General features: G+C 56.9%; 101 protein-coding genes and 1 pseudogene (1 of these 102 running past the window's edge). 52 read left to right on the top strand and 50 right to left on the bottom strand.

The window, feature by feature from the left end:
• The 5 genes in view from ABUK73_RS18425 to ABUK73_RS18405 are tightly spaced (at most 10 nt apart) and all read left to right on the top strand, a layout consistent with a single transcriptional unit that may run on beyond the window.
• On the top strand, positions 1-361 hold the 3' portion of the coding sequence (locus ABUK73_RS18425) for an aspartate/glutamate racemase family protein (RefSeq protein WP_353578562.1). 302 nt of this gene lie to the left of the window's left edge; only the last 361 of its 663 coding nucleotides appear in the window; its start codon lies off the left edge, out of view; the stop codon is at positions 359-361.
• The gene (locus tag ABUK73_RS18420; RefSeq protein WP_353578561.1) at positions 358-1,725 is read left to right on the top strand and encodes a dihydroorotase; all 1,368 of its coding nucleotides are present in this window, start codon (positions 358-360) and stop codon (positions 1,723-1,725) included. The genes ABUK73_RS18425 and ABUK73_RS18420 overlap by 4 nt, the downstream gene beginning before the upstream one ends.
• A gap of 10 nt (positions 1,726-1,735) precedes the next feature.
• Positions 1,736-2,662, top strand: coding sequence for a dihydrodipicolinate synthase family protein (locus ABUK73_RS18415; protein ID WP_353578560.1), 927 nt, complete (start codon positions 1,736-1,738; stop codon positions 2,660-2,662).
• Positions 2,662-3,420: an SDR family oxidoreductase gene (locus tag ABUK73_RS18410; RefSeq protein WP_353578559.1), complete on the top strand. Its 759-nt coding sequence runs from the start codon at positions 2,662-2,664 to the stop codon at positions 3,418-3,420. The genes ABUK73_RS18415 and ABUK73_RS18410 overlap by 1 nt, the downstream gene beginning before the upstream one ends.
• A gap of 5 nt (positions 3,421-3,425) precedes the next feature.
• Positions 3,426-4,568, top strand: coding sequence for a MalY/PatB family protein (locus tag ABUK73_RS18405; protein ID WP_353578558.1), 1,143 nt, complete (start codon positions 3,426-3,428; stop codon positions 4,566-4,568).
• Here ABUK73_RS18405 and ABUK73_RS18400 read toward each other — a convergent pair.
• Together ABUK73_RS18400 and ABUK73_RS18395 are read right to left on the bottom strand one after the other, a co-directional pair.
• Positions 4,565-4,864 (bottom strand): annotated as a pseudogene (locus ABUK73_RS18400) (hypothetical protein); the annotation flags it as partial. The gene ABUK73_RS18405 and the pseudogene ABUK73_RS18400 overlap by 4 nt on opposite strands.
• 42 nt (positions 4,865-4,906) lie before the next feature.
• Positions 4,907-5,173 carry a hypothetical protein gene (locus tag ABUK73_RS18395; RefSeq protein ID WP_353578557.1) on the bottom strand — a complete coding sequence of 89 codons (267 nt, stop codon included), beginning with the start codon at positions 5,171-5,173 and terminating at the stop codon, positions 4,907-4,909.
• Between the two features lie 137 nt (positions 5,174-5,310).
• Between ABUK73_RS18395 and ABUK73_RS18390 the strand changes: the two genes are divergently transcribed.
• Complete coding sequence (locus ABUK73_RS18390; RefSeq protein WP_353578556.1) at positions 5,311-5,919, top strand: TetR/AcrR family transcriptional regulator; 609 nt, start codon at positions 5,311-5,313, stop codon at positions 5,917-5,919.
• A gap of 486 nt (positions 5,920-6,405) precedes the next feature.
• Here ABUK73_RS18390 and ABUK73_RS18385 read toward each other — a convergent pair whose 3' ends face one another.
• Complete coding sequence (locus ABUK73_RS18385; protein ID WP_353578555.1) at positions 6,406-6,915, bottom strand: ribonuclease H family protein; 510 nt, start codon at positions 6,913-6,915, stop codon at positions 6,406-6,408.
• A 164-nt stretch (positions 6,916-7,079) separates the two neighbouring features.
• Here ABUK73_RS18385 and ABUK73_RS18380 point away from each other — a divergent pair, with 164 nt between their 5' ends.
• From ABUK73_RS18380 to ABUK73_RS18370, 3 genes are all read left to right on the top strand, one after another.
• Positions 7,080-7,766, top strand: coding sequence for a CHASE3 domain-containing protein (locus tag ABUK73_RS18380; protein ID WP_113089286.1), 687 nt, complete (start codon positions 7,080-7,082; stop codon positions 7,764-7,766).
• 89 nt (positions 7,767-7,855) lie between these two features.
• Positions 7,856-8,467 (top strand): J domain-containing protein, encoded by a 612-nt coding sequence (locus ABUK73_RS18375; protein ID WP_353578554.1) that lies wholly within the window; start codon positions 7,856-7,858, stop codon positions 8,465-8,467.
• Positions 8,468-8,596: 129 nt separating this feature from the next.
• Complete coding sequence (locus tag ABUK73_RS18370; RefSeq protein WP_353578553.1) at positions 8,597-9,001, top strand: host attachment family protein; 405 nt, start codon at positions 8,597-8,599, stop codon at positions 8,999-9,001.
• A 73-nt stretch (positions 9,002-9,074) separates the two neighbouring features.
• Here ABUK73_RS18370 and ABUK73_RS18365 read toward each other — a convergent pair whose 3' ends face one another.
• The 4 genes from ABUK73_RS18365 to ABUK73_RS18350 form a co-directional block, all read right to left on the bottom strand.
• Entirely contained in the window at positions 9,075-10,148 is a 1,074-nt protein-coding gene (locus ABUK73_RS18365; protein WP_353578552.1) for an ABC transporter ATP-binding protein, read from the bottom strand.
• 13 nt (positions 10,149-10,161) lie between these two features.
• The gene (locus tag ABUK73_RS18360; RefSeq protein WP_353578551.1) at positions 10,162-11,010 is read right to left on the bottom strand and encodes a carbohydrate ABC transporter permease; all 849 of its coding nucleotides are present in this window, start codon (positions 11,008-11,010) and stop codon (positions 10,162-10,164) included.
• The gene (locus tag ABUK73_RS18355; RefSeq protein ID WP_353578613.1) at positions 11,003-11,941 is read right to left on the bottom strand and encodes a carbohydrate ABC transporter permease; all 939 of its coding nucleotides are present in this window, start codon (positions 11,939-11,941) and stop codon (positions 11,003-11,005) included. Before ABUK73_RS18355 ends, ABUK73_RS18360 begins: the two co-directional genes overlap by 8 nt.
• Positions 11,942-12,015: 74 nt before the next feature.
• Positions 12,016-13,275, bottom strand: a complete 1,260-nt coding sequence (locus tag ABUK73_RS18350; RefSeq protein ID WP_353578612.1) for an ABC transporter substrate-binding protein — start codon at positions 13,273-13,275, stop codon at positions 12,016-12,018.
• Positions 13,276-13,516: 241 nt separating this feature from the next.
• Here ABUK73_RS18350 and ABUK73_RS18345 point away from each other — a divergent pair, with 241 nt between their 5' ends.
• From ABUK73_RS18345 to ABUK73_RS18320, 6 genes are all read left to right on the top strand, one after another.
• The gene (locus ABUK73_RS18345; protein WP_353578550.1) at positions 13,517-14,716 is read left to right on the top strand and encodes an ROK family transcriptional regulator; all 1,200 of its coding nucleotides are present in this window, start codon (positions 13,517-13,519) and stop codon (positions 14,714-14,716) included.
• Between the two features lie 37 nt (positions 14,717-14,753).
• Positions 14,754-15,854: a Gfo/Idh/MocA family protein gene (locus ABUK73_RS18340; protein WP_353578549.1), complete on the top strand. Its 1,101-nt coding sequence runs from the start codon at positions 14,754-14,756 to the stop codon at positions 15,852-15,854.
• A gap of 17 nt (positions 15,855-15,871) precedes the next feature.
• Complete coding sequence (locus tag ABUK73_RS18335) at positions 15,872-16,513, top strand: ThuA domain-containing protein (protein WP_353578548.1); 642 nt, start codon at positions 15,872-15,874, stop codon at positions 16,511-16,513.
• A gap of 43 nt (positions 16,514-16,556) precedes the next feature.
• Positions 16,557-17,585, top strand: coding sequence for a hydroxyacid dehydrogenase (locus ABUK73_RS18330; protein WP_353578547.1), 1,029 nt, complete (start codon positions 16,557-16,559; stop codon positions 17,583-17,585).
• 142 nt (positions 17,586-17,727) lie between these two features.
• Positions 17,728-18,693, top strand: coding sequence for a magnesium/cobalt transporter CorA (gene corA, locus ABUK73_RS18325; protein WP_353578546.1), 966 nt, complete (start codon positions 17,728-17,730; stop codon positions 18,691-18,693).
• A 111-nt stretch (positions 18,694-18,804) separates the two neighbouring features.
• Entirely contained in the window at positions 18,805-19,131 is a 327-nt protein-coding gene (locus tag ABUK73_RS18320; RefSeq protein ID WP_353578545.1) for a hypothetical protein, read from the top strand.
• Positions 19,132-19,208: 77 nt separating this feature from the next.
• Here the strand turns inward: ABUK73_RS18320 and ABUK73_RS18315 are convergent, their stop codons facing one another.
• Entirely contained in the window at positions 19,209-20,411 is a 1,203-nt protein-coding gene (locus ABUK73_RS18315) for an MFS transporter (RefSeq protein WP_353578544.1), read from the bottom strand.
• Between the two features lie 78 nt (positions 20,412-20,489).
• Between ABUK73_RS18315 and ABUK73_RS18310 the strand changes: the two genes are divergently transcribed.
• Positions 20,490-21,491, top strand: coding sequence for an AraC family transcriptional regulator (locus ABUK73_RS18310; RefSeq protein ID WP_454892391.1), 1,002 nt, complete (start codon positions 20,490-20,492; stop codon positions 21,489-21,491).
• Here the strand turns inward: ABUK73_RS18310 and treY are convergent, their stop codons facing one another.
• The 3 genes from treY to ABUK73_RS18295 all read right to left on the bottom strand — a co-directional run bounded on the left by treY (position 21,492) and on the right by ABUK73_RS18295 (position 25,015).
• Positions 21,492-23,969, bottom strand: coding sequence for a malto-oligosyltrehalose synthase (gene treY / locus ABUK73_RS18305; RefSeq protein WP_353578542.1), 2,478 nt, complete (start codon positions 23,967-23,969; stop codon positions 21,492-21,494).
• 127 nt (positions 23,970-24,096) lie between these two features.
• Entirely contained in the window at positions 24,097-24,606 is a 510-nt protein-coding gene (locus ABUK73_RS18300) for an RNA polymerase sigma factor (RefSeq protein WP_162727863.1), read from the bottom strand.
• Between the two features lie 172 nt (positions 24,607-24,778).
• Entirely contained in the window at positions 24,779-25,015 is a 237-nt protein-coding gene (locus tag ABUK73_RS18295; protein ID WP_353578541.1) for a DUF6894 family protein, read from the bottom strand.
• 147 nt (positions 25,016-25,162) lie between these two features.
• Between ABUK73_RS18295 and ABUK73_RS18290 the strand changes: the two genes are divergently transcribed.
• Complete coding sequence (locus ABUK73_RS18290) at positions 25,163-25,852, top strand: Crp/Fnr family transcriptional regulator (RefSeq protein WP_353578540.1); 690 nt, start codon at positions 25,163-25,165, stop codon at positions 25,850-25,852.
• A 28-nt stretch (positions 25,853-25,880) separates the two neighbouring features.
• On the opposite strand, the gene ABUK73_RS18285 is transcribed toward ABUK73_RS18290, so the two are convergent.
• From ABUK73_RS18285 to tssH, 20 genes are all read right to left on the bottom strand, one after another.
• Positions 25,881-26,954: a lipocalin-like domain-containing protein gene (locus ABUK73_RS18285; protein ID WP_454892390.1), complete on the bottom strand. Its 1,074-nt coding sequence runs from the start codon at positions 26,952-26,954 to the stop codon at positions 25,881-25,883.
• Entirely contained in the window at positions 26,944-29,352 is a 2,409-nt protein-coding gene (locus ABUK73_RS18280; protein ID WP_353578539.1) for an ABC transporter permease, read from the bottom strand. Before ABUK73_RS18280 ends, ABUK73_RS18285 begins: the two co-directional genes overlap by 11 nt.
• Positions 29,349-30,008 (bottom strand): ABC transporter ATP-binding protein, encoded by a 660-nt coding sequence (locus ABUK73_RS18275; protein ID WP_353578538.1) that lies wholly within the window; start codon positions 30,006-30,008, stop codon positions 29,349-29,351. The genes ABUK73_RS18280 and ABUK73_RS18275 overlap by 4 nt, the downstream gene beginning before the upstream one ends.
• A 208-nt stretch (positions 30,009-30,216) precedes the next feature.
• Positions 30,217-30,468 carry a DUF2188 domain-containing protein gene (locus tag ABUK73_RS18270; RefSeq protein ID WP_353578537.1) on the bottom strand — a complete coding sequence of 84 codons (252 nt, stop codon included), beginning with the start codon at positions 30,466-30,468 and terminating at the stop codon, positions 30,217-30,219.
• A 235-nt stretch (positions 30,469-30,703) separates the two neighbouring features.
• Positions 30,704-31,462 (bottom strand): SDR family NAD(P)-dependent oxidoreductase, encoded by a 759-nt coding sequence (locus ABUK73_RS18265; RefSeq protein WP_353578536.1) that lies wholly within the window; start codon positions 31,460-31,462, stop codon positions 30,704-30,706.
• A gap of 4 nt (positions 31,463-31,466) precedes the next feature.
• A complete protein-coding gene (locus ABUK73_RS18260; protein ID WP_353578535.1) occupies positions 31,467-32,006 on the bottom strand; it encodes a DUF4334 domain-containing protein in 540 nt (179 codons plus the stop codon).
• Positions 32,007-32,259: 253 nt separating this feature from the next.
• The gene (gene comJ, locus ABUK73_RS18255) at positions 32,260-32,736 is read right to left on the bottom strand and encodes a competence protein ComJ (protein ID WP_353578534.1); all 477 of its coding nucleotides are present in this window, start codon (positions 32,734-32,736) and stop codon (positions 32,260-32,262) included.
• Between the two features lie 79 nt (positions 32,737-32,815).
• Positions 32,816-33,304 carry a competence protein ComJ gene (comJ, locus tag ABUK73_RS18250; RefSeq protein WP_353578533.1) on the bottom strand — a complete coding sequence of 163 codons (489 nt, stop codon included), beginning with the start codon at positions 33,302-33,304 and terminating at the stop codon, positions 32,816-32,818.
• Between the two features lie 2 nt (positions 33,305-33,306).
• Positions 33,307-33,870, bottom strand: a complete 564-nt coding sequence (locus ABUK73_RS18245) for a NucA/NucB deoxyribonuclease domain-containing protein (RefSeq protein ID WP_353578532.1) — start codon at positions 33,868-33,870, stop codon at positions 33,307-33,309.
• Complete coding sequence (locus tag ABUK73_RS18240; protein ID WP_353578531.1) at positions 33,870-35,093, bottom strand: DUF4123 domain-containing protein; 1,224 nt, start codon at positions 35,091-35,093, stop codon at positions 33,870-33,872. The genes ABUK73_RS18245 and ABUK73_RS18240 overlap by 1 nt, the downstream gene beginning before the upstream one ends.
• 5 nt (positions 35,094-35,098) lie before the next feature.
• Entirely contained in the window at positions 35,099-35,482 is a 384-nt protein-coding gene (locus ABUK73_RS18235) for a PAAR domain-containing protein (protein WP_353578530.1), read from the bottom strand.
• Between the two features lie 52 nt (positions 35,483-35,534).
• On the bottom strand, positions 35,535-36,407 hold the full coding sequence (locus tag ABUK73_RS18230) for a hypothetical protein (protein ID WP_353578529.1): 873 nt from the start codon (positions 36,405-36,407) through the stop codon (positions 35,535-35,537).
• A complete protein-coding gene (locus ABUK73_RS18225; RefSeq protein ID WP_353578528.1) occupies positions 36,404-37,132 on the bottom strand; it encodes a hypothetical protein in 729 nt (242 codons plus the stop codon). The genes ABUK73_RS18230 and ABUK73_RS18225 overlap by 4 nt, the downstream gene beginning before the upstream one ends.
• Positions 37,133-37,146: 14 nt before the next feature.
• Positions 37,147-39,309 carry a type VI secretion system tip protein TssI/VgrG gene (gene tssI, locus ABUK73_RS18220; protein ID WP_353578527.1) on the bottom strand — a complete coding sequence of 721 codons (2,163 nt, stop codon included), beginning with the start codon at positions 39,307-39,309 and terminating at the stop codon, positions 37,147-37,149.
• A 15-nt stretch (positions 39,310-39,324) separates the two neighbouring features.
• A complete protein-coding gene (locus ABUK73_RS18215) occupies positions 39,325-39,825 on the bottom strand; it encodes a type VI secretion system amidase effector protein Tae4 (RefSeq protein ID WP_353578526.1) in 501 nt (166 codons plus the stop codon).
• A 13-nt stretch (positions 39,826-39,838) separates the two neighbouring features.
• A complete protein-coding gene (locus tag ABUK73_RS18210; protein ID WP_353578525.1) occupies positions 39,839-40,270 on the bottom strand; it encodes a Rap1a/Tai family immunity protein in 432 nt (143 codons plus the stop codon).
• Positions 40,267-41,136 (bottom strand): hypothetical protein, encoded by an 870-nt coding sequence (locus tag ABUK73_RS18205; RefSeq protein ID WP_353578524.1) that lies wholly within the window; start codon positions 41,134-41,136, stop codon positions 40,267-40,269. The genes ABUK73_RS18210 and ABUK73_RS18205 overlap by 4 nt, the downstream gene beginning before the upstream one ends.
• A gap of 24 nt (positions 41,137-41,160) precedes the next feature.
• On the bottom strand, positions 41,161-42,240 hold the full coding sequence (locus tag ABUK73_RS18200; protein ID WP_353578610.1) for a hypothetical protein: 1,080 nt from the start codon (positions 42,238-42,240) through the stop codon (positions 41,161-41,163).
• Positions 42,241-42,366: 126 nt separating this feature from the next.
• Positions 42,367-42,843: an Hcp family type VI secretion system effector gene (locus tag ABUK73_RS18195; protein ID WP_113089256.1), complete on the bottom strand. Its 477-nt coding sequence runs from the start codon at positions 42,841-42,843 to the stop codon at positions 42,367-42,369.
• A gap of 60 nt (positions 42,844-42,903) precedes the next feature.
• A complete protein-coding gene (gene tssH, locus ABUK73_RS18190; protein ID WP_353578523.1) occupies positions 42,904-45,564 on the bottom strand; it encodes a type VI secretion system ATPase TssH in 2,661 nt (886 codons plus the stop codon).
• A gap of 219 nt (positions 45,565-45,783) precedes the next feature.
• On the opposite strand from tssH, the gene tssA reads away from it, so the two are divergent.
• The 14 genes from tssA to ABUK73_RS18120 all read left to right on the top strand — a co-directional run bounded on the left by tssA (position 45,784) and on the right by ABUK73_RS18120 (position 64,466).
• Positions 45,784-46,842, top strand: coding sequence for a type VI secretion system protein TssA (gene tssA / locus ABUK73_RS18185; RefSeq protein WP_353578522.1), 1,059 nt, complete (start codon positions 45,784-45,786; stop codon positions 46,840-46,842).
• A 67-nt stretch (positions 46,843-46,909) separates the two neighbouring features.
• On the top strand, positions 46,910-47,419 hold the full coding sequence (tssB, locus tag ABUK73_RS18180) for a type VI secretion system contractile sheath small subunit (protein ID WP_353578521.1): 510 nt from the start codon (positions 46,910-46,912) through the stop codon (positions 47,417-47,419).
• A gap of 98 nt (positions 47,420-47,517) precedes the next feature.
• On the top strand, positions 47,518-48,999 hold the full coding sequence (gene tssC, locus ABUK73_RS18175; RefSeq protein WP_353578520.1) for a type VI secretion system contractile sheath large subunit: 1,482 nt from the start codon (positions 47,518-47,520) through the stop codon (positions 48,997-48,999).
• A 58-nt stretch (positions 49,000-49,057) separates the two neighbouring features.
• Positions 49,058-50,452 (top strand): type VI secretion system contractile sheath large subunit, encoded by a 1,395-nt coding sequence (gene tssC / locus ABUK73_RS18170; protein ID WP_353578519.1) that lies wholly within the window; start codon positions 49,058-49,060, stop codon positions 50,450-50,452.
• Complete coding sequence (locus ABUK73_RS18165; protein ID WP_353578518.1) at positions 50,449-51,273, top strand: type VI secretion system accessory protein TagJ; 825 nt, start codon at positions 50,449-50,451, stop codon at positions 51,271-51,273. The genes tssC (ABUK73_RS18170) and ABUK73_RS18165 overlap by 4 nt, the downstream gene beginning before the upstream one ends.
• Positions 51,266-51,775 (top strand): type VI secretion system baseplate subunit TssE, encoded by a 510-nt coding sequence (gene tssE / locus ABUK73_RS18160; RefSeq protein WP_113089249.1) that lies wholly within the window; start codon positions 51,266-51,268, stop codon positions 51,773-51,775. The genes ABUK73_RS18165 and tssE overlap by 8 nt, the downstream gene beginning before the upstream one ends.
• Positions 51,768-53,552: a type VI secretion system baseplate subunit TssF gene (gene tssF, locus ABUK73_RS18155; RefSeq protein ID WP_353578517.1), complete on the top strand. Its 1,785-nt coding sequence runs from the start codon at positions 51,768-51,770 to the stop codon at positions 53,550-53,552. The genes tssE and tssF overlap by 8 nt, the downstream gene beginning before the upstream one ends.
• A gap of 10 nt (positions 53,553-53,562) precedes the next feature.
• Positions 53,563-54,567 carry a type VI secretion system baseplate subunit TssG gene (gene tssG, locus ABUK73_RS18150; RefSeq protein ID WP_353578516.1) on the top strand — a complete coding sequence of 335 codons (1,005 nt, stop codon included), beginning with the start codon at positions 53,563-53,565 and terminating at the stop codon, positions 54,565-54,567.
• Between the two features lie 10 nt (positions 54,568-54,577).
• Positions 54,578-55,783, top strand: a complete 1,206-nt coding sequence (locus ABUK73_RS18145; protein ID WP_353578515.1) for an FHA domain-containing protein — start codon at positions 54,578-54,580, stop codon at positions 55,781-55,783.
• Positions 55,773-57,113 carry a type VI secretion system baseplate subunit TssK gene (tssK, locus tag ABUK73_RS18140; RefSeq protein WP_353578514.1) on the top strand — a complete coding sequence of 447 codons (1,341 nt, stop codon included), beginning with the start codon at positions 55,773-55,775 and terminating at the stop codon, positions 57,111-57,113. Before ABUK73_RS18145 ends, tssK begins: the two co-directional genes overlap by 11 nt.
• The gene (tssL, locus tag ABUK73_RS18135) at positions 57,110-58,624 is read left to right on the top strand and encodes a type VI secretion system protein TssL, long form (RefSeq protein ID WP_353578513.1); all 1,515 of its coding nucleotides are present in this window, start codon (positions 57,110-57,112) and stop codon (positions 58,622-58,624) included. Before tssK ends, tssL begins: the two co-directional genes overlap by 4 nt.
• Positions 58,621-62,109 (top strand): type VI secretion system membrane subunit TssM, encoded by a 3,489-nt coding sequence (gene tssM / locus ABUK73_RS18130; protein WP_353578512.1) that lies wholly within the window; start codon positions 58,621-58,623, stop codon positions 62,107-62,109. The genes tssL and tssM overlap by 4 nt, the downstream gene beginning before the upstream one ends.
• A gap of 82 nt (positions 62,110-62,191) precedes the next feature.
• A complete protein-coding gene (gene tagF / locus ABUK73_RS18125; RefSeq protein WP_353578511.1) occupies positions 62,192-63,619 on the top strand; it encodes a type VI secretion system-associated protein TagF in 1,428 nt (475 codons plus the stop codon).
• Entirely contained in the window at positions 63,606-64,466 is an 861-nt protein-coding gene (locus ABUK73_RS18120; protein WP_353578510.1) for a protein kinase domain-containing protein, read from the top strand. Before tagF ends, ABUK73_RS18120 begins: the two co-directional genes overlap by 14 nt.
• A gap of 303 nt (positions 64,467-64,769) precedes the next feature.
• On the opposite strand, the gene ABUK73_RS18115 is transcribed toward ABUK73_RS18120, so the two are convergent.
• The 7 genes from ABUK73_RS18115 to ABUK73_RS18085 all read right to left on the bottom strand — a co-directional run bounded on the left by ABUK73_RS18115 (position 64,770) and on the right by ABUK73_RS18085 (position 74,480).
• Positions 64,770-65,906: a polysaccharide biosynthesis/export family protein gene (locus ABUK73_RS18115; protein ID WP_353578509.1), complete on the bottom strand. Its 1,137-nt coding sequence runs from the start codon at positions 65,904-65,906 to the stop codon at positions 64,770-64,772.
• Between the two features lie 232 nt (positions 65,907-66,138).
• Positions 66,139-68,472 (bottom strand): bifunctional diguanylate cyclase/phosphodiesterase, encoded by a 2,334-nt coding sequence (locus ABUK73_RS18110; protein WP_353578508.1) that lies wholly within the window; start codon positions 68,470-68,472, stop codon positions 66,139-66,141.
• A gap of 159 nt (positions 68,473-68,631) precedes the next feature.
• On the bottom strand, positions 68,632-68,928 hold the full coding sequence (locus ABUK73_RS18105) for a hypothetical protein (RefSeq protein ID WP_454892392.1): 297 nt from the start codon (positions 68,926-68,928) through the stop codon (positions 68,632-68,634).
• A 162-nt stretch (positions 68,929-69,090) separates the two neighbouring features.
• Positions 69,091-70,701, bottom strand: coding sequence for an ABC transporter ATP-binding protein (locus ABUK73_RS18100; RefSeq protein WP_353578506.1), 1,611 nt, complete (start codon positions 70,699-70,701; stop codon positions 69,091-69,093).
• Position 70,702: 1 nt separating this feature from the next.
• Positions 70,703-71,833 carry an ABC transporter permease gene (locus tag ABUK73_RS18095; RefSeq protein ID WP_353578505.1) on the bottom strand — a complete coding sequence of 377 codons (1,131 nt, stop codon included), beginning with the start codon at positions 71,831-71,833 and terminating at the stop codon, positions 70,703-70,705.
• On the bottom strand, positions 71,826-72,749 hold the full coding sequence (oppB, locus tag ABUK73_RS18090) for an oligopeptide ABC transporter permease OppB (RefSeq protein ID WP_353578504.1): 924 nt from the start codon (positions 72,747-72,749) through the stop codon (positions 71,826-71,828). The genes ABUK73_RS18095 and oppB overlap by 8 nt, the downstream gene beginning before the upstream one ends.
• 132 nt (positions 72,750-72,881) lie before the next feature.
• Positions 72,882-74,480: a peptide ABC transporter substrate-binding protein gene (locus tag ABUK73_RS18085; protein WP_353578503.1), complete on the bottom strand. Its 1,599-nt coding sequence runs from the start codon at positions 74,478-74,480 to the stop codon at positions 72,882-72,884.
• 209 nt (positions 74,481-74,689) lie between these two features.
• On the opposite strand from ABUK73_RS18085, the gene ABUK73_RS18080 reads away from it, so the two are divergent.
• From ABUK73_RS18080 to ABUK73_RS18045, 8 genes are all read left to right on the top strand, one after another.
• On the top strand, positions 74,690-75,469 hold the full coding sequence (locus ABUK73_RS18080) for a DeoR/GlpR family DNA-binding transcription regulator (RefSeq protein ID WP_353578502.1): 780 nt from the start codon (positions 74,690-74,692) through the stop codon (positions 75,467-75,469).
• Positions 75,470-75,571: 102 nt separating this feature from the next.
• Entirely contained in the window at positions 75,572-77,083 is a 1,512-nt protein-coding gene (gene glpD / locus ABUK73_RS18075) for a glycerol-3-phosphate dehydrogenase (protein WP_353578501.1), read from the top strand.
• Between the two features lie 70 nt (positions 77,084-77,153).
• Positions 77,154-78,236, top strand: coding sequence for an ABC transporter ATP-binding protein (locus ABUK73_RS18070; RefSeq protein ID WP_353578500.1), 1,083 nt, complete (start codon positions 77,154-77,156; stop codon positions 78,234-78,236).
• Positions 78,237-78,248: 12 nt separating this feature from the next.
• A complete protein-coding gene (locus ABUK73_RS18065; protein WP_353578499.1) occupies positions 78,249-79,319 on the top strand; it encodes an ABC transporter ATP-binding protein in 1,071 nt (356 codons plus the stop codon).
• A gap of 3 nt (positions 79,320-79,322) precedes the next feature.
• On the top strand, positions 79,323-80,189 hold the full coding sequence (locus ABUK73_RS18060; RefSeq protein WP_353578498.1) for a carbohydrate ABC transporter permease: 867 nt from the start codon (positions 79,323-79,325) through the stop codon (positions 80,187-80,189).
• A gap of 14 nt (positions 80,190-80,203) precedes the next feature.
• Entirely contained in the window at positions 80,204-81,022 is an 819-nt protein-coding gene (locus ABUK73_RS18055) for a carbohydrate ABC transporter permease (protein ID WP_062451178.1), read from the top strand.
• 15 nt (positions 81,023-81,037) lie between these two features.
• Positions 81,038-81,319 (top strand): DUF2160 domain-containing protein, encoded by a 282-nt coding sequence (locus tag ABUK73_RS18050; protein WP_353578497.1) that lies wholly within the window; start codon positions 81,038-81,040, stop codon positions 81,317-81,319.
• A 76-nt stretch (positions 81,320-81,395) separates the two neighbouring features.
• Positions 81,396-83,117, top strand: a complete 1,722-nt coding sequence (locus ABUK73_RS18045) for an ABC transporter substrate-binding protein (protein ID WP_353578496.1) — start codon at positions 81,396-81,398, stop codon at positions 83,115-83,117.
• 312 nt (positions 83,118-83,429) lie between these two features.
• Here ABUK73_RS18045 and fba read toward each other — a convergent pair whose 3' ends face one another.
• The gene (gene fba / locus ABUK73_RS18040; protein WP_353578495.1) at positions 83,430-84,494 is read right to left on the bottom strand and encodes a class II fructose-bisphosphate aldolase; all 1,065 of its coding nucleotides are present in this window, start codon (positions 84,492-84,494) and stop codon (positions 83,430-83,432) included.
• Between the two features lie 383 nt (positions 84,495-84,877).
• Here fba and ABUK73_RS18035 point away from each other — a divergent pair, with 383 nt between their 5' ends.
• From ABUK73_RS18035 to ABUK73_RS18020, 4 genes are all read left to right on the top strand, one after another.
• Positions 84,878-85,879, top strand: a complete 1,002-nt coding sequence (locus tag ABUK73_RS18035) for an ABC transporter substrate-binding protein (protein WP_353578494.1) — start codon at positions 84,878-84,880, stop codon at positions 85,877-85,879.
• Positions 85,880-85,979: 100 nt separating this feature from the next.
• Positions 85,980-86,867, top strand: coding sequence for an ABC transporter permease (locus ABUK73_RS18030; protein ID WP_113087664.1), 888 nt, complete (start codon positions 85,980-85,982; stop codon positions 86,865-86,867).
• Positions 86,860-87,951: a quaternary amine ABC transporter ATP-binding protein gene (locus ABUK73_RS18025; protein WP_353578493.1), complete on the top strand. Its 1,092-nt coding sequence runs from the start codon at positions 86,860-86,862 to the stop codon at positions 87,949-87,951. Before ABUK73_RS18030 ends, ABUK73_RS18025 begins: the two co-directional genes overlap by 8 nt.
• 88 nt (positions 87,952-88,039) lie before the next feature.
• Entirely contained in the window at positions 88,040-89,062 is a 1,023-nt protein-coding gene (locus tag ABUK73_RS18020; RefSeq protein ID WP_353578492.1) for an LLM class flavin-dependent oxidoreductase, read from the top strand.
• Positions 89,063-89,104: 42 nt separating this feature from the next.
• Here the strand turns inward: ABUK73_RS18020 and ABUK73_RS18015 are convergent, their stop codons facing one another.
• Positions 89,105-90,922 (bottom strand): ABC transporter ATP-binding protein, encoded by a 1,818-nt coding sequence (locus tag ABUK73_RS18015; RefSeq protein ID WP_353578491.1) that lies wholly within the window; start codon positions 90,920-90,922, stop codon positions 89,105-89,107.
• 514 nt (positions 90,923-91,436) lie between these two features.
• Between ABUK73_RS18015 and ABUK73_RS18010 the strand changes: the two genes are divergently transcribed.
• On the top strand, positions 91,437-92,096 hold the full coding sequence (locus ABUK73_RS18010; protein WP_353578490.1) for a peroxiredoxin: 660 nt from the start codon (positions 91,437-91,439) through the stop codon (positions 92,094-92,096).
• Positions 92,097-92,302: 206 nt separating this feature from the next.
• On the opposite strand, the gene iolB is transcribed toward ABUK73_RS18010, so the two are convergent.
• From iolB to ABUK73_RS17985, 5 genes are all read right to left on the bottom strand, one after another.
• Positions 92,303-93,112 (bottom strand): 5-deoxy-glucuronate isomerase, encoded by an 810-nt coding sequence (gene iolB / locus ABUK73_RS18005; RefSeq protein WP_353578489.1) that lies wholly within the window; start codon positions 93,110-93,112, stop codon positions 92,303-92,305.
• Between the two features lie 15 nt (positions 93,113-93,127).
• Entirely contained in the window at positions 93,128-94,027 is a 900-nt protein-coding gene (gene iolE, locus ABUK73_RS18000; RefSeq protein ID WP_353578488.1) for a myo-inosose-2 dehydratase, read from the bottom strand.
• 1 nt (position 94,028) lies between these two features.
• The gene (iolD, locus tag ABUK73_RS17995; protein WP_353578487.1) at positions 94,029-95,852 is read right to left on the bottom strand and encodes a 3D-(3,5/4)-trihydroxycyclohexane-1,2-dione acylhydrolase (decyclizing); all 1,824 of its coding nucleotides are present in this window, start codon (positions 95,850-95,852) and stop codon (positions 94,029-94,031) included.
• Positions 95,849-97,771, bottom strand: coding sequence for a bifunctional 5-dehydro-2-deoxygluconokinase/5-dehydro-2-deoxyphosphogluconate aldolase (locus ABUK73_RS17990; protein WP_353578486.1), 1,923 nt, complete (start codon positions 97,769-97,771; stop codon positions 95,849-95,851). Before ABUK73_RS17990 ends, iolD begins: the two co-directional genes overlap by 4 nt.
• Positions 97,772-97,888: 117 nt before the next feature.
• On the bottom strand, positions 97,889-98,704 hold the full coding sequence (locus ABUK73_RS17985) for a MurR/RpiR family transcriptional regulator (RefSeq protein ID WP_353578485.1): 816 nt from the start codon (positions 98,702-98,704) through the stop codon (positions 97,889-97,891).
• A 149-nt stretch (positions 98,705-98,853) separates the two neighbouring features.
• Here ABUK73_RS17985 and ABUK73_RS17980 point away from each other — a divergent pair, with 149 nt between their 5' ends.
• Together ABUK73_RS17980 and ABUK73_RS17975 are read left to right on the top strand one after the other, a co-directional pair.
• Positions 98,854-100,476: an ABC-F family ATP-binding cassette domain-containing protein gene (locus ABUK73_RS17980; RefSeq protein ID WP_353578484.1), complete on the top strand. Its 1,623-nt coding sequence runs from the start codon at positions 98,854-98,856 to the stop codon at positions 100,474-100,476.
• A gap of 41 nt (positions 100,477-100,517) precedes the next feature.
• Entirely contained in the window at positions 100,518-101,687 is a 1,170-nt protein-coding gene (locus ABUK73_RS17975) for an acetyl-CoA acetyltransferase (protein ID WP_353578483.1), read from the top strand.
• Between the two features lie 82 nt (positions 101,688-101,769).
• Here ABUK73_RS17975 and ABUK73_RS17970 read toward each other — a convergent pair whose 3' ends face one another.
• The 3 genes from ABUK73_RS17970 to ABUK73_RS17960 form a co-directional block, all read right to left on the bottom strand.
• Positions 101,770-102,003 (bottom strand): DUF2171 domain-containing protein, encoded by a 234-nt coding sequence (locus ABUK73_RS17970; RefSeq protein ID WP_113087652.1) that lies wholly within the window; start codon positions 102,001-102,003, stop codon positions 101,770-101,772.
• A 109-nt stretch (positions 102,004-102,112) separates the two neighbouring features.
• Positions 102,113-103,867: a chemotaxis protein gene (locus ABUK73_RS17965; RefSeq protein ID WP_353578482.1), complete on the bottom strand. Its 1,755-nt coding sequence runs from the start codon at positions 103,865-103,867 to the stop codon at positions 102,113-102,115.
• Positions 103,868-104,031: 164 nt separating this feature from the next.
• Positions 104,032-104,808 carry a helix-turn-helix transcriptional regulator gene (locus ABUK73_RS17960; RefSeq protein ID WP_454892389.1) on the bottom strand — a complete coding sequence of 259 codons (777 nt, stop codon included), beginning with the start codon at positions 104,806-104,808 and terminating at the stop codon, positions 104,032-104,034.
• Between the two features lie 853 nt (positions 104,809-105,661).
• Between ABUK73_RS17960 and ABUK73_RS17955 the strand changes: the two genes are divergently transcribed.
• The 5 genes from ABUK73_RS17955 (at position 105,662) to ABUK73_RS17935 (ending at position 112,978) form a co-directional block, all read left to right on the top strand.
• Entirely contained in the window at positions 105,662-106,648 is a 987-nt protein-coding gene (locus ABUK73_RS17955) for a fibrinogen-binding protein (protein ID WP_353578481.1), read from the top strand.
• 161 nt (positions 106,649-106,809) lie between these two features.
• The gene (locus ABUK73_RS17950; RefSeq protein ID WP_353578480.1) at positions 106,810-108,825 is read left to right on the top strand and encodes a hypothetical protein; all 2,016 of its coding nucleotides are present in this window, start codon (positions 106,810-106,812) and stop codon (positions 108,823-108,825) included.
• Between the two features lie 24 nt (positions 108,826-108,849).
• Complete coding sequence (locus ABUK73_RS17945) at positions 108,850-111,024, top strand: type I secretion system permease/ATPase (RefSeq protein WP_353578479.1); 2,175 nt, start codon at positions 108,850-108,852, stop codon at positions 111,022-111,024.
• Positions 111,025-111,028: 4 nt separating this feature from the next.
• Entirely contained in the window at positions 111,029-112,381 is a 1,353-nt protein-coding gene (locus tag ABUK73_RS17940; RefSeq protein ID WP_353578478.1) for an HlyD family type I secretion periplasmic adaptor subunit, read from the top strand.
• Positions 112,382-112,486: 105 nt separating this feature from the next.
• A complete protein-coding gene (locus tag ABUK73_RS17935; RefSeq protein ID WP_353578477.1) occupies positions 112,487-112,978 on the top strand; it encodes a hypothetical protein in 492 nt (163 codons plus the stop codon).
• On the opposite strand, the gene alkB is transcribed toward ABUK73_RS17935, so the two are convergent.
• Both alkB and ABUK73_RS17925 read right to left on the bottom strand, forming a co-directional pair.
• Positions 112,973-113,617 (bottom strand): DNA oxidative demethylase AlkB, encoded by a 645-nt coding sequence (alkB, locus tag ABUK73_RS17930; RefSeq protein WP_353578608.1) that lies wholly within the window; start codon positions 113,615-113,617, stop codon positions 112,973-112,975. The genes ABUK73_RS17935 and alkB overlap by 6 nt on opposite strands.
• Positions 113,617-114,255: a hypothetical protein gene (locus ABUK73_RS17925; protein WP_353578476.1), complete on the bottom strand. Its 639-nt coding sequence runs from the start codon at positions 114,253-114,255 to the stop codon at positions 113,617-113,619. Before ABUK73_RS17925 ends, alkB begins: the two co-directional genes overlap by 1 nt.
• A 169-nt stretch (positions 114,256-114,424) precedes the next feature.
• Here ABUK73_RS17925 and ABUK73_RS17920 point away from each other — a divergent pair, with 169 nt between their 5' ends.
• Entirely contained in the window at positions 114,425-115,159 is a 735-nt protein-coding gene (locus ABUK73_RS17920) for a metallophosphoesterase (RefSeq protein WP_353578475.1), read from the top strand.
• Positions 115,160-115,343: the final 184 nt, after the last annotated feature.

Raw genomic sequence — 115,343 nt, 5'->3', positions numbered from 1 at the left:
GGCAGCGCTTGGCCTCGGCGAGCGCTTCGGCATCATCTCGCTCGGCCAATCCTCTATCGACCGGCACCTGCGCTATCTGAAACATCTCGGCTTCGACGGTCGCCTTGCTGGAGACCGCTCTATCGACAAGACGGTGGTGGAATTGATGGCGGGAGACGTCGTGGAAATCGTCTCACGCACGGCGAAGGTGCTGCGGGATGAGGATGGTGCCGATGTCATCATCCTCGGCTGTGCGGGTCTTGGCGGATACCGCCGCGCGCTCGAAGAAACCCTCGGGCTTCCCGTCATCGATCCGGTTCAAGCCGGCGTGGCGCTGGCATGTACAACATTGGACCTGCAATATGGAAGGCATGCATCATGAGTTATGATATCGTGATAACCGGCACCGTGGTTCTGCCGGACCGGCCACTAGAGAATGGCTGGATTGCCATCAAAGGGGGAAAGATCGCCGCCATCGGCTGCGATGATATTCCAGACGCAGCCGAGCGGTTCGACGCTGGCGAAGACCTGATTATTCCCGGCGTCATCGACGGCCAGACCCATGCTTGCAGCTATGGTGGACTGCCCGGCATCGCATCGACCACGCGCTCGGCGGTGGCTGGTGGCATCACCACCATCGTGGATATGCCCTATGACAATCCCGATCCGCTGAATTCCGTCGCAAGGCTGAATGCCAAAATCGACGCAATCAACAAGCATGCGCATTCCAACGTCGCACTTTACGCCACCGTGACGCCCGAACAGTCCACCGAAGAAATCGAGGGGCTGATTGCCGCGGGCGTGGTGGCCTTCAAGATTTCGACCTTCGAAAGCAGCCCCACGCGCTTTCCCCGCATCTCCTCCAACCAGACGCTGGAAATCTTCTCAGCCCTTGCCGATACCGACATTCCGCTTGGCGTGCACAATGAAGATCAGGAAATCGTGCGCGCTCACATCGCCGCCGCCAAGGCCACCGGTCGCGATGGCATCGAGGCACATTCCGAAAGCAGGCCACCAGCGGCGGAAATGGCCGCAACAGCACAGTTTCTGGAACTGGGTGCAGCCGCAGGCGCCCATGCGCATATCGTCCACCTGACGACGACGCGCGGCTTCGACATCGTGGAAAACTACCTGCTGGACGGCTTCCGTGCCACCGGCGAACTCTGCGTGCACTATCTATGGCTAGACCCGGACATCGACGGGCCAGAGCTTGGCGCAAAAATGAAGGTCAACCCACCCATCCGCCCCGGCCAGATCGAGGCGCTTTGGGAAGACGTGGCGGACGGCCGTGTCGCTTTCGTCAGCTCCGACCATTCCAGCTGGCCGGTCGACAACAAATTCACGCCGTCCATTTTCGAGGCGGGCGCTGGTGTGCCGGGTCTCGAAACCCTGCTTCCGGCTTTCTACACCGGCGCAGAAATGCGCGGTTACGATGCTGCAATAATGACGGTCGAGCAACTCTGCGAACGGCCCGCCAAGTTCTTCGGCCTCTGGCCCGAAAAAGGCGCGCTTCGCGTCGGAGCCGATGCCGACATCGCGATCCTAAAAGCTGAACCGCAGATTTGGGACTCATCAAAAGCCCATGATGAGCTGTGCTGGAGCCCCTTCGATGGGCGCGAGTTTTCGGTTCGCGTGGTGCGCACCTATGTCGGCGGCAAGCTGGCCTGGGATGGCGCCGACATCGTCAACGCAGCCGGTGACGGACAATACGTCTCTCGCGGCACATCCAGCTGGTTTGAGAACTAAGGAGAACGAGATGCCATTGATCAACAACCAGACGTCAGGCGTTTTCGTCATCGCCTGCACACCCTTTACCGATGATGGCGCAATCGATGTGGCCAGCGTCGATAGCATGGTGGATTTCTACTACAACAAGGGCGCTGACGGTTTGACGATCCTTGGCATGATGGGCGAAGCGCCGAAGCTGACACAGGCCGAATCCATCGCCATCACCCGCCAGACGCTTGCGCGTTCGGGCGACAAGCCCGTGGTCGTCGGTGTGTCGGCACCGGGTCTGGCCGCGATCGGTGAATTGACGAAAGCCGTTATGGACTTAGGTGCCGCTGGCGTCATGGTCGCACCGCCATCCAGCCTGAGAACCGATGAGCAGATTATCGGCTATTACCGCAATGTCGTCGAGACTGTAGGCACCGACGTTCCGGTCGTCCTGCAGGATTTCCCGCTTGTCACAGGCGTGCAGATTTCCTCGAAAACGCTCGGCACCATCTTCGAAGCGCATCCTAGCATCGTCATGCTCAAGCATGAGGATTGGCCGGGACTGCAAAAGATCACCGATCTGCGTAATGCCGAAACCAAGGGTCGCCGCCGGACTTCGATCCTCTGCGGCAATGCCGGTGTATTCCTGCCGGAAGAAATGCAGCGTGGAGCCGATGGCGCAATGACCGGTTTTGCCTATCCAGAAATGATGGTGGAGGTCTGCCGCCTGAGCAATGAGGGGCGTTACGACGCTGCACAGGACCTGTTCGACGCCTATCTGCCGCTGATGCGCTACGAGCAGCAGCCGGGCCTGGGCCTCGCCATCCGCAAATACGTCCTGGCCAGGCGTGGCGCGATCTCCAGCGCTGCCCAGCGTCGTCCGGGCGCATCTCTCAACGCACAGGCCATCACTGAGGTCGAACGACTGATCGAGCGCCAGACCCGCAAACTCGAGGCATTGAAATAATGGATTTTCTGATTTCCGGCAAAACCGCCCTCGTTCTTGGCGCAAGCCGTGGCTTAGGCGCAGCCATCGCCAAGGGGTTGGCCGCTGAAGGCGTCAAGGTCTTCGCCGCCGCCCGCAATGTGGGTACGATGGAAAAGACCGACAACATCACGCCACTCACAGTCGATCTCTCGGACGAGACATCCGTCGCTGCGATGATCGCGACCGTCACGGCAGCGGGTGGTGTCGATATTCTCGTCAACAATTCGGGTGGCCCCAAGGCCGGACCGGCTGCTGGCCAATCCAAAGAAAGCTGGGCCAGCGCCTTCGACAGCATGGCAACCTCCATCTTCACCGTGACCGACGCCATGCTGGAAGGCATGGTCGCCCGCAAATGGGGCCGCATCATCACCATCGGCTCCTCCGGCGTCGTGCAGCCCATTCCCAATCTGGCCCTTTCCAACGGCATTCGAGCGGCGGTATCCGGCTGGTCGAAAACATTGGCTGGCGAGGTTGCCCGTCACGGCATCACCGTCAACATGATCCTGCCCGGCCGGATCGATACCGACCGCGTGCGTGAACTCGACGCGGGCAAGGCAGAGAAGACAGCCAAGACGGTTGAAGCCGTGCAGGAAGCCTCTCGTGCCGAAATCCCGGCGGGACGTTACGGCAAGCCGGAAGAGTTTGCTGCAGTTGCGGTCTTCCTTGCAAGCGCGCAGGCAAGCTATGTAACGGGTTCGGCCATCCGGGTGGACGGCGGCATGATCAAGGGGTTCTGATCAGAATGGTTGATTTCGACAAGGTTGTTGAGCGTCGCGGCACCGGAAGCTCCAAATGGAGCAAATACGGACCGGATATCCTGCCCATGTGGGTGGCTGACATGGATTTTCCATCTGCCCCTGAAATTGTCGATGCCATTAAATCCCGTCTGGAACATCCGTGTCTCGGTTACGGTGTTGCGCGTGACGAGTTGCGCGCCTGCATCGTAGCCGATCTGCAAACCAAATATGACTGGACGATCACGCCTGAAGACATCGTCTTCCTGCCGGGCGTCGAGCCCGGCTTCAACATGGCGCTGAAGGCCATGCTTTCGCCGGGCGATCGTGTGCTGGTGCAAACACCGGTGTATCGCCCGATCCTCAATGCCCCCGGCCATTGGGACATGAAGCGCATTGACGCGCCGTTGGTCGCCACCGATGGTGGCTACAAGATCGATCTGGACGATTTTTCCGCCAAGCTTAAGCAGTCTAAAGCCTTCTTGTTTTGCAATCCGCAGAACCCCACTGGCAAAGCCTTCACGCGTGACGAAGCAGAAGCAATTGCCAGGCTTTGCGAAAGCAATGACACGCTGATCATCTCCGACGAAATTCATTGCGATCTGCTGTTTGACGGCAGAAAGCATGTCCCCATCGCTTCTCTGTCATCTGATGCCGCAAGCCGGACGATCACGCTGATGTCAGCGGCAAAGACCTATAATATCGCTGGCTTGAAGACTGCCTTTGCCATTGTTCAAAACAGAGAGATGCGCGAAAAATACGTGCAGTATCGCTTGGGCATGGTCGACAGCGTCAACATACTCGGCCTAGAGGCCACCTTGGCAGCCTATAGCCATGCGGATGTCTGGAAAACGGAAATGTTGGCCTATATCCAATCCAACCGCGATTTCCTCTCGCAAGAGATCGCCACACGCTTTCCACGCATACGGATGATAGAGCCTGAAGCGACTTTTTTGGCTTGGCTCGACTGCTCGGCGCTCAACCTCCCGACCGATCCACAAAGCTTTTTCCTAAAACACGGCAAAGTCGGCTTCAGTGCTGGCTCCGAATTCGGTGCAGAGTTTTCCGACTACCTGCGAGTCAACTTCGGCTGCCCCCGCGCGCTTCTTGAAGAGGCTCTCAACAGGATGGCGCGAGCATCGAATTCTTAAAGGATTGATGCCAACTTACGACGGCCCAGTAGCGAATATGGTCGATTTTTCGCCGATGTGGCCTTGGCGGCCTGATCAATGGTATCGGCGATAACCGGGGGCTGCGTGATGAACAAAGCGTGGTTTACCGACACCTTGGTGATTTTGGCGCCGATGCGCTCAGCCATGTGGATCAACATAGCCTGATCGAAGGCCTTGTCTTCACTGGCACTAACGGCCCAGCTGGGCTTGGTGCGCCAGGCGGCATTTTCGAGCTTGGTGCCAAACGCCGACATATTGATCGGAACTTGCGCGTCCACTCACCATCATCCATCTTCGCGCGCTCGCGATATCCAAAGTTACATACTAGCAGTGCACGCCTCAAATGAACGCCCGAACAAAGGCTGCATGGTAGTTACGAGTGTCCGTTTGGACGAAGCTGTAGGGGCGGTTGTTCTGAGCTTGCCAACAAGTGCTGTGCCATCTCGTGTCTTCAAAGACGTAGCTGCCGAATACATCAACTCTTTGAATTCGTTCAAAGTGACGCCATCGGCTCGCATGACTGCGAGGATCAGCGGATCGCCAAAGATTTCAGCAAGCGTCATCTCGTTTGTCGTGTGGTTCATCGCAGTCTCCTTTCGACCAGTCCCCCCTCCTGCAGCGGCCGATTGCTTGACAGGCCTAAGGTGGGGTGTTACCAGTAAGTAACATTCGAATAGTTACCGACCGGTCACACCCATGTCAACACCGCTTCAGGATAAAAATGAAACCCGAGAAATCTGATCATGCTCCCGAACAGAAGATTGCACCTCGTGACCGGATCGTATCGACGGCCTGTCAACTGTTTCGCGAACATGGGATTCGCGGGATAGGTGTTGATGCCATCGCAGAGGCCGCCTCGACCAACAAGATGACGTTGTATCGACATTTCGGCTCCAAAGACGATCTCGTCTGTGAAGCGCTAAAGCACAGTTCTCAAGCGCTCGAAAAAGTCTGGGCAGATCTCGAAACAGAGAACCCGGGTAATCCCAAGGCTCAGCTTGCGGCTTGGGTAAAAGCACGCGCGCAATGTCTTTCCAACGAGCCTTATGGATGTGATTTGGCCAATGCCGCCGTGGAGCTGAAAGAGCAAGGACACCCGGCGCATGCGATAATAGAAACGTTGAAGATGGAACAGCATTCCCGGCTCGTCGATCTTTGTCGTTCGACAGGTGTCAGCGATCCGGAACTTTTGGCTGATACGCTATCAATGCTTTTGGAGGGCGCGCGCGTCAGCAAACTTGCCGTCGGCAAGGAAGGCCCGTCGATGCGGTTTACGCGTGCGTGTGAAGCGGCGATGGTCTCGTTCGGTCTCGGTGTAGACGCGTCCTGAATTCGGCTGTAGCACGGTCACGAAGGAAGTAATATCGAGAGCGCATGGCGCGTAGAACGCGCCGCGCATCAGGAAGCCGGAGCCTTCGAAATTCACGTAATGAAGCTTCTCTCCATCCAGTAAACGCTGGCCTTGCTATCACGGATCACCGCGCCGTCTTCCTAGCTGTCCGATAGACGGCGAATGGTTCCGAGAGCGTCGTCTGCATGCTGCTTCATTGGCTTTGGTTGGGAAGCCCTTGAGCTACCAATCGCTCTTCCGGCCTCTTCCACTCTATCCCCGTGCCATCGGTCGCAGCAACGTCGAGATGGGCAATTTCGATAGATCGTAAAAAATTGAAATAATGGAATTTTTTCTTACGGACTTTTCCGATTTGAGCCTTCGACGTCTCTGACGCCCGCGCGTCAGCTATAGTTTGAGTTTTTGTGTTCCGATCGCTTTTTGATTGCGCGGACTGAGGCGGTGGGCCGAAATCACCGGCCACCGTCACCCTCGCGCAGAAGCCGCCCCCGCCAACTCATCCGCCCGCTCATTCCCCAAAACGCCCTGATGACCCTTGCACCAAGCCACCGTCAAAAGCGGGTTTTCTGCAAGCCTGGCATCCAGCATTTTCCACAGGCCGGCGTCTGGGATGGTGCGGTTTCGGGCTTTCGGGTTGGGGTTGTATCGCTTCCAGCCGTTGTTTTTCCAGATTGGGCGCCAGTGGTTGCAGCCTTCTACGACGTGCGTTGAATCCGACCAGATTGTTACCTTGAGCGAAGGTGCGTGGGTGGTTGCCCATTCTGCGGCTTTCAGCGCGGCTATCAGTTCCAGGGTGTTGTTTGTCTTGGCCGCGAAGCTGCCGGATTGGGTGGCGAGCGTCTGGCCATTGTGGAGAGCGACGAAGGCCCAGCCGCCTTTTTCTTTTGCTGCGTCGCAGGAGCCATCGGCGAAAATGTCGATATTGCCGGATTCTGATTGGCCGGGTTGCGCAAGCAAGTTTTTATCGTCTGTCATCGGTAACTGCATTTCTTATTCGCACAAAAGGAACGGGATTACCCAGCACAGGATTGCTTCGCCGTCCATAAGCACAGCCGTTTTTCTCGATTGGCAGCACCCTGCACTCCGTGCGATGCTGGTTTTATCCGGGGTTCATCCGGGTGCGGATATGACGAACGGAAATGGCGGCACCTGCGATGAGCCAGATGAGCGAATGGTCTTGGGAGTCCTTGCGTCAGAACTATCTGACGGTGCCGACCCTGTTGCGCTCCATACCCGTGGGTATCGTCATCGCTGCCGGGGTTTTTGCGACGACGTGGACGCATACGCTTCTCAGCGACCATCAGGACATGGTCGTGCACACCTATGAGGCCATCGATACGACGAAGGATGTTCTCATCGCTCTGGATGATGCGGAAACGGGGCAGCGGGGTTATCTGGTCAGCAGCGACAGGCAATATCTCGCACCTTATGAGAAGGCGTTGGGCCGCCTTCAGACGCTGCGGGTCAATCTGCTGAACAGGGTTTCCGATAATGATAGCCAGGTGGCCCGGGTTCGGCAGCTGGGCGTGCTTATCGACGAGAAGCTGGGTGAGTTGAGCCGCTCCATCACGCTGCATGATACAGATGGTGCCGATGCTGCGCGTGCGCAGGAGAGCACATATATGGCAGTCGCGACAATGGATCGCATCCGTGATGTCATCGGGGATATCACCGTCAATGAGCGTAATCTCCTGGAGGTGCGGCAGGCCGAGGTCGAGACCGATGAGTTCCGGATACGGATTGTCGCAATCGCTATCGGGCTGGCCTCATTTCTGACCAGAGCCGGTGTTGAAATGTATCTGACACGGACACGCCGATCAGAATGATTATTCCCTATCGCTGGGGTTGATTATGACGCTCGAAGTTCTATGCCTGCATTCTTGCCGTGATGGCACACTCGGTCCATATAGGCACCATGACAGTTGATTCGAAAATATTCGTTGGGCTCAAGTCCACCCGCAAGAAAAATGCGGTGTCCACCGGCCAAGCCGCAGGCCCAAAATGCCACTGGGATGGCTGCGAGAAGATTGGCACGCACCGTGCCCCTGTCGGCCCGAATGCGGAAGGCCTGTATCTGTTGTTCTGTCTTGAGCATGTGAGAGAGTACAACAAGGGTTACAGCTTTACGACGGCGCCATCCAACGCCGACGTCGCGCGCCTTCAGAAGGAAGCTGCTATCGGCAGCCGCAAGACGATTGGCAGCAGGATCAACCAGTCGAGCGAAATGCCCCTTCCCTCCACCGAGCGCTCCGGTTCTGCCAAGGTGCTCAACGCCCGCAAAACCGCTGCGCAGCGCGAGGCACAGAAAGCCGAACTGCGAAAGCGCAAGCTGAAGGTCTTGGAAGCCAAAGCCTTCGAAACGCTCGGCCTGTCGCACGATGCTACGCCTGAAGAAATCAGAAGCCGGTACAAGAACCGGCTGAAAATGCACCATCCCGATGTTAATCAGGGCAACCGCAACTCTGAAGATGAGCTACGCGCATCCATCGAGGCTTATAAAATTCTCAAGCTCAATGGCTTTTGCTGAGCAGGTTTGGTGAGGCGATAGCATTGCTGTGCGCACATCCTTAAGGAACGGATTCTCTCGTGACTGGTTATTCAAGCAAGCCAAGGGTCAGATATGACCATGCTTTGAATGCAAGATTGGGAGAAGATTATGGATATTCCACAACACACTGTTGTCGCTGTGGCCGATGGCGAGAAGCTGAGCCTGTTCCGGAATGAGGGCGATGCGCAGAATGTGAAGCTGACGGCGCTTCCGGATGCGGACGTGGACAGTTCCAAAATTCCATCCGGCGCGCGTCACGCCAGCAGCTCTGCAAACCCAGATGACAGTCAGCAGGATGAAGATGGTTTCAGCGCCGGTATTGCCGATATGCTGAACAAGAAGGTTCTGGGCGGTAATATCAAAGGGCTGATCGTCGTAGCTGCTCCGCGTACGCTCGGTGAGATGCGCAAAGGTTACCACAAGTCCCTATCGGACGTCCTTTTGGGCGAACTCGACAAGGATTTGACCGGCCATTCGATTCAAGACATCGAAAAAGCACTCGCTGCCGCCTAAAGAGATTATGCTGAAATGGAGCGGTTTAACCGCTCCATTTTTGTTTTCTAACTCCAGAATATTTTCCTAATTTTTAAAGCGCCAGTCCAGAAGCTCTGTCAAAGACATGGACGCGGTCTCGGCTGATGTTTGCCGCAAACGGCGTGTTCGTCCGAACCAGTTGCTCACCATCCACGACAGCCGTGACGTGATGTCCCGCAAGATCAAAGATCACATGCGTCTGCGCACCCGTTGGCTCAACCAGAAGCGTCTGCCCGGATACCGCCACATCACCACTGCCGCCCATAGCGAAATGTTCGGGGCGCAGGCCGATGGTGACGGACTGGCCGCGCTTGACCTTGCGGTCTGGTGAAATGCGGATGGCCGTGCCGTCATCCAGACGGGCGGCAGGTGCGCCCTCTTCTCCATCGACGATGCATTCGATGAGGTTCATGGCGGGGGAGCCGATGAAGGCAGCGACGAAGAGGTTGGCGGGTGTCTTGTAGAGTTCCAGCGGTGTACCCTGCTGTTCGATGCGGCCTTGGTTGAGAACGACCACACGGTCGGCCAGCGTCATGGCTTCGATCTGGTCATGGGTGACGTAGATGGACGTCGTGCCGACTTTCTGATGCAGGGTCTTGATTTCGCTGCGCATCTGCACTCGTAGCTTGGCATCGAGATTGGACAGCGGCTCATCGAACAGGAAGACGGCGGGATTGCGGACCACGGCGCGGCCCATGGCGACGCGCTGGCGCTGACCGCCGGAGAGTTGCGATGGTTTGCGCTCGAGAAGGCTGGCGAGATCCAGCATGCGGGCGGCCTCGGCTACGCGCTCATCGATCACGGCTTTCGGCTGACCCGCGATCTTGAGGTTGAAGCCCATGTTTTCGGCGACAGTCATATGCGGGTAGAGCGCATAGGACTGAAACACCATGGCGATGTTGCGTTCCCGCGGGGTCATCTCGTTGACGACGTTGCCGCCAATCATGATGTCGCCATCGGTGATTTCTTCCAGACCCGCAATCATGCGCAGCAGCGTGGACTTTCCGCAGCCGGAGGGGCCGACGAGCGCGATGAATTCGCCATCGGCAATGTCAAGCGAAATGCCATGAATGACACCGAGCGAGCCATAGGACTTGCGGATATCTTTGAGTTCGACGGATGCCATGTTCTGCTCCTGATCAGGACTTGACGGCGCCAGCCGTCAGACCCGCAATGATGTGTTTCTGTGCTAGGAAAAAGACGATGATGGTGGGCAGGATCGTCATAGTGATGAAGGCCAGAACCAGCTGCCATTCCGTGCCGAATTCGCCGCGATAGACCATAATGCCGAGCGGCCATGGGTATTTCGATTCCGAATTGAGCATGATGAGCGGCAGGATATAGCTGTTCCAGCTTCCCACGAAGGAGACGATGCCAACCGTTGCAATGATGGGGCGCGAGAGCGGCATGGAAATGTACCAGAAGAATTTCAGGTAACCGCAGCCATCCACGAAGGCCGCCTGAAACAGTTCATCCGGCAGGTTTCTGAAATAGTTGCGAAACAGCAGGATGCTCATGCCCAGCCCAAAGGCCACCTGCGGCAGCACGACACCCCAATAGGTATCCAGCAGGCCAAGATCGCGAATGCGGATGAAGAGAGGCAAAATAGCCGTGGCGGCTGGGAACATCAGCCCCAGCAGAAAGTAATTCAGCAGGAAATTGGAGCCGAAGAATTTCACATGCGCGAAGGTGAAGGCCGCCATGGCCGAGACAACGAGTGTGAGGAACACTGTAAGAACGGCAATGACCAGCGAGTTGAAGATTTGCAGCCAATAGCGCTTACCGAAAAGAATATCGCCGTAATTGGACCATTGCCATTCTGCCGGCAGGCCGAAGGGGTTCACGCGCAGATCCCCCAGCGTCTTGAAGCCGCCCAGCGCCGTCGTCAAAAGCGGGACCAGCACGATGGCGGCGATAAGGCCGAGCGATACATAGAGATAGAGCTTCGTTTGCGTGCCCACGCGGATGGATGTGGATGTATCAGTCATGGCGCATGAAAATCCTTTTGTAACCAAAGGCGAGCGTGACGCAAATGATGAACAGCACCACCCCGACCGCACTGCCGAGACCCACCTGCATGCGCATGACGCCGTAGGTATAAAGGAAGGTCACCATGGTTTGCGTGGAGTTGGACGGACCGCCACCGGTGAGCGGCATGATCATGTCGAAGAGCTGAAGCGAGCCGATCACGGCAAAGAAGATGGAAAGACGCACGGTGGAGCCGAGCATGGGCAGCGTGACATAGCGGAACTTCTGCCAGCCGGTCGCGCCATCGATTTCCGCCGCTTCCAGCACGTTCTTGTCGACCGATTGCAGGCCGGCGATGAACAGCATCATATGGAACCCGAAATACTTCCAGACGATAACGGCCAGCACCGCATAGATCGCCACGTCCTTGTCGGCCAACACATAAGGGTTGGCGAAGCCGAAGAAGTTGGAGATGGCGGCGAAGAGGCCGTAGTCGCCATCATAGACAAAGCGCCAGATCAGGCCTGCGGCGACATCAGCTAGGACATAGGGCAGGAAGAAGACGAGGCGGAAGGCGACGACGCCGGGGATCTTATGCGCCAGCATCGTTGCCAGCCAAATGGCCAACGGAATTTGGATGCAGATCGAAATCACGATAATCAGTGCGTTGTTGATCAGCGCCTGCGAGAAGGCAGCATTGCCGAACAGCACCTGAAAGTTCTTCAGCCCGATGAAATCGGTGGGCGCGCCATAACCGTTCCAGCGATAGAGACTGTACCAGGCCGCTTCGCCCATCGGCAGGATGACGAAGAGGGTAAAGAGAAGAAGGGCGGGCGGCAGGAAGATGAGCAGCGTCAAGGCGCGGTCGTGGGCGACCGAGCTTTGTTTGCGCTTCAGCTTCGTCAAGGGTTTGGCCAATGCGGGTGCTGCATTGATGGAAATATTCGTCATCATGTCCGCTTTCGGTTTCACGCGGGGCGAAGGACGCCGCATTCAAGTGGCGGCGTCCTGTCGTTCAGGCGGGATCAGCGAAGCTCGAAGGCATCCTGAATCTGCTGGGCACCCTCTTCGGATGTCATCTGACCCGAGACGATTTCGACGGAGACGTCATTGACGACACGGCCAACGGCTGCACCGAGCGTCTGGTCGAAGAAGTTCTGATGCCAGGTGGACTCGGAAAGCTGCTTTGCAGAACCAGCCATCAGCGGATTGGTCACAGCCTCACTGGCACCAACGGCGACAGGCAGGATCATGCCAGCCTTGGCCATCTTCTTTTCATTCTCGGCATTGGTCAGGAAGGTCGCGAATTCGATGGCTTCCTTGGATGCATTTTTGGTGACAGCCCAACCGTTCAGACCACCGAGCGTATCGGTTGCCTTGCCCGCGCCGCCTTCAACGGCTGGAAAAGCGAAGCGACCGAGATTTTCAGGCGCAAGACCTTTGCCGTCACCGGCATTCTTGCGCTGGTTGGCTTCGGTATTGTCGAAACCGAGGATCATAGCGGCCTTGCCATCACCAAACACGCCGAGTGCCTGCGGCCATGTGGAGCCGAGATAGCCGGGCTGGAAGGGCTCGAGCTTGCCGAATTCCGCCAGTTGTTCGCCAGCCTTGATGATAGCCGGGTCCATGAAGCCTTCGCCCTCGCCCTTGCGAGCTGCATCGAACACCGCCTGCCCGCCATTGCGCATGACGAGATAGCTCCAGTAGAAATGGATCGGCCATTTTTCACCGCCACCACCGGCAATCGGCACGATACCCGCAGCCTTGATGGTTTTGACAGCGTTGCCGAGATCATCCCAGGTCTTGATGTCTTCCGCCTTCACGCCTGCCTTGGCGAAAAGCGCTTTGTTGTAGAAAAAGCTGACGAGGCTGACGCGGTACGGAACGGCCCAGACTTTGCCATCGAAGGACAGACCTTCAATGGATGCCGGATTATAGGCCTTGCGAATTTTGCCGCCATCGGCATCGAACACTTCCGTCAGGTCTTTCAGAGCACCGGTCTTGGACTGCTCCTCCAGCACACCGCCGCCCCAGCTATAGAAGAAGTCGGGAACATCGTTGGATTGCAGCAGCGTCGGCAGCTTTGCCTTGAAGGCTTCGTTTTCCAGGAACTGCAATTGAACATCGACATCAGGATGCTTCGCTTCAAAATCCTTGGCAATCTCCTCCCAGACGGCCACGGACTTCGGATCGAGTTCCACATGCATCCACTTGACGACAGTTGCGGCAGATGCCGCTGCGGTGCCTAACATGAATGTGATGGCTGTGGTTGCGGCAAAAGACATCCACTTGCCGCTCAGGCTTGCGCCTGCGTGCTTATTCGTCATGATGGTAATCCTCCCGGGGACGTTCCTCACCAATTATTCCCCTATGCGGATTAATTCATATAAGGACGCGCTCAATGTCAAGGCATATTGCTGATATTTTCAGCTTTGCGCTTGACACACCCCTATCTGACCCGGTTATTTAATCCGCAATCCGATATAAATACCGCCTCAGACATTGGCTTGATCGCGACTGGAAATCATGAAGACCGCAGACCCGGAACTGATGCGCGCGATCAATCGCCTGAACGTCCTCGATAACGTCCGTCGTCACGGGCCGATTTCACGGGTGGAGATCAGCGAAAGAACGCAGCTTTCCACGACAACCGTCTCAGCCATTACGGCATCGCTGCTGGATGACGGGCTGATTCTTTCGCGGCATCTGGGTGATATCAGGACGGAAGGCGCGCGTGGTCGCCCCCGGGTGATGTTGGAACTCAACCCGGATGCGGCGCGTGTGGTAGGTGCGAAGATCGCGGCGAGCCGTATGGTTTTCGTGGTCACGGATTTCTGCGGCAATGTGCTGTCCACGCTTGCGCTGCCCATCCGCATCGACCGTCAGCCGATTGGTGTGATAGCGGATCTGATCGAGGATGGGGTGCGACGCTGCGTGGTGGATGCCGGTCTGTCGCTGGAAGATGTCGATATGGTCTGCCTCGGCCTGCCGGGCGTGATCGAACACCGGACGGGAAAAATTCGCTCTAGCCCGGTGTTGCGCGAAGTGAATATCGACTTTGCCGATGAGATGACGGCGCGTTTCGGCACGCCGACCATCATCGAAAGCGATGCCCATGCCGTGACGCTCGGCCACCACTGGTTCGGCAAGGCACGCGATCTGGAAGACATGGTGCTGATTTCGCTGGAGCAGACTTTGGGTCTGGGCGTGCTGCACCGGAACGATCTGTTTCGCGGTGCAGGCGGCCTCAGCCACAATCTCGGCGATCTCGTGCTGGTTGCCAGTCCGGAAGGCACGGTGCGGCTTGCCAGTCATGCGGGTGAGAATGCGATTTTGGGTTCACGGCCTGCGGATGGACGGTTTGCGGAAGCCATTCGCCTCGGTCGCGGCATGCAGCATGCGCAAACGCTGGTGTTGGCGCAGGACAATGATCTCATTGCCGCAGCCGAGCGGGCGGGTGCGGCCATCGGGCTGACGCTGGCCAATATCGTCACGCTGTTTGCGCCGCCACGGGTCATCATCGTCGGGTCCAGCCTGGAACTCGGCGCACCCTTCATCGACAGTATCCGCACAGCCTACGAGATCTCCGTGCCGCCTTCCCTGCAAGGTGTGGCGGAACTGGTTTTCGACAAATCGAGCGACGAATTGTGGGCGCAAGGCGCTGCTGCGGTCGCACTTTACGAGCTTTACGAATCGCCGTGGAACACCACGGGTCCGGCTCTCTGAGGAGGGAGCGGGTTCACATCATGACGGGAGAGAGAACATGAAGAAAGTCGGCATAGGCATCATCGGATGCGGCAATATTTCCGGCGCCTATTTGAAAGCGATGGCATCCTTTCCCATTCTGGACCTTCGCGGCGTGGCCGACATGAATGCGGAGATGGCAAAGGCCAAGGCCGAGGAATTCAACCTGACGGCCCGGACGGTGGATGAGCTGTTTGCAGACCCTGACATCGAGATCATCGTCAATCTGACAATCCCCAAGGCGCATGTCGAGGTGGCGTTGCGGGCGCTGGAGGCGGGCAAGCACACCTATTCCGAAAAGCCGCTGGGCATCAATTTTGCGGAAGGCAAAAAACTATCCGAAGTGGCACAAGCGAAGAACCTGCGCATCGGCGCGGCCCCCGACACGTTCCTCGGCGGCGGGCATCAGACGGCCCGCACGCTGATTGACCAAGGCGTTCTCGGCACGCCCGTCGGCGGAACGGCCACATTCATGTGCCCCGGCCATGAGCGCTGGCACCCCAACCCCGCCTTCTATTATGAGGTTGGCGGTGGGCCGATGCTGGATATGGGGCCGTATTACATCACCGATCTCGTCAACCTGTTCGGCCCTGTCGCCAAGGTCGCGGGCTTTGCCTTCTCGCCGCGAACAGAGCGGCTGATCACCAGCGAGCCGCGCAATGGCGAAAAGATACCGGTGCAGATTGCCACCCATGTCGTCGGTGCTTTGGCGTTTCAGAACGGCGCCATCGTGCAGGTCGGCATGAGCTTCGATGTGGCTGGGCACAAGCATGTGCCGCTGGAACTCTACGGCACCGAAGGCACCTTGATCGTGCCCGACCCCAACTATTTCGGTGGCGAAGTACAATTGCTGAAGAAGGGTGGCCAATTCGAAAATCAGGACCTGTCGTCGCCCTATGCCGATGGCAATTACCGCTCCATCGGCGTGGCGGATATGGCCCACGCCATCCGTTCCGACCGGCAGCACCGCGCCAATGGCGATCTTGCCTTGCATGTGCTGGAGGTGATGGAAGCGTTCCAGACCGCATCAGACACCGGCACGACCATCACCATCACCACTGCCGTCGATCGTCCAGCACCGCTGGCGGAATCGCTGGTTGACGGCCAGATCGGCAAATAATTTCAAGGAGGAATGAAATGCGTGAAGCACTGATAGTCTGGGGCGGATGGAGCGGTCACGAACCGCAGGAATGCTCTGTCATCATCAAAGATCTTCTGGAGGAAGAAGGTTTCAAGGTCTATGTCGAGCACAGCACCGAGGCCTTCGCGGACCCATCGGTGCATGATCTGAGCCTCGTGGTGCCGATTGTCACCATGTCGAAGATCGAGAAGGAAGAGATCAAGAACCTTGCCGCTGCCGTCGAAAACGGTGTGGGCATTGCCGGTTATCACGGTGGTGCGGGCGACAGCTTCCGCGAATGCGTGGAATACCAGTTCATGATCGGTGGTCAATGGGTCGCGCACCCCGGCAACATCATCGATTACAAGGTGAACATTACCAAGCCGGATGATCCGATCATGCAAGGGATCACCGACTTTCCCTACACGTCGGAACAGTATTATATGCATGTCGATCCATCCAACGAGGTGCTGGCGACGACCACCTTTACCGGTGATCATGCGTGGTGGATCGACGGCGTGGTGATGCCGGTGGCGTGGAAGCGGAACTACGGCAAGGGCCGCGTGTTCTATTCGGCGCTCGGCCACGTCGCGAAAGAGTTCGACGTCCCGCAGATGCGGGAAATCTTCCGTCGCGGTGCAAACTGGGCCGCACGGTAACGAAATAGGGACGGAATGATGCCGTCTCATACTGGGAGGTATCATGACAGGTCGCAACATCGTGCTGGTCGATCCGCTGCCGCGGAACCTTGAACTGATCATGGAGCCCGATGTTCGCGCCCGGCTGGAAAAGCTGGGTGAACTTGTCATTTCGGAAGATCGGCAGATGCCTGCGGAACAGGTGGATGCCCTTCTTTCCGATACCGTCCTGATCTTCGGCCAGACCGATATGCCAAAAGAGAGGCTGGATCGCGCCCCGAAGCTCAAGGCGATCATCAATGTGGAATCCAACTTCCTGCCAAATATCGACTATCAGGCCTGCGTGGAGCGCGGCATCTGGGTCATCGCACCCGCCTCGGCCTTTTCCTCGCCCGTTGCGGAAGCATCACTCGGCATGGCGCTCGATCTGGCGCGCGGTATAACCCTCGCCGACCGCCAGTTCCGTGAGGGAACAGAGGAATATGGCCTTGCCGGAAACGTCGACACGTTCCGCTATGCCAGCGCGCCCATCGGCATCATTGGCTTCGGTGATCTGGGGCGAGAATTGCGGGAACTGACCCGCCCGTTCAAGAATGCGGTCCATGTCTACGATCCATGGCTACCTCAGGAAATTATCGAACGTCTGGACTGTATTCCGAGCACGCTCGACCATGTCTTTTCCAAATCCCGCGTGGTCTACGTCTTTGCCAGCGTAACCAGCGAAAATCAGGGCTTCATTGGAAAACGCCAGTTCGACGCCATGCAGCCGGGCTCGGCCTTCCTGCTGATGAGCCGCGCTGCGGTGGTGGATTTCCCTGCGATGCTAGAGGCCGTCAAATCCGGCCACATTCGCGCTGCGACCGATGTCTTTCCCGATGAGCCAGTGGCGGCGGATGATCCTGTCCGTTCGATCCCCGGTCTGTTACTTTCTGCGCACCGCACTGGCGGAACGCTCGATGCGTTCTACAGACTGGGTTCCATGGCAGTCGCTGACGCCGAACTGATCATGAAAGGCCTGCCGCCGCAGCTTTGCCGCCGCGCAGATCCTGCCACGGCCAGCAGACTTCGCTCGAAACCCGTCAGCATTTCATGATGCGGTTTTAGACGAAGAGTTTGGCCGCGACTTTCATCATCGTTGCGCCTATCGTCTTCAGGCTTTCATGTCGCGTCGAGGGAGCGAATTTCTTTCCCTCGCGTTGTTGAGATCTCCTGCTTCATCCCGCGCACAGGCTCCCATGGCAATCCTAGCATCCTATCTATACCGAGACGGCAAACGCGCCGAAGAGGTGCCGCTGAGCGGCAAGGCATTTGAATCGAAAGACGGCGAATTCGTCTGGATCGGGCTGGTCGATCCGACGGCGGAGGAACTGAAAGACCTGAAAACCATGTTCGGCCTCCACCCTCTTGCGGTGGAAGATGCGCTGAACGGCAAACAGGTACCGAAAGTCGATGTCTACGGCGACCAGCTTTTCGTCGTCGCAAAGACGGCTCACCTTGAGGGTGACAAGATCGTCTATGGCGAGACCTGCATCTTCGTCGGCTCGGATCACCTCATCTCCGTCAGGCACGGTTCGGCCCGCGCGCATAAGGAATTGCGCGAACAGCTCGAACATTCGCCGCGGCTTTTGCGACAGGGGCCGGACTATGTCCTGCACGGCATCATCGATTTCGTCGTGGATGGCTATCTGCCCATTATCGAAACGCTGGAAGACAAGGTTCTGGAGCTGGAAAAGCACGTTCTGGTTTCGCTGCTGCAGCCGGAACAGATCAGACGCATCTTCCGCATGCGCCGACAGGTCATCCGTTTTCAGCGCATTCTGGGGCCGATGGCGGAAGTGGTGGGTAAGCTCAGCCATCTCGAACTGCCCTGCGTCGATGAAAATGTTCAGCCCTTTTTCAAGGATGTCCATGACCATATCCGCCGCGTGGATGGCATGGTGAGTGGCTTGCGGGAAATCATGACGTCTGTGTTTGAGGCATCCAACCTGCTGGAACAGCAGCGGCAGGGTGCGATTACACGACAGCTGGCGGCATGGGCCGCCATTCTGGCCGTGCCGACGGCTATCGCCGGCATATATGGCATGAACTTCAAGAACATGCCGGAGCTGGAAACCCGTTACGGCTACTTCATCGTTCTGGCGGTGATTGCGGCCATGTGTTCGGTTCTATACGTACGCTTCAAGAAGACCGGTTGGCTATAACGACAGTCCGGCGAGGACGATTTACCAAATGACTTCAAGGCTTCAGGGAACTCTGCGACTCCCCACCGGTTAGGGTTGGCGCAAATAACGAAAACCTTGGAGGAAACACACATGAAAAAGTATCTCATCGCATCGGTCTTCGCATTGAGCTTCGCATCCCTTGCTGCTGCGCAGGGCGCTGGCAGCGGTTCTGGTGGCACAGGCGGCAATGGCGGATCAAATGCAGGTTCGGGCACATCTAGCGGCTCGACAAGTGGTTCCGGCACCAACGGAACATCCGGCACAGGCATGAACAATTCGAACTCGAATATGAACGGCGGTTCCGGTGCTGGCGGCAACACGAACAACACAAACTGTGTGAACGGCGCTGCATCAACGCAGAATAACACCGCAACAACAGGCACGACCGGTACGACTGGCACAGCCTGCCCGAACTAAAGCGAACATATAGCCGAAATACGCAAAGCCGGGGCATCAGCCCCGGCTTTCTTTTAGATTGATGTCTCTCGAATTCGTCAGGCCAAGCTGACCTGCGGGCGTGGCTTTACACCGAGAATGATACCGATGGCGGCGATGGCCAGCACCAGACCGCTGGTGCCAAAGACGGTGGTTGCGCCGTTCATGTCGAAGATGACGCCGCCAACCGCAGCACCCATGGCAATGGCAAACTGGATGGACGCCACCAGCAGCCCCCCTGCGCTTTCCGCTTCATCGGGAATGGTGCGCGCAAGCCATGTGGACCACGACACCGGGACCGCACCGAACAGGAAGCCCCAGATTGCGACCAGAACGGCGGCCAAGGGCAGCGGTGGCTGGGTGGTAACAAGCAGCAATGCAATGACCGCCATCAGCAGCGGCAGAGCGGCCAGCGAAAATCTCAGACTGCGGCTGATCAGCGATCCGGCCAGCAATGTACCGACAAAATTGGCAAGCCCGAAACCCAGCAGTAGAGCGGAAACCATGCCGATGCCAGCGCCGATATCCGCCTCCAGATATGGCCGAAGATAGGTGAAGAAGGCAAAGTGGCCGCCAAAGACCAGCGTTGCAGCTGCAAGGCCAAGGGCAATGCCCGGTCTTGTCAGAACGACGCCAAGGGTCTTCAGGCTGGTCGTGCCTGTTGGGGCGAGCTTTGGCAATGTCAGAAACTGCATAACGAAGGCGATCACGCCCAGCAGTGCAGTCAGGACGAAGACGGCACGCCAGCCCGCAAGATCACCCACATAGGTACCGACGGGAGCAGCGACGATGGTGGCGGCGGAGACGCCGCTGAACACCATGGAGAGCGCGCGCGGGATGCTCTTTGGCGGCACCAGCCGGATGACGATGGCAGTCGACATGGCCCAGAAACCACCAAGCGCGACACCCAGCAACAGACGCCCGATCAAAAGCATGCTCAGGCTCGGAGCCGCTGCCACCATAAGGTTGGAGATGACGAGCAGCGCCGAAAACAGCATCATCAGATGCCGACGATCAATGCGCTGGGCAACAGAGGTAATGACGAGGCTCGCCACCATGCCGACAACAGCGGTGACAGTGACCGCCTGCCCGGCCGCACCTTCGGTTATGCCAAGCTCGGCGGCAATGGGCGTCAGCAGGCTGGCGGGCAGAAACTCTGCCGTAACTAGGCCGAAAACGCCAAGTGCCATGGAGGTGACGGCACCCCAGGCGGGCGCCTGCGGACCGGCCTCAGCGGCAACTGGATTAAAAGTAGGGTTCATAATCGTGTCCTTTGGGAGGATGAGAATGCATCGACCATAAACTGGACTTTCCGGACGTTCTATGCCACATAATCCGTCATGCTTGATCAAAAGTCCGAAAATCGATTGTTGCCAGATCCCGATCTCGTCAGTGAATTGCTGATGGGCATGCGTCTCGTCGGGCTGGATTATCGCCGGATAGAGGCGACAGCGCCCTTTGGCCTGGGCTTTGGTGAAGTGGAAGGGCGCGCGCAGTTTCACTTTGTCGCCTGCGGTCCTGTCTATCTACGCAGCCCTGCTGGAACGCTTCATACCATGAATACAGGCGATGCGGTGCTGTTGCCGCGCGGCGGTGCGCATTCGCTGATTTCGAGCCCGGATATTCCCTGCCAGAATATCCGCTCGCTCGATGCAGCCCCGCTGTGCAATTCGGTGACTGATATCAAGGCCTGCAATCCCGACACGCCGCATGAAAAACGCGTTCTGGTTTTCAGCGGCTGCATGGAGTTCGATCTCGGCGGGCTTCACCCGCTGGTCGGGCTGATGCCGGAGGTGATGTTCGTCGGCACACTTCTGCCGCGCTATCCTGAACTGCTGCCGATGCTGGAGGCGATGGAGCGGGAAACGACGCAGGCGCGAGCAGGCTTTGCGGGCATTCTGGCGCGGTTGGCAGATGTGGTTGCCGCCTTTATCGTGCGGGCATGGGTAGAATGCGGCTGTGGCGATTCCTCTGGCTGGATTGCTGCCCTTCGCGACCCACGCCTGGGCCGTGTCATTCTGGCCATTCACAACAATCCCGGCCATGACTGGTCTTTGGTCGAACTGGCAAGCGAAATGGGCGCGTCCCGCTCCGTCTTTGCCGAACGGTTTCTGGATGTTACCGGCATTACGCCGCTGCGCTATCTGACAGAACTGCGCATGCGTCTTGCCTCACAATGGATTGGCAAGGAACACATGCCAATCGAAACCGCCGCGATCAAGCTTGGTTACGGCTCGCAGGCCGCTTTCAGCCGCGCATTTAAACGCATCATCGGGCATCCGCCGGGGTCGTTGACGGCGCGCGGACACATCGACCGGATGGTCCGCGCCGAGGTAGACTGATTAGCGCGACACCCGCAGCACGGCGAAAAGGCGTTCCCCCAAGATCAGGACGTCTGACACTTCAAACGTTTCCTGGCTCAGCACATCGACATATGTCCGGTTTGCCAATTCGTCTGGAAGCTCCATGCACGTCGCGTCTCTCAACGAACCGCTACCCATTGTGAGCCGGGGTACGATGACGATGAGCGCATCATCCGGTGTGGTTCTGGCGTAGGACACGACATGTTCCGCACCGCTGCCGGTTGCTATGAGCGGTAGATAGCGTCCCTCACGGAAAAGATCGGGCGCTTCGCGTCGCATATGAAGAATGGTAGCAATCAGACGCTGTTTCAGTTTTGGGTTCGGCCAGCCTTCTACTACGCTGTCCTCGTCAGACAGTTGCGTTGCAAGAGCGTCGAAATCCGGTTCGCGGCGATTATCCGGATCGACAAGGCTGAGATCGAGTCCTTCACTGCCTTGATAAATATCGGGCACACCGGGAGTGGTCAGCTTTATCAGCGTTTGCGAGAGACTGTTTGAAAGCCCCGCGGTTACAAGGGGTTTAAGCGTCTTCATAAAGTCTTGCAGAAAGACTTGATTATGCGGGGAAAGCAGCTTCCGCGCATAGTCGATCACCGCCTTCTCATAGACCTCGTTGCCGTCGCCCCAATTCGTTCGCAACTTCGCCTCGCGCAAGGCCTTCTCCACATACGCGGCAAAACGCTCTTCGACTGCTTTCAGCCCTTCCTGATCCGTCGTCTTCAAATCGTATGGCCAGACGCCTGCCAGTGCCTGATAGAGCATCCACTCCACGGCTGGCTCGGGCGCCACGCCGTCCTGAAGGTCCTGCCTGAAACCGGCACTCATACCCTGCCAACGGTTGACAGCCTTCGCCCACAGTTCCGGCGCTTCTGTGATGGCATAGAGGCGCGCGCGGGCGTCTTCGCCTCGCTTGGTGTCATGGGTGGAGGTCGCTGATAGACCATTTGGCTGGGTTTCCAGACGCTGTGCCATCTCTGCATGAAATCGTTCCACTGAATAAGCATGCGGCAGCGGTTCTGCGCCGACTTCGTTCAGCGCCAGCATGGTGTTTTCGCGATAGAATAACGTATCTTCCACCGACTTTGCCATGAGCGGGCCCGTCAATTGCTGGAAGCGCGTTCTGAACTCCGCGGCAATCGGCCCCTCGCCGCTTTGCAGAATGTGCTGCAAGCTTTGAAGCGCACCCGCATTCGGCGCATTTGGGCCAGCGGAGATGGTGGCGACAACGTCGGCCAAAACTTCGGCACTTTGGGGAGGAAGGCCATCCTCTGTGCCATAGGTTCTGTAGACCGGAAATGAGGTCACCAATTCCCGCAGCGCGGCGCGAACATCCGCTTCGCTCGGCTGCTCCGTTTGCTCGCCCAGTATCTCCATCGATAGCTTGAGGAGCCTTGAGAATTCCCCAGCGAAGTTCTTGTCGGCCATCAGCAGCTTGGCTTTTCGCAATTCCGTCTGCATATCAACTGGACGACCTGTGGCCTGTTCATAGGCCGAGCGCAGTTCATCCAGCTTCGTTTCGTCCACAAAGATGTTGCTTAGCGTGGAAATAAACTCATATCCGGTGGTGCCTGATACGGGCCAGTCTGCAGGAAGCGCCTCGCCCGGGCCCAAGATTTTTTCCACCGTCAGATAGCAATCCGGCCCGACCTCACGGCGCAGCCGCTCCAGATAGGCTTTGGGATCAGCAAGCCCATCCACATGATCGACGCGCAGGCCATCGACAGCGCCGCTGCGCACCAGTTCCAGTATGAGACGGTGTGTCTCGTCAAAGATTTCAGGCGCTTCGACCCTGACGCCGACAAGGCCGGTGACTTCGAAAAACCGCCTGTAGGAGAGATCGGAACTCGCATCTCGCCAGGACATCAGCCGGTAGGGCTGCTGGTCGTGCAGATCGGCAATGCGGCTCTTGTCAGCTGTTTGGAGGGCGTCCACGCCCTCTCCTGCGTAGGAGGAAGGTGTTAGCGGGTAAAAGGCATCATGATAGCAAAATGCCGGTTTGCCGGTGACCGGGTCAGCCTTGATTGTAATCTCATCCGCTTCAAGCGCTTCGGCAAAATCGCTGCCGAGAAAGGGCAGTGTCAGGCGGCGTGACCAGTCTATATCGAAATGGTGGGCGTAACGGCTCTCTGGCCCATGCTCGATGACGTCTTTCCACCACGCATTCTCCAGAGACGCGGCCATATGGTTGGGCACGATATCCAGAATGAGCCCAAGGCCTTCAGCTTTCAGCGCCTCAACCAGCCGATCAAAACCAGCCTGACCGCCGATGGTCGGATCGATTTCGTTTGCATCCGTGACGTCATATCCATGCGTGGACTCCGTCGTCGCGGTGAATATCGGCGACGCATAGAGATGGCTGATGCCAAGTTTCTTGAGATAAGGGACGAGTGCAGCAGCGCGATCGAAGGTCATGCCGTTGCGAAACTGAATGCGATAGGTGGCGGTGGGAATTGTCATGCATGGCTCCAGTGGGAGAGGAGCCGAAACTGAATGGCGGGCATCTGGTTCCCCGGTTACGGGTGAAAGCTTTATCTTTCAGTGAGAACGCCTGTCACAGGCTGGTACCTACGCCGGCCCTGCCGCTTCAAATAGAAGCGACGTTGGCCATGGTGTCGCCCATGCGATCTGCCAGAAAATGCTTCGCGCGGTTAATACGGCTCTTCACCGTTCCAACGGAAATCCGGCACTGGGTCGCCGCCGCATCGTAAGCCTGCCCGTCTTCGACCACGAGATGGAAGACATCCTTGTATATGGTCGGCATGGCGGCGACGGCCTTGTCGTATTCCAGCTTCCGCATGGCCCATTCCTGCGGCGATTCCGCTGCCGGGATGAGGAAGTCGAGATTGTCAGTGCCGACGGTGATGCGCTTGGCTTTTTGATAAGTCGTGTGGTGCGCGTTGCGCATGATGGTGAAAAGCCAGGATTTGAGGTTGGTGCCCGGCGTGAACGAGGGCAAGGCTTTCAATGCCTTGAGCAGCGTATCCTGCACAAGATCATCAGCATCTGTCTGGCTGCGGTGAAAGCGCGAGGCGAACCTGCGTAGGGCGGGTATCAGGGACACGAGTTCCTGCTGAGTGTTGATTTCTGCTGCCATGCTCGATCTCCTCATGAGCTTGAGGTTAATCAAGTCTTTGGCTGCATCATCGTTCCTCCGCCTGAGGGAAGGGTACGTTAGCGTACGCTTGTTGAACGGCCTCTTGAAAAGGCGGATTTTTGGCGTAGGTGAGCCACTGCCAATGTGAGTTCTTGGAGATGGATAGACCTTTTTACTCAGTCATGCGGACCGTTGCGCGGAAGGGAACGGTTGTGACGATTTCACCCTCTTCTGTCGTGATTTCGAAGACTTCGCCGTCTATGACTTCGCCACGCACCATTCTCTCCGCGAGGATTTCGCGGGCGGCCTGAAAGGCCTCGTCGCGCGCCGCCTCGAGTGTTTCGAATTCCGCGCCCTCGGGATCTTTCTGCAGTTCCTGGTGACGGCGGACATGAAAATAGTATCTCATTACAATTCTCCCCTGTTCGTCCCGAACCTTTGGCGCGGAGGAAAGTTTCATCACGGTGCAATTTGTGATATAGAAGCAGGGCGTTCCCTTCGGTCCAAACGCTCAAGCCGCACATTGCCTGTTATGGACCGCATGAAAGGGCTTCGCGTGACTTGGACTACTAACGGCCTTCTAAAAACTTTATCCGAAAAAGACGTAGCCCTGGTACAGCCACGGCTGGAACCTGTGACGCTTGCGCAGGAGCAGGTCCTGTTTGAAACCCGCAAACCTATCAGCCACGTTTACTTCTTCGAGAGCGGCCTGTCCTCGGAAGTGGTCGTGGCCAGCAAGTCCATCGAAGTCGGCTGTATCGGTCACGAGGGATGTTCCGGCGTGCCGGTTCTGCTGGGCGTGGACAGCAGCCCCCACAAGGCATTCATGCAGGCAGGCGGCAAGGCCTTGCGAATTCCCACGCCCGAGCTTCAGAAACTGATGAATGATAACAGCGCATTGCGCGAGCTTCTGTTGCGATATGCGCATGTGTTCATGATCCAGATCGCAGCCACCGCCCTTGCAGACGCACGTTACGATGTCGAACAACGTCTGGCACGCTGGCTGTTGATGTGTCACGACCGGCTGGGGGACGAACTGCCGCTGACCCATGATTTTCTGGCGGTGATGCTCGGCGTCAGACGGCCCAGCGTAACGGATGCGCTACACAAGCTGGAAGGCAACCGCGCGATAAAGGCAGAGCGCGCGATGATTACGGTCAGGGATCGCAGCATTATGGAAGAAACGGCGGGCGATTCCTACGGCATACCGGAAGCGGAATACCGGCGGTTGATTTCTCACCGATGATGGCTTGGCCTGGTTTGGCCGACGCCAATCAATAGCCGGTCATTTCCAGATACCCGACGCCGGACGTGCTTCCATCAAATGAGATCGGGCCTTCCCAATAGGGCGTGGATGTCGCCATCCACGCATTGTCATTCAGGGGTTTTGTGGTGATATCCAGCCCCTTGCTGGCAATCTTGACCCGCCAGGCAACCGGAATGTCTTTGCCGTTGACCCTGGCGCTTCGCAGAGGTTCGAAACTGACGTCATCCGACGAGAGCGGTGTTGTTTTACCGTCTGCAGAAATCCAGTTTGCAGACGTGTAGCCCTCACCTGAATCGCGCAGCCGAAAGGCCATAACCTTTTCGCCAGAGGCAAGATGCAGCGAAAACCACTCCCAGCCGGTTTGGTCGTACGCCAGCGGCTGCGAAGACCATTCCCGGTCCAGCCATGCCTTGCCGCGAACCTTGACCGGCGACCCACCGAGGCTGACTGTGCCCTTCACCTCGTAAAAGGGCTGAGAATAATAATAACTCGCCTGCCCTGCCTGAGATTTGACCGAATAACCGCGATCTCCCTGCAAAACGAGCGGTTTCGTTGCGGTGAGTGCCAGCTTGTAACCGAAGTCCTGGCCGGTGGCGTGCAGATCGATCTGCGCCAATGGGTCGAGGCCTTCGGCTGAAGACGACGTCATCTGCCAATCATCGATCCACGCTTCGAACGGGCTGGTCACCACCCCCGCCTGCCCGACACCGCCCCGCGCCAGCCGCTCCGCGACATAATGATGGTCAGCCGTCGTCACTGCCGCATGCCCGATCCAGATTTGCCGACTGGACCAACCAGGCTGATCTTGCGGCGAAAGGGCAGAGCGAAACAGGGTCCATTGCGCGCCAAGCGGACGGCCATCTTCAGTCTCAAGATTTGCGGTGACATACCACCATTCGATCCGAAAATCCGGATGAGCCCCATGATCTCTCGGAAAAGAAAGCGAGGTCCCGCGCTGGGGAACGGAAAAGCCTTGAGCATCGGACCCGAGACCTGCGAAGCCCTGCGCGAGAAGAACGGCTGGTACAGCAAACAGGACCATCAACACAGAGCTAAGAAAAGCGAGATATCTAACGCTCATTGGCAAATACTCTCAGCAGATCGGATGGATTGATGGTGGCCAACCGCAGAACTGGCACGAGCACTGACAGGATGGCCGCAACAAGCGCGATTGCACCCAGCTTCAACCACTCTACCGGAAAAACCATCATCGGCAGGCGCCAGCCGAAAGCCTCGACATTGACGATGACGAGAAGCACCCAGGCCAGCGCAAGCCCAACGGGAATGGCGGCAATGAAGGTGACGAGCCACAAAGCGAGCGTTCTGAGCACTTCCAGAATGGCAAGGTTACGCCGGCGGATGCCCATGGCCCAGACAGGCGCAAGCTGCGGCAGCCTGATGCCAGAAAGCGTCAGCAGGCTGGCAAACATGGCAAAACCGGCAACGGCCAGCGTCAGCACATTCAGCGCGCCTGTGACGACGAAGGTCTGCTCGAACACCGCACGCGACTGTCGTTTCAGCGAGGCCTGATCCAGTACATTACCGTCCGGCAGTCCCAACTCCTGCACCATTTGGTGTTTGAGATCGGACGCGCGGGCGGGATCGACGCGGACGCCATATCTGAGCTTGGAAACATTGGGGTAATGGCTGCTCAGGGCATCCGCACCGACCATGACCTGCCCCTTCGGATTGCCGTAATCCGAATAAACACCAACGACCGTTACCCGCCAGCCATCCGGCAAAGATATTTCCTGTCCGGGCTGAACATGCTTTGCCCGCCAGAACTGCTCATTTATCAGCGCGCCATGTCCTTGCGCGATGGTGTCCCAAGGACCCGGCATCGACTGAATAAGCGGCCAGTGGTCCCGGTAGGTCGGATGATCCGCAACGCCGGATATCTGCACCTCATCGCCCAGCACTTGCCCCGACGTGCTCCATATCGGCAGCACGGCGTCGGCATGGGCGGGAAGCCACGCTCTGAGACGCGCCGCTTCCGCCTCATCACGCGCCGTGACATACAGTTCCGCGACCAGACGCTGGTCCAGCCAGCCTAGGAAAGTGGTGCGAAAGCTGGATACCATGGTACCGACACCGACATTGGCCGACAGCGCAAGAAGCAGCGCCATCAAGGCCAGTGACAGGCCGGGCAGTTGTAAGCGCGTATCTGCCCAGAACCAAACGGTCAGAACCTTTTTAGACCACCGCTCCGCAAGCTGAAGAATGAGAGTGAGAAAAGCAGGCAGCAAAAGCGCCGAGCCCAGAAGAAGGGTACCCAGCACCAAGAACCCGGTCGCTAGCCCTGAACCCACGACCGCAAACAGGGCTGCAATGCCGAGCAAAAGCGCGCCGCCAAGCGACTGAAAGCGCAGCGCATTTCCCGATGCCAAAGCCCATGCCTGCGGCTGGGAAGCAGACAGAATGGGCATGTTGCGCACGCGCCAGAGGCTTTGCAGGGACGATAAAGCGGTGCCTGCCAGGGCCATGCCCATTCCCGCCAGCCACCATTCAGGCCGCAGGGAAAGGCTGCCGGAAACCGTTGCGCCATAAAGCCCGCGCAGCGTCGCCGCCACGCCGGGCAACAGTATGGAGGCCATGACATATCCAATGACGACGCCGATCACGCCAGAGATCAAGGAAAGAAGCATGATTTCGATGATGAGCATCGATGTCAGCGCGCGCAGCGACACACCCAGGCAGCGGATGGTACGGAACGTGGCCCGTCGCTGTTCGAATGAAAGCCCAGTGGCCGAATAGACAATGAAAAGGCCAACGATAAAGGCGAGGAAGCCGAAGGCCGTAAGGTTCAAATGAAAACTGTCCGTCAGCCGCGCCATGTCCGGCCGCTCACCAGCCGAGTTGACCTTCAGCTCTGGCGCAACGCTCTCCAGCGCAGGCAAATTCGGGCGCTGATCTGGTGCAATCACAAGCCGGCTGAGTGCACCATCACGGTGCAGCAACCTGTCGGCGACGCTGATATCCGTAAAGGCCGCATCATCCGGAATATTGCCGGACACTTTCAATCGGACGCCCGTCTCGCTCTTGAGCCGTTCTGCCGTGGCAGCGGAAACCACCAGCACATCCTGCCCGCCAATGAAATCCACCACTTCGGAAGAACCCGAAAGAGTGAAGACACGGCCTTCGTCCGGCATTGTCAGCGGGTCTATGCCGACCAGTCTTATGCGGCTGGTGCCGAACCTGTAATCGCCCTCGATAACGGGTGACACATTCCAGCCTGCGCGTCGAAGCTTTGCAAAACTGGCGAGCGGAATGGTGCCGCCATCTTTCGCCACCAATTGCGATAGCCCGCTCTGTTCAACGATTGCCGCGGAGCGTGCGTAACTGGCCCGTGCTTCCGCATTGATGGCCTGCACGCCGGACCACAGCGCCGTTGCCAGTCCGATTCCGAGAATAAGGGTGATGAGCTGCAACGGGCGGTGACGCCAGTGGGAGAGAAGAACGAGAAAAGTGGCGAGGTTCACGCCGCAATTTTTCCGCCGCGCAGCAGGACTTTTCGATCCAGCTTGTCGGCAAGGCGCATGGAATGCGTAACAAGCAGCAGCGCAGACCCGGCATTCCGGCTCAGCGACAACATCAGGTCCAGCACCGCATCACCGGTTGCTTCATCCAGATTACCGGTTGGCTCATCTGCCAGCACCAGGGCAGGCCGCGCCGCCAGCGTCCGCGCAATGGCTACCCGCTGCTGCTGGCCGCCCGAAAGCTGTTCCGGATATCTGTTAAGCAATTGGCCAAGACCAAGCTGCGCCACCAACTCACTCTGCCACGCAACATCATGCCGACCCGCAAGCTTGGCGTGAAATGCAATATTGGCCGCGACATCAAGCGATGGGATGAGGTTGAACTGCTGGAAGATCAGCCCGACTTCGTTTTTTCGATACAGCGCACGCCCCGCTTCGTCCAAGCCGGTCAGATCACGCCCATTCATCAAAATGACACCGCTTTCGGGACGATCCAACCCACCAGCAAGATGCAGTAGTGTGCTTTTGCCGCTTCCTGACTCTCCTGTCAGCGCCACGCTTTGACCTTCGGACACAAGGAGATCGACACCCTTCAAAACCTCAACAGGTCCCTCAGGGGTCTCATATGATTTGGTGACATTGGAAAGCGACAGAAGCATAGGGCCACTCTTGCACCGGCGTTGGCGAACTGCAAGCTGCTTACCGATAGCTCGGCTGCGACGCATTGTTATAAGTGCGAGTGTGATAAGGAAGCCATTGCGTGCAAAAATGCACGAGCTCCGAGGAAATCATAAAATATATATTACATCACCAGGTGGAGCGCCACAAACGGTAAGCGCCCCATCCGGCCTAATTTAATAGAAACGATTACTTCTCGACAGTATCGTCCACGACATCTGTATCAGGCCGATCACCGCCATGAACGTGCTGCGACTGCCATTGGCCATCAGCTCGCTGGAAAGAGATATCCACTTCCTCGCCCCCAATCTGCTGCCGTCGCGCCGCGTCCTTGGCAGCCTCCAAAGCGGCGTCATGATCCGGAAACGTCTCCGACCACACATCCCCCAACCGATAAGCATACCCGCCGTCGTGTTCACCTACGTGATAGGTCACTGCCATGATCATCTCCTTCTACAGCCTGTCCCAAACGCGGCGGGACGGGAGATGTTCCGGGGTGGGGTTGCGTATTGGCTGGGGTACGCTTGCTAAAGCTTCTAAACTGTCAGCGTCGCGTAACCCGCAGCGTATGAGAACAGGTGCAGATGGCACGTCGCTTTTTTTCATGCCCTAGACGTGTGTATCGTACCTAGACAAAAGCTTACTCAGCCCCACGCGGTCCCGGGGCAAAATGCCTTTATCTGTTAGACACCCAGCGAACAATATTTGGGAATGCTCGATGGGCCAGCTCGATCAACTTGCCACGTCCTGGATAATTTATCTCGCGGCCTGCTTCCAGCGCGCGCTCTACGGAGTCGACAACAGCTTCTGGCGTAACCATTTGCGAAATTGATGTCTGGCCATTCTTAAGGAAATCAGGGCCATCATTCGAGACCTGAGAGATGAGCGGCGTATCGACTGCGGGTGGACACACGAGCTGAAACCGGATGCCCTTGTTTCGGTTTTCATTCATCAGCACTTTGGCATAGTGATTGACGGCTGCCTTCGTTGCGCCATAGGCGCCGAAGCGATCAATGGGGACGATGCCTGCTGTTGATCCATATATTATGACATCGCCGCGGGCGCGCGGCAGCATTTTGGAAAGAACAATGCTCGTCGCATTGACCATTCCGCCATAATTGATTTGCATGACTTTGATCGTCTTGGCCGGTTCTGTTTTTGCAAGCTCACCGCCCGGCATAATCGCGGCGCAAACGATAAGCGCATCTATTTCACCAAGGGTCTGCTCAATCTCAGCAATCGTCCTAGAAAGGGCCTCATGATCTGTCACATCGCATGAAAATGCATTGATACAACGATGCTGCCCACCGACCTCGGAAAGCCCCTCCTTATTGAGGTCGATGATGGCGACAGTCTTGCCCTTTTCTGCAAACCGCAAAGCATGCAAACGCCCGATTCCGCTTGCGCCGCCGGTAATGAGTGTAACGCCAGTCATATTGTTAAAGCCTTATATCCATTGAAGTATCATCGCGTTCCAGGCAAAATGCATAGGGGCCAGGCATCCCTTTGAGGTCCATGATGCCGAGAACACGTCGGTCATCTATCCGCGCGAAATGATCGAAGATCGGCTTACTGTCGTAGACCATCGTTGCCGTCGCCCGGCCTCGAAACTCTATCATCCGCAGGCGCGCTTTGGGCGATCTGGTTTGCAGCACAGGTCGCAGAATTCTCATTGCGTAACCGAGTGCAGAGGAGCGGGGCAGAGGCGCTGACAACGGCACCAGAAGAGGATCAACCGCATAGAGACTGCTGTTGCCTGAACCATAGAACAAAAGCGGATGGACGGCTTCAGCGCTTTCAAACAGCTTGCCATACCAGCCACTGGGTTCCAGAAGCCCATCAAGCCCGTGGCCAGTGCGAATTTCAAAACCGCTCCAAAGCCCATTCATGAAATCGAGATTTGCAGCTTGGAGATCATCGAAAGCCTGGAGGATTTGCTCCGGCGTAGCCTTGCGAGTGTATAAAATTTCTTCAATCATTTTTTCATGCTTCATTAAATCTAATATATATCTTACTACAAAACAGCTATTTAAATGATGGCATCCCGACAAATGTCCGCGCAGCTACTTTAACGTTATATTTAGGCCGCTAGCTCAACTTTTCAAGCGCTGGCGTTGCCTTTTAGCGGGGCGCTTCGTGGCATCTGATCAAAAATCAACATCCGCCATTTTTCTAATCAGACTCCTATCAACTAAAGAGTTATTAGTGCTAGGGAGCCCCGGTAAATAGACATTAGGCGCGCTGTGCGTCCCGACGCAAAACCTTGTCAGTAGCGAGTTCCTCACCCTGCTTTAGAATTTCAAACGATGGCTCAATAGATTTAACAAAGGTCAACAAGACGACATAAGCGTACCCATTCTCTGGAGCAGCAGAGCCGGGAAGAGCTTGAAAGACGAGATTGTAACGGCCATTCGGCACAAGAACATCACGCATATTGGTGATCATGCCAATCTTTAAAGGCGCATCAACCTCGAAAGGAGTCTGAACGGCCCACTCAGCGTTGGCTTCCAGTTTCAACTGGTCAGCTACATCAATTTGAAGGAAGCACTGTCCATCGTGATCTGGTACACCGAAACTGACTATACCTTCCGACCACGCAAAGCCTTGATCTACGTGATCATCATCCCACAGCAAACCGGGACGCGGCAGGTCGGCACGATGAACGACAACTTGTTTGTATAGAGCCGTCAACGGAAACTCGGCAATCATTTGAAAGAGCCCACGCTACTAAAAATCTAAATTCATAAAACGCTCCGCATCCCTACATCGATGCAGAGAATATCGTGATTTACTCCGCTGGCCGAGCAACCAAGTTCAATGGCAAAGATACATCCATCTCGCTGTCTGCTTTTTGGATTTCAAACATCGGACTGTCGTCTTTTATAAATCTAAGTCGAATACCGTTCTCGAATTTCTCGCCTTCATAAATACCACTGGGCAGCAATTCAAAGATAAGCTGGAATTTTTCCGCCTCAACAATCGTGATTTTATTTTCTTCAGTTATAGATCCAACGGCTACGAAATCATTATTAAGACATTCAAAGGGTGTTAAAATAATTCTTGTCGGCTCCCCGGTGAACATCGACTCCTCATCATTCTGAAGAATTTCGACGAGGTAATTCTCGCCCTCGGGAACTCTGAAGGAAACACTATCAGGGCGCCAGGAAAACCCTTGTGAAACATGGCGTGGTTCCCAGTCATTGAAAGGGCTATCAAGACTTTGATTGAAAACAGCCACTTGCTGGTAGCTTACAAAAAGTGAAAAAACTTCAGCCATAATCAAGGTCCAACAGTAATAGTGGCTTTACAGCCATCACGATATTTTCGAAGCTGATTACCCATGGAAGCGCCTGCCCCCATGTTGTCACCAGCAGTAATATTTCTCACGCTGGCGCCAGTTCCGCCCTCCGAAAACATTGCAGGGGGATATTCATCAGGTTGCTTTCCAGCCTCCCGGGGATACGAACCAGTCGCCGCTGCTCTACGCATGGCAGCATTCGGTCGGTCAATTGTCAAGATAGATGGCTTTCCCGCCGCCTGGGCATCCAAAATATGCTGCGCGGACTCAGGATACTTACTTTTAGAAATGACAACGACGCTGTGGCAAGGGCAATCATCGCATGGCTCTTCCCGCGCCTTTGTCTGGGCGAGTTCCTGAGCCATCGAGGCAGCTTGGGCCAACTGAGCAGCTTTTCTTGCTCGTTCAGCGGCAAGCGCAGCTTCCGCAGTTGCAGTGACGGCCTGAGCAGTTCGTACAGCCCTGTAACCCTGGTACGCCCGGTAGCCGAGCATGGCAAGACGGCCTAAGCCAACGGCAACGGGAATAGCGAGAGGAAGAGCCATCAATCGGCCCCCAATACACGTTTGCCCTGAATCTCGGCCTGCCCGATTTTAACCATCTCATCCATGAGCTGGCCCAAGGTTTGATCGGGATCAGCGGAGGTCTTCACTGCCTTTCTGATTTCCTGCTCTCGGCCGATTTCACCATCGGTAGATGACATCAAAAACGCCCAGCGGGCATGCGCAGCTTCAGATCGAAGTCCCATTTCCTTTCCATCAGCCTCGTAAAACAACGTCTTTTTACGAAGATCAGCATCGGAAAGATTATTGTTTTCGGGGTCAGCTTCCCGCAGGTAGGTCATAACTCGCTGCCGGGAAACCTCCAGCCGGGAGGCGCTCATCATCTGCATCGCGGCGCGGTCAAACTTAAGAGGACCGAGAGGGGCCGATATATCCGCCCCTCGACGCGCCCTCTTGACGCCCCCGCCCCAAGCCTTATCCGGCGCGAAGATAAGCTGTATCGCGGGGCCGAACAAACGCGCGACTTGAACCTCATCCAGAGCCGGAATCGTCTGCATCATGACATTCGCGTCTGCATGTCTAAAGATGACCATCTCCTGACCGCCGGACATCAACTCTTCTGATGGCTCATGATCTCCCGCGACGACAAACTCTTCCTCGTTCGTAACGCGCGGTCCTTCATTCAAAACTTGATTATCTTTCCATATCTTCGGCACCAATATGCGGTTGAGGCCGCGCAGATGGCGGTGAAGATGCTCAGTGGTGAAATCACCGTTCCCAGACCAGAGAACCAATGCTGGCTTTCCATCACTCAACTCGACGATTTTCTGGAGACGCTGGATAACGAGCGTGGGATCGACATCCGGCACCGGCAGCATACCGCCACCGGTCGGGTCGCCCGCCTCCAAGGATGACACCATCTGAGCGGAGAGTGCCGCTGAACGGGATTCAAGCTCCTCGTCGGGAATGTCGTCCTCGGCAACATCGTTAGAAGATGTGCCATTCGACTGCGACAACGCAGCTTGATATGGATTAATCAGCCACGGACCGCCGACAATGACGGCGTAATCTCCGCCCGCATAGCGGTAGAGTGGGCGGTGGGAGATATTGGCCTGCTTCAGCAACCGCGGCAGATCGTTGAATTGCGAACCATCCATAACCGCGTAAACGCGCTTGTCGGGATCGGAAGCAAGTTCGGAAACGCTTTTCAACAAAGCCTGAGCGACTGAAGACAGTTGCCTCTCGTCAATAGCGTCAGGAACCATAAGACCTACCCTCGCACCATCGGAATCGATTGAGACGCCATGCTCTTCTGACACTCCGTTCCACCTGCACCACCGACGCCGGAACCACCTTCGTCGCCAATAAAAACATTAGGCGAACCCGTCTGCGCCTGCCCGCCACAATCAATGGCATCGCCGATGCGGCCAGCGGGCTTACCGTTGATAAAGACCGTTGATGATCCGGCTGCGAGCTTGCGGCCATGGGCGGGTTCAGGGCAGACCGGGCAGCCATGGGGTACGTAAGCGTCACCGACGCGCATCAGTGGTTTGTTGTTGACGAAGACGCTCGGACTTCCGCCGGTCGCGAGAGTTGGCGGGAAGTGGCAGGAATGGCCGGAGCCTATGTCTGTGCGGCGGTGAGCTTGGGGCACGCAAAAATCCTTTCATGAAAAAATGGAGATATTCCAGACACACCCCTTAGATTCATGTTCGTGGATAGTTGTCACTAATAGCGTCAAGTGCATTAGTTTCGCCGCCAATTGGAACTGTACCACTGACACCGTTAGGTCGCGCTGAAGAGACACGACCAACAGGCACAGTACTCGTCGGACCGTGCGCTACAGAAGTTCTTGCAGGCAAGCTTCCTTTTTCAGCCTGCATGTCGACCATCATTAATACTTGAACGTCGAATCTAATTATCTGGGGAAGCGGAGCATTGTTTATTACGTCGAACGCCACATAAAGATTTCTTCCGAATTTCGCGGGAAAATCACGCTCGACTCTATCGCCGTTATTAAAATTGAACCGAAGCACCATATTGTCTGTAATCAAGCAAGAGCGAGTCGATTGGAGAGGTAGAAGGTCAATCTCGTAAACGCTATCGAGCTGGATGGGGTTACCCCCGCTGGACTTGTTCATAAGATCTATTGCATCTCTCCCAGTACTATCAATCTCCACCTCACCCGCATTCATCGCTCTAGCACCTTTGGAGGAGTGACTACCTCTTGGCCCGGCTTTAGGTCCAGGAGCAATATCCTCGAGTGTATACAAACTTGACTTCTGACCAGTAAATCGAAGCAATATACCTCGATAATTTCTTTCATCCCGATGTATTTTAACAAACTTAGAATATCTCTTGAATTCACCACCTGGGATAACATCATCGACAACAATATAGGCGGTGTGAAGAAGTTTTGTTCCCCACGCAAGAAGTGAATCTTCATAAGGCTTATGATTATAAGTATTTGAATTTATACCATCTGTTCCATCACCAATTTCTGCCCCTGGCATCGTGAGCTGAGGACGACTGTCTTTCTGGACAAGTGGGTGTAGCGATCTAAACGTATTGTCAGTCATGGTTGTATTGCCTTGTAGAGAAGATCATATTGCTGACGGAAAATATCGCTCAATATAAACAATTCGGATTTTTCGTCTTCTTGACTACATTCTTTGTACTTACAGTAATAAGATTTGCACATCGGTTGGGCTACGCCATTAGGATAATTATCCTTGAAAAACATATGCTTGTATGGCCCATCGTCGAAGTTAGTGATAGAAGATGAATAATCGCAAAAATACGGTGTTTGCTCGAGAGCAAGCTTGGTATCGTCAGAAAACAGATTGAAGAGTTCCTTGTGGCAATTCTCATTTAGACCACACGCCCAAACTGAAAGGCGAAATGCTTCATAAGACGACAATATTGGTGAGGAATTCGAATTTATTTCATTTTTTCTGACCGTATCGACGTAATCTACCAATTTTTCTTTGAAGTTATTTTCAATATTAAACTTAAATTTCCACATCTCGAAAAAGACATTTTGACCACCACACTCTTGTAGCTTTTCTTTTATTTTGTCAGTGTATTTGTATTGCAGGCAAATACCTGGCATATTTATTGCCACAGTGTTAACCGTTCCCTTGTCGTGGCAGATAGCATCGATAAAACTCACAACATCTTGGGAACAAGCTTGTTGCAATCTACCTTCAACACTCTCAGGCATTGGTGTTGTGGTCTGCGACAAGACTTGCGACATACTCACAAGGCTCGCAAAAAACGCGGAAAATATTGTATAGATCTTCAAAGCAGCTACTCCGATCAGTTTATGTCAATACGTTTTGCGTTTTGCTTGATGGTGTCTGCACCCTCAACAAATATATTGACACCACGAATTGTGATTTCGCCATCGCGGTTCATTGTAAATTCGGATTTACCGCATTTTATCGAAAACGATTCACCTACGCCAAAAAGGACGCGCTGGCCAACTCTGTTGATATAATTGGACGTAACAGAAATAGAGTAATCCTTCGCTGTATTTATAGATATTCCATTATCGAAATTTTGTTGTGAGTTACCTGACACATCAAGCGTATAGTTTTTTGCAACTGAAGTAGCGATATCTCCGGAAACGACCGTAATTAGTGAACCTTGATTATGTACGTTGGAAAAATCTGTATCACTTGACATCGCGTCAAATGGTAATTGGAAGTTAAAACGATCGATGAAATTTGTACTAAGAACCGACAATACCGCGTCATCGTTACCTATCATTTGCACCATGTTTCGACCTGTAGATATGGTCAAATTTTGATTATAGTAGAAATCAGCCCATCCAAGAACAACCCTACTTTCGTTCATGCCAACTTGCTGATGATGGTTCGCGTTGGTGTATTGGACAAAATTGTTTTTGACGCCAACGTTGTAATCCTTCTCCGCCTGCACAAAAATTTCTTCTCTTCCCGCCTCGTCCTCAAACGTCAATTCATTAAAACCCCGACCTTTATGGGTATTTGTACGCAGGGTGGTTCGAGTCTTATTCGCCGGCAGCTCATACGGCACCGTCTGCCGCGCATTCGGCACCACCCCCGTCACCAGCGGCCTATCCGGATCACCGTCCACAAAGGCTACCATCACCTCCATGCCAATACGCGGAATGATCTGACCGCCCCAGGTGGAGCCTGCCCAGTTCTGCGCTACCCGCACCCAGCAGGTATCCGTGCCATCCTTTTTGGCCTTGCGGTCCCACGGGAACCATAGCTTGATGCGTCCGTATTGGTCCGGATGGATTTCTTCGCCCTCGGGTCCGGCGACAATGGCCACCTGCGTGCCCTCTATCTTCGGGCGCTTCGTCGTGCGGTGTGGGGTGAGCGGTACGCGGGCCGGGATCGCCTCGAAGGCGTTGCGGTATTCCGGTTCGTTGCTGTTGGTCTCATAGGAGCGGTCCACGATGGTGTGGCTGGCCCTGATGATCACATGCTCTTCGTATTCATGTTCGGGATGCGCGACTTCGTAAGGGGTAAAGCGGCGACCGGCTTCTAGGATGCGGGAGGTGGAGGCACCGAAGACGCGGTCATGGTCGGCTTCGGTGGATTGCGTGCGCAGTTTTTGCGCGCGCTCTGCCTCTTCCACGGTCTTGATGCGGGCCGGATATTCGTAAAGCTCGCGCTTGGTCGCATCCGGCATCTGCACCAGTGATGGTGTCATCGTGCCCGGCACCATGCCCGGGGTTTCGAAATTCCAGTCGGCGCCAGCGCGCTGTCCCGGCACGTAGGAGAAACGACGTGCCCAGTCATTGATGTGGTTGCGATCCGAAGAGCCCTGCGCCAGTCGCACCTTACCTTCGCCCTGTGCCGACGGGGATGGTCCTAGCCAGCCATTGGCGCTATCGGCCACATGCAGCTTGTGAGAACCATCCTCGTGACTGAACCAGTAGAAAAGACCATCTTCCTCGAAACGGCGCAGAAGATAAGACAGGTCATCTTCGTTGAATTGAACGCTATAGTGCTGTGGTGGTGGTGGAGAGATGATGCCCGATGTATCCGGGGCTGGAATGCCGTGTTCGGAAAACAGCGTTTCTGCAATCTCGATCGATGTCTTGTCCATCCAGATGCGGCAATCGGAGCGGCGCGATAGCAGCCACATTTGCGGGCGGATGGTCATCGAATAGGAGCGCAGGCCACGGGTGATGGGTGGGCCTTCATGCAGTTCCGTCACAAGACCATTGAAGGGACGACGGACACCGCCATCTTCGCCTTCGCCCTGACTCACTTCAATCGAGACATCGACCAGCCTGCCGATCAGTTCTTCTGGCTTCACCGCTTCCTTTTTGGCGCGGACATTCAGGTGGATTTCGAAGAGCTGCGATACGCCTTCATCGATGACCATGCGTTCGGGCAGCAACTGATCTTCGCCGAGCGGCGACTTGACCTTCAAAACACGGCTGGCCTGGATGAAATCCGCGGACGATGGCTGCTCGGTCATCAAATATCCCTCAACTTAAGACAGGCGGCTGGTCTGGAGTGGCCAGAACCAGATTGTTTCGGATTGGTAGTAGCAGGCCGATGCGCATTGAGCGGCGTCCGTCCCGCCCAGGACGAGATCAATATGGCCGCCGCCGCGATAACCGGGAATATTGTTGAAGGCGACGAGGCCCTTGCGTGCGCCGATGCCATTTTGCGCCGTGGCAGGCGTGTAGTCCTCATAAGTTCCAAGATAGTTGTTTCGCGCCATGAGATCGGCCAGCCGCCGCATGTTGACCTCAACGCCTTTTCCAGCGAACGCGCCTTTTTGAATTCTGTGCGACGCCGGAACGATATTAAAGCCGGACTTGACAAAAGCCATGCTGACGCGAATTGCGCAGGTGTTATTGTAATTGGGATTGCCTAGAAACTCGTCCCAACCGATTTCCGTGAACAAATCCCGCTGGCTCACGTGATTGGAGCGCGATGGTTCGCTGCTGGGATAGTTGGAATACAGGGTCTCAAAATCAACGCGCAATGCAAATCTCCCTTTAATTTTTGTTCGGCTGACAGGGGAAGGCAGCGCTAAGAGCTTCTAGGACGAGAGCCGCCGCCTGACCGCTTAGCTTCTCCTGGGAAACATCACCCAGATGCGTGTAGACGCGGTCTGTCAGCTCATGTGGGGCGACGCCCTGTCCGCACCAGTCTCTCCCGCTCGTCAGATCAGCCACGCCGGCAATATAGGCGCTTCCCCTGGCTGCGGAGATGATGCGCTGCGTTTCCGGATCGGTCACTTCAGGCGCATTTTTTCCCTCGATTGCCAGCTTCAGCTGAGCCCCGGAAATGATTGACGGCTGCTCCGCGTCCTGAGCGAGAGCCTGCGACCCTAAAGTTGGACCAAGAATGAAGCAGGCAGAAATCACCCGTATGAGGGCAGTTTTGACATTCGCTATGGCGGTTGCGTTATTGCGCGCGTCTGTCATGGCGATGCACTCGTATTTGATGCTGAATGCTTGCTGGCAAGATGCGGTTTGAAAGCTTCAATGGACTCGCTCAACATCGTGCTGCTGCGCTGATCGATCTCCTGCCGATAGATTTCGATGAGTTTTTCTCTATCCGCCTTTGTCTCTGCGGATGCGTAGAACTCAGAAAGGCGGGCTATATCGCTCTCCGGCAGCGTCGATAATATCCACGTCAGTTGAGCCGTCAGGTTTCCCTTGGCGACCTGCGGATCAAACGGACCTAGATTGCCCGGATTACCGCGCAGATTGGAGACAGCCTCTTCGGCCGTTTTTTGGGTCTCGGACGCTGATTGCTTGGCAAGCGCCTCTGGCTTCTCCGTGAAATAGGCCTGCAGAGAGGTATTTATGGCTGCACCTGCGACCGAGTTTTCAGCGGCCAGCGCTGGCAAAACCATAGTGTTGGCAAGCGCTTCCAGCTTTTGGATTTTGTCTTGAGACAGTGCGGCTTGTGAAGAGCCGGTGCTGTCACTGGCGCCTGCTAGTTGATCGTTCGCGTCCGCAATCCGCTTTGCGATGGCGACGAGTTCGGCATCGTCGCAACTCGCTGGTTTGAATTCTGATTCCAGCTTGGCGAATATCGAATTTTCTTCAAAATTCTTTGTTACGATTGGTCGCAGCAGCCCATCGACTGAGGAGATATCTTCGCCCTTCTCTTCTGAAAAACGCTTCTCGGCGAAGTCCAGCAAGCTTGGAATTGAATTCGCGTATCGCTGGACATTCTCCACCTCAAGCACGCATCCGGAGTGAGCCTGCGCGGACGCTGAACACGCAACGAGAAGAACAGACGTGCTCAGCGCAGGAATGAAACGGGACCAGGCGCGGGACATGAAACTCACCAGCACAGAGCGCCCTCACAACATCTTAATGTCGGCAAGACCCTGGGGTCTGGCGGCAACACCAAGCTGACCAATCACGCGCTCAGCTTTTGCCACCTGCTCTTTGTTGACAGAGGGCGAGCTGACCAGACTTGCCAACGTGCTTTGTGGAGGGAAAAACTGCTGGCCAAGGATCTGGCTGTGAAGGCGGTTCACCCGTTCGCTGACCACAGAACCCAGACCGTCATACTCGACCCGTTGCCCCGGCTCGACGCGCATTGGAAAGCCGCCCTTCAGGCGCGGAACAGTCGATTGCGGGTAGCCCGGCGATGATGTCAGTTCGGGAATCGATTTTTTGCTGAGTTCGATTTCGCTGGGGCCGTACATCCCGCCATTGCCGGGTATATAGCTCACAAGCTTGTCCGACTCCATCACGGCATCCATGTAGAACAGCAGTTCCATCTTCTGTGACAGACGGTTTTCATCCACGCGCCGGCTTTCAGGCGGGTTGCAAAACGGGGTCTTGGATACGAGGTCCGCGAGATGGGTCTTGCTTGCATCGCTGATGCTACCGTCATCGCGCACGCCCTGAACGAACTTGTGCACGCAGATGTGGTTGGTGTTGATGAAGTCCTCGACGCGCGTGAGGAAATTGAGGGCCGTTGGTGCCGATGCGATAGAAGCACTGCTGGTGAGGCCTTCAACCGCGCTTGTAATCTGTTTTCCGGCGGCCTTCTTGGCTTCGTCCAGAACGCCACCCAATGCGAACATCAAGACCTTGTTGTTGTTCGCAGCGTGCATGGCATCGAATGTTCTATTCAGATTGTTGTTGCAGATCACGCGCAGTGCAGCGCGGCTGGTCAACACCCGCAACGAGCTGGTCGCAAAAGCGGCCATCATCACGCTGCCGGTCAGGATCGATGCCGACAGGACAAACAGTTCCGCAATCATCTTGTCGCGGGCCTGCTGCGCCTTCGTCGTCCTCTGAAAATTGTCGATGGCAAGATCATAGGCGCGCACATAGGGGCTCGCCACGTTCAACTGCCATTGGGATTTGTATTTCGGCAATTCAATGAGAATATTGTTCAAACGATCCGTTGCCAAAGACACGACCATCTCCATCGCTAGACTGAATGCGTTGCTCTCCGCCAAGCCGTTCATCGGCTTCACGCTAGGACCAACCCGAATATATCGATAAGAGGGAAAGGCGCCGGCAAAATTGCCGGCACCTTCCTTGGCAGATTAAGCGGCCTTCGTGGTCGCCAGATCGTAAGAAGCGATCATTGGAGCCTGCTGCGTGTTGTTGTCGTCGGCAGGCGTGTACTTGACTTCCATCTTGGTGAAGTTGAGCTTGATGGTCTCAACAGGACGGTCACCGCTGGAGTCGACAGAGTAGCTGGCGATAAGAGTGTTCGTCAGCAGGTACTGAATGTAGGTGTTACCCGGATTACCCGTGGTGACGAGGTGGATCGTCGCCAGCTTGCCCTGGCGACCAGAGCAGGCTTCACTGAAAAGCTTTGTGGAAGAGGAATCGCTGACCTTGGTGAGAATAACTTCCGAAATGGTTGGTTCGGAGGCTTCACGGTTTGCAGCAGAACCAGCAGTGGTGTTCATGTTGCGCGATACGTTCCAATGAATGGCTTCAATATCCATCCACTTGCGGTGCTCCTCGTGGGTTGCATCACCCTGAATACCGTCGATCTGCAAATAAATAGGCATGCTGTAAGCTCCTGTAGCTAATGAAAGACCTCTTGCTCCGAGGCCGTGTTTGCCTTTCAACTACTGCCGCATGCGTCGGGACATCCCTTCCGACGCGGCAACTTTATCCACTGCACCCTTTTTGGATGCCGCGAATTCATCAGTTTCCCCAACCGCTCCGGCACGAATGCCGAACCCGGTTTCATCAAAATCGACCGTGATCTGCTTGACCTTGTCGCCAGCGATGACTTTCTCCAGAAAGAAGCTGGACAGTGGCGGCAGCAAATCCCGGCCAATCATGATTTCGATGGCGCGCGCGCCGATTTCGCTCGAACCTGCCCGCCCGACCAGCGCCTCGCGCGCCTGCGGGGACAGAGTGAGTTCGGTGCCATAGGCCGCACGAACCCGCTCAGCGATTTTCTCAATCTGTATGTCGACGATCCGAGACAGCTGTTCCGGCCCAAGCGGCATAAAGGGCAGAATGACGGTGCGTCCTAGGAATGCGGGCTTGAACTGCTTGGTCAGCTCCGGCATCAGCAGCGCTTCCAGCGCCTCGCCTTCGGGCATGGTGTCCGGGTCGGCCGACAGTGCTGTCAATAGTTCGGAGCCGGTATTAGCCGTCATGAAAATGGTGGTGTTCTTGAAGTCGATGTCGCGGCCTTCGCCGTCCTTCAACATGCCTTTGTCGAACACCTGATAAAATATATCCTGAACGCCGGGATGCGCCTTATCGATCTCATCCAGAAGCAGCACGCCGAATGGACGGCGACGAACGGCTTCTGTCAGCACTCCGCCCTCACCATAACCGACATAGCCGGGTGGCGAACCCAGAAGCAGCGAAACCTTATGCTCTTCCTTGAATTCAGACATATTGATTGTCGTCAGATGGCTGTTTCCTCCATAGAGCAGATCGGCCAATGACAGCGCGGTCTCCGTCTTGCCCGTGCCCGACATGCCGACAAGCAGGAAGACAGCTGGCGGGCGACGCGGATCGGACAGACCGGCGCTCGCCGCACGCATGGCATCCGCAATACGATCAATGGCAAAATCCTGACCGATAACGCGCTGCTTCATGCGCTCGTCCAGGGTCTTTGCGCTTTCGATCTGGTCGGCGAGCAGTTTGCCAAGCGGAATGCCTGTCCAGCGGGACACGACACCGGCAATCATTTCACGGTCAACGACCGTCGGCACCAGCTTTTCGTCGCTGTTATCGGGCGCGAGGGTCACGGCTCTCAACGGCGCAACATTGAAGGCATCAGATTGCTCCGCGTCGCTTTTTTCGGATTCCAGCAATTCAGCGAGTTCTGCGTCATAACGTGAACGAAGGCCTTCGATAGCCGTTTCAAGATTGGTTATTTCAGACTTTATGGCGTCGATACGAGCGCTCGTCTCTTCGGTAGACGGCTCACGCACCAGCCATTCCAATTCCGTGGCTAGAAGTATGCGTTCGCTTTCCATGGAACGCAGCTTTTCCGGCAATGTCTGACGGGCAAGCGAAACTGCTGCCGACGCGGTATCAAGGAGACTGACCGCTTTGTCCGGCAGTTGCCGCGCGGGCATGTATCGGGCGGACAGTTGCACGGCGGCGACGATGGCTTCATCGCGAATGACGACGCCATGGTGTTTGACGAAAGTATCAGCCACGCCGCGCAGCATGCGAATGGCGGTTGATTCGTCCGGCTCACGCACATGTACGGGCTGAAAGCGGCGGGTCAGTGCCGCATCTTTTTCAAAATACTTTTTGTACTCGCTCCATGTGGTGGCTGCGACGGTTCGCACCTCACCACGGGCCAACGCAGGCTTGAGAATATTGGCCGCATCGCCCTGCCCGGCTGCACCACCGGCACCGACAAGACCGTGAGCCTCATCGATGAAGAGAATGATCGGCTCCGGCGAGCGTTTAACCGCGTCGATGACACCGTGGAGACGTCGTTCAAACTCACCTTTCACGCCTGCACCGGCCTGAAGAAGGGAGAGATCGAGGCTCAGCAGCCGGACGTTTCGCAATTTTTCCGGCACATTGCCTGACACAATTTCAAGCGCCAACGCTTCTGCCACTGCCGTCTTGCCAACACCAGCCTCTCCGACAAGGATCGGATTGTTCTGCCGACGACGGGTCAGAATATCAACCATCTGACGCAGCTCTTCATCACGACCGATGACTGGGTCTATTTCCCCCTGCCGTGCATCATCCGTCATGTCCTGCGTGTAGAGGCGGAGAAAATCGTTCTGGTCTTTCGCCTGTGACTGAATAGCAGTCTTGCCATCTTCCGAAGGCGAGTTGTTCGCGGTTTCCTCGCGAAGACGCTCCAGAGCGGCCCTATCCATCAGTTTGAGCGAGGGAAACGCGGCGCGCACAAGGGTGCGCAGCGAAGTTTCCTCATCCAAAGCGAGGAGAAGATGGATCAGCGAGATGTACGAGCGGCCATCTTGCAGCGATGCCAAGAGCCAAGCCTCGCGCCCTGCTGTCAGAACATTTTGCGAGAGCGACAAGGCCTCGCCATCACCGATGGCGGCATCATCCAGCGCGCGATCGATTTCGGCATGCAGCTTGTCGGTTGGTATTTTCAGTTGATGAAATATGTCAGCATGCTTGCCAGAATCTACAACCGCGCACATCCAATGCGCAATATCCACAAACTGGTGTCCCCGCCTTGCAGCGACAGATGCCGCCGCCTCCAGCGATACGCGCAGGTCAGGCTCAAGCGCTTCGACAAGGCGATTGAGATCAATATGCGACATGCAGCGAGCCTCCGGTTTGGATCATTCCACAACGTGACGTGGCATAGTTAGGTTGATGAAACTCACTTGTCCAGCCAAAAGTTGCTTTTTTATTTGACGAGTTTAAAATCAAGTCGCCACAATTTTGCCTCATTCTCCATAAGTCTGTTTAGTGAATAACCTTACGTAACGGAAGTAACTGACACATATCTATCATACTTTATGAGGGATAAACTGATTTTGGACCCGCAGAAAGACATTCAGAATATAGAATACTTAGGCGATTGCGGAGAAAATATTCGCAACAACGCAAGAACTCGTGAACTATACTATAGAATTAAAGATGAAAGAAACCAGGCAAGGGCAGAAGAACGTACTGTCTCACCGCAAGAAGTTCTACGCGTTTCCAATAACTGGACCGAGGTCAGCAATCTCGGATTGCATATTATATATTCTGAAAGCCGCGACGTGGAAATATTGGCGTGGCTAGCGGAAGCACAGTTACGCTTGAAGGGCTTTCCCGGTCTACGTGAAGTTTACCGGGTTACATATGATATATTTTGCAACCATTGGGACTCGATTCACTCCATCAGCGATGATGACGACGAAGAAAAATTTGCTCCCTTTGCCGGACTGAACGGGATTGGCAGTGAGGGAACGCTGATTCAGCCGCTGCGATTGAGCTCGCTCATTCCCGGCAACAAGTTCGGTGACAAGACCCTGTGGGATTTCCAGCTGGCGCAGCGTTCAACCGAAACGAAACGTCGTGAAGAACTCTATAACGCAGCATCCGAAGTCGGTGTCGCGGCTATGTCTTCCCATCTTGCGGATGTGAATACCTGCCTTTCACTGTTCGACGCGATCACGGCCATTATGTCCGAGCGTTGCGGCCACAATGCACCAGCGAGCTCCAACATTCGCAACACGCTTATCGAAGCCGCGGCTGCAATTCGCACGCTTGGCGGAAAGGACGAAACCGTGGCCGCACCGCAGGAGAATGCACGGATAGCGGAGGGTGATGTCAACGGCGCACATCCCGAAGTTCAGAAAGCCATCGTAAAAAATCCCGAAGAAATTGCATCTCGTGATGAAGCGTTTGAAACTCTTCTTACAGTTGCGCGTTATTTCCGCCGGACGGAGCCGCATTCTCCGATATCGCTGGCAATTGAAACATTGGTTCGCAGGGGGCGCATGGATTTTTCAGAACTGCTCGCAGAGCTTTTACCCGAAGCACAGACACGCAACGCCGTTTTGACGGCGGCAGGCATAAAGCCCGGCGGCGAGAACAACGGAAACTAAGTGAAACCAAGGGAGCGTCCAGGCTCCCGAAAGTCAGCAATGCCCAAGCGGCATCAAGGAGGTTTGAATGGCAAGTGTGCATGAGAAGCTGGAGCGGGTTCGCAAGCCTCGCGTTCACATCAAATACGAAGTGGAAACGGAAGGCGCGATGGTGGTGAAGGAATTGCCCTTCGTCGTTGGCGTGCTGGGTGATTTTTCCGGCAACCCTACACAGCCGCTGAAGCCTTTCGGCGAGCGCAAATTCGTGCAGGTGGACCGCGACAATTTCGACGAAGTCATGCGCCGCATGACGCCGGGCCTCAACATCAGCGTTCCCAACACGCTCCAAAATGACGGCACGGATATTCAGGTCAATCTGAAGTTCGAAAGCATGGATGATTTCCTGCCAGCTTCCGTCGTGGATCAGGTCCCGGCGCTCAAATCGCTTCTGGATGCCCGCAACGAGCTACGCGATCTGTTGTCCAAGGCCGACCGCTCGGAAGATCTGGAGCGGCTTTTGGAAGACATTCTTCAAAACAAGACGGATCTCGGCAAGCTGGTTTCCGAACTGAAAGAGAAAAATGGCACAGCGCAATAGCCTGGCGACATCTGGACTGTTTCTTCGAGATGCCCCGGCGCACGGGGCTTCACCTGTTCTAGCGGCAAAACAAAAACCGCATTTGGAAGGATTGAAAAATGAGCGCTGAAAGCCTGCTGAAAAACGATGCACAGGCAACAACCGCTGAAGAGAATGGCCTTCTGGCCAAGGTGGTTGCCGCAACACGTCAGACCGAACCGGACCGCGCCCAGAACCTTCTGCGCACGCTGACCGATCAGGCCCTGAAAGGCACGGTCAAATATGATCGCAACCTGACAGTCACGCTGAACCAGGCGATTGCCGAAATCGACAAGGCGATTTCCGAGCAGCTTTCCGCCATCATGCAAGCGCCGGAATTTGCCAAGCTGGAAGGCACATGGCGCGGCCTCAACTATCTGGTCAAAAACTCCGAAACCAGCGTCAACCTCAAGATCCGGGTGCTGAATGCGTCCAAGCGCGAACTCGGGCGCGATCTGGAAAAGGCAGTTGAGTTCGACCAGTCGCGTCTGTTCAAGTCGATCTATGAAGATGAGTTTGGCACGCCCGGTGGTGAACCCATGGGCGCCATTATCGGCGATTACGAGTTCGACAACTCCTTCGACGATGTGCAGCTTCTGCAAGGCGCATCCTCCATCGCGGCGGCGGCCTTCGCACCCTTCATTTCGGCGGCAAGCCCGCGCATGTTCGGCTTCGAGGATTATCGCGATCTCGCTCGCCCGCGCGATCTGGAAAAGATCTTCGACACGGTTGAATATGCCAAGTGGCGCAGCTTCCGCGAAAGCGACGATTCCCGCTTCGTTACCCTCGCTCTGCCGCGGGTTCTGGCACGCATGCCATACGGCCCGAAGACCAACCCGGTCGATGAATTCGCCTATGACGAAACCAATGGTTCCGTGAATGGCGATTTGCAGCATGACGAATATTGCTGGATGAACGCGGCCTATGTGATGGGCACCAAGCTCACCGAAGCCTTTGCCAAATATGGTTGGTGCACGGCTATTCGCGGCGCGGAAAACGGTGGCAAGGTGGAAAACCTTCCCATGCACGTCTTCTCCAGCGATGACGGCGATCTGGACCTGAAATGCCCGACCGAAGTCGGAATTACCGACCGCCGCGATGCCGAACTGGGCAAGCTCGGCTTCCTGCCGCTCTGCCACTACAAGAACACCGATTACGCCGTGTTCTTCGGTGCGCAGACGGCCCATAAGCCGAAGCTCTACGACCGCCCGGAAGCAACGGCCAACGCCGCCGTTTCTGCGCGCCTGCCATACATGATGGCAACCTCGCGCTTTGCCCATTACCTGAAAGTCATGGGTCGCGACAAAATCGGCTCCTTCATGGAGGCTTCCGATTGCGAGGTTTGGCTGAACCGCTGGATTTCCAACTACGTCAACGCCAATGATGAGGCAGGCGAGGAATCCCGCGCCAAGTATCCGCTGCGGGATGCGAAGGTCACGGTTCAGGAAATCCCGGGCAAGCCGGGCGCCTACAACGCGGTGGCATGGATGCGTCCTTGGTTGCAGATGGAAGAGCTGACCACGTCTCTGCGCATGGTTGCCCGTATTCCAACAAAGAACTGAACAGGGCGAAGGGGCAGCAATGCCCCTCCCCACATCATTTCCGCCCGGAGCCCATTTCATGACGCAAAGGTCCGTTTCGGACATCCGCAGTCAGGCCGATCAGCTCATCGCACTTATCGATGATGCGTTGAACGGTCAGGTGAACGCCATTTTGCACCATCCCGATTTTCAGGCGATGGAAGCAAGATGGCGCGGGCTTGCCATGGTGGTGCGTGAGGCGAGCCGAAGCCCGGAAGTGAAAATCAAACTTCTCAATGCCAGTTGGCGCGAACTCGCCCGCAGCATGGAACGGGCAACGGATTTCGACCAAAGCCATTTGTTTGAAATCATCTATAACCGCGAATTCGGCATGCCCGGCGGCGAACCCGTTGGCCTTCTGGTTGGCGATTACGCTTTTTCCCCTGACGATTTCGAGGGCGTGGATTCCATCACCACGCTGTCGCAGATCGGCATGGTCGCGGCCGCGGCCTTCTGTCCCTTCATTGCGGCAGCGTCCCCATCGACCATGGGGCTGGAGGATTTTTCCGAACTCAGCCGTGTTCACGATTTCTCCTGGCTCAAACAGGAAAAGACACGGCTGCGCTGGAATGCACTTCGCGCCCGCGATGACAGCCGTTTCGTCGGCCTCGTCGCACCGCGCATTCTTCTGCGCTCGCCGCACCGACCCTTCTCGCGCAGGCGCCAAGACCCGTTTCCCTTCCGCGAGCACGTATCCGAAAATGGCGAGACATTGCTCTGGGGCAATCCAGCCTTTGCTTTTGCATCCGTCGTGGTGCGCAATTTCATCGATTCCGGCTGGTTTGCCGATATTCGCGGTGTGACGCAGGATGAGATCGACGGTGGCATGTTGTCGCCATCGCAATTGCCGCCTCTCGATCTCGGTATCGAAAGCAATGGCTTGTCCGCCCAGCCACCCGTCGAAATGCAGCTGACCGTGGGGCAGGAACAGCAATTCTCCGATCTCGGCATCGTGCCGGTTTCGACCACCTATCTCTCCAGCATGGCAATTTTCAACGCCAACCAGTCGCTCCACGCACCGGGCCATTATTCCAAGGAAAGCGCCCGCCAGAACGCGCGGCTGGCGGCCATGCTGCAATATGTGCTCTGCGCCTCGCGCTTCTCGCATTACCTCAAGGTCATCATGCGCGATGATATCGGCCAGTTGAGCGATGCGATTACCATTGAACGCAAGTTGGAAAACTGGCTGTCATCCTACACTCTCGGCAATGACGACGCCGAAGCATCGCTTCGCACGCGCTATCCGCTGCGCTCGGCCGGTATCAAGGTTTACGAAATTCCCGGAAAGCCGGGCAGCTTTTCCTGCACCGTGCGTCTCCAGCCGCATTTCCAGCTGGATGACGTCTCCACCAGTTTTCACCTCATTGCCGAAACCAACACGCCCACCGCATCCATCACGCGGTCTTCGGCTGAGCCACAAAGGATACCCGCATGACCCTGCGCGACGACATCACCCGCCTGCTCGATGCTGACGAACTTCAAGACGCGATTGCAGCTGCGAAAGAGCATGTGAAGCAGAAGCCGTCCGACAAGGAGGGTCGTTACCTCTATATCGATCTGCTGATCCTGGCTGGCGAATATGAGAAGGCGGATGCGCAGTGCAATCTTGCAGCCACCTTCGCACCGCAGGATGCCGTCGGCTTCTCCCTCTTCCGGCATCATCTGCGCGCCATGGCTGCCCGCGTCGCATGGTTTGAAACTGGCGCTGTGCCAGACTTCACCCACGGCCCGTCTGAACTCGACCAGCTTGCCATCAAGGCCAATATCGCAGCCCGTGACGGCAAGGCAGATGAAGCGAGACGGGCTCTGGAAGAACTGGATGCAAAGCGTGGTGAGGCATCCATCATCCTCAACGGTGGCGCAGCGGGAGACATTCGCGATCTGGATGACCGCATTCCTCATGCGCTTGAGGTGCTGACGAATGGCGGCAAATATCTCTGGATCGATTATAGCAGGATCGAAAGCCTGGCCATCGAACCGATGAACCGCCCGCGCGATCTCGCCTTCCGACAGGCGGAACTGACACTGCGCGATGGTGCCATCGCATCGGTCCTGCTGCCATCGATCTATCACAGCGCAGACGATACGACCGCGCAGCTGCTTGGTCGCGAAACGCTGTGGAACGAGGATGGTCCGCTGGTCACCGGTCGCGGCCAGCGCTGCCTCTTGATCGGTGACGATCTCGTGCCGTTCCACGAAATTGCCAGCCTGTCGGCTCCATCCGAAACCAAGGAAAGGCAGACTGCGCGTGGTTGATCCGCTGGAGCAATATCGCCCAAAGCAAAGAACGCTGGCCCGCTCGGTCCTCGACCGGCTGCTGGACGATGCGCCCGACATGGAGAACGATCCGCCCGCGAGCCTTTCCGATCAGGTGCGCGAAATGCGTGAAGTCATTCGCCGTGATCTGGAATCCCTGCTCAATACAAGGCGCAATCCCGCCGGTCCGCCTTCTATCTACAAGGAACTGCCGGACGCGCTGGTCAGCTATGGCGTCGATGGTATCCTCTCAGCCAATCTGGTCACGGATGCGTCGAAAGCAAAGCTGGCCCAGACCATCGAGCGGCGGATTTCGATGTTCGAAACGCGTCTCTCTGATGTGCGCGTCACGATCATGAAAAACCGCATCGATGGGGACCGTGCGCTCAGAATGCGAATACAGGCAACCTTCCGCCTGCATGAAGGCATGCCGCCGATCAGCTTCGAATCCAAAATCGATCCTTCGACCCAGCGCTTTCTTGTGGAGGCTGGCAATGGCTGACGGTTTTCTGGAAAAGTACAATGACGAGCTTTTCGCGCTGAGAAAACGCGCATCGCGTTTCGCAGCCGCTTTCCCCAAGATCGCTGGCCGCTTGCGGATGACGGGCGAAGTCGCTGACGATCCGCATGTTGAGCGGCTGATCCAGAGTTTTGCCTATTCCGCAGCCCGCGTGCGCCAGAAGCTGGACGACGAGTTTCCCGAACTTTCCGATAGCCTGCTGGAAACGCTGTACCCGCATTACCTCGCACCGCTGCCTTCCATGAGCGTCGTGCATTTCGCGCCCAGCCCGGCGCTGACCAGCGTACAGACATTGCCACGCCACAGCGAAATTCTGGCAGAGCCCATTGGCGGAGAAAGCTGCCGGTTTCGCACGGCGCAGGATGTCGATATCATTCCGCTGGAAATTGCGGCGGCAACGCTGGCAAGCCAGCCCATCGATGCGCCCTTTTCCGCGTCATCTGCCGGTGCGGCAAGCTGCCTGAAGCTGTCCTTGAGAACGACCTCACCTCGCCCCGCAACCTTTAGCGATATCGGCCTGAATTCGCTACAGATATTCATTTCGTCCGCGTGGCAGCAGGCAACAGCGCTTTACGAATTGCTCGCCAATCATTGCGTCGGGCTGTCACTCGCGCAGCACTCGGAAGACCGCAACGCCATCTTTCTGCCCGCCTCGAATTTGAAACCATCTGGCTTTTCCCGTGATCAGGCCATGCTGCCCTATCCGGCCAACAGCTTTGATGGGTACCGCCTGCTGACGGAATTCTTCGCGCTGCCGCAAAAGTTCCTGTTCCTCGATATCGAGGGGCTGCAACAGTGGAACGGTGGTGACTGCGAGCTTTACATCTATCTCGATGCTGCCGATGCGCGGCTGGAGCGAATGGTGTCGGCCAAGGATTTCGTGCTGAACGCATCACCGGTCATCAATCTGTTCAAGCAAAGTTGCGAGCCTTTGAGCCTCGACGGCACCCGTACCGAATATCGCTTACTGCCCGATGCCAGACGGCAGCGGACCCGCGAAATCTACGGCGTGGAAAATGTCCAGCTGACCAGCCGCTCGGGCCAGATCGAGAAGACGTCACCCTTCTTCGGTCGCACCCAGCGCAGCAATGGCTCAAACGTCTTCTGGCAGACCTATCGACGTTTCGATGACGATGATGGTTCGTCAGACACGGATATTGCGTTTGTCGATCAACAGCGCGGCCCGCTTGGCCCATTGGACGTGGTGGCGAGTGTCGACACGCTCTGCATCAATCGCGAACTGCCGAGCCAGCTTCCCTTCGGCGGCGGGCATCCATTTCTGCAACTGTCTGCTGGCAATGAGGCAATCGGGTCGATCCATGCGCTGATGCCGCCTATCCCTGCGGTGCGGATGAATGAACGTTCCGCCCGTGAATGGCGTCTGGTCTCGCACCTCTTGCTCAACCACCTGTCGCTGTTCGACAATGGCGGCGCGCCGCTCAAGGATATTCTTTCCCTCTATGCCTTCCGGGATTCTCCGGAAACAAGGCAGCTGGTGGAAGCCATCACATCCGTCGAGGCTCGCAACTCGCACGCCCGAATTGGATCGGCCATGGTTCCCGGCACCGATATTACGCTGGAATTCGACCCGACACTAATCGACCGGCCTGCGGCCTTCATCTTTGCCAGCGTGCTCAACCATTTCTTCGGGCTCTATACGTCGATCAACAGTTTCACGCGGCTGACTGCAAAGATGCGTGGCCATTCCGAACCTCTGGCCCGGTGGCCTGCCCGCGCGGCAGACCGGCCATTGCTGTAGGAGCGCGCTAATGCAGCCACAGCAGATCGAGATGCGAGAACAACAGGCAGCCCTTCTGGCAAAGGACCCGGGCAGTTTCGAACCGGCAACCGCCTTCCGCGTGGCGCAGCATCTGGCACTTGCGGACGAGCTGACGGTCGGTTCCCATAGCGGCGCGCGGCCAACGCCTGTCGCCATCGGAGGCTATCGCAGCAAAAGCGGCAAAGCGGAACTACGCTCCGCTTTTGCGCCTATCGTCGGCCCACTCGGCTCGCTGCCGCCCAGCTATAGCGAATTGCAGCAGCGCGAGGAACGCAATCGTTCCAAGGCCTTGACCAGTTTCTTTAATCTGTTTGCCGCCCGCTTCAGCGAGCTGTTCGTCTCAGCCACCGAGAAATATCGGCTGGCACGCGGCCTTCGCTGGGCGCAGAACCGCGAGAACAATGCCTTCCGCAAAACGCTTCTTTCCCTCACCGGCTTTGGCACCACGGGCCTGAGCGCGAAGGTCGGCGTCAAGGAAGACGTGCTTCTTCGCTTCAGCGGACTTTTGTCAAACCGTAACCGCAATGCCACCTCGCTGACCTCCATGTTGCAGGAGTTCACCGGCCTGCCCGTCACAGTCGAACAGTTCCGCCGTCGCTGGGTGCCGTTGCCTGTGCATGAGCAGAGCCAGTTCGGCCAGAGCGGCGGCCTGCGACTTGGCCAGAACGTGACGGCAGGCAGTGCTATCGAGGATTTCAGCGGCAGCTTCCGCATCGTCCTGGGGCCAGTTGGTTATGCCGATTATCTGGCGCTCACCCCCGGCTCGAAACGGCTGGCCGAGATATTCGCTGTCGCCCGGCTTTTCGTCGGCAGCGGTTTTGATTTCGACGTTCAGGTCATTCTCAAAAAGGAAGACGTTCCCTTCTGCCAGCTGGGACAGGCGGATGCCCCCGCGCGCCTTGGCTGGAACAGCTGGGCGCGTCTGGCACCGGCGACAAAAGACAGCACCGACGCAATCGTGACCGAGCACGAAGGCTCGGCTCTTTCAGCGTGAGGACGACAGCATGAAACTTGTCCTAAAGGAAAAACAGATCAACGGGGCCGGAAAGCCTAACCAGTGGAGCTTCGAGCAGGGAAGCCGCATCATCGGTCGTTCCACCGATTGCGACTGGCAGGTGAATGACGATGCGCGCCGCGTTTCAAAACAGCATTGCACGCTGAGCCGCGACCGCGAAGGTTTCACCATTCTCGACCGCAGCGCCAATGGCACGCAGGTCGATGGCCGCCTGCTGCTGGAAGGCGAGACGATGCGCCTGCAAAACGGCTCGCAGATCGGTATTGGCGGGCAGACCTTCGAGGTCATCATCAGTGGTGAAGCCGAGATGGATTTCGGCGACCCGGAGCGTTCGCTGCGCGTCAGCGACGAGGCGATGACGATCTCCGCCATTCTGGCCGATATCGCTCCCAATGGTCGCTCTGCGCGCGGCGTAATTGCGGGCGGTGCTTCCAATGATGACTGGCCGGAAGCGACGCCCAGCCCGTCTGGCAAGAAGGCGAAGTCCATTTCTCGTAATGTCGAAGTCGGCTGGAACGCGCCTCCCTCCATCAGCGGCGTGGGTGCGGTGTTGCCCAATGACTGGAACGAAGAGCCGGTCGAAAGCAGCAAGCACGAACACACCGATGCGATGAACATTCCCGTTCTCGTCTCCCGCCCGGTCAAGAAACCGGCGCGGGTGGAAGATTTCGACGCCGTTTTCACGAATGGTAGCGATGAGACGGATATCGAGCCGCAGCCGATTGTGGCACCTGCGGCGCATGATCCGGTCGATGATCTGTTGATCCAGCTGGAAAAAGAGAGTGCCGAATGCCTGGCGATTCTGGATATGGATCAGTCCGTTATCGGCATCGAGGCCAATGGCACCGGCGAAAGAGCGCGTCTTGAAGCGCTCATCCGCCAGCAGCGTTTGCTGGCATCCTCGCTGGAAGTTCTTATCCACACCTGCACGCAGAAACTGGAGCCGAGGCTGATCGAGGCGAAGGCCGATGCGCAGAACGACTGGCGGGCCAAGATCGCCCGCAAGGAGTGGAAGTCGGTCATTGCCAGAACCGACTACTGGTCCACGTTCAAACACCAATTCGAAGAGGACGGTCGGCAATTGTCTGTCCGGGAGTTTCTGCAACGGGCCGCGCGCGCAGACGCCGCGCCCGAGGAAACGCCCTCTCTGCTTCACACAGATACCAAGGGGGTAAGCAAGCAAAATGAGGCATGAAAACCGTGTCGCCTGGAGCGAAGGCATGTTCCTTCGCGTCCAACATTTTCAACAATCTGATCGCTGGACGGAACGGCTGGTGCGCAACACGACGCGCAACCTCTCGCCCTATCCATGGGGTATAGCGGAGATCGGCATAGACCGCAGCGCGCTGGCGATCGGGCAGTTCGCTCTGTCCAACCTGCGCGGCATCTTGCCGGATGGAACGCCCTTCGAAGCGCCGGAAGATTCCGATCTGCCGCCGCCACTCGATCTGGACGAGGGTGTCAAGAATGCCATCGTTTATCTGGCGCTTCCCGCCCGCCAGCCGGGCAAGGCAGACATGTCCACAGGCACCAAAGCCGATACAAACAGCGTCCGCGTCGTTGCCACAAGCTATGAAGCATCCGATGCCAATGTGGACACGGATTTCGTTGCCCCTATCGATGTCGGGCGTCTCAGCCTGAAATTCCTGAAAACAGGAGACGATCTTTCTGGTTATGATCTCATAGGTTTAGCGCGGGTTATTGAAGTTCGATCTGATCGTGCTGTCATTCTGGATCCGGATTTTATACCGCCCGCCCTCAACTGCGCGGCTTCTTCGCGGCTCAGCGAGCTTCTGACCGAGCTTCTGGGCATCGTCCGGCACCGCGCGCAGGCCATTTCCGAGCGTATCGGTGATCCGACCATTCGCGGTACGGCTGAGGTTGGCGACTATTTTCTTTTGCAAATTTTGAACCGGGCCGATCCATTGCTGGCCCATCTTTCCGCCAACGCCACGCGCTTTCACCCCATCCGTTTTTACGAGGATTGCATTCAGCTGGCGGGTGAACTGGCCACATTCACGACTGACAAGAAGCGCGCGACGGACTTCCCGCCCTATCGCCATGACGACCTGAAGGCCAGCTTCGCCGCCGTGTTCGATGATCTGCGCACCTCGCTCTCGGCGGTTCTGGAACAGGCCGCCGTCGCCATCGAACTTGTCGAACGCAGGCACGGTGTGCGCGTCGGCACCATTCACGATCGCACGCTTTTGCGCGACGCCGGTTTCGTACTGGCCGTTCGGGCGGATATGTCCGCGGAGGACATCAGGCGCAAGCTGCCCGCACAGATCAAGGTCGGTCCGGTGGAGCGGATTTCCGAACTTGTCAACGTCGCGCTGCCGGGCATTCCGGTGCGTTCTCTGCCGGTACTGCCGCGCCAGCTGCCCTATCGTTCCGGCACCATCTATTTCGAAATCGATACCAAAACACCTCTTTGGAAGCAGCTTGAAACCTCCGGCGCCATTGCGCTGCATCTCGCTGGTGAGTTCCCAGGGCTTGAGATGGAAATGTGGGCATTACGCGAATGAGCAATGAAAAGCCCTCCTCCTGGCAGGATCTTCCAACGGTGGTCGAGATCACCGATGAAAGCCGCCGCAGAAATGAAAATGCCTGCAACATGGCGGCCATTCTCGATGACATCATCGAGACCGACGAGACGCCCGCCCGCGAGCGGCGCGGCGACAGCGCGTTGCCGATCGATGCGCTGCTGTCCAATTTCCGTTTTGGCGGAGAAGAAGTGCCGACGCTGGTGCAATCCGCAGCACCACTGCTGAACCTTGCCCATGTGCTGCGCTTCAGCGATGCGCAACCAGACCCGGATCATCTGCGCCGGGCGTGCATGGAGGCCATCACCCGCTACGAGCGTGATCTGGCCTCAGCCCGCATCAGCCCTGAACGGGCCAGAGCCGCGCATTACGTGGTCTGCGCCACCGTGGATGATGTGATCTTGAGCAAGCCTTGGGGCGTGCGCGCAGGCTGGGCCCGCTCCGGCCTCGTTTCCACTTTCCACAATGACGTGACGGGCGGTGACCGGGTTTTCGATATTCTCGACCACTTCCATCAGTCACCCGGCGCAAACAAGGATCTGCTGCTGCTGATCTATCTGTGCCTGTCTCTGGCCTTCGAGGGCCGAACACGCGTTTCTGCCAAAGGTGCGCTGGAGCTTTCCCGCATTCGCGACAGTCTCTACAAAACGCTGATTGGCCAATATGGCGTCTTCGAGAGAGAGCTTTCTCCGCACTGGAAAGGTGTGGAGGCCCGGCATACGCCTCTGCGCACCATGGCGGCACTCTGGACGCTGCTGTCACTCATCGCGCTTGCCTTCGCCTTCGGCTATCTCTTCTTCACACTGACACTGAACAGCGCGTCCGACGCGACCTTTGAGCGGCTGGCATCGCTTCCGCCCACAGATACGCCTAGCGTTCTGATCACCACCCCACCGGCCCCACCAGAGGAGCCTGTGAAAGATGACCCGCCAATTGTCGCCGAGCAGCCTCCAAAAGTGATCGAGCCGCCAAAGCCGACACGTCTTGAAAACCTGCTGACCTTCCTCCAGCCGGAGGTGCAGAAAAATCTCGTGTCGCTGGCCAATGTCAACGGTCGCCTGCGCGTGCGCATCAACAATTCCGGCCTGTTCGAAGTCGGCAGTGCGCAGGTCAGTCCGCAATTCCGTGATCTCATTCAACGGATCGGCGGCGCGCTTGCGGCGGAAAACTTCCGCGCTGTCGTGATCGGCTACACCGACAACGTGCCGATCAAGACCGTCGAATTCCCATCCAACTGGCATCTGTCCGAAGCCCGAGCCAAGGCGGTGGGTGATCTTCTGTCCATGTTCACGGGACCCGAAGCGATCCTCACCGAAGGCCGTGCGGACAGCGACCCGATTGCCGAGAACACGACGCCGGATGGCCGTGAAAAGAACCGCAGAACAGAAATCATGGTGCTGACCAATCCTGACGAAAAGCTCAGCGATGCGGGCATTCTTGCCCCCGCCGTCACAACGACAACCGGACAGCCATCAGGAGAGACCCAGCAATGAACCCGCTGAGTTATTTTTATACGATCCGGTCCTACGTCGATAGCTACGCATCGCTCATCGGCAGGCGCTTCATTTCGCTGCTTTGGGCCGTGGCGCTCTGCGTCGTCATCTGGTTTTACGGTTATCTGGTCGCTTTCGGCACCTTCAAACCCTTCGGAACGACGCAAGCCCGCCTGATTGCCATCGGCATTATTCTGCTGATCTGGGTGGTCTATATCGTCATCACCGCCTACCGCGCCCGCAAACAGGACAAGGAACTTGTCGATAGCATTGAGCAGGAGGCGCTGAACAACCGGAATGCCGAAGTCGGCGAGATACAGACCCGGCTGAAGGAAGCGCTGGCGCTTCTGCGCCGCGTGACCAAGAAGCGCTTCGGATATATCTACGACCTGCCGTGGTATGTCATTTTCGGCGCCCCCGGCTCCGGCAAAACGACGGCGCTGACCAATTCCGGCCTGCAATTTCCGTTGGGCGACGCCCTTGGCGAAAGTGCCGTGAAGGGCATTGGTGGCACGCGTAACTGCAATTGGTGGTTCACGGATGAGGCGATCCTCATCGATACCGCTGGACGATACACCACGCAGGACGATCTTGATGGCTCGTCCAAGGCCGGGTGGGAAGGCTTTCTCAACCTGCTGCGCCGCTATCGCCGCTCCCAACCCATCAACGGCGCGCTGGTTACGCTCTCCATCCCCGACCTTCTGAGCCGCGACCCGGAAGAGCAGCGTCAGGAACTGCGCTCCATTCGCCAGCGCATGTCGGAACTGGATGAATATCTCCACGCTCGCGTGCCTGTTTATGTGGTGTTGACCAAGGCCGACCTTCTGGATGGTTTCGTCGAGTTTTTCGATGGCTTCAACAAGACGGATCGCCATCAGGTCTGGGGAACCACGTTCAAGCTGGATGAGAGCTATTCCGCACAGGACCTGCCGCAGCGCTTCCTGGAGGAATTCGAGCTGTTGCAGCAACGCGTGGATGCGATGCTGATCGAACGTCTGCAACAGGAGCAGAATGCCGAGATCCGCGGTCGCATTTTCCGCTTCCCGGCAGAACTCGCCAAGCTGAAGGACCGTCTGTATGAGGCGCTGACCGAGCTTTGTGCAAGCTCCCCGCTTATCGAAGCGCCGTTGCTGCGCGGCGTTTATCTCGCCTCTGGCACGCAGGCCGAAGCTGGCACGGCGGCTCCTCGCGCTCGCCGCAGCTACTTCCTCGCCCGCCTGTTCAAGGAAGTCATCTTCGCGGAAGCCGCACTCGTCATGCGCGACAAGCGCTTGTCCGGACGGCAGCTTCTGGTCCGGCGCATCGCTTACGGTGTTTCAGCGGCATTGGTGGCCATTGTTTTCACCGGCTGGATTTCCACTTATTTCTCCAACACGCAGGCCTTGGCAGAGGCAGACCGCAAGCTGAATGCCTACCAGCAGCTGGTTCAGGGCATTCCGGTTCGAAATGTTTCGGATGCCGACTTCCTGCGCATTCTTCCCGCGCTGGATAATCTGCGCGACGTAAACTCAGGCTTTGACAAGGACAGAGTCTGGAAGGTCGGCTTTGGGCTCGATCAAGAGGAAAAGATTGCAGGCAGGCAGCGTGATGCCTATCAGCGCGCGCTCAACGCCCTGCTCTTGCCACGCATGATTGTGCAGCTACAAAAGCAGCTGGAAGACCAGAATGATGTGACCCGCACCTTCAACTCCTTGAAGCTCTACGGAATGTTGGGCGGTCTTGGCACGCTGGACCGCGATTTCCTGACCGTGCAGTCTCGCGATATGTTTGCCTCGCTCTATCCAGGCGATGGACGGGCGGCAGCACGGGATGCGCTTAATCGTCATGCCCGCGCGCTGGCGGATGGCCTGCTTGCGCCGATTGAACTGGATGCACGGTTAATCGACAAGGCCCGCGACACCATTCGCAGCCAGGCCATAGGCGCACGCGCCTATGATATTCTGGCTGGCCTGCCGCAAGCCCGCGCCCTTCCCGACTGGAGCCCATCAGCCGCATTCGGCCCGCTGGGTGAACGCGCCGTGGAGCGTGCGAGCAAAGTACCGATGGTGGATGGCATCGAAGGTCTGTTTACGGCCAATGGCTATCGCAGTGTTGTCATTCCACAGGTGGCTTACGCCTCACGGGTCGCGCTTTCCGAGGCATGGGTGCGTGGCTCAGATGATGCGCTGCGTGGCGCGACGGTGGAAAATGTCGCGCAGGCGGCACTTCAAATCTACTTCGACCGTTTCGAGAAACGCTGGAACGATCTTCTTTCCGATGTGCGGATCAAGCCTTCGCAAAGCCTTGGCGATGCGGTGGAAACCACGCGCATTTTGGCCAATGACAGAAACATCGTGATTGAGGCAGCCAAATCCATTGCTGAGGCAACGGATTTGCGGCCCAATGCCGGTGCCAGCCTCACCACACTCGCTTCCACTGCCGATGGTGACGCGACCTCCGCCATTCTTTCGGCAACGGTCGATGCTGCCGATCCCTATTCCCGCCTGCGCGAAATGCTGGCGGCCAAGGGGGCAGGTTCGCCTGAAACGGCTTCCAGCGGTCAGACCAATGGTGCCAAGGCAGGTTCGCCATCAGAACAGCTGCTGTCCAACATCAAGTCTCTGCATGAGCAGCTTGCGCGCTCTTCGACAACATCGGACGAAGTCGCCAAGGTCTTCGATGTCGATAGTCAGCTGACCAAGGCCAATCAGGACCTGCTGCAACAGGCCCGCCAGCTACCGGCACCGTTGGATGTCTGGGTGGCCGGACTTGCTGCGGATGTCGGTTCACTTGCGGTGAAATCCGCACGCAGCCGGATTGCCGATCTTTGGGCAGCGGATGGCGCATCGCTGTGCTCATCCATCGTATCGGGGCGCTATCCTTTTGATCGGGCATCGCCAAGAGATGTTGCGATGGCGGATTTCACGCGTCTCTTCGGACCAACGGGAACTTTCCAGAGCTTCTTCAAGCAACGTATGGAGCCCTTCGTCGACAAGACAACAAGCCCATGGGGCTGGAAAGGGACGTTCGGGGCTGCCGGTATTCCGAGCGACGCGATTGAACAGTTCGAGAACGCGGACAAGATTTTCCGGGCCTTCTTCCCCAATGGAAGCGAAGTTCCGGCGGTCTCCATCAACGTGAAGCCGGTGTCGCTGACCAATGAATCCAGCGCTGTCATGCTGGAAATCGAAGGCGAGCGGGTGGTCTATTACCACGGCCCGATACAGGCGAAATCCATCACCTGGCCATCAGATGCCAATTCCGCAAACCTTTCTCGCATCGCCTTCCAACCCGGCGGCTGGCAGCAGGCGAAAACGGAAAATGGCGACTGGTCGCCTTTCCGCCTGTTCGATGATGCGCAGATCGAAAACCAGTCAGGAGATTTGTTAAGAGCAAGGTTTGAGAATAGCGGCCAAGCTGCTGAATTCGACATACAGTTTGGCTCGGTTCTCAATCCGTTCAAGCTGGATGCACTCTCGAAATTCGCCTGCCCGGCCCAGTTCTAACGGGATGAGGCAGACCAAACAGTAACGGAGGGGATATGAAAACGATCATGGAACGGCACGGCAGCGCAGGCCTGCCTGGCTGATGGCAAATCCGAACACCAAACCCGTAAAAGCTGCTGTCGAGACCGACAGGATTGGCTTTTACGGGAAGATTCCAAGCCACGGAGATTTCATCTCCGAAGGTCTGGACCGCGAGCTTCTCGGCGCTCTCGATGGCTGGCTGCGATCCGGCCTGCATGCCTGCGCGGATATTTTCGCGGATCGCTGGAGTGCTGTTTTCACCAACTCCCCGCCCCTCCGCTTCATCATCGAACGCGGGATCTGGGGGCGCAGCGCCTATGCGGGTGTGTTACTGCCGAGCAAGGACCGGGTGGGACGCAAATATCCGCTCATCATCCTCGCGCAACTGGTCGATTTTCGCCAGCACCCCAGAACGCTCTATCTCGATGACACCTGGTTCATGGCGGCAGAAGCGCTGGCCGAGACATCAATGACGCTCGATTTCGACATGTCGCGCTTCACGAGTTCCATCAAACGCCTGCGCATGCCAAAGCCAAAAGGCGACGATGAGGATGTCCCCACCTCGCCTAAGACCGGCCAGCCGACGAGCCTCTGGTGGTATATCGACTCCGAAAGCCGACGGCCGCGCGGCGTGAAGTTCGAGGGCAAACCGGCAGCGACGGATTTCGTAAAGCTGTTCCGGGACCAGACTGCCGCGGAAAAGGAACAGCCCTCTGCGGCCAAGGCCGAGCCTAAACCGGCGGCGAGTGAGCCAAAGCCTGATGTGCGGACGGCAAGCGCAGCGCCGCCGCAGGCTAAGACGAGAGAGGCACTCCCTGCTTCGATTATCTACAGCTACGCCACCCATCCCGGCACACGCCTCACAGTCAATGCCGATGCGCTGTTCGTTTCCAAGACGCCAGCACTCTTTGCAATCGCCGATGGTCTGGGAGATGGCAATGCCGCCGTCGAAGCGGCACGGCTGACGACGAATGCGTTGACGGATATTGCCGAGAGCGACAGGATCGATGCCATCACGCAGGATATCAAAGGCAAGCTCGGAACCGTCAACAGCCTGCTGCTCTCCCGTCAGATCGCGACGGACGTGGTGCGTCCCATGGCCAGTGTCGTGGTCGCGTGCCTCGTCGGCCAGACGATGAGCATCACATGGTCGGGCGATGCCCGCGCCTATCTGCTGCGCGATGGCACAATGCAGCCATTGACGAGGGACCACGTCATCGTTGGCATGAAGAAGCAGCTGTCCCAATGTGTCGGCCAGTCGCAGCAGTTCCGCCCCAGCACGATCAGCGATGATTGGGGCACGCATGACCGGCTGCTGTTGTGCAGCTTCCCGCTGATGCAGGCGTTGAAGGAGCGCATCGTCGCGGAAATTCTGCACGATACGCCCATCAATGAATGCGCCAATGCCTTGATGCAGGAAGCGCTGATCGAAAACAGCCGCGAGAACATCAGCGCCATCGTCATCGGAAACAAGCTTGAGCAGCGCTGACGACAGTGATGTGGCGCAGCGTTTCGCCGATCTCTGGGCAGCGATCCGAGCGTCGGAGCAGCCCCTGGATATGATCGACCGTATTCGTGATGCGCTGGATCGCAAAGCGGATGGGCTGGCGAGACAGCAGCCTCACTTCATCGAAGGCAGTTTTGCGATCGATGCGGTGGCATATCAAACGGAAACGACGCAAATATTGCAGGTCACACATCGCGACCTCGGCACACGCTTCGCGGTCAAGACGACGCCTGAAAAGCGACGCGATGATGCGCAATTGATCCAACGCTTGCGCCGGGAGGCCGAAATCGGGATCGCGCTTCGGCATTCGTGCTTGTTGGAGACTTCAGCCCTTTTGCGTCTGGCGGATGGGCGACCCGGACTCCTCCAGCCTTGGATGCCTGTTACCCTCGCATCCAGACTGGCAATGCGACCACTGACTTTAGATGAGATTTCGTCCTTGCTCCGTCGCGTGTTGCAGGCTGTGGCTGCCATACATGCGGAAGCTTATGTGCACGGCGATATTACCCCAGCAAACATTCTGCTGCCCGATGGCGAAATCGAAAGCGCGAAGCTTGGGGATTTCGGTATTGCGCGGAAAATTGGTGAAAGCCCCTCGGACGCGGGCATAGCGTTTGCCGGATCGACAGAATTTGCTGCGCCGGAACAGCTTGCGGGCATGCCGGCCCATCCGAGGCAGGATGTTTATGGGCTGGGGAGATTGGCGCAGCGGATGTTGAATGCGTCACCGGATGTAGAGGATGATAAGCTCAGTATGTTTGCAGAGGTCTGCACGAAGGATGGTTTGGAGCGTCCGCAGTCGATTGAGGAGGCACTCGGGGTTTTGTGAGGTGGGCTGTGCCTGAGTTCAAAGGCATTCCGTGTGGCTCCCCCCTCTGCCCTGCCGGGCATCTCCCCCACAAGGAGGGAGATTGGCTGGGCGTACGCTGTTCATTTTATTGGCAGCGTTCAAGATGGGCGAGACGTCACCACGTTTCGATCTCCCCACCTGTGGGGGAGATGTCCGGCAGGACAGAGGGGGGTAAGTCCCACCCACTGCCGGTTAGTATCGCACTCACGCCGCCCCCGTCGAAGCAGATCCCTCTCCGGCATTCAAAAAGCTAAGGGCGCAAAACCGCGCCCAGCCAATCTATCAGTTCAGCCCACCCGGCTGTGGAGCAGCAGCTGTCGGCACACTCTTCTGGAACACCGTCAGCAGCTTTGCCGTATCGACCAGCGGCGCGTTGCTGGCGTAGAGTACGTCGCCCTTTTGCATCTGGAACAGTTGCATCAAGGCAATGCTGGAGGCATCGCGCATGTTGAGGTGGTAGATCACCGGACGCAGGGTTGTTGCAACCGGGGCTGGGCCCTTGGAGGTGGACGCGACAGACGATGAAACCTGCACGACCTCGTTGCGGAAGACATAAACGTTGCGGGCATCGGCGCGGTCATCCAGCAATCCGCCGGCGCGGCCAACGGCTTGCGCCAGTGTCATTTTGCCGGTTTCGAACTGGAATTCCCCAGCGCTCTTGAACGCGCCGAGCGCGGTAAAGCTCGACGCTTCGCCGTCGATCATGATCTGGTCGTCGGGCGAAAGACGGATGTTCTGGCGATCTTCGCGCATGATGCGGTCGAGCGACGCGGTTGCACGTTGCGTGCCACGAACGACGGTTACCTTGGCCGCACCCGGCGCGACGGTTGGGCCGCCGGCCTGATTGATTGCGTCGAGAACGCGTTCCTGACGCGCTGTCAGGACGATTTTGCCCGGTGTCTTGACCGAGCCGCTGAGCATGACGGCGCTGGTCGGCTTATCGACCACCGTGACCACAGCCTGCGGGTTGACTGCGGAGCCCTTGAGGCCGCTGACGACCTGCGACTGCAAGCCTTCCGGCGTGGAATCGACCACACGCTGCTTGCCGATGAATGGAAGGTTGACGCTACCGCTCTGATCGACCGTGAAACGGCCCAGATTGAGCGTCTTGCTCTGCGTGGAGGAGAACAAGCCGTCCTCGCCCGTATCCAGCACGGTAATATCAACCACATCGCCGCGACGCAGGCGCTGCGAGTTGTAACCCGTATTGCGAAGAATGGTGAGGCCGGGACCGGTTGCGCTTTCGAGCGACGATGGCGTTATCGAAGCAGCCGGTGCATTGGCGAGGTCAACGACGCGAATTTTTTCATTTGTCAGGGGAAAGGTTGCCGACCGGATATTCCCGGCAGTCGGACCATCCGAGGGCTTTGCACAACCGCTCAGCAAAGCCAAAAGAAGAACCGACGCAAGCTTCTTCATCCCAATTCCCCATGATAGAATCACCTACACGCAGGAATAGCATCAAGACATGAAGCTGCAATAACTTTGAAGCCGAAAATTGAAAAAGATTTGATCGGTAATTGAACCTCTGTGTCCAAACGGCAACCAGTCACGTTACGTGATGTGGCCACTCCGTGCTAACCTCTTTGAATCCAGAACCAAAAGCCATTTGCCTGCCCCGCTCAGCCCGGGCAAAACAGAGTCTCACGGCTCACCCAAAAACAGCTTTACTGGCCTTTTTGCTGCGGCTCGGCACCTTGCCTGGCTTGCCAAAAAGGTAGCCCTGCGCCTGCGCACAGCCCTCATCCACAACCATGCGATACTGGCTGTCGGTCTCGATGCCCTCCGCCGTTACCGGCAGGTCGAGGCTGCGGCCCAGGCCGATGATGGCACGCACGATCGAGTGAGCGTTTTCATCCTGCTTCATGGCAGCGATGAAGCTGCGGTCGATCTTGATCTTGTCGAAGGGGAAGCTTCGCAGATTGCTGAGTGAGGAATAACCGGTGCCGAAATCGTCCATGACGATCGTCACACCCAGACGCTTCAACTGCCGCATGGTGGACAGCGTCACGCCCCGGTCCTTTAGGAGAGCGGCTTCCGTCATTTCCAGTTCAAGCCGTGTGGGCGGCAAGCCGGTTTTCTCCAGCGTCGAGCAGATGGTATAGGCAAGGTTTGCCAATGAGAACTGAACTGGCGAGACGTTTACCGCCACCTTGATATGTGGATCCCAACGCATGGCTGCCGAGCAGGCTTCGTGCAATATCCACTCACCCAGCGAAATGATGATGCCGCTTTCTTCCGCAATGGGAATGAAGACGTCGGGCGGCACCATTCCGCGCGTGGGGTGCTGCCAGCGCACCAGCGCCTCGTAGCTCGCCACTTCTCCATTTTCCACCGAATGCACCGGTTGATAGAGAAGCTCCAGTTCGTTGCGACTGATGGCCTGACGAAGGTCGGATTCCAGCCGCCGCCGTTCCTTTGTTTCCTGATCCATGGCCGGATCGTAAAAAGCGATGATGCCACGGCCATTGATCTTGGCGCGGTAAAGCGCAAGGTCTGCCGCGTGCATCAGCGTTTCGTTGTCATCACCATTGGCCGGGAAGGCTGCGATGCCGATGGTAACGCCCACCGCAGTCGGGTCGCTGACGCAATCCATCTCGCGCCGGAAAGTGGAGAGAATCTGCTCGCCAAGCTCGCGGGCTTCATCTCCCGTTGTGCCGAAAGCGGTGAGGATGACGAACTCGTCGCCGCCCAGACGCGCCACGAGATCGCCGGGGCGTGCCGCCTGCTTCAACATCCGCGCAACGTCTTTCAGAACGCGGTCGCCTTCAGCGTGGCCAAACAGGTCGTTCACGGCTTTGAACCGGTCGAGATCAAGCGCCATCAGCGCAAATTCATCGCTGTTCTGGGCAATGGTAATGTGGTTTTTCAGCCGCTCCTGAAACAGCGTGCGGTTGGCAAGGCCGGTCAGCACATCGTGGCGGGCGAGATATTCGATCTCGCGCTGGGCGCGGCGCTTCTCCGTCAGGTCACGCACAGCCATCACTTCGCAAGGGCGTCCGCGATATTCGATGGTGCGAACTGCCAGTTCGAATGTGCGGGATCGATCGCCGCGGTTCGGCACCGCCTCCACTGCAACAGCGCGGGGAAGATGAGCAGCGTTGCCGTCATCGGCGTGCATCAGCTCGGCGGCATTTTCACCGATGAGCGAGGCTTCGCTTGCATCGAACAGTTTTGCAAAGCGGCTGTTGACCTCAACAATGCGGCCATCCCGCACCACGGCAAGTCCATCCAGCGTCGCGCTGACGAGGCCTTTGAGGTCTACGAGATAACGGTCCACAAGCGCGGCGGCACCCGTGATGGCCAGCACGAGGAACGTCACACCGCTGATCGCGGCCATCAGGAACATGCGGTCCAGTCCGTCGATCTGCGGGCCAGGCACGCTGGGGTTCGGTATCAAGATCGTGGATGACATGGCGGTGAAGTGAAGCGCCAATACGCCGAGAATTGCGGCCGAGGCTGCACTCGTTACCTGTTTCCAGCCACGCAAACGCCGGAACAGAAGAAATGAAAGGGAGAAGAGTACAGCTGCAACAACTGTTCCCACCAGAATGGGAGTGATGCGATATTCCAACGTGGCAGCAACCTGCATTCCAGCCATACCAATGAAGTGCATCGCGCCGACGGTGACAGTAATGATACCACCGGAGAAGAGTGCAGCACCACGTTCGCGCCACAAAAACTGGAGGCTGAGCCAGAAGCCGAAGACGGCGATGACGGCGGATAGAGCAGTGAACGGAAAATCAAAGCCAATGGGAACGCTGCCCTGATAGGCAAGCATGGCGATGAAATGCGTGGCCCATACACTAAGGCCAGATGCAAAAGCCGCCACCAAAACCCAATAGGGTCTGCGCTTCAAAGGGCTCTCATCGGCCCGAAGCAGGAGATGATAGAAGGATAGCATTCCGAGAAGTGCGATTACGGCAGCCAGAACAACGATCCGTCGATCATGTTGTAACGCAACACATTCAAGTACGGCGAACACTGCGGATATACCCCCAATAATGTGCAACCATCTATGTTTATTAGTACAGTTAAATTTAGAAATTACTAATCCAAATTGTAGTGGATGGCCTCAATGCAAAGAAACCCGCTAAAGGCGAGTTTCAATGTAACACAACTTATTTTCTGAAAGAATTACTCTTCAGATTTCCGGGCAGCCACGCTCATTTGCGAAAGTAATCGTATCGGAGCCACGGCGGGTATAGCCTTGAACGACCACGCGGCGCGGTGTTACGCGAACGATTTCCGGATCGCGCAGACCGGAGGCACGGGCGGCGGAGCGTGCTTCACGCTCACTGCATCCGCGCATGGGTGGGCCACGGCGGTCCATGTCGCGGTCTCGGTCACGAATAACAGGGCGGACGCCATCGCGGCCAATTCTCAACTCCATATCCTGCGCGCTTGCAGGCGCGGACAGAGCAATACCCGAAACCGCCATCGTAACGGCAAGACCGGCAATCTGGATCACCTTGAGCATATTACCTCCTCAGTGCCTCTTCAGACGGCACATTAATGTTCACGCGGAGATAACGCAGATGTGAGGTGCTTGTTCCTTAGCCGCATAAAGTAAAGAGCCCGGCCACAACGGCCGGGCTGAGGGTTAAGCTGCGACTTCCGCCGTGAAAGCGGACTGGATGAGCGTTTTGGTATAATCCGCCGTCGGATTGTTGAAGATGTCGTCCGTTTCGCCCTCTTCGACGATCTTTCCGTCTTTCATCACGATCACATAGTCGGAAATCGCCTTGATGACCGACAGGTCATGACTGATGAAGACATAGGACAGACCATGCGTTTTCTGAAGATCGCGCAGCAGATCGATCACCTGCCCCTGCACCGAACGGTCGAGCGCCGATGTCGGCTCATCAAGAATGACGACGTCTGGCTTGAGGATGATGGCACGCGCAATGGCGATACGCTGACGCTGGCCGCCGGAAAACTCGTGCGGATAGCGGTTGCGTGCTGCCGGATCGAGACCGACTTCCTTCAGTGCCTCGATCGCCCTCTTGTCGCGCTCGGCACGGCTCAGCTGCGGCTCGTGGACGAACAGACCTTCGGTGATGATTTCACCCACCGTCTGACGCGGCGACAGCGAACCATAGGGGTCCTGAAACACCAGCTGAAGCTGGCGTCGCATGGGCCGCATGGCTTTCCGGTCCAGACCGGATATTTCCTTCTTGCCGAAGAACAGCCGCCCGGTAGAAGGCGTCAGCCGCAACAGCGCACGGCCAAGCGTGGATTTGCCCGAACCGGACTCACCGACGATGCCGATGGTTTGTCCCTGGCGCAGATTGACACTGACGCCATCGACAGCACGAAACGCGGAGGCTTTGGTAAAGATGCCACCCGGTATTTCGTAATCCACGGTCACATTCTGACCGGAGAGAACGACAGGCGCTTCAGGGCCGACGGGTGGCTTATGGCCACTCGGTTCGGCATCCAGCAACATCCTGGTATAATCCGCCTGCGGACGTTCAAAGATGTCTTCCGTCGTTCCGGTTTCCACAATCTCGCCACGACGCATGACCGCAACGCGATCTGCAAAGTGTCGCACCACACCCAGATCGTGGGTGATAAGAACGACAGCCATGCCGAAACGCTGCTGCAGCGATTTCAGCAGATCGAGAATCTGCGCCTGAATGGTGACGTCGAGCGCCGTCGTTGGCTCATCGGCAATCAGCAGGTCAGGCTCGTTGGCGAGTGCCATGGCAATCATCACGCGCTGGCGCTGCCCGCCTGAAAGCTCGTGCGGATAGCTGTCAATGCGCCGTTCGGGGTCAGGAATGCCCACCACTTTCAGCAGTTCCAGCACCCTTGCACGCGCTTCGGCCTTGCTGGAACCACGGTGATGGATGATCGGCTCGGCAATCTGCTTGCCGATCTTGTAGAGCGGATCGAGCGAGGTCATCGGCTCCTGGAAAATCATGGTGATTTTCGCGCCTCTGATGTCGTTCAGATCATCGACCGGCAGGCCGACCAGTTCGCGTCCGCGATATTTCGCGGAGCCCTGAACCCGGCCATTGGCGGCCAGCAGACCCATAATACCCATCATGGTCTGGCTTTTGCCGGAGCCGGATTCACCGACCACGGCAAGGGTTTCGCCCTGCCGCACGTCAAGATCAATGCCTTTAACGGCATTGACGATGCCATCCGGTGTCGTGAAGTCGACCTTCAGGTCACGCACGGTCAGTATGGTTTCAGATGTCGTATTCATGTCAACGATCCTTGGGATCGAGCGCATCACGCAACCCGTCGCCCACAAAGTTCAGAGAAAACAGCGTCAGCACGAAGAAGATCGCCGGGAATATCAGCAACCACGGGGCTGACTGCATATTGCTGGCACCTTCGGAAATCAGCGCGCCCCAGCTGGTCAAAGGTGCCTGCACACCAAGACCGAGGAAGGACAGGAAGCTTTCCAGAAGGATAACCTTCGGCACGACGACCGTGACGAAAACGACCACGGGGCCAATCGTGTTGGGAATGATGTGACGGCGGATGATCTGCCAATCCGTCAGGCCCAGCGCCTGTGCGGCGCCCACAAATTCACGCCGCTTGAGAGCCAGTGTCTGCCCACGCACGATACGCGCCATATCCAGCCATTCCACCGCCCCGATGACGAGGAAGATGAGAATGAAACTTCGCCCGAAGAACACGACGAGGACGACGACGAGAAATACGAAGGGCAGCGAATAGAGGATTTCTACGAAACGCATCATCGCATTGTCGACACGCCCGCCGATATAGCCGGCGGTTGCGCCGTAAACGACGCCGATGCCGAGCGACACAAGGCTGGCCAGCACGCCGACGGCAATCGAGATTTGTCCGCCGAGCATGACGCGCGCCAGAAGATCGCGCCCGTTGCTGTCAGTGCCGAAGAAGAAATATTCGCGGTTCACATCGCCTTCGATTTTCAGCGTGCGACCGTCATCCTCGGTTGCCACGACCTTGGTGTTCTCGAACTCGTTGGCACGATCGAAGTAACGCGTCGTGCGCGGATCGATCTCGCCAGAAGACGTGACGGTTGCGGTGAACTTCTGTCCTTCGACAGCAAATTCCTTCAGCTCCACCCGTGCACGGCCGGTAATGCCTTCCATAACACCCTGGAGATTATTGACGTCAGGGCGGGCATCCAGGCTCGGTGAAACCGAGACATAGGACGAAAACACCTGATCATAGGTGTGGCTGATGAAATGCGGCCCGAGGAACGAAAACAGCGTGATCAGCACGAGCATGATCGAACCGGCCATGGCTGCCTTGTTACGGCGGAAACGCATGGTGGCAAGCTGGAAGAGGCTTCGGCTTTTCACCGAAGCAGGAACGGCTGATGTGCCGGGGATATCAGTCATGTCTGACCCTCGGATCAAGAAGGCCGTAAAGAATATCGACCACAAGATTGAAAACGATGACGAAAAGCGCGATGAGAACCACGGTTCCCATGACAAGCGTATAGTCACGATTGATGGCGCCCAGCACGAAGTAACGACCGACACCGGGAATGGTGAAGATCGTTTCGATGACTGCAGAACCCGTCAGCAGGGCAGCGGCGCAAGGCGCGAGATAGGACACGACCGGCAACATTGCCGCACGCATGGCATGGACGATGACGACGGTGCGACTTGGAAGACCGTAAGCCTTCGCGGTGCGGATATGATCCATCCGCAAAGCCTCGATCATCGATCCGCGCGTCAGGCGCGCAATGACGGCAAGCTGCGGCAAAGCAAGCGCAATCATCGGCAGAATGAGATAGCGTAGCGAACCGTCGCCCCAGCTTCCGGCTGGCAGAAGACCGAGCAGAACGGCGAAGATCAGCGTCAGCACCGGTGCCACCACGAAGTTGGGCACGGTCACGCCGACGGTAGAAACCGACATTAGCGAGAAGTCGAAGAGGCTGTTCTGCCTCAATGCCGCAAATGTCCCGGCCAGCACGCCGCCGATCAATGCCAGCATAAGTGCGTAGAAACCAAGCTCCAGCGAATAGGGCAAACCTTTGCCGATCAACTGGGCAACGGTGTTGTCCTTATAGATGTAGCTGGGACCGAAATCGCCGGTCACGGCATTCTTCAGATAAATGAGATACTGGCGCCACAATGGTTCATCCAGATGATAGGTTCTCATCAGGTTTTCCATCGTCTGCGGTGGCAATGGCCGTTCCAGATTGAACGGACCACCCGGTGCGAAACGCATCAGGAAAAACGAAATCGTGACGACGATAAACAACGTCGGCACGGCGCTCGCCAAACGGCGCAGGATAAAAGAGATCATTATATTTTAGGCTCCGGCATGGCACGGCGGCGAATGGCGATGCGGTTTCACACAACGACTTTAGCCCGTTCCTACAAACATGTCGCGCAAAGTGATGCGCGACATGTTTCAGAACCACCGTGGCAGCACTGCTTATTCGGAAACGCTCAGGAAGCGGCTAAGGTGCTCATCAACCGCATTGTCCTGCCAGCCCTTGACGCGGTCGGAAACCAGCCAGAGGGATGCTTGGGTCAGGAAAGGAGCAATCGGCTGATCGTTCATGAGGATCGTATCAGCCTCATGAAGAATCTTCATACGAGCAGCAGGATCAGCTTCCTCATAAGACTTCTTCATCAACGCATCGAACTCAGGGTTGTTGTACTTCGAATAGTTGAAGGTCTTATTGGTCGATATTGAGAGCGCAAGGAATGTTTCCGGGTCCGCATAGTCCGCAACCCAGCCCGCACGTGCAACGTTGAACTTTCCGCCTTCCTGCAGGTAACCGTAGTGAGATGCCACATCGAGGTTGACCAACGAAACCTTGGCACCAAACGTGGTCTTCCACATATCGGCAATAGCAGTAGCAACGCGCTCATGGTTTGGATTGGTGTTATAACGGATTTCAATAGAAAGCGGTTTGCCGCCTTCTCCATAACCCGCTTCCTTCATGAGCTTGAGGGCTTCGTCTTCACGATCCAGTTGCGAAAGCGATGCGAAATCCGGCTTCGCAGGTTCGCCATAGCCGCTCATGCCCGGCGGGACGATGGAGTATGACGGAAGCTGCGATCCGTTATAAATTTCCTTGGCGAGGAAGTCGCGATCCACAGCCATGGAGAGTGCGCGGCGAACGCGGACGTCGTTATATGGTGCTTCGCGTGTGTCGAATGTGTAGTAGTACGTCGCCAGCCATGGTGCGACGCGAACCTGATCGCCATAAGACTTCCGCAGACGTTCAATCTGGTCCGACGAAAAATTATAGGCGATGTCCATTTCCTTGGCTTCGAAACGACGGACATTTGCAGCCTGATCGTCGATCGGATAGAAAACGACTTTGTCGATCTTGGTGTTGGCGGCATCCCAGAAATTCGGGTTTTTGACGACCGTCAGACTGTCATTGGGAACATGTGCCTGAAGCGTGTAAGCACCGTTAGAAACCATAACGCCCGGCTTCACGAATTCTGTGCCGTTCTTCACGACGCTCGCCTTTGAAACGGGAAGTGCCGTCTGATGGGTTAGAAGCTCAAGGAAGAACGGTGTTGAGCGCTCAAGCGTGATTTCCAGCGTCTTGTCGTCCACGACCTTCACGCCGAGTTCATCAACCTTGGCTTCGCCCTTGTTGATCTTTTCGGCATTCTTAATCGGATAAAGAATATTGGCGTATTTCGCGGCAGTGGCCGGGTCTTCAACGCGCTTGAACGAAAACGCGAAATCCTCTGCGGTTACAGGCGTACCGTCGGACCATTTTGCATCTGCGCGAAGCTTGAAGGTGTAAACGGTGCCGTCATCGGACACGGTCCAGCTTTCTGCAGTACCCGGAACGACCTTCCCAGACGCATCATAAATCGTCAGACCCTCATAGAGGTCCTTCAGGATGAAGGCTTCGATGTTGATCGAAGTCTGAGCCTGATCGAGGGTCTGCGGCTCCCCGGCGTTACCACGGTGCAGAACGGTTTCTGCGAGAGCTGAACTTGCGCCAATCAGAAGCGAGCCTAGCAGGAGTGCGGCGCGCGTTGTTGTTTTTATCGAAAGCATTTTTTTATTTCCCCATAAAGTGTGAGAACGCGCAAACAAGGACAAAACGCGCCGAGGCGCAACCCCAATATTTACCGACTGGGAAAATTGAGGGTGTTGCGAAAATTGATTGTGGAAAACGTCGACGTACAAAACAAACCCACCACTTTCGCTTTTCATCAAAATGAAATAAAAACGAAAGCCTGCACATATCAACGGGTCACCGCATAATGTTCTTCACACCGCGCCAGCTGGAAATCATCGAACTCGCTAAGTCCGAAGGCAAGGTCATCGTCGAGGATCTGGCGACGCAGTTTTCGGTCACCTCGCAGACGATTCGCAAAGACCTGAACGAATTATGCGAAGCACGCGCGCTGACGCGAATCCATGGCGGCGCGATCTTTCCTAGCAGCACGGAGAACGTCCGTTACGAAGCCCGGCGGTCCATCGCGGCGACGGAAAAACAGGCGATTGGCCGTGCCGCGGCAGCGCTCATTCCCAATAAATCTTCGCTTTTCATCAATATCGGCACGACGACGGAAGCCGTTGGCGAAGCCTTGCTGAACCACCACGAATTGATGGTCATTACCAACAATATCAATGTTGCCAACAGGTTAAGGATATTCCCCGGCATTGAGGTCGTCATCGCTGGCGGTGTGGTGCGCGGATCGGATGGCGGCATCGTGGGAGAAGCGGCGGTTGATTTCATTCGCCAGTTCAAGGTGGACTATGCGGTCATCGGCGTATCGGCCATCGACAAAGACGGCGCGCTACTGGATTACGATTTCCGCGAGGTGAAAGTGGCGCAGGCCATCATGGCCAATGCCCGGCACGTCATTCTGGTTTCCGACTCAAGCAAATTCGAGCGCACGGCACCGGTGAGGATTGGCCACCTCTCTCAGGTTCACACCTTCATCACCGACCACTGTCCGCTTCCATCGGTCAGCGCCATCTGCCGCGAAAACGGCGTCGAACTCATCGAAACCGAAGGTGAGAAGCCGGAAAATTAAACGATTAACATTCGTTTGACATTCACTTTGTTTTCATTTTAACTCCCCTCAATTTCGAATTCCAAGAATAAGCGGCACAATGCCGCGTCAGGGAGAGACCAAGTGAGTGAGCAGGCGGTCCGCGATATTTTCGTGATCGGTGGTGGCATCAACGGGTGCGGAATCGCACGTGATGCTGCCGGTCGCGGTTATTCCGTGACGCTGGCCGAGATGAATGATTTCGCATCCGGCACCTCCTCTGGCGCGACCAAGCTCATCCACGGCGGCCTTCGCTATCTTGAACATTACGAGTTTCGACTGGTTCGCGAAGCGCTGATGGAGCGCGAAGTGCTGTGGGCCATGGCCCCACACATCATCTGGCCGATGCGCTTCGTTCTGCCCTTCCACAAGGGCGGCATTCGCCCTGCTTGGCTTATCCGTCTCGGCCTATTTCTTTATGACCATTTGGGCGGCAGGAAACTTCTGCCCGCCACGAAATCTCTGGACATGCGCCGCGATCCCGCTGGCAAGCCGCTGAAGCCACTCTTCACTAAAGCTTTCGAATATTCTGACGGCTGGGTGGATGATGCGCGTCTGGTTGTGCTGAACGCGCGGGACGCCGCCGACCGTGGCGCAGACATCATGAGCCGCGCGAAGGTGGTTTCCGTTCGTCGCGAAAACGGGCTCTGGAATGTAGACGTCAAGGACAACGCCACCGGAACTGTGAAAACCGTTCAGGCACGTATGCTGGTCAACGCCTCGGGCCCGTGGGTGGACAAAGTTCTGTCCAACGCGGCAGGCAAAAATCAGGTGCACAATGTGCGGCTGGTCCAAGGCAGCCACATCATCGTGAAAAAGAAGTTCAACGATCCACGCGCTTACTTTTTCCAGAACCCCGATAACCGCATCATCTTCGCCATTCCCTACGAGACCGATTTCACGCTGATCGGCACGACGGACCGGGATTATCAGGGTGACCCCGCCGATGTTAAAATCAGCGGCGAGGAGACGGATTATCTTTGCAATGCTGCGAGTGAATATTTTGCTGAGCCGGTTACGAAGGACGATATCGTCTGGACCTACTCCGCCGTGCGTCCGCTGTTTGACGATGGCGCATCCAGCGCGCAGGAAGCGACCCGCGATTATGTGCTGAAGCTTGAGAATGCTTCCGGTGAAGCGCCGCTGCTGAACGTGTTCGGCGGCAAGCTGACGACCTATCGTCGTCTGGCAGAACACGCGCTGGAGAAGGTGGCGGAAGCCATTGGCGACAAGGGCAAGCCGTGGACGGGCAAAAGCTCGCTTCCGGGCGGTGATTTCGCCGCCACCGGCTATGAGGCGGAAGTTAAAAAGCTCAACACAAAATATAGCTTTCTATCCGAGCGTCAGGCGCGCAGACTGGTGCGTCTCTACGGAACGAAGGCAAATGCGATCCTTGGCGATGCGACCAGCATGGAGGCGCTCGGTCAGCATTTCGGAGGCGATCTTTATGAGCGCGAAGTCGAATGGCTGATGCGACAGGAATGGGCCAGAACCAGCGACGACGTGTTGTGGCGCAGAACGAAGCAAGGCCTGCATTTCTCATCTGAGCAAGTGGCTATACTCGACGACTACATGAAGGCGGCAGTGGCCGCCTGACGAGAGCCCGCAAGGGCGCTCTTAAAATATTGAAGCAGATATCTTGCAGGTTGGGAGGCCTCGGGACAGCATGCTGGAATTACGCAACATTGCAAAGATGGTGGGTGGTGATTACCACATCTACCCCACCAATCTGACCCTCAAGCGAGGCACGTTGAACGTGCTGCTGGGGCCGACGCTGTCTGGAAAAACATCGCTGATGCGGCTGATGGCCGGTCTGGACAAGCCGACCGAAGGACAATTGTTGTTCGATGGCGCAGACGTCACCGGCAAGCGCGTGCAGGATCGCAGCGTTGCCATGGTCTACCAGCAGTTCATCAATTACCCCGCACTGACCGTCTACGAAAACATCGCCTCCCCGATGCGCATCGCCAAAAAGGATGCGGCGACCATCGACCGCGAAGTGCGGCGCGCGGCCGATCTTCTGCGGCTGACGCCGTACCTCGACCGCACCCCGCTCAACCTTTCCGGCGGCCAGCAGCAGCGCACGGCGCTCGCCCGCGCCATCGTCAAGAATGCCAGCCTCGTGCTGCTGGACGAGCCTCTCGCCAACCTCGATTACAAGCTGCGCGAGGAATTGCGCGAGGAACTGCCGAAGATTTTCGCTCTATCCGGGGCGATCTTCGTTTATGCGACGACCGAGCCATCGGAAGCCCTGCTTCTGGGTGGCAATACGGCCACCATGCATCAGGGGCATATCGCGCAATATGGCAGCACCATTGATCTCTACAGAAACCCTGTCGATCTCGTCTCGGCAAAGACCTTTGCTGACCCGCCACTCAATATCATCGCCCTCACCCGTTCCGGCCCTTCGTTTGTGCATAATGGCCAACCTGTTTTCGACGTACCCGCGCACCTCTCGGGCATTGCAGATGGGCCGGTGACGGTGGCGTTCCACCCGCACCATCTTTACCCAACGCCCACTCATGGCGGCGCAGTCAAACTTTCCGCAAAGACGCTGATCTCCGAAATCGCCGGTTCAGAAAGCTTCATTCACGTCGATTTTGCCGGCAATCGCTGGGTGATGCTGACGCGCGGCATTCTGGATATCGAGCCGGACAAGCAGATCGATATCTATCTGGATACCCGCCATCTGATGGCATTCGATGCGAATGGCCGCTCGCTTGCAACCCCGCAACAAGCAGCCGCGTGAGGAGAAGAGACCATGGCACGCATCAGTCTCGACCACATCCGTCACGCTTACAACGCCAAAGCCAAGGCCGCCAATGACTATGCCCTGAAGGAAGTGAATTACGAGTGGAGCGATGGCGGCGCCTATGCGCTGCTGGGCCCATCCGGTTGCGGCAAGACCACTTTGCTCAACATCATCTCCGGCCTCATAAACCCGTCCGATGGCCGCATTCTGTTCGATGGCAAGGACGTGACCAACCTGCCGACGGAACAGCGCAACATTGCGCAGGTGTTTCAGTTTCCGGTCATTTACGACACCATGACGGTCTACGACAATCTGGCCTTTCCCTTGCGCAATCGCGGCGTGCCGGAGGCCGATGTCGACAGGCGCGTCAACGAAATCCTCGAAATGATCGACCTCGGCGCATGGGGCAAACGCCGCGCGCATCGCCTGACCGCCGACCAGAAGCAGAAGATTTCGCTTGGGCGCGGGCTGGTCCGCAATGACGTGAACGCCATTCTTTTCGATGAGCCGCTGACCGTCATCGACCCACATATGAAGTGGGTGCTGCGCTCGCAGTTGAAGCGGCTGCACAAACAGTTCGGCTTTACCATGGTCTATGTCACGCATGACCAGACCGAAGCCATGACCTTCGCGGACAAAGTCGTCGTCATGTATGACGGGCAGATCGTGCAGATCGGCACCCCTGCCGAACTGTTTGAGCGGCCCAGCCACACCTTCGTCGGTTATTTCATCGGCTCGCCCGGCATGAACTTCATGCCCGTGTCACTGGACGGCGCGCAGGCGAAAATAGGCGATCAGCATGTCTTGCTCGACGCAGCACCAAATGTTGAGACTGGTGCGAAAACGGAACTCGGCATTCGCCCGGAATTTATCTCGCTCGGGCGCGAGGGCATGCCGGTTACGATCAGCAAGGTCGAGGATATCGGCCGCCAGAAGATCGTCCGCGCCAGTTTTGCCGGGCATCCGCTGACCGTGGTGGTGCCTGAAGATGGCGACATTCCGTCTGAACCCCGCGTCACTTTCGATCCGAAAGCCATCGGCATCTACGCCGATAGCTGGCGCGTTGGCACGGGAGCCTGAGCCATGGAAAAAACCGTCAATAACAAGGCTTGGTTTCTGGTCATCCCGGTCCTGATCCTCGTCGCATTTTCCGCCGTGATTCCGCTGATGACGGTCGTCAATTATTCGGTTCAGGACACGTTCGGCAACAACCAGTTCTTCTGGGCGGGTACCGACTGGTTCGTGCAGATGCTGCACTCGCCCCGCTTCTGGGATGCGCTGATGCGCAACCTGATTTTCTCGATGGTCATTCTGGCCATCCAGATCCCGCTCGGCATTCTCATTGCACTCAACATGCCGAAAACCGGCCTCGGCGTGCCGGTCTGCCTCGTGCTGATGGCGCTGCCGCTTCTCATTCCGTGGAACGTGGTCGGCACCATCTGGCAGGTCTTCGGGCGTGTCGATATCGGTTTCCTCGGCCATTATCTCTCGAAGATCGGCATCGATTATAACTACACGCAGGATCCGGTGGATGCCTGGGCGACCGTCATCATCATGGATGTATGGCACTGGACGAGCCTTGTCGTGCTGCTGTGCTACGCCGGTCTCGTCTCGATCCCGGACGCCTATTATCAGGCCGCCCGCATCGATGGCGCATCGCGCTGGTCGGTATTCCGTTACATCCAGTTGCCGAAGATGAAGCGCGTGCTGCTGATCGCCGTTCTTCTGCGTTTCATGGACAGCTTCATGATTTACACCGAACCCTTTGTTGTCACAGGCGGTGGCCCCGGCAACTCCACCACCTTCCTGTCCATCGACCTTGTGAAGATGGCGGTGGGACAGTTCGATCTGGGTCCGGCAGCGGCGATGTCGATCATCTACTTCCTGATCATCCTCGCGCTGTCCTGGATTTTCTACACCGTCATGACCAATAGCGACGAACAGGCTTGAGAAAGGAGAACATCATGAGCAATTCCAAATCCATTACCCGCTTCTCCTTCCTCATCCCGACGATTTACATCGTCTTCCTGCTGCTGCCGATCTATTGGCTCGTGAATATGAGCTTCAAGGAAAATGGCGAGATTCTCGGTGCCTTTTCGCTGTGGCCGCAAAACCCGACGCTGCGCAATTACACCATCATCTTTACCGACCCGGCCTGGTACAACGGCTACATCAACTCCATCATCTATGTGGTGATGAACACGGTGATTTCGGTCGCTGCCGCGCTGCCCGCCGCCTATGCTTTCTCGCGCTACCGCTTCCTCGGTGACAAGCACCTGTTCTTCTGGCTGCTGACGAACCGCATGGCACCGCCTGCCGTTTTCGCCCTACCCTTCTTCCAGCTCTATTCCGCCTTTGGGCTGATCGACACCCACATCGCGGTGGCGATTGCCCACTGCCTGTTCAACGTTCCACTGGCGGTCTGGATTCTCGAAGGCTTCATGTCCGGCGTGCCCAAGGAAATCGATGAAACCGCCTATATCGACGGCTATTCCTTCCCGCGCTTTTTCGTGAAAATTTTCATGCCACTCATCGCCAGCGGCATCGGTGTCGCGGCCTTCTTCTGCTTCATGTTCTCATGGGTGGAACTGCTGCTGGCCAGAACGCTGACAACAACTGCCGCCAAGCCGATTGCCGCCACCATGACCCGTACCGTCTCCGCATCCGGCATGGATTGGGGCGTGCTGGCTGCCGCCGGTGTGCTGACCATTATTCCCGGCGCGCTGGTCATCTATTTCGTCCGAAACTACATCGCCAAGGGCTTTGCCCTCGGCCGCGTCTAACGAAGGAGAAGCCGCATGAATTTTTCCTGGATGGCATGGACGCTGCCGACGGCGCTGTTTTTTCTGACCATATTAATGCTGCTGATTGGCATGGCGGTTTGGGAATATATCTCGCCTGGCGGCAATCCGCGCGTCGGCATCTTGCGCTTCGAGACGACACGCGGCGACCGGCTGTTCGTGTCGCTGCTCGGCTCCGCATTCATCCACCTGGCATGGCTCGGCTTTGTTGGCCCCGGCCTTTGGTGGGCACTGGCTCTTTCGGTTGTCTATGCGATTGGCGTGTTTCGCTTCGTTTAGACAGCCGACTGAAATACCGGGAGGGAGGACCGCCCGGATACATCTGCAAGCAATCGTAAACACTGGGAGGATGATTATGCGAGTGCATCTTTTAACAACGACGGCAGCGGCGCTGCTGGCCATATCAGGCGTGGCAAATGCCGGTATGAACGAGGCCAAAACCTTTCTGGACAAGGAAATCGGTGATCTTTCCAGCCTGACCCGTGCGGATCAGGAAAAAGAAATGCAGTGGTTCATCGATGCCGCCAAGCCTTTTGCCGGCATGGACATCAAGGTCGTCTCTGAAACGCTGACGACGCATGAATACGAGTCCAAGGTACTGGCCAAAGCCTTCACCGAAATCACCGGCATCAAGCTGACGCACGATCTGATCGGCGAAGGCGACGTGGTGGAAAAGCTGCAAACACAGATGCAATCGGGCGAAAACATTTATGACGCTTACATCAACGACAGCGATCTCATCGGCACCCACTGGCGTTACCAGCAGGCCCGCAACCTGACGGACTGGATGGCCAACGAAGGTAAGGATGTCACCAACCCCGGTCTCGACCTGAAGGACTTCATTGGCACCAAGTTCACCACAGCACCTGACGGCAAGCTCTACCAGTTGCCCGACCAGCAGTTCGCCAACCTCTACTGGTTCCGGTATGACTGGTTCAACGACGCCAAGAACAAGGCCGACTTCAAAGCCAAATACGGCTATGAGCTGGGTGTTCCCGTCAATTGGTCGGCCTATGAAGACATCGCCGCTTTCTTTACCGGTCGCGAAATCAACGGCAAGAAGGTCTACGGCCATATGGACTATGGCAAGAAAGACCCGTCACTTGGCTGGCGCTTTACCGATGCCTGGCTTTCCATGGCTGGCAACGGCGACAAAGGCCTGCCGAACGGTCTGCCTGTCGATGAATGGGGCATCAAGGTCAACGAGAAGTCACAGCCAGTCGGCTCTTGCGTTGCGCGCGGTGGTGACACCAACGGCCCTGCTTCGGTCTACGCCATCCAGAAATACCTCGACTGGTTGAAGGCTTATGCGCCTCCAGCAGCGCAGGGCATGAACTTCTCCGAATCCGGCCCCGTTCCGGCGCAGGGCGAAGTGGCGCAGCAGATTTTCTGGTACACGGCCTTCACGGCTGATGCAGTCAAGAAGGGACTGCCTGTAGTCAACGAGGATGGCACGCCGAAATGGCGCATGGCCCCCTCGCCGCATGGCGTTTACTGGAAAGACGGCATGAAGCTCGGCTATCAGGACGTGGGTTCCTGGACTTTGATGAAATCCACACCTGACGACCGCGCCAAAGCCGCATGGCTTTACGCGCAATTCGTGACATCGAAGACCGTGGACGTGAAGAAGAGCCATGTCGGCCTGACGCTTATTCGTGAATCCTCGATCAACCACGAAAGCTTCACCAAGCGGGCCAAAGATCTCGGCGGCCTGATCGAGTTCTACCGTTCACCTGCCCGCGTTCAGTGGTCTCCAACCGGCACCAACGTTCCTGATTATCCAAAGCTGGCACAGCTCTGGTGGCAGGCCGTGGGTGATGCGTCCTCGGGTGCCAAGACAGCACAGGGTGCGATGGACTCGCTCTGCGCCGAACAGGAAAAGGTCATGCAACGTCTGGAACGCGCTGGCGTTCAGGGCGAAATCGGTCCGAAACTGGCTGAAGAGCACGATCTCGAATACTGGAACCAGGACGCCGTTGCGAAGGGCAACCTTGCACCACAGTTGAAGATCGCGGATGAAAAAGAAAAGCCGATGACCGTCAACTATGACGAACTGGTCAAAAGCTGGCAGAAGTAATTCTGCGGAATAAAGGAGACCGGGGACGGCTCGCTGCCCCCGGTTATGCGGCGGACCACATTTATGTCTGGGGTAACGTACCCCAACTTTCGTCACCCTCGGGCTTGTCCCGAGGGTCTACCGACGGTCAAGCAGACTTCGACGTAAGTCTATGCCGTAGACGTAAAGGCCGGAGGCGAATTGATCGCCTCCGGTTTTTTGGTTTTTACAATCTGCATCTATGGTCAGCTACCGTCGTGAATTACGAACCGTAGCAGATGCTCGGGACAAGCCCGAGCATGACGACCGAGAGACTTAAGCATCTCTAGTCGCTTACGAAATCACGGGGTCCAGCGAACCTGACGCATAACGCTTCGCCATTTCCCGCAGCGGGATAGGCGTGATCTTAGATGCCTGCCCCTCAGTCCAGAACAGTTCGAAGCGTTCCTTACAGAGCTTGGTCATCGCGTCGCGGGCAGGCTTCAGATACTTGCGCAGATCGAACTCAGCCGGATCTTCCGCCAGAACCTTGCGGATCTGTCCGGTGATGGCCATGCGGCAGTCAGTATCGATGTTGATCTTGCGCACACCGTTTTTGATACCGCGTTGGATTTCCTCGATAGGCACACCCCAGGTCGGCTTAATCGCGCCGCCATATGCGTTGATAATGTCCTGCAAATCCTGCGGCACGGTGGAAGAACCGTGCATCACCAGATGTGTGTTGGGCAGCTTGTTATGAATTTCCTCGATGACATTCATGGCCAGCACGCTGCCATCCGGCCTGCGAGTGAATTTATACGCGCCGTGGCTTGTGCCCATGGCAACGGCCAGCGCATCCACCTTGGTTTCGCGCACGAACTTCACGGCTTCGTCCGGGTCGGTCAGCAACTGGTCGTGCGACAGCACGCCCTCGGCACCGTGGCCATCTTCAGCCTCGCCCATACCGCTTTCCAGCGAACCAAGGACACCCAATTCGCCCTCAACGGAAATGCCGCCGTAATGGGCCATGTCGGTTACCTGGCGGGTGACGCCGACATTATAATCCCAGTCACCGGGCGTCTTGCCATCGGCTTTCAGCGAACCATCCATCATGACGGATGTGAAACCGGCCTGAATGGCGGTCATACAGCTCGCTGCTTCGTTCCCGTGGTCCAGATGAACGCAGACGGGAATGTGCGGATAGATTTCCACGACCGCATCCATCATGTGCTTGAGCATGATGTCGTTGGCATAGGCGCGCGCACCGCGAGATGCCTGCATGATGACAGGCGAATTGGTGGCATCCGCCGCATCCATAATGGCCAGCGCCTGTTCCATATTATTAATGTTGAAGGCAGGTACGCCATAGCCGTGTTCTGCCGCGTGATCGAGCAACTGACGGAGCGTTATTCGAGCCAAGGTATTTCCCCCTAAACGAATTGATTTGAAAACGGCATATTTCAATACCATCCCGTCCGTTGATGGACAGATTGGTACTATCGCCGCGAGAAAACCAACTATCCAGCTTTTTTTGACATTCATCAGCAAAGAATGGCTGTGCCGGGCGCGTTCGAGCCCCCGATTTTCTCTGAATTGCCAAGAATTCGGGCGCGAAGGCAGGAAAGTTACGCAAAGATTAAAATACCGTGACCTGTCGTGGTTTGGCGGATGGCCGTCGCATTTTGCGTAGGTTATGGGCCAGCTTCGCGCCATCATCCCTTCAACCTTGCAAAAGACAAGAACAGTGGCACGCCCCGCGGCAGGTTTGCCTCTTATAAGCGCCGCCAATAAAGGGAACAGATATGAAGAAACTGCTTGCATCGACCTGTCTGGTGTTCGGTCTGCTGGGTGGCGCATCCGCGTCGAATGCCGCAGAATGCGGTAGCCCCACCATCGCCAGCATGAACTGGCAGAGCGCGGAAGTGCTCTCTGCCATTGATAAGATCATTCTCAACGAGGGCTATGGTTGCAGTGCCGATATCACCATTGGCGACACCGTGCCGACCATCACCTCCATGGTGGAAAAAGGCCAGCCGGATATCGCGCCGGAAGCATGGGCCGATACGCTGCCAGATGTGGTCAAGCGTGGCGTGGATGAAGGCAAACTTGTCGTTGCCGCAACGGCTTTGCCGGATGGTGGCATTCAGGGCTGGTGGATACCGAAATATGTGGCCGAAGCCCATCCCGATATCAAAACCATTGGCGACCTCTTGAAAAACCCCAAGCTTTTCCCGGATGCCGAAAATCCTGACAAGGGCGCCATCGTCAACGGCCCGCAGGGCTGGGGCGGCACCGTCGTCACGGCTCAGCTTTACAAGGCATTCGGCGCTGAGAAAGCTGGCTTCAACCTCATCGATAGCGGTTCTTCCGCTGGTCTCGATGGCTCGATCGCAAAGGCTTATGAGCGCAAACAGCCATGGGTCGGCTACTACTGGTCACCCACCGCCCTTCTCGGCAAGTATGAAATGGTGAAGCTGGAGCCCGGCGTTGCCGCTGATCCTGCTGAGTGGAAGCGTTGCAACACAGTTGCAGATTGCCCGGACCCGAAGCCGAACGCATGGCCGGTCGATAAGGTCGTCACACTGGTCGCCAAGCCCTTCTCGGAAAAGGCCGGTCCCGCCGTTATGGACTATCTCAACAAGCGGTCCTGGAGCAACGCAACCGTCAACAAGCTGATGGCCTGGATGACGGACAATCAGGCAACGGGTGAAGACAGCGCCAAGCATTTCCTGAAAGAAAACCCAGATATCTGGACCAAGTGGGTGTCTGCCGACGCTGCGGAAAAGATCAAGGCTTCGCTCTGACGACCTTCCCTGCTGCCTGGACCCGCAGTCCGGCAGCCACGCAAATAGACATGCGATTGGCAAAACCAGTCGCATGTCGCCGCGATCATAGGGGAATTGTATGGATTGGTTTTACACGTTTCCGCACATGAACGATGAGACGCTTCGAAATCTGAAAAAGATGATCGATGACGGCTTTCGTGAATTCACGCGTGCCTGGGGCGGCACGATAGAGGGCTTCTTCTCACCCCTGCAACAGTTTCTGATCGCCGCAGAGCGCTTCATGACGCAGACGCCCTGGCCGATCATCATCCTGATCATTATGGCCATTGCCTGGTTTGCCAGCCGCAATCTCAAGATCGTTCTCAGCTGTCTTCTGACCCTTCTCGCCATCGGCTATTTCGACATGTGGACGGATACGATGCGGACGATCTCGATGATCTTCGTCTGCACGGTGCTATCCATCATCATCGGCATTCCCATCGGAATCGCCATGTCACATTCCAACCGTGTGCAGCGGGTCATCAATCCCATCCTCGATGTCATGCAGACCATGCCGAGTTTCGTGTATCTCATTCCGGTAGTGATGCTGCTGGGCATCGGCAGGGTGCCGGGGTTGATCGCGGTCGTCATCTACGCCATTCCACCGATGATACGCTTGACCAATCTCGGCATACGGTTGGTGGACCGCGATGTGCTGGAGGCAGCCGATGCGTTTGGCTCGTCCGGCTGGCAAAAACTGTTCAAGGTGCAATTGCCGCTGGCGCTTCCCACCATCATGGCCGGCATCAACCAGACCATCATGATGGCGCTCGCCATGGTCGTCGTTGCCTCGATGATCGGCGTGCAGGGGCTTGGCCAGCCGGTTCTGAAAGCCATCGCCAACCAGTATTTCACGCTCGGCATCTTCAATGGCCTAGCCATTGTCGGCATTGCCATCATCTTCGACCGTATCAGCCAGGCCTATGGCAAAAGGCTCCAGAAACATCAGGAGATGGCCCATGGCTGACGCTTTCGGCGGCATCAAAATCAGCAATCTTTACAAGATTTTCGGCAGCAACCCTCAAGCCCATGTGGAAGCGGTGAGAAACGGGCTGACGAAGACGGAGCTGAATGAACGATACGGCCATGTTCTGGGCCTGCGGGATATCAATATCGACATCCCCTCCGGTTGCATTCAGGTCATCATGGGCCTCTCCGGCTCCGGCAAGTCCACGCTCATCCGCCACATCAACCGGCTGATCGACCCGACCGCAGGCGAAGTGCTGGTCGATGGCGTGGATGTGGTGAAGATGAATGCCACGGAGCTGCGCGCCTTTCGCCGCCACCAGACCGCTATGGTGTTCCAGAAATTCGCGCTGCTGCCGCATCGGAACGTGCTGGATAACACTGTCTATGGACTTGAGGTGCAGGGCATGGCGCGGGCGCAGAGCGTCGAGATCGCCATGCGCTGGCTGGAGCGTGTCGGGCTGAAAGGCTTTGAAACGCGTTTCCCCAACCAGCTGTCCGGCGGCATGCAGCAGCGCGTAGGTCTGGCGCGCGCACTCTCCAACGATGCCCCGGTTCTGTTAATGGACGAGGCCTATTCTGCGCTCGATCCGCTGATCCGCACCGACATGCAAACAGTGCTTCTGGATATTCAGAAGGAAATCAGGAAAACCATCATCTTCATCACCCATGATCTGGATGAGGCACTGCGTCTGGGCGACCAGATTGCCATTCTGCGCGATGGCGAGGTCATTCAGCAGGGCACCAGTCAGGACATCGTGCTGCGCCCGGCGGATGATTACATCGCCAACTTCGTCAAGGAAGTGAACCGCGGTCGCGTCATCAATGTGGAGGCCATCATGTCGCCGGTCAGGCCGGGCTTGCCGCTCAGCGGTCCACAGGTTTTGGCGGGAACCAGCGTGGAGGAAGCCATGCGTTTGCTGTCGATCAGCGGTCAGGACGATGCAGCCGTTGCCAGCCCGTTCGGAGAGGTTTTGGGAATGGTCAGTTTCCGCCAACTTGCCAGCGCTATCGTCAATGCGCAGGTAACGGAAGGGGAAAGCGGCATTCACTCCACCGCAGGCATCGTTCGCGCCAAGGCCTGAACAGACTGTTCACAATCTTGGCCGTACATTCGTTGAATTGCGCACTATATGTTTGGCAACGAAACATACGCAATTCAGGTGAAATATCATGAAAAAGATCGGTTTTCTGTCTTTCGGGCACTGGAGCCCTGGTGCCCATTCGCAAGCGCGCACCGCCAAGGACGTGCTTCAGCAATCCATCGAGCTGTCCGTTGCCGCTGAAGAGATCGGCGTCGATGGCGCTTACTTCCGCGTCCACCACTTTGCCCGCCAGTTGGCCTCACCCTTTCCGCTGCTGGCCGCCGTTGGTGCCAGAACGAAAAAGATCGAGATCGGCACCGGCGTTATCGATATGCGCTACGAAAACCCGCTCTATATGGCGGAGGATGCTGGCGCTGCCGACCTCATTTCCAATGGTCGCCTGCAACTGGGCCTTAGCCGCGGTTCGCCCGAACAGGTGATCGATGGCTGGCGCTATTTTGGCTATCAGCCGAAAGACGGTGCAAGCGATGCAGATATGGGCCGCAACAGCACCGAAGTCTTTCTGGAAGTGCTCAAAGGTGAAGGGTTTGCCGAACCGAACCCGCATCCGATGTTCCCCAACCCTCCCGGCCTTCTCCGTCTGGAGCCGCATTCGGAAGGTCTGCGCGACCGCATCTGGTGGGGCGCTGGCTCCAACGCCACAGCCATCTGGGCGGGCAAGTTGGGCATGAACCTGCAAAGCTCGACCCTGAAGGACGACGAAACAGGCGAGCCATTTCATGTGCAGCAAGCTGCGCAGATCCGGGCGTTCCGTCAGGCATGGAAGGAAGCCGGTCACAGCCGCGAGCCGCGCGTTTCCGTCAGCCGCAGCATTTTTGCGCTGGTTGATGACCGCGACCGCGCCTATTTCGGCGGCGGTAGCAAAGAGAGCGACAGCATCGGTTATCTTGATGCCAACACGCGCGCCATCTTCGGTCGCTCCTATGCGGCAGAGCCGGACGTGCTGATCAAGGAACTGGCAAAGGACGAGGCGATCGCCGAAGCCGATACGCTGCTGTTGACGATCCCGAACCAGTTGGGCGTCGACTACAATGTCCACGCGCTGGAATCGATCCTGAAGCACGTCGCGCCGGAACTCGGCTGGCGCTAAACATCAGGTCCACGGCATCAAGCGATGCCGTGGACTTTTACGTTATTCGGCAAAATCCACCACAAGACCCTTGGTCAGTTCCAGAGCCTGCCGCTCGAAGAGACCGCGATAGATGCCGCCCTTCTTCTGGATGAGGCTGAGATGCGTGCCCTCTTCCGCGATTTTGCCGTGATCGAACACCAGCAGCCGATCCAGAGACCTGACGGTCGAGAGACGGTGCGCAACCACAAGCGTGGTGCGTCCCAGCATCAGCCGCTCCATCGCGTTCTGGATCAGCATCTCCGATTCCGAATCCAGACTGGATGTCGCCTCATCGAGAATGAGGACGGGGGCATCCGCCAGAAACGCCCGCGCAATGGCGATACGCTGACGCTCACCACCCGAAAGCTTCACGCCACGCTCGCCCACCAGCGTGCCGTAACCCTTGGGCAAAGCCGTGATGAAGCCATGTGCGCTGGCAAGTTTTGCCGCATTCTCGATTTCGCTCTGCGTGGCGTTCGGTCTTGCATAGGCAATATTTTCCGCAAGCGAGCGGTGAAACAGGATTGGCTCCTGCTGCACGATTGCAATCTGTTGGCGCAAGGACGCCTGCGACACCTGCGAAATATCCTGCCCATCGATGCGGATTGTGCCGTGGCTGACATCATGCAGACGCTGGATCAGCTTGATGAAGGTGGTCTTGCCAGAGCCGGAATGACCGACAAGTCCCACCCGCTCACCCGGCTTGATGATGACTGAGAAGTCCTTGTAAAGCGGCGCCAGATGCCTGCCGTAATGGAAGCTTACCCGGTCGAACTCTATTCTGCCCTCATCGATGACAAGCGCTTTTGCCCCGGACACATCTTCGATGCCAAGTGGCTGGGAGTGGATAGCGACAAGCTCTTCCATATCGTTGACCGACTTCTGCAAGTTACGGATATGCATACCGATTTCACGCAAATAACCTTGCAGAATGAAGAAGGCAGTTAGAACGAAAGTGATATCGCCCGCATTGGCTTTTCCGCTAGCCCATAGCAAAAGCGCAAGCCCGACCACGCCTGCCCGCAGGATGCTGAGCAGACTTGCCTGAAGTGTGCCGTTGATGGTGCCACGCGTCCATGTGCGCCGTGTCCGGTCCTGCCATTTGCCCATCACGCGTGTCAGGCGACGGTCCTCGCGGTCTTCCGCACCAAAAGCTTTCACCACGGCATTACAGGTCACCGCATCGGCCAGCGAGCCGCCCAGCTTGGTATCCCAGGCATTGGCAAGGCTCGCCATAGGCGCAACATAGCCAAGCGCCATGCACACCGTAATGACGACGAACAGAAGCGAACCGAGACCGACGAGCAGGCCCATCATTGGCCAGTACCATGTCATCAACACGGTCGAGCCGATGAGCATGACGACGGACGGAAACAGTGCGACGAATACCACGTCATTCAGCAGATCGAGCGCCCACATGCCACGCGTGACCTTGCGCACCGTCGATCCGGCAAAGCTGTTGGCATGCCAATCCGAGGAGAAACGCTGGATGCGATGAAACGAATCCGCCGCAATATCCGTCATCGACCGCAGCGTGAAGCTGATGATGGTCATGAAGGTGGCGTGGCGCAGAATGACGGCCAGCACGGCAAGGCCCATGAGCCAGCAGAATGCTGTGAGCGCGTTGCTCCACGCAACAGGATCGCTCGCCGTGCCAGACACGACGGCATCCACCAGCCGCCCTGCGAACATGGGCGTCAGCACATCGGCAAGCGTGGAAAACAGAACCGCGAACAGCATGAAGCCGACGCGACCGGGTTGCTGGCGCCAATGCGCCCAACAAAAGCGAAAAACGCTGCGAAACGCCTGACTACGGCGCATTTTCAAACCAAAAGACATGAAAGCATCCCGGCAGACGCCGGTCCCATAAAAGAAGGAAAAACGGAATCCGCGCCGAATTGATGCGCGAAATAATTTGGGGAAAATCAGAAGAGGACCGGCCTACCGATCTTTACGCGTCAATCTCTTGTTCGACAGAAAAAGAGAGCGTCAACCGTGAATGGCCGATGCCACCGGGGAGTTGGAAAAATATGCCATTGAATACCTCCCTCGTTCACGTTGATGCGCATATAATAAGCAACTCGGTTCAAAAGCCAAGCCCGTTTTTGTCGCGATAATTCACTAAACCTCTGGCTGCGGCAGAGATGTCACAGGCGGCGCTCTAGCGCTGGTGCGGAGGGGCTGCGAAATCTCATATTTCCAAGCCAAAAACTGGCATCGCAAAGCCATTGCCACCAAATGCCAAAAGAAGAATTTTTCTCCTCGTCTACTAGCGTAATCTGGATGATTATTCGGCGACTTTGGGCGCGCGACGATAGAAAATCAAATTCTAACCTTATGCTTGGAGCATGCCATGACGTTGCGTATCAACCAGACCGCCCCGGATTTTACAGCAGATACAACCCAAGGGTCGATCAGCTTTCACGAATGGATCGGCGATAGCTGGGCTGTTCTGTTTTCCCACCCGAAGAACTTCACGCCGGTCTGCACCACCGAACTTGGCGCGATGGCGGGTCTGGATGGCGAGTTTAGGAAGCGCAATGTCAAGGTCATCGGCATTTCGGTGGATCCAGTGGAAAGCCATTCCAAATGGAAACAGGACATCCAGACCGCCACGGGATTCGAGGTTGCCTACCCACTGATCGGCGACAAGGATCTCAAGGTCGCCAAGCTCTACGACATGCTGCCGGATGACGCAGGCGAAAGCTCCGAGGGGCGTACGCCTGCCGATAACGCCACCGTCCGCTCCGTCTACGTCATCGGCCCCGACAAGAAGATCAAGCTGATCCTCACCTACCCGATGACCACAGGCCGCAACTTCGATGAAATCCTGCGCACGATTGACTCGATCCAGCTAACGGCAAAGCATCAGGTGGCGACACCGGCCAACTGGAAGCAGGGCGAGGACGTGATTATCACGGCTGCCGTTTCGAATGAGGATGCGATTGCGCGGTTTGGATCGTTCGATACGGTGCTGCCGTATTTGAGGAAGACGAAGCAGCCGCAGGGGTGAGAAGGGTTTAATTTAATGTACCGGGTGGGGCTTACCCCCCTCTGCCCTGCCGGGCATCTCCCCCTCAGGTGGGGAGATCGACTCGTGGAGACCTCCCGCGCATCTCTAAGGTCGCGGATGGAGTGAGATGCATGCGCCTTGCCGATCTCCCCCCTTGAGGGGGAGATGTCCGGCAGGACAGAGGGGGGTAGGCCCCACCCGCTACGTCACCCATTATCCCGCTGAAAAATCCAATCATGATCCGGGTGGTTCTTGAACCGCCACTTGCGCATCGGTCCCGCCATCACATTGAGGTAATACATCTCATACCCATAAGGCGCACCGCAGGGGTGGTGACCCTTCGGCACCAGCACCACATCACCATCCGAAACCGCCATGGTTTCATCCAGCGAGCCGTCCTCCGTAAACACCCGCTGAAAACCGAAGCCCTGGGCGGGGTTGAGGCGGTGGTAGTATGTCTCTTCCAGATAGGTCATGTCGGGGAAATTGTCCTCATCATGCCGGTGGGGCGGGTAGGACGACCAGTGGCCGGAGGGGGTGAAGACTTCCGTGACCAGCAGGCTATCGGCCACATCGCGGTCTTCCATCGCGATGGGGAAGATGTAGCGCGTGTTGGCGCCCTTGCCGCGTTCGCTGAGCGAAATGCCTGACGGGCCGATGACCTGCGCCTCTCTGCCCGGTTTGGCGGGCGCGGTGCAGACACCAATGGTGCAATCGGTCGTGGCTTTGACCGACCATGAGGAACCGGCGGGAATATAGACGCAATGCGGTGGCTTGCGTTCGAAGACATTCATGCGGTCGCCGAGTTCGCCGAAGTTCTTGTCCTCCGACGACACCTCCGCCTTGCCTTCGACCAGCACCAGAATGACTTCCGTGTCGCCGGTTTGCTCGGCAGCGGTCTCGCCCGGTTTCAGCCGGTAGAGACCGAAACCGACATAGCCCCAGTCAGCACTTTGTGGCGTGATGTCGTGGACCTTGCCGGTTGTCCCGGTTGGCTTGCGCAGCAGATTGGCCATCTTCGTCTCCTTTGATCAGGCTTTATCCAGCCCGGCTTGCCTGGCGAAGTCCCGCAGGGATTTCAGGCCGAGGCTTTGATATTCGAAGGGATTGCGCACATCCGGGTCCTGCTCGGCCTCGATCACCAGCCAGCCGCTGTAATCATGTTCGGCAGCGATTTTCAGCACGGATGGAAAATCGACGCCGCCGTCCGTATCGCCGGGAACGGTGAACACGCCACGGCGCACGCCTTCCAGAAACGAAAGCTTCTCGCTGCGCACCTGGGCTGCGATATCGGGTCGGACGTTCTTCGCGTGGATATGGCCGACACGGGCCATGTGCTTGCGGGCGAGACGTGCGGGATCACCACCGCCAAACAGCGTGTGGCCCGTGTCCAGCAGAAGTTTGGTATGCGGACCGGTGTTTTCCATCAACCGGTCGATTTCGTCTTCGCTTTCGATGATGGTGCCCATGTGGTGATGGTAGACGAGTGCGATACCCTGCCCGGCAGCGAACGCCGCCAGCGCTTCCACGCCTTCACCAAAGTTTTTCCAGTCGGCATCGGCAAGTTTGGGACGGTCGTTGACCGGCTTTCCGTCGTCACCATGAATCGCATTGGAGGTCTCGCAGACGATGATGACCTTTGAGCCCATGGCTTTCAGGAGATCGAGCGCCGGCTGCATGGCGGCCTTCTCGTCTTCGATGGAGTTGGTCAACAGGTTCAGCGAATGCCAGCCGGATACGAAGCGCAGATTACGCGGCTCCAGCACCGCTTTGAGCGCATCCGGCTCCTGCGGGAACTTGTGACCCTTTTCGATGCCGTCGAAACCGATTTTCGATGTCTCATCGAGGCACTGGTCGAGGCTGATATGGGCGCCCAGCGTGCGATCGTCGTCATTGCTCCAGGCGATGGGGTTGGTGCCGTAAAGGATCATCTTACAGTCTTTCCTTCAACGCGGCTTCGTAAGCAGCGCGTGCATTGTTGACTTCCGTTCGGTCTGACACTTCAGGCACCGCGACATCCCACCAGTAACCACCGGCATCCGGTGTCGGGTACGGGTCCGTGTCGATGACGATGACGGTCGTCACCGTCGCCTCACGCGCCGCGTTGAGTGCGGTTTCAAGCTCCGCAATCGAGGAAACCTTGTGGGCATCGGCACCCATGCTGGCAGCGTGGGCGGTAAAGTCGATGGCGATAGGGTTGGTGTGGTTGGTATGAGCGTAGAGATTGTTGAACTCCGCCCCGCCGGTGCCCATTTGCAGCCGGTTGATGCAGCCGTAACCTCTGTTGTCGGTAATGACGAGGGTGATTTTCACGCCCATGGCGACAGCCGTGGCCAGCTCGGAATTCATCATCATATAGGCGCCATCGCCGACCATGACGATCACGTCACGATGCGGCTCCGCCATCTTGATGCCGAGGCCGCCGGCGATTTCGTAGCCCATGCAGGAGAAGCCATATTCCATGTGGTAGGAGAGCGGCAGCTTGGCCTTCCAAAGCTGATGCAACTCGCCCGGCATGGTGCCAGCCGCGCACATAACGACGGTGTTGTCGCGCGAGGCCCGCTGCACGGCACCGATGACCTGCATGTCGGTGGGCAGGCTGTTGGCGTCGGTGGGTGCTGCCGTTACAGCATCGGCTTTTGCAAACCATTGCTGTTTCAAGGCAGTGTCGGGTGCCGTAAAACAGTGGTTGCCCAGGGCAGCGGACAGCTTTTCCAGGCCGACCTTGGCGTCTGCCGTCAGGCTGATAGCATTGTGCTTGGCGCTGTCATAGGGCTGGACGTTCAGCGCCAGCAGCTTGCGATCCGGGTTCTTGAACAGCGCCCAGGAGCCGGTGGTGAAATCCTGAAAGCGGGTGCCGATGCCGAAGACGAGATCGGCCTTTTCGGCGATGGCATTGGCGCTATCTGCACCGGTGACGCCAACAGGACCGAAGTTCAGGTCGTGATCCCATGCCAGCGCAGATTTGCCTGCCTGCGTTTCGATGACGGGAATGGCGTGCGTCTCGGCAAAGTGTTTCAGCGTCTCTGTTGCGCCGGAAAAATGAACGCCGCCACCGGCGACGATGACCGGATTTTTCGCGGCCTTCAGAGCCGCAACGGCGTCTTCGAACTCGGCGACATCGGGTTCAGGACGGCGCTGACGCCAGACTTTTTTCTCGAAGAAACTGGCCGGATAATCGTAAGCTTGCGCTTGCACATCCTGACAAAAGGCGAGCGTAACCGGGCCGCAATCGGCAGGGTCCGTCATGGTCCGCATGACACGCGGCAGTGCGGTCAGAAGCTGTTCGGGCCGCATGATGCGATCGAAATAACGGCTGACGGGCTTGAAGCAATCATTGGCGGAAACGGTGCCATCACCGAAATCCTCGATCTGCTGCAACACCGGGTCGGGGCCGCGATTGGCAAAGACATCGCCGGGGATAAGCAGAACCGGCAAGCGGTTGACATGGGCGAGCGCGGCTGCCGTCACCATATTCGTCGCGCCGGGGCCGATGGAGGATGTAACCGCCATGGCACGGCGGCGGCCGAGCTGCTTGGCGTAGGCGATCGCCGCATGGGCCATGGATTGTTCGTTCTGACCGCGATAGGTCTTCAGTTCATCGCGAATGCCGTAAAGGGCTTCACCGATACCGGCGACATTGCCGTGGCCGAAGATGGCCCAGACACCGGCGATATAGGTCTCGCCATCCTCGTTCATCTGCGCGGCCAGATAGCGCACCATTGCCTGCGCTGCCGTCAATCGAAGTGTCGTCACGCTGCCTCTCCCTTGTTCTTTTTGGCGCGCGCCTCATCCCAGATGCGGCAGAGCGCGCTGTAGCGATCCGCCATCTGGGCGATGGCGTCTGCGTCGCTCATCTTGCCCGACAGCCATGCACGGCCAGCATCGGCAAAGATCGTGCGGCCAACGGCAAAGCCTTTGACCAGATCAAAGCCTGCGGCCAGACGGAAGCTCTCCTCCAGCTCCGCCTGCGGTGCATCGAGACCCAACACGACGATGCCGCGAACGTATGGGTCGTTGCGCTGCACGGCATCGGTCGCGTTTTTCCACGCCGCGTCGCTTTTCATCGGCTCCAGCTTCCACCAGTCGGGGTAGACGCCGATCTCGTAGAAACGGTCGATAATCCGTGCCGTCGTCGTGTCATCCACGGCGCCGACCTTGGATGGAATGACCTCCAGTAACAGTTCCAGCCGGTTGCGGCGCGCGGCCTGAAACAGGCGAAGCACCGTGTCTTCCTGTTCCTTGCGCAGCTCGGCTGCATCGTCGGGGTGATAGAAGCACAGAACCTTGACGACATTATTGGCGGGCCACTCGTTCAGCCCGCCGAAATCGAGGCCGAGTTCAGGCTCCAATGTCAGCGGGCGAGAGCCCGGCCATTCCACGGGGCGGCCAATCCAGAGGTTCGTGCCGCTCGCCTCGTAAAGCGCGTCGCGGCCCAAGCGACTGTCGCAGAGAATGCCGTAACCGGCGTCGCCGCCGGACACCTGAAGGGCCGCCTTCAGGCAAAGCTTCTTGAAGTCGCCAATCCTACCATGATCAACACCGGCCTCATCCGCCATCGCTTCCAGTTGCATGCGGTGATCGAAGGCGAAGACGCGCATGGTGTTCCAGTCACCCTTGCGGTTGGTGGCCCAATGCACCTGCTCCAGCGCCTCGTCCTTGCGCAGCGCCTTGTTCCTGATGCCCGTGCGGAAGAAATATTGCAGCTCTTCCCAGCTTGGGTAAGCGGGTGTGCAGCCGTGGCGGGAGACGGCGAAGGCACCGCAGGCATTGGCGTATTTCAGTGTCGTCGGCCAATCTTCGCCGCGCAACCAACCACGAAAGAGGCCCGCCATGAAGCCATCACCCGCACCCAGCACGTTGAAGACCTCGATGGGGAAACCCTCGCCGGATTCGCCGTCATCAAGACTTGCGGGGATATCACCCGGAAACACCACGGCACCCATGGGGCCACGCTTGCAGACCAGCGTCGCTTTCGACACCTTGCGGACGGCTCTCAGCGCGTCCAGCGTATCGGTCGAGCCACCGGCAATATGGAACTCCTCTTCCGTTCCGACGATGAGGTCGAAGAGGTGCAGTGTCGATTGCAGCTTGGCGGTGACTGCCTGGGATTCTACGAAACGGCTTTCGCCATCACCATGACCGGCGACGCCCCATAGGTTGGGTCGGTAATCGATATCGAGCGCGGTCTTCGCACCACCTTCCCGCGCCAACCGCAGCGCCTTCAACACGGCAGCTTCGGTGCACGGATGGGACAGATGCGTGCCGGTGGCGCAGACGCAACCAGCATCAGCAATGAAGGCGGGATCGATATCGTCTTCGCACAGCGCCATGTCGGCGCAGTTTTCGCGGTAGAAGATCAACGGAAATTGCGACTGGTCGCGAATGCCGAGCAATACAAGCGCCGTCAGGCGTTCGGGGTCGGTCTTCACGCCTCTGATATCGACGCCTTCGCGCACCAGCTGTTCGCGGATGAAGCGGCCCATATGCTCGTCACCCACGCGGCTGATGACGGCGGTCTTCAGACCCAGCCGCGCGCCACCGGCGGCGATATTGGTGGGCGAGCCGCCGATATATTTGTTGAAGGAGGACATATCCTCCAGCCGACCGCCAACCTGCGCGCCGTAAAGATCGACCGACGAACGGCCAATGGTAATGAGATCGAGCTTTTTCACGACCGTCCTCCCTCGCTGTGACGCGAACCCTGCATCTGGAATGACACTCCACCATCATTCCATTTCAGGTTATTTTTGGACTATAAATTCCATTTTTTCCATTTTCAACATAAATATTCAATTTTGGCGGTGCGTGCCGACACCAACAGCCAGTGCGATTGCAACACACAAAGTGGCCGAAAGCGAGCGGAACGCGCCGAAATCCACCTCGGAAACCGCAAGGATGGTCGCACCCAGTTTGCGCATCGGGCTTACCGCCGTGTCCGTCAGCGCAACGACCGGGACACGTCTTGCCAGACTGGACGAGACGAGGTCCATCGTCTCCGCCGAGTAGGGCGAAAACGTGATGGCCAACACGACATCGCCGGTGCGGATCGCGCTTTCGTTGTGCAACTGCCCGACAGAGGCATGCAGCATGGCGGGAACACCCATTTTTTCGAATGCGTAGGCGAGATAGCTGGCAACGGCAAAGGAACGGCGAAGGCCGATGATGTGGATGGTGCTGGCCTGCGACAACACGCGAATGGCGGTCTCGAATTCCTGGGGATCGACGGTTTTCAGCACGTTTTCGAGCGAGGCGCGGCCTGCATCAACAAACTCGGCCAGAAGCAGCGCGCCGCCGTCTTCGCCATTGTCGCGCAGATTGTTGAGCCGCGTCATATAATCCGGCCGACCGCCGGTGTAATGGTCGCGAAACAGGCGCTGCATTTCAGAAAAGCCGGTAAAGCCCATGATCTGGCTGAACCGCATCATGGCAGACGGTTGAACGCCAGCGCTTTCCGCAAGCTCTGCCACGGTGGACACCGCGATGCGATCCGCATGACCGGCGACGTAATCGGCGCATTGGCGCAGGCGTTTCGGCAGGCTGTCGGTTACCTCCAGCAACCGTTCCCGAAACGCTTCAACTGTGGCCGGTGCCGCATTGGCGCTCATGATGTCCCCCCTTATTTTTCCATCCCCGTCACAATATGGAATATCCATTCCAAAAAAAATCACAAGCATTCCATCAGGATTCATCGGGTGACAGTGAAGGCCCGGCGTGGCATAGGGACGCCAATCCTCCAGCTTATCGGTTACCTCCAATGATCCGCATCGAAAACATCAGCAAATCTGCCAGCCACCGCATCCTCTTCATCGAGGCGTCTGCTGCGCTCAACAAGGGCGAAAAGGTCGGGCTCGTCGGCCCCAATGGCGCGGGCAAGACGACGCTGTTTCGGATGATCACCGGTCAGGAGCAGCCGGATGAAGGTCAAGTTGCCTCCGAAAAGCACGTCTCCATCGGCTACTTTAATCAGGATGTCGGTGAAATGGCGGGCCGCAGCGCGGTCGCAGAGGCCATGGAAGGTGCAGGACCCGTAAGCGCGGTTGCGACCGAGCTTCGTGAACTGGAAGCCCGCATGGTCGACCCGGAGCAGCTCGACCAGATGGACGAGATCATAGAGCGTTACGGTGAAGTGCAGGCACGCTATGAGGAGCTGGACGGCTATTCGCTCGAGGGACGCGCGCGCGAAGTTCTGGCGGGGCTGAGCTTCAGCCAGGAAATGATGGACGGCGATGTCGACAAGCTTTCGGGCGGCTGGAAGATGCGTGTGGCCTTGGCCCGCATTCTTTTGATGCGCCCAGATGTGATGCTGCTCGACGAACCGAGCAACCACTTGGATATCGAAAGCCTCATCTGGCTTGAAAACTTCCTGAAAACCTATGATGGCGCGCTTTTGATGACCTCGCACGACCGCGAGTTCATGAACCGCATCGTCAACAAGATCATCGAAATCGATGCGGGATCGCTGACGAGTTATACGGGTGACTACGGCTTTTACGAACAGCAGCGCGCCCAGAGCGAAAAGCAGCAGCAGGCACAGTTCGAGCGCCAGCAGGCAATGCTTGCCAAGGAAATCAAGTTCATCGAGCGTTTCAAGGCTCGTGCCTCCCATGCGTCCCAGGTGCAGAGCCGCGTGAAGAAGCTGGAAAAGATCGACCGCGTCGAGCCGCCCAAGCGCAGGCAGACGGTGGCTTTCGATTTCCAGACACCCCCGCGCTCCGGTGAAGATGTCGTATCTTTGAAGCAAGTGCACAAGGCCTATGGCCAGCGCACCATCTATGAAGGTCTGGATTTCATGATCCGCCGCAAGGAACGCTGGTGCATCATGGGCGTGAACGGGGCGGGAAAATCCACGCTTCTCAAGCTGATTGCGGGCACCGCAGAGCCCGATGTCGGCAGCGTCAATGTCGGTGCCAGCGTCAAGCTCGGTTATTTCGCGCAGCACTCCATGGATTTGCTGGACGGCGAGGCCACCATTCTGCAATGGCTGGAACAGCGTTTCCCGAAGGCCGGACAGGCCCCGCTGCGCGCGCTTTGCGGCTGCTTCGGCTTTTCCGGTGATGATGTCGACAAGAAGTGCCGCGTTCTGTCGGGTGGTGAAAAGGCGCGTCTGGTCATGGCCGCCATGTTGTTCGACCCGCCGAACTTCCTCGTTCTGGACGAACCGACCAACCACCTTGACCTCGACACCAAGGAAATGCTGATCAAGGCGCTGGGCGAATATGAGGGCACCATGCTGTTCGTTTCGCATGACCGTCATTTCCTTGCAGCCCTCTCCAACCGCGTTCTGGAACTGACGCCAGATGGCATCCACCAATATGGTGGCGGCTATACGGAATATGTCGAAAGAACAGGCGCGGAGGCTCCCGGGCTGCTATCATAGGATTTGGCTGAGGTACATTGAGGTTTTGGGAGGAACCAGGAATGGGTAAAGCGCAGATCGTCGGCTGGGCGCATGGCCAGTTCGGCAAATCACCGCTCGAAAATACCGAGCAATTGATGGCCTCTGTCGTTGCTCCGGCCATTGCGCACGCGGGCATCGAGGCTACAGATATCGACGGAATTTTCGTCGGCGTCATGAACAACGGATTTTCCAAACAGGACTTTCAGGCAGCCCTCGTTGCCATGAGCGACGAACGGCTGGCGCATACGCCCGCTGTACGCTTCGAAAATGCGTGCGCCACGGGATCTGCCGCACTCTACAGCGCCATGGATTTCATCGAAGCAGGTCGTGGGCGTATTGCACTTGTGGTGGGTGCAGAAAAAATGACGGCACTGCCGACCGGAGAGGTGGGCGATATTCTGCTTTCGGCTAGCTACCGTGCGGAAGAAGGCGATATTCCTGGTGGGTTTGCCGGACAGTTCGGTCGCATCGCTCAGACATACTTCCAGCGCTACGGCGACCGTTCCGAAGAACTGGCGATGATTGCCGCCAAGAACCACGCAAATGGCATTGGAAATCCCTTCGCCCACATGCGCAAGGACTTCGGCTTCGAGTTCTGCAATACGGTGTCCGACAAAAACCCCTATGTCGCGCCGCCGCTGCGGCGCACGGATTGCTCGCTGATTTCGGATGGAGCAGCCGCCATCATTCTGGCCGATGAAGAGGTTGCCGCGACGCTGCAACGGGCCATTGGTTTCAGAGCCCGTACGCAGGCCAATGACATCATAGCGCTCAGCCGCCGCGACCCTCTGGCATTCGAGGGCGCGCGGGGGGCTTGGGCGAAATCACTGGAGACGGCTCGTATTGACCTCAACGATCTGTCGCTGGTCGAAACGCATGATTGCTTCACCATCGCCGAACTCATCGAGTATGAGGCGATGGGACTGGCAAAGCCCGGCGAAGGGCATCGTGTGGTGCGCGAGGGCATTACGCGAAAAGACGGTCGCCTTCCCGTCAATCCATCCGGCGGGCTGAAAGCCAAGGGTCACCCAATTGGTGCGACAGGCGTTTCCATGCACATCATGGCCGCGATGCAATTGGCCGAGGATGCGGGTGACATGCAGATACCAAACGCCAAGCTCGCCGGTGTTTTCAACATGGGTGGAACCGCGGTTGCCAATTACGTTTCAATTTTGGAACGCGTGAAATAGCGCCGACATAGAGCTGAATTCGCTCATAAAAATGCGGCCTGGCTGGCCGCATTTTTGGAATATTTGAACCAATCTCAAGAAATCAGTTCAGGGTTTCCCAACCGCTGCGCACGTCGGAAGCCGACTTGCTGAGATGGACATGGGCATCCACATGATCGACCCATTCCAGCGGAATGAGGTGGTGCTTGCCATCGGCTGCATCGGTCTTGGTCAGCTTGATGCGGCTTTTGCCGTCCATATGGTCGACTGTGCCGACATGGCTGCCATCGGCGGAACGCACTTCCATGTGCTCGCGAATCTGGTCACCAGAAATCATTTCTGTTTCCTCCTGTTTGTTTTTCAACTTGCGAGGAGGAAATGGAAATGGCCCGGTTTCGTTCCCGCTTTTAACGGGAAACAATTTCTGACAATCAGCCTATCGACGTTTAGAACAGCGCATCTGCGAAAAGATCGTCGTCGTCAGCGGCAGCGGACTGGCTGGCCGATGCAACAGAGGCAGCATTGACTGTCGCGACATAGGCGGGCAGAAAGCGGGCGTGGATGTCGCGTTCCTGAGCCATGGTGTAGAGCTTGTAAACCCGGTGACTGAAGCCCTCGACCTTGTCGCTGAAGCCGGAGACGTCGGCATCGAAACCTTCGGAGAGCTGCGCTGCGATCTGGCAGCATTCATTGAAGGTGTGGCCGAGCGCGTTTTCGAAATCAAGCGTGACGACCGCAGAGCTGATGCGGCTGAAAACGGCTTGGCCTTCTTCAGCAAGCGACTCGATACCGGCGTCCATCTGCTCCTTGGCGCCGCGAATGGCGTGAAGGGCATCGTTCAAAGGCACGGCCATATCGGCGGAAAGCCCCTGCCCCTGCTTTGCAAGCTGGCTTGTTGCGCTTTCGACGCGCTGTAACTCTTCAACGATGGCGTCGGCTGGCGTTTCCAGCTTACCCGCGAAGACGCGCATCTCACCACTGACGACGTTGACAGACCTGCCGGCGTCACCAAGCTTTGAGCAGCGCAGGTTGGAGTTCAGCGCCATGTAATGAATGTCGATCTTGATCGACCGCAAAATTTCGATGCCACGCGACAGTTCCTGCGCGCTGTTGGTGACCGAAAGAACCACGTCGTCGGCATCCGCACTGCTTTCCTGAACGCGTGCCACCAGAGCGCAGGCTTCGACAATGCCCTGCTCCATGAGCGCCAGAGTGCTGCTATCGCCATTGCGTGTCTTGTCGATCAACTCGTCGCGCAACGACAGAATGCGTGCGGCATCATCCGCGAAGCTGGAGATGCTGGCGAAAATCTTGGTGCAGTCGCGATGGAAATCGGCAGCGGTTTCATCCATCTGGGCGCTGGCCATTTGCAGGACGGCTTCCTGAAGGATGGCATGTTCCGTGCCATCAAGCTCCTTGCCTTCTGCGGAGGAGACGAACTCGTCCAGCATTTCCAGCATGCTTTGAATATGTTCGATACGCTGACGCGTGATATCGCCGATCTGTAGCGAGGACAGGACGGAGCCGATCTTGCCCTGAATGGTCTGGGCGATCTTCTTCACCTGCGCGGCAATATCCGTCATTTCCTGGTGCTGCTTGGAGATGCGCTCGGAATTTTCGTTCAGGCCGGAAATGATGTGCGGAATTGTGGCGTCGAAATCCGCCAGCGTGGTGCTGGAAAAGGAACGGGCCTTGACGAGCTGAGAATGCATTGCATCCAAATTCTTCGCGAAGCGACCGACCTCATCAGCGCCGGACTGAATGCGTTCGCGAATTTCGTCGGCAAAGCCTGCGAATTCTGCAAGGCCGGCACCGGTGATCTTAACTGTCACGGCAAAGGTCTTCAGATAGCGGATGGTCTCATGAATATCGTCTATATGGCCGCCGGTGGACGAGCACATGGCTGCCAGCGAATTGAAGGCGGCCTGACGGGCCTGCTCCGTTTTGGGCAACTGGGCCAGATCGTTGATGGTCTGGCGCAGCCCATCGAGCGTGTTTTGCGCCGTCTTTCCATCAATCGTTCCGGTCATTCCATCGAGAATACCAACAAGATTGCCAAGAATTTCCATGACGGAGACCAGCACTGCACCGCCATCGAGAAACGTCTTCTCGATTTTGGCGTGGGCTGCCGTCAGCTTGCCGCTGAATTCGGCCTGCCGATCAATCCTGTAGGTCGCTTTCTGTTTCAGCATGGTATTCATCGTCGTTTTCCGATCTTGCGTTATGGGCAAACGCTAGCGGCATTTAGGAAACGACAGGTAAATCAAAGAGGGCTAGAAAACCGAAATGGTATTTACAGTTAACAGTTGAGTAAAATACTCTGGTTAACGGAATGCGTCAGAGATGGAGTGGCGAAAATCGCCACTCAGTTGTGCCATTTATTACCGTCGTTCGTGGCATCATCCTTGTTGAAGAAGCGGGATGCAGCCTCGGTCCGGTTACGGACATTCATCTTCTTATAGATGTTGCGAACGTGGACTTTGACGGTATTTTCCGAAAGGTGCAGACGATCTGCTATGATCTTGTTCTGGGTGCCTTTGCAGAGCAGATCCAGAATTTGAACTTCGCGTGTCGTCAGTGCGGAAAACTCGTTTTTTCGGGCAGTCAGCGCATCGGCCCGGTTGGCAACCACGGCACGCGTATCATAAACGGTGCGGCTGGAAACCTCAGGCCCCGCAGTCAGCCTGCCCAGCAGTGCGGAGGGGAAATGCTCTCCGCCCTTGATGAGAAGATCGACCGCCGCCATGAAGACATCGAGCCGAAGGTTGAGCGGCAGGACACCATCTATAATGCGTGTTTCCACCAGTTGCTTCAGATAGGCCTCGATCATATCGATCGCATCTATCACCAGCGCAATCTGTGCGTCAGGATGTTTGGTTCGGACTTCCGTCAGCAACTCACCAAGCCTTGAGCCGGACAGTCTGTAAAGCAGAACGAGCTTTACGTCTCGCAACTGCCCTTCCGGTATGGATGTGGATGAAGATGCGCTCAAAACATCGCATGCGGGAAACTTCTTGCCCAATGCCTCCACGAGACATTCGGAAAAAAGATCCGCGTGGGCCACGACAAGTATCGTGCCGCCTTCTGCCAAAGCCCTGTTATTTTGTCTATTGTCTATAACCCGTGATGCAACCATGAACATATACGCCTCCCTGTAGCGTTACGCAGATACTCTGTTCCATGCTGGCGCGCGGTGAACCGGCGGAGTGCCATTGAACGGGCGTTTCCACGTTATCACTGCTTTCATTTGTTAGTTATTTATTAATCATGAGAAATAGTACAAATTGAACTCGAAATAAATTGCCCAAACGGGTTAGTGTGGCGCTAAAGGCATAATAAGTAGGGAGTTTTTCATTTTTCTAATGCATTAAACGCGCGCAATAAAAATATAGGTAAAAAATTACATTATTCAGTTGCATAAACATCATGCGATAATTTTTACTTGTGTATTTTTTCCGTCATACTCATGGCTTTTCGCTACTTTTCAGGGCGAACACTTAAGCCGAGGCGCATTTTTTTATTTCAGCAAGTGACTATATTTCAGAAATTTCGCCGATCAAGGGCGTAACCCGTTCGAAAATGGTCGCGATCCGCACATCAGGGTTAAGGAATGCTTAATCCCATTTGGTAGCTGGAAACCCGCAAACATCTCAGACACATTCAGCCCCGTTGCAACAGACCGCAACCGGTTCGACCCTACCATCTCTGTTTATGTTGCGATGGAACGGGCAGTCCGAGACGAAATGATCAGACAGACAGAAAGCATGACATCTGCAAGCGCCTTGGCGGTTGCGGAACTGGATATGCGCATGTCCGTAACAGTGTCTTGTGCATTCCCAAAAACAACGGCCTGAAAATCCGGGCCAATAGCCGCAGACGAAACGTCGGTGAGTACGTCTGCATATGAGTGAACCTCGGAGTGAGCGCGAGTAAAATCCCATTTAAGATGAGAGGGATTTCGAAAAGCTGCTCCGAACTTTTTCGGAGGATATAACATGGGTTACCCACAACAGCAGCCAGCTGGCGACGATATCACGAAAGTCGGCGCTCTCGCCGATGGATTTGCCAACACAGCCACCAATGACAGCAGCGTTGACGACAGCAATGTCGGCGTTGGCAATGGCGGCAACCGCGACAACACCTATACCGACAATAGCCAGAACCTGGATGTCGATGCCAAGGTACAGGTCGCGACCGACAATGGCGATAACCGCGATAACAGCTATGACTGGAACTACGACAGCAAGACCCATACTGACATCGACACCAACACCACCACGAATTCGAACAACACGAGTGTCACAGACAACGACACGAATGTGAAAAGCGATTACGACTGGAGCTACGACAGCAAGTCGACAAGCATCAGTGACAACGACAACAAAACAATCACCAACACACACACAGATACCGACACCAAGAACTTCAGCTATTCCAACACGGATACCGACATCAAGACCACGTCGGACAGCTTCAACACAGCTTTCTCCAAGACGGATAGCGACTTCTCGACAATCGAACACGTCAAGGATGTCGGTAATCTGGGTGTTGCCGGTGGCGACATCGCCTTCAACCTCGGTGACGACTTCTCCTTCTCGCTCAATGTCGACAACATCCTCAACAACTCGTTGAACGGTGATGGTAACGACAGTGCATTCAGCCTTGTGCAGGCCAGCCATCTGGCTGATCAGGACACGGCCTACAATGTGACCATGGACAACCAGAACGCCCATAACGACCTCAGCACCAGCGGTGGCGAAGCCCACGGTGCACAGGGTATGGACATGGACGGCAAGGGTTGGGACCTCAAGGTTGGCGACGATGCTTCGGGCACAAGCTCGACAAACGCCTCCTCCATTCTGGCGAACTCCGGCTACCACCTGGAACTGGTGCAGGGTGCAAACCTTCTCACCAACTCCTTCGACGGTAGCGTCATTGGCGGCGACTCGCACCACACTGGTGAAGACGCAAGCGGCTCCTGAGACCTCACTCTCTAGATTGAAAAGACTGCACCGGCTGATGCCGGTGCAGTTTCCGGCTGGACGGCCGGTAGACCCAGCTGCACGGCGCGCCGCCTGAAGCCGAAACCCGGCTTCCGCCACGGCAGCAAGACCGTGACGGGTCTGAAGAGGAGGGACAAACCATGTATATGGACAAGATTTCAGACATGATCGCCCACTTCATTGGGCTTTTTGATACCGAAATCGAAGAGGCGAGACTGAGAGCGCATTATGCCGGGGGCCAGGGTCTGCATGACGACACCGCGCTGCCACCGCATGAGGGCGCCCAGGACCTCGACCAGACCTATGACACACCTCTTGAAGGTTACGACCCGGGCGTAAAATACCGCGACGGGCATTACCAGTTCAGCGTCACACGCACGCACCATGCTTTGTCTTTCGAAGACGCCATTCGCAGACATTCGCACGCTGCGTCATATGATTTCTCCGGCTCCCATTTCAGGATGCCGGGTGAAGTCGATGAGTATCAGGAGCAGCCCAAGCTTGTTCTATATACCGGCCCGGGCTCCACGATCGCCCATGTGTCGCAGCTGACACTGCTGCGGGATGACGACTATCTCAACATGACGGATGGTCCCAATGTTGCGCGCGACACGACCTATGTCACCGAGCGCACCACCGAATATTACAACGAGGCCGCCCGCTTTACCCCCTTCGACAGCTACCACCGCACCGACACCTATGATGGATTGCAATCCATCGCCAAGGATCTGCACGACTACATCACCCAAGCCAGAGACAACAACGTCTCGTCGCTCGGCACCGGTGCGGATCAGGATTTCGTCGTTGCCAGCCATTCGATTACCGGCACCTATGTGAATGGCGTCGCGGCAACGACACTGCCTGATGTCGATGACTTCATGCCGGATCGCGGCATTGCCAAGCCACCGACGGACCCGACAGAGAGCGATACGCCGCTGGAAAGTCACACCGGTGCTGGCAACAGTCTGGATGTGGCCGCCGGCGCCAATGTGGTCGCCAACATCGTATCCGTGGTCAATACGGGCGTCGTCGCTCCGGTCATGGCCGTGATGGGCGATTATCACCAGATCGATGCCATCACCCAGTCCTATGTCTATAGCGATCACGACACGGTCGATGCGGCCTTCACCCGTGAGGACCATGCAGGCACCGTCGCCAACAATATCGCAGCCTTCCAGAGAACGGTGTGGGGCGAAAGCGCCGATGGCAGCCACACAGAAAGCACGCCGGATGCTGCGGTCTTCCCGACTGCGTGGCGGGTGAGCTACATTGAAGGCGACGTCTCCTTCGTTCATTGGATCGAGCAGTATCACTTCGTTTCTGACAACGACACCATGACGGTGACGACATCAGGTGCGGATGTGAGCGTTCTGACGGGCGGCAACAGCGCCGTCAATCTGGCCAACTTCCTCGGCATCGGCATGCAATATGATCTGGTCATCGTCGGCGGCAATGTGCTGGACATGAACATGATCGCGCAGGTCGCGGTTCTCTATGACAACGACAAAATTCATGCGCTGGCCGGTTCGACATCCGGCGCGACCGTCCAGACCGGTAACAACCTGATCTGGAATGAGGCATCGATCCACAATGTCGGCGCCAATGATCGCTTCGCATCGATGCCCGACTATATGGTCGAAGCCGCCAAGGCGATCAATGAACGTGATCCGCATATGCCCGAGGGGCTTTCGACCGACCCCAATTTTGCGGGCTATGCTGGTCTCAACGTTCTCTACATCACCGGCAATCTCTATGACGTCACCTATGTCAAGCAGGTCAGCGTTCTGGGGGACTCCGATGACGTGACTCAGGCCGCATCGAAGGTGCTGGCCAATAACGAGAACGCCATGGTCCACATCGATACCGGCAGCAATGCCGTCGTCAACATCGCGCAGATCACCGATTATGACAGCTTTGGCGGATCCACTTATATCGGTGGCCACCTCTATTCGGATGCCGTGCTGATACAGGGCGGTCTCATCGAGAACGATCCTGCCCATCCGCATCCGGCGGCGCTGGCCAACGAAGCCATCGCTTTTCTTCATGACGACACCAGCACCACCAGCGACCACACAGACGGTCTCATCAATGCAGGGCACGACCTTTCCTGGTCGCAAGCTCATCCCGTCGATGTGATGCAAACGGCCGTCGCTTGACGGACTTTTCAGGGGAACGTGGATATGGATCATATTTCAAGAGACGAGATCGAGAAGGGACGCGTTCTCGATCTAACCGGAAAAAAGGACGGTGAGGGTGATGGAAACCTGACCGAAGCCTGTATCACTGCAATCAACGATGCCGTCGATAATCTGCGTCAGCTGTCATCGGCAGCGGCCAAGGAGGCTGCGGCGCAGGAACCAGCAAAAGCTGCCGAGCCGGTCATTGAAGCGCGTGTAACGCCCGAGCCGGAAATCCCGCCGGTTCACCCCGCATCACGCGACGCGCCCGGCGAAAAAGCCGATCTCAAATCCAGCCCTGAACTCCCTTTTGTCAAGACCATCGACAATAATGACGGTCCGATCCGTGAGAATGAGCGCCGCCCCACCACCGGTGGCGGCGGCAACGGCAAGGAACCGGACCTCAATGGTGGCGGCGGCGGGGGCGGCGGAGGCAACCAGCACGGTTTTCACAAACGCAGCGAACCCGTCAACTTCGCTGCAAGCCTTGCAAAGGGGATCTCCGCCGTTCGCCGCAACATGGTGATCGTGATGCTCTTCACCATCGCCATCAACATTCTGCTTCTGGCCATTCCGCTTTATCTGTTCCAGATTTCCGACCGTGTTCTGACCAGCCGCTCCATGGATACGCTGGTCATGCTGACGATTGCCGTCATCGGCGCGGTGCTGTTGCAGGCCTTCATGGACTCCATCCGCCGCTTCATTCTGATGCGTACAGCCGTCGAGCTTGAAGTGCAGCTTGGCGCGCCGATCCTCAGTGCTGCGGCCCGCGCCTCCCTGCACGGCAGCGGCAAGGATTACCAGACATTACAGGACCTTCAGCAGCTCCGCTCATTCCTGACATCCGGCACGCTGATCGCGTTTCTGGATGCGCCGCTCATGCCGCTTTTCGTGCTGGTGGTCTATCTGGTTCATCCGCATCTTGGCATCATCATCATGGCGTGCTGCGCCGTCCTCTTCATCATCGCTTGGCTGAACCAGAAATTCACGCACAAGCAATTCGCTGAAGCCAACGGCTATGTCAGCCGCGCCAATTTCCACCTTGATTCCATGTCGCGCAATTCGCAGATCATCAATGCGCTGGCGATGATACCCGAAGCCGTGAAGATGTGGGGCCGTGAGACAGCCGGTTCGCTGAAATCCCATGTCGCCGCGCAGGATCGCAACATCATGTTCTCCGGCGTTTCCAAGGCCTGCCGCATGATTACCCAGATCGCGCTTCTGGGCTGGGGTGCGCATTTGTCGCTTTCCGGCGAATTGACCGGTGGTATGGTGATTGCGGCCTCAATCGTGTCTGGCCGTGCGCTGGCTCCTATTGAAGGTGCCATCGAAGGTTGGCACCAGTTCAACAAATCCGCGTCTGCCTATGGGCGCATCAAACAGCTCCTCATCAACTCGCCGCTCAACTTCCCGCGCCTGCGCCTGCCAAACCCGGAAGGACGGCTGGATGTGGAGCGCATTCTGTTCGTGCCACCACCACAAAAGAAGGTGATCCTGAACGGCATTTCCTTTTCGCTGAAAAAGGGAGAGTCGCTGGCCATCATCGGTAATTCCGGCTCCGGCAAAACGACACTCGGCAAGATGCTGGTCGGCTCTATAATGCCGACGTCAGGCAATGTGCGCCTTGATCTCATGGACCTTCGCAACTGGGACCAGCGCCAGTTCGGTGAAAGCATCGGCTATCTGCCGCAGGACGTGCAGCTTTTCCCCGGCACCATCAAAGCCAATATCTGCCGCATGCGCGACGATGTCGACGACCGGCAGATTTACGAGGCTGCGGTTCTGGCCGATGTGCATGAGCTGATTGCGGGCTTTCCGCAGGGCTACGAGACGGTGGTCGCAGCCGATGGTGCACCGCTTTCCGGTGGCCAGAAGCAGCGCATCGCCCTTGCCCGCGCTTTCTTCGGCGACCCAAAATTCGTGGTGCTGGACGAGCCAAACTCCAACCTCGACACGCAAGGCGAGCAGGCGCTTGCAAAGGCGCTGCTGCACGCCAAGACGCAAGGCATCACCACGGTCACCATCACCCAACGCCCTGCCCTGCTGCAATGCGTCGATAAGATCATGATTTTGAAAGACGGATCGGTCGCGATGTTCGGAGAGCGGATCGAAGTGCTGAAAGCACTTTCCGGCAACCGGGGTCAGCAATCCAGTCAATCTCCGCAGATAGAGGGTTAAGGCCATGGTTTTCAAAAGAAAACAAAAACAGGCGGAGGTAGGTCAGCTGGAATGGTACAGTGAGGTCCCGCGCTCCATACGTATGTATAGTGTCACGGGTCTGGCCGTATTGTTCGCAGCCTTCGGAGGCTTCGGTTACTGGGCAGGCACGGCACCGCTGGCCTCTGCCATCATCGCCCAGGGTAGCTTCGTTGCAACGGGCAACAACAAGACCATTCAGCATCTGGAAGGCGGCATCATCAAGGAAATGATGGTGAGCGAAGGCGACGTCGTCAAAGAAGGCGACGTTCTCGTCGTTCTTGATAAGACAGCCGCACTTTCCAACCAAAAAATGATCAACCTCAAGCGGCTTCGCCTTGAAACCATCGTTTCCCGTCTGCGCGCCGAAGCTCAAGGTGAAAAGACCTTCAAGGTGCCAGACATCGTCATGGCGGAAGCAAGCGACCCGGATGTAAATGCCATCATTCAAGGCCAGAACGTCGTTTTTCACAGCAAGCAGATCAAGCTCGAAGAGCAACTGAATCTGATCGAGAAAAACATCCGGTCACTCGAATTTCGCTACACCGGCTATCAGGGACAAAAGTCATCTTTTGAACGCCAGCAATCGTTGTTGGAGCAGGAGCGCGATTCCAAAGCGAAACTTGCAAAAGACGGCATCATCCGCAAAACGGACATGATGGCGCTGGAACGCGCCATTGCGGACGCCATGGGTGACATCGCCCGTCTCGACGGGGAAATGAACCAGAGCGAGGCGGAAATCGCCAAATTCCATCAGGAAGCGGTGATTGCCGTCAATTCCAACAAGCAGGCAGCGCTGGACGCGCTGGACACTGCCGAGGCCGATCTCGATGGCGTGCGCCAGCAATTGCGTGAAGCATCGCAGGTTCTCGACCGCACAATTATCCGCTCGCCGGTCAACGGCACGGTCATCCGCTCCTATTACCATACTGCGGGTGGCGTCATCACCACCGGCAAACCCATCATGGAAATCCTGCCTGCCCATGTGCCGCTCATTCTCGAAGCACAGGTGTTGAGAACTTCCATCGACCAGTTGCATGAGGGACAAACGGCGGCAATCCGCCTTTCGGCCCTTAATCGGCGCACGACGCCGGTGCTGGATGGAAAGGTCTTCTACGTTTCCGCTGACAGTATCGAGGAAAATGCCGGGATGCAGGTCAAGGACGTCTATATAGTCCGTGTCCAGATATCGGACGAGGAACTGGCCAAGGTGCATGGCTTCCATCCGGTGCCCGGCATGCCTGCTGACGTCCTGATCCAGACATCCGAGCGGACGTTCTTCGAGTATCTGACGAAACCGATTGCCGACAGCATGTCGCGTGCCTTCAAAGAGCGTTGAGACGAAAATCAGCGTTCTTCCTCCCGGCACATCGGCCCGGAAATCCTTATCGAATTCCGGGCCGATGCTGTATGATTGCCCCATGCTTTGGGCCGGAGGGTTGAAATGGCAGCCATGTCTGACGTCTTGTTGCTGGTGGGCCGTCTCAACTATGTCTGGACCAACACCGAAAGCCTGCTGATCTACATCATCGCCCATCTGTTGAAGGTCGAGAAAGAGGCGGCCATCGTCGTGTTCCTGACGCTCAACACGACGCGCGCGCGCATGGATCTGGTTGAGCGCCTCGCCAAACTCCGCTCGACCCCAGCCGCCGACCGGAAAGCGGTTTTAGGCGCGATGGCGCGTCTGAAAAAAGAGTCGAAGACGCGCAATAAATACAATCACTGCATCTATGCCTTCGATGAAAACGGCGACATTTCCAGCACACAGCTGATGCGGCTTGTGGAGGATGATAAGCGGGTTCGTTACGGCAAGGTAGAGCCGGTGGATGCTGCCGAGATAAAGCTTCTTGAACGATCGATTGCGGAGATTACCGACATCAGCAAGGATATGTGGATATTCATCAAACAGAGCAAATATGTCTCTGGCGATCTATAGCGCCGCGCGTCTGAATGTCAGATTGAAGCGAGCGCGGCCAGCCTCGTCGTGGCTGCCTTTCTTCAACGCCGTAATGCCGTGAAAGAACAGCCGCGATGGGCCGCCCCAGACAACGACATCGCCGTGGCTGAGCACGTATTTGCGAACCGGATCACTGCGACTGATGCCACCGAACTGGAAGGTAGCGGGCAGGCCGAGTGACACGGAGACGATGGGATTGGTAAAATCCTTTTCGTCCTTATCCTGATGCAGCGACATTTTCGCGCCCGGCTCATAGCGGTTGATCAGGCAGGCATCCGGCACGAAATCTGGATATCCCGCAGCTTTGGCCGCGTTGACGGCGAGAGACAGGAAGGCGTCTGGCATGGCGGGCCAAGGCTTGCCACTCTCCGGGTCCGTGCTTTGATAACGATAGCCTTTACGATCTGTAACCCATCCGAAGGGGCCGCAATTCGTCATGGCGACAGACATGGAAAAGCCGCCGGGCGTGACCATATGTCGGAATGGAGCGGAAACCGATATTGCGTTGATCTGCTTCAACAAATCGCTCGCGTTTCTCAAAGCGTAACGACGCAGCAGCCACGCACCTTGCGCCATTTCTTCATTGGCGTTTTCAAGGTTTGAGAAAAGATCATCCATCATGCCGCGGCATTCCCATTCATCGCCGCAAGTGAGGGGTGAAGCAGGGGGCGATATCCGGCGCGCAATGTACGCAACGTCGAGGGTGGTGTCAGCAGGCCATCGACAAAGGGCAATGTTCTGGCGTGCTCGTATCCCTTGGCACCCCAGAGATATGGCTTGCCCTTTGCAACGACGAAGGCGTCGCCCGCAGCGGCAACCATCGCTCCATCAGGCAGTTCCTCCAGCGGTGACAGCAGCATGTTGAGACGCTTGCGGCGCGACTGGAGCCGTTCCTTGTGCAGGACGCTATCAATGTCCTTGGCATTGGGCAGTGGCTTCGCATTGCCAGTGGCCCAAGCGGTTCTGAACCGATCGGCATCGTCTCTGCGGCAGAGGAAGCACGGACGATGACCGGCGGCCAGAGCCGTTGCTTCGTCAAAGAAGAAAAGCTCCGTCCAGCTGCGCGTCGCCATCACCTCGCGGCGGACATTTTTGTAGCTGCAACTGCAAACGATCCAAGCCTTGGATGTCCAGCGCTTCATGGTCAGGGTCTTCGTCTGGGGGTCGTGGAGGATGCCGCGATTGCCGGTGAAAAGCCCGCGAAGAGGCAAATCGACGATGTCTCCAAACGGATCGACACGGTTTTGCAACGGCATATTCCCCTCCCATCCTTCTTGAACAGTCCAAAAGAACACATGGAAAAGAGACGATTTTAGGGAGAAATTGCGCCCCGGGCCGGTCGTCAATGTCGCGTTAAGCACATTGGTTCATACCTTGTCAGGATTCGTGGCCACGCCGTCACCGTTCAAGAAGGTCCGCCCAAATATGCACACGCCCGAGATGCGCCGCAAACTATTCTCCCACGACAGACCCGATATCATCTACGCCATCGGCGATGTGCACGGCTGCTTCGATCTGCTGCAGGCGCTGAAGCAAAAAATCCTCGACGATGCAGCGCAGCAGCACGGCTCGAAATGGATCGTGATGCTGGGCGATTACGTGGATCGCGGGCCGAAATCCTCCTATGTTATCCATGAACTGATGCAGCCGATGACCGGCGACATCGAGCGCTTCTGCCTTGCCGGAAATCACGAACAGACAATGCTCGATTTTCTAGCTGATCCGCGCAGGGACCATCTCTGGCTCCAGTTCGGCGGCATGGAAACGCTGAGGTCCTACGGTATTGGTGAGATACCCGATGACCTGAAGGCGCTCCGAACCCAGCTCCACGAGATGATCCCCGCCGATCACATATCCTTCATGGCTTCGCTGCCATCGCTATTGGCCGTGCCGGGCCTCTGCTTCGTACATGCGGGCGTGGTCAACGGCATTCCGCTGCAAAGGCAGGAAGACAAGAACCTGTTGTGGATACGCCCAAAGGATCAGACCATGCCGGGGGCCGACAATCTGTTTCTGACCATACACGGCCACACGCCGGTTCGCAGCGTGTCGCTGACCGACAACCGGCTGAATGTCGATACGGGTGCGTTTATGACTGGGCGGTTGTCTGCGGTGAAGATCACGCGCGGCGGCGACATTACGGTGATGCACGCGGAATAACTAAAGGTAAGGCACCGTTGGTGTCTGTTTGCACGAGATGAAACCCTCGCTCTCCGTCATGCTCGGGCTTGTCCCACTACTGTCCGGTTTAAATTTGTAGACACGGTGCACGGTGTTGATTCTACTCGTATTCAAGCGTTTGGCGACGATTTGGACACGAAAGAGGGGCAACACCGTGCGGCAT

The sequence above is a fragment of the Agrobacterium vacciniicorymbosi genome (genome assembly GCF_040427045.1).
GTDB lineage: Bacteria > Pseudomonadota > Alphaproteobacteria > Rhizobiales > Rhizobiaceae > Agrobacterium.
The sequence above is the reverse complement of the archived record's forward strand: the minus strand, read 5'-3'. Positions and strand labels throughout refer to the sequence as shown.

Bases quoted from the DNA above. Each gene is read 5' to 3' on its own strand.
- ABUK73_RS18420 (WP_353578561.1), top strand. From the start codon at position 358: ATGAGTTATGATATCGTGATAACCGGCACCGTGGTTCTGCCGGACCGG.
- ABUK73_RS18415 (WP_353578560.1), top strand. From the start codon at position 1,736: ATGCCATTGATCAACAACCAGACGTCAGGCGTTTTCGTCATCGCCTGC.
- ABUK73_RS18410 (WP_353578559.1), top strand. From the start codon at position 2,662: ATGGATTTTCTGATTTCCGGCAAAACCGCCCTCGTTCTTGGCGCAAGC.
- ABUK73_RS18405 (WP_353578558.1), top strand. From the start codon at position 3,426: ATGGTTGATTTCGACAAGGTTGTTGAGCGTCGCGGCACCGGAAGCTCC.
- ABUK73_RS18395 (WP_353578557.1), bottom strand. From the start codon at position 5,173: ATGAACCACACGACAAACGAGATGACGCTTGCTGAAATCTTTGGCGAT.
- ABUK73_RS18390 (WP_353578556.1), top strand. From the start codon at position 5,311: ATGAAACCCGAGAAATCTGATCATGCTCCCGAACAGAAGATTGCACCT.
- ABUK73_RS18385 (WP_353578555.1), bottom strand. From the start codon at position 6,915: ATGACAGACGATAAAAACTTGCTTGCGCAACCCGGCCAATCAGAATCC.
- ABUK73_RS18380 (WP_113089286.1), top strand. From the start codon at position 7,080: ATGGCGGCACCTGCGATGAGCCAGATGAGCGAATGGTCTTGGGAGTCC.
- ABUK73_RS18375 (WP_353578554.1), top strand. From the start codon at position 7,856: ATGACAGTTGATTCGAAAATATTCGTTGGGCTCAAGTCCACCCGCAAG.
- ABUK73_RS18370 (WP_353578553.1), top strand. From the start codon at position 8,597: ATGGATATTCCACAACACACTGTTGTCGCTGTGGCCGATGGCGAGAAG.
- ABUK73_RS18365 (WP_353578552.1), bottom strand. From the start codon at position 10,148: ATGGCATCCGTCGAACTCAAAGATATCCGCAAGTCCTATGGCTCGCTC.
- ABUK73_RS18360 (WP_353578551.1), bottom strand. From the start codon at position 11,010: ATGACTGATACATCCACATCCATCCGCGTGGGCACGCAAACGAAGCTC.
- ABUK73_RS18355 (WP_353578613.1), bottom strand. From the start codon at position 11,941: ATGACGAATATTTCCATCAATGCAGCACCCGCATTGGCCAAACCCTTG.
- ABUK73_RS18350 (WP_353578612.1), bottom strand. From the start codon at position 13,275: ATGTCTTTTGCCGCAACCACAGCCATCACATTCATGTTAGGCACCGCA.
- ABUK73_RS18345 (WP_353578550.1), top strand. From the start codon at position 13,517: ATGAAGACCGCAGACCCGGAACTGATGCGCGCGATCAATCGCCTGAAC.
- ABUK73_RS18340 (WP_353578549.1), top strand. From the start codon at position 14,754: ATGAAGAAAGTCGGCATAGGCATCATCGGATGCGGCAATATTTCCGGC.
- ABUK73_RS18335 (WP_353578548.1), top strand. From the start codon at position 15,872: ATGCGTGAAGCACTGATAGTCTGGGGCGGATGGAGCGGTCACGAACCG.
- ABUK73_RS18330 (WP_353578547.1), top strand. From the start codon at position 16,557: ATGACAGGTCGCAACATCGTGCTGGTCGATCCGCTGCCGCGGAACCTT.
- corA (WP_353578546.1), top strand. From the start codon at position 17,728: ATGGCAATCCTAGCATCCTATCTATACCGAGACGGCAAACGCGCCGAA.
- ABUK73_RS18320 (WP_353578545.1), top strand. From the start codon at position 18,805: ATGAAAAAGTATCTCATCGCATCGGTCTTCGCATTGAGCTTCGCATCC.
- ABUK73_RS18315 (WP_353578544.1), bottom strand. From the start codon at position 20,411: ATGAACCCTACTTTTAATCCAGTTGCCGCTGAGGCCGGTCCGCAGGCG.
- ABUK73_RS18310 (WP_454892391.1), top strand. From the start codon at position 20,490: ATGCTTGATCAAAAGTCCGAAAATCGATTGTTGCCAGATCCCGATCTC.
- treY (WP_353578542.1), bottom strand. From the start codon at position 23,969: ATGACAATTCCCACCGCCACCTATCGCATTCAGTTTCGCAACGGCATG.
- ABUK73_RS18300 (WP_162727863.1), bottom strand. From the start codon at position 24,606: ATGGCAGCAGAAATCAACACTCAGCAGGAACTCGTGTCCCTGATACCC.
- ABUK73_RS18295 (WP_353578541.1), bottom strand. From the start codon at position 25,015: ATGAGATACTATTTTCATGTCCGCCGTCACCAGGAACTGCAGAAAGAT.
- ABUK73_RS18285 (WP_454892390.1), bottom strand. From the start codon at position 26,954: ATGAGCGTTAGATATCTCGCTTTTCTTAGCTCTGTGTTGATGGTCCTG.
- ABUK73_RS18275 (WP_353578538.1), bottom strand. From the start codon at position 30,008: ATGCTTCTGTCGCTTTCCAATGTCACCAAATCATATGAGACCCCTGAG.
- ABUK73_RS18270 (WP_353578537.1), bottom strand. From the start codon at position 30,468: ATGGCAGTGACCTATCACGTAGGTGAACACGACGGCGGGTATGCTTAT.
- ABUK73_RS18265 (WP_353578536.1), bottom strand. From the start codon at position 31,462: ATGACTGGCGTTACACTCATTACCGGCGGCGCAAGCGGAATCGGGCGT.
- ABUK73_RS18260 (WP_353578535.1), bottom strand. From the start codon at position 32,006: ATGATTGAAGAAATTTTATACACTCGCAAGGCTACGCCGGAGCAAATC.
- comJ (WP_353578534.1), bottom strand. From the start codon at position 32,736: ATGATTGCCGAGTTTCCGTTGACGGCTCTATACAAACAAGTTGTCGTT.
- comJ (WP_353578533.1), bottom strand. From the start codon at position 33,304: ATGGCTGAAGTTTTTTCACTTTTTGTAAGCTACCAGCAAGTGGCTGTT.
- ABUK73_RS18245 (WP_353578532.1), bottom strand. From the start codon at position 33,870: ATGGCTCTTCCTCTCGCTATTCCCGTTGCCGTTGGCTTAGGCCGTCTT.
- ABUK73_RS18240 (WP_353578531.1), bottom strand. From the start codon at position 35,093: ATGGTTCCTGACGCTATTGACGAGAGGCAACTGTCTTCAGTCGCTCAG.
- ABUK73_RS18230 (WP_353578529.1), bottom strand. From the start codon at position 36,407: ATGACTGACAATACGTTTAGATCGCTACACCCACTTGTCCAGAAAGAC.
- tssI (WP_353578527.1), bottom strand. From the start codon at position 39,309: ATGACCGAGCAGCCATCGTCCGCGGATTTCATCCAGGCCAGCCGTGTT.
- ABUK73_RS18210 (WP_353578525.1), bottom strand. From the start codon at position 40,270: ATGACAGACGCGCGCAATAACGCAACCGCCATAGCGAATGTCAAAACT.
- ABUK73_RS18205 (WP_353578524.1), bottom strand. From the start codon at position 41,136: ATGTCCCGCGCCTGGTCCCGTTTCATTCCTGCGCTGAGCACGTCTGTT.
- ABUK73_RS18200 (WP_353578610.1), bottom strand. From the start codon at position 42,240: ATGGTCGTGTCTTTGGCAACGGATCGTTTGAACAATATTCTCATTGAA.
- ABUK73_RS18195 (WP_113089256.1), bottom strand. From the start codon at position 42,843: ATGCCTATTTATTTGCAGATCGACGGTATTCAGGGTGATGCAACCCAC.
- tssH (WP_353578523.1), bottom strand. From the start codon at position 45,564: ATGTCGCATATTGATCTCAATCGCCTTGTCGAAGCGCTTGAGCCTGAC.
- tssB (WP_353578521.1), top strand. From the start codon at position 46,910: ATGGCAAGTGTGCATGAGAAGCTGGAGCGGGTTCGCAAGCCTCGCGTT.
- tssC (WP_353578520.1), top strand. From the start codon at position 47,518: ATGAGCGCTGAAAGCCTGCTGAAAAACGATGCACAGGCAACAACCGCT.
- tssC (WP_353578519.1), top strand. From the start codon at position 49,058: ATGACGCAAAGGTCCGTTTCGGACATCCGCAGTCAGGCCGATCAGCTC.
- ABUK73_RS18165 (WP_353578518.1), top strand. From the start codon at position 50,449: ATGACCCTGCGCGACGACATCACCCGCCTGCTCGATGCTGACGAACTT.
- tssF (WP_353578517.1), top strand. From the start codon at position 51,768: ATGGCTGACGGTTTTCTGGAAAAGTACAATGACGAGCTTTTCGCGCTG.
- tssG (WP_353578516.1), top strand. From the start codon at position 53,563: ATGCAGCCACAGCAGATCGAGATGCGAGAACAACAGGCAGCCCTTCTG.
- ABUK73_RS18145 (WP_353578515.1), top strand. From the start codon at position 54,578: ATGAAACTTGTCCTAAAGGAAAAACAGATCAACGGGGCCGGAAAGCCT.
- tssK (WP_353578514.1), top strand. From the start codon at position 55,773: ATGAGGCATGAAAACCGTGTCGCCTGGAGCGAAGGCATGTTCCTTCGC.
- tssL (WP_353578513.1), top strand. From the start codon at position 57,110: ATGAGCAATGAAAAGCCCTCCTCCTGGCAGGATCTTCCAACGGTGGTC.
- tssM (WP_353578512.1), top strand. From the start codon at position 58,621: ATGAACCCGCTGAGTTATTTTTATACGATCCGGTCCTACGTCGATAGC.
- tagF (WP_353578511.1), top strand. From the start codon at position 62,192: ATGGCAAATCCGAACACCAAACCCGTAAAAGCTGCTGTCGAGACCGAC.
- ABUK73_RS18115 (WP_353578509.1), bottom strand. From the start codon at position 65,906: ATGAAGAAGCTTGCGTCGGTTCTTCTTTTGGCTTTGCTGAGCGGTTGT.
- ABUK73_RS18105 (WP_454892392.1), bottom strand. From the start codon at position 68,928: ATGGCGGTTTCGGGTATTGCTCTGTCCGCGCCTGCAAGCGCGCAGGAT.
- ABUK73_RS18100 (WP_353578506.1), bottom strand. From the start codon at position 70,701: ATGAATACGACATCTGAAACCATACTGACCGTGCGTGACCTGAAGGTC.
- ABUK73_RS18095 (WP_353578505.1), bottom strand. From the start codon at position 71,833: ATGACTGATATCCCCGGCACATCAGCCGTTCCTGCTTCGGTGAAAAGC.
- oppB (WP_353578504.1), bottom strand. From the start codon at position 72,749: ATGATCTCTTTTATCCTGCGCCGTTTGGCGAGCGCCGTGCCGACGTTG.
- ABUK73_RS18085 (WP_353578503.1), bottom strand. From the start codon at position 74,480: ATGCTTTCGATAAAAACAACAACGCGCGCCGCACTCCTGCTAGGCTCG.
- ABUK73_RS18080 (WP_353578502.1), top strand. From the start codon at position 74,690: ATGTTCTTCACACCGCGCCAGCTGGAAATCATCGAACTCGCTAAGTCC.
- ABUK73_RS18070 (WP_353578500.1), top strand. From the start codon at position 77,154: ATGCTGGAATTACGCAACATTGCAAAGATGGTGGGTGGTGATTACCAC.
- ABUK73_RS18065 (WP_353578499.1), top strand. From the start codon at position 78,249: ATGGCACGCATCAGTCTCGACCACATCCGTCACGCTTACAACGCCAAA.
- ABUK73_RS18060 (WP_353578498.1), top strand. From the start codon at position 79,323: ATGGAAAAAACCGTCAATAACAAGGCTTGGTTTCTGGTCATCCCGGTC.
- ABUK73_RS18055 (WP_062451178.1), top strand. From the start codon at position 80,204: ATGAGCAATTCCAAATCCATTACCCGCTTCTCCTTCCTCATCCCGACG.
- ABUK73_RS18050 (WP_353578497.1), top strand. From the start codon at position 81,038: ATGAATTTTTCCTGGATGGCATGGACGCTGCCGACGGCGCTGTTTTTT.
- ABUK73_RS18045 (WP_353578496.1), top strand. From the start codon at position 81,396: ATGCGAGTGCATCTTTTAACAACGACGGCAGCGGCGCTGCTGGCCATA.
- ABUK73_RS18035 (WP_353578494.1), top strand. From the start codon at position 84,878: ATGAAGAAACTGCTTGCATCGACCTGTCTGGTGTTCGGTCTGCTGGGT.
- ABUK73_RS18030 (WP_113087664.1), top strand. From the start codon at position 85,980: ATGGATTGGTTTTACACGTTTCCGCACATGAACGATGAGACGCTTCGA.
- ABUK73_RS18025 (WP_353578493.1), top strand. From the start codon at position 86,860: ATGGCTGACGCTTTCGGCGGCATCAAAATCAGCAATCTTTACAAGATT.
- ABUK73_RS18020 (WP_353578492.1), top strand. From the start codon at position 88,040: ATGAAAAAGATCGGTTTTCTGTCTTTCGGGCACTGGAGCCCTGGTGCC.
- ABUK73_RS18015 (WP_353578491.1), bottom strand. From the start codon at position 90,922: ATGTCTTTTGGTTTGAAAATGCGCCGTAGTCAGGCGTTTCGCAGCGTT.
- ABUK73_RS18010 (WP_353578490.1), top strand. From the start codon at position 91,437: ATGACGTTGCGTATCAACCAGACCGCCCCGGATTTTACAGCAGATACA.
- iolB (WP_353578489.1), bottom strand. From the start codon at position 93,112: ATGGCCAATCTGCTGCGCAAGCCAACCGGGACAACCGGCAAGGTCCAC.
- iolE (WP_353578488.1), bottom strand. From the start codon at position 94,027: ATGATCCTTTACGGCACCAACCCCATCGCCTGGAGCAATGACGACGAT.
- ABUK73_RS17985 (WP_353578485.1), bottom strand. From the start codon at position 98,704: ATGAGCGCCAATGCGGCACCGGCCACAGTTGAAGCGTTTCGGGAACGG.
- ABUK73_RS17980 (WP_353578484.1), top strand. From the start codon at position 98,854: ATGATCCGCATCGAAAACATCAGCAAATCTGCCAGCCACCGCATCCTC.
- ABUK73_RS17975 (WP_353578483.1), top strand. From the start codon at position 100,518: ATGGGTAAAGCGCAGATCGTCGGCTGGGCGCATGGCCAGTTCGGCAAA.
- ABUK73_RS17970 (WP_113087652.1), bottom strand. From the start codon at position 102,003: ATGATTTCTGGTGACCAGATTCGCGAGCACATGGAAGTGCGTTCCGCC.
- ABUK73_RS17965 (WP_353578482.1), bottom strand. From the start codon at position 103,867: ATGAATACCATGCTGAAACAGAAAGCGACCTACAGGATTGATCGGCAG.
- ABUK73_RS17960 (WP_454892389.1), bottom strand. From the start codon at position 104,808: ATGTTCATGGTTGCATCACGGGTTATAGACAATAGACAAAATAACAGG.
- ABUK73_RS17955 (WP_353578481.1), top strand. From the start codon at position 105,662: ATGGGTTACCCACAACAGCAGCCAGCTGGCGACGATATCACGAAAGTC.
- ABUK73_RS17950 (WP_353578480.1), top strand. From the start codon at position 106,810: ATGTATATGGACAAGATTTCAGACATGATCGCCCACTTCATTGGGCTT.
- ABUK73_RS17945 (WP_353578479.1), top strand. From the start codon at position 108,850: ATGGATCATATTTCAAGAGACGAGATCGAGAAGGGACGCGTTCTCGAT.
- ABUK73_RS17940 (WP_353578478.1), top strand. From the start codon at position 111,029: ATGGTTTTCAAAAGAAAACAAAAACAGGCGGAGGTAGGTCAGCTGGAA.
- ABUK73_RS17935 (WP_353578477.1), top strand. From the start codon at position 112,487: ATGGCAGCCATGTCTGACGTCTTGTTGCTGGTGGGCCGTCTCAACTAT.
- alkB (WP_353578608.1), bottom strand. From the start codon at position 113,617: ATGGATGATCTTTTCTCAAACCTTGAAAACGCCAATGAAGAAATGGCG.
- ABUK73_RS17925 (WP_353578476.1), bottom strand. From the start codon at position 114,255: ATGCCGTTGCAAAACCGTGTCGATCCGTTTGGAGACATCGTCGATTTG.
- ABUK73_RS17920 (WP_353578475.1), top strand. From the start codon at position 114,425: ATGCACACGCCCGAGATGCGCCGCAAACTATTCTCCCACGACAGACCC.